This is a genomic window from Mesorhizobium sp. M0166 (genome assembly GCF_040322255.1).
In the GTDB taxonomy this organism is placed as follows: domain Bacteria; phylum Pseudomonadota; class Alphaproteobacteria; order Rhizobiales; family Rhizobiaceae; genus Mesorhizobium.
The window spans coordinates 1-109,832 of record NZ_JAMYTD010000018.1 but is presented as its reverse complement, the minus strand read 5'-3'; the positions used below and the strand labels follow the sequence as shown (position 1 = coordinate 109,832).

The window sequence follows — 109,832 nt, the reverse complement described above, 5'->3', positions numbered from 1 at the left end:
CCGCCGCGCCCAAGCTGGAAATTGCCGCCGATCCGGACATCCCGGCCGGCACCGAAATGGTCTCGACCACAGTGCGTGAAGCCTTGCGCGATGCAATGGCGGAGGAAATGCGCCGCGATGGCGATGTCTTTGTCATGGGCGAGGAAGTCGCCGAGTACCAGGGCGCCTACAAGATCACGCAAGGCCTGTTGCAAGAATTCGGTCCGCGGCGCGTGGTCGATACGCCGATCACAGAGCACGGCTTTGCCGGCGTTGGTGTTGGCGCGGCGATGGCCGGCCTGAGGCCGATCGTCGAATTCATGACCTTCAACTTCGCCATGCAGGCGATCGACCAGATCATCAATTCAGCCGCCAAGACGCTCTATATGTCCGGCGGCCAGATGGGCGCCCCGATCGTCTTTCGCGGCCCGAACGGCGCGGCTGCCCGCGTCGCCGCGCAGCATTCGCAATGCTATGCCGCCTGGTACAGCCATATTCCCGGCCTGAAGGTGGTGATGCCTTATACCGCCGCCGACGCCAAGGGTCTGCTCAAGGCGGCGATCCGCGACCCGAACCCGGTCATCTTCCTCGAAAACGAAATCCTTTACGGCCATTCCTTCGACGTGCCAAAGATGGACGATTTCGTGTTGCCGATCGGCAAGGCGCGCATTCACAAATCCGGCAAGGACGTGACCATCGTATCGTTCGGCATCGGCATGACCTACGCGATCAAGGCCGAGGCGGAGTTGCGCGGCATGGGCATCGATGCCGAGGTCATCGACTTGCGCACCATCCGCCCGCTCGACTTCGACACCATTATCGCCTCGGTCAAGAAGACCAATCGCCTGGTGGTGGTCGAGGAAGGCTTTCCGCAGAACTCGGTCGGCGACCATATCGCCAACCAGGTTTCGCAGCGCGCCTTCGATTTCCTCGACGCACCGGTCATCACCATAGCCGGCAAGGACGTGCCGATGCCCTATGCCGCGAATCTCGAAAAGCTGGCACTGCCCAATTTCGGCGAGGTCGTCGAGGCGGTCAAAGCCGTGACGTACCGGGGGTAACGAGATGTCGCGCGAACTAGAAGTTCCCGCGGTGGTCGTCGAGAATAGCGAATTCGATGAAATACTCCGCGTCTGGATTGGTTCGGACGCGGTCGTCACGATGCAAGACCTCTTTGGGCCAAACGCTCACAACTGGGGCATGGTGCTCGCTGATGTCGGCATGCACATAGCCAGGATGAGACTGGAACAAGATGGCATCCCTGAAATCGAGACGCTTCAGGCATTGGAAGAAGGCTACCGAGGTAGAATGTCGGAGCAGTTCAATATCCAGCACCGTTCGCTAACCGGGCGGAACTGAGGAGGAAAAATGCCGATCAACATCACCATGCCGGCGCTTTCGCCCACGATGGAAGAAGGCAACCTTTCCAAGTGGCTGGTCAAGGAAGGCGACAAGGTCTCGCCGGGAGACGTGATTGCCGAGATAGAGACCGACAAGGCAACGATGGAAGTCGAAGCCGTCGACGAAGGCACGGTCGCCAAGCTGGTGGTTCCGGCGGGCACTGAAGGCGTCAAGGTCAATGCGCTGATCGCGGTGTTGGCGGCCGAGGGCGAGGATGCTGCTTCTGCCGCGAAAAGCGGTGACGCCGCTACGCCGGCAAAGGCTGAGGTTCCGAAAGCGGACGTCTCCAAAGCTGAAACACCAAAGCCCGAAGCGCCGAAGCAGGAGCCTGCCGCACCTGCAGCCAAGGCGGAAGCGCCGCCTACCGCCAACGGCCATGCAAGCGGTGAGCGCATCTTCGCCTCGCCGCTGGCCCGGCGCATTGCCAGGGAAGCCGGCGTCGATGTCGCGGTGCTGACAGGCTCCGGCCCGCATGGTCGCGTGGTCAAGGCCGATGTCGATGCCGCAATTTCCAGTGGCGGCGCCAAGGCGGCACCAGCGGCAAAAGCGGCGCCCGCCGGCGCTCCGGCACCTGCGGCCGCAGCACCCAAAGCGATGTCGGACGAGCAGGTGCTCAAACTGTTTGCCGAAGGCTCCTACGAGCTGATCCCGCACGACAATATGCGCAAGACCATTGCGAGGCGGCTGGTCGAAGCCAAGACCACCATCCCGCATTTCTATCTGACGCTCGACTGCGAGCTCGACGCACTTCTAGCCCTGCGCACGCAGATCAATGCGGCCGCGCCGGTGAAGAAGACCGAGAAGGGCGAAACGCCGGCCTACAAGCTGTCGGTCAACGACATGGTCATCAAGGCTCTTGCCATGGCGCTGATGGCGGTTCCGGATGCCAATGCGTCGTGGACAGAAAACGCCATGATCAAGCACAAGCACGCCGATGTCGGCGTTGCCGTATCGATCCCCGGCGGCCTGATCACCCCGATCATCCGGCGTGCTGACGAAAAGACGATGTCAGTCATCTCCAACGAGATGAAGGATCTTGCCGGCCGCGCCCGCAGCCGCAAGCTGAAGCCGGAAGAATATCAGGGCGGCACCACGGCGGTGTCCAATCTCGGCATGTTCGGCATCAAGGATTTTTCTGCCGTCATCAACCCTCCGCATGCGACGATCCTGGCGGTCGGCGCCGGCGAGCAACGCGCAGTGGTGAAGAACGGCGAGATCAAGATCGCGACAATCATGTCGGTGACGCTGTCGACCGATCACCGCGCAGTCGACGGTGCGCTAGGCGCCGAGCTGCTCGTCGCCTTCAAGCGTATGATCGAAAATCCGATGGGCATGCTGGTCTAAGAGAGGGGAACAGGGCGGTGCGGAAATTCTTCACCAGCCTTTTTGCCTTCTTTCTTTCCGGTTTGGCCGGCGGATTGGTTGTGCAGTGGCTCGCCGTCGCAACCAATGCCGACGTGGAGTACATCCTTGTATTCATGATCTCGGCTCTCGTCACCATCTTCGCGACGCTCGCATTCTTCATCGCACAATTCATGTCGGACCCACGACGGGCAACAAAACTGACCGCGATCATAGGGTTAGCATTTTTTGTGCTCATTGGAGTTGCCCTGATCGGCTGGACTTTCTCCCAGCTGCCGAGCAAGCGCCAGTGGTCGAGCGATCTTCCTATCGTCGCCGGTCTCGTCCTGCCAGGCATCGCTACGGTGCTGGTCCAGTGGCTTTTCGTGCGCTGGCGATTGGGGCGCACGCAACCAAGTTTCGGCGGGGCAGGCACATGAAGACGGTCCTCTGCTATGGCGATTCGCTGACCTGGGGCTATGACGCGGCAGGCCTTGGCCGTCATCCGCCGGCGGATCGCTGGCCGAGCGTGCTGCAGGCAGCATTGGGCGGCGGCGTCGAGGTCATCGCCGAAGGCCTGAATGGCCGAACCACCGCCTTCGACGATCACTTGGCCGGGGCGGACCGCAATGGCGCAAGGCTGTTGCCAACAATCCTGACGACGCACGCACCGATCGACTTGATCATCATCATGCTCGGCGCCAACGATATGAAGCCGTGGATTCATGGTAATCCGGTCGCGGCCAAGCAAGGCATGCAACGGCTGATCGATATCGTGCGCGGTCACGATTACCCGTTCGATTGGCCGGCGCCTCAGATCCTGATCGTCGCGCCGCCCGTAGTCAGCCGCACGGAAAACGCTGAGTTCAAGGAAATGTTCGCCGGCGGCGATGACGCGTCAAAGCGGCTGGCGCCGCAATATTCCGCTCTTGCCGACGAGGCCGGCTGCGGCTTCTTCGATGCCGGCGGGGTGGCCAAAACCACGCCGCTCGACGGCGTCCACCTCGACGCAGGAAACACGCGGAACGTCGGGCAAGCGCTGGCGCCGCTCGTGCGCGTCATGTTGGAATTGTGAAGGAGAAAGCCGTGGTTGAGAACTACGACGTCATCATCATCGGCTCCGGCCCCGGCGGTTATGTCACTGCAGTGCGTTCGGCCCAGCTTGGCTTCAAGACGGCGATCGTCGAGCGCGAGCACCTTGGCGGCATCTGCCTCAACTGGGGCTGCATTCCGACCAAGGCGCTGCTGCGCTCGGCCGAGATTATGCACTATTCGGATCATCTGAAGGACTACGGCCTGAAGATCGATGGCAAGGTCAGCGTCGACACAGCCGCCGTCGTCGATCGCTCGCGAAAGGTCTCGCTGCGGCTCAACGGCGGCGTCGGCTTCCTGATGAAGAAGAACAAGGTCGACGTCATCTGGGGCGAAGCCAAGCTGACCAAACCTGGCGAGATCGTCGTGTCGAAATCGTCGAAGAAGCCGATGGAGCCGCAGCCGCCGGCGCCCAAGGGCGTCAAGGGCGAGGGCACCTATAGCGCCAAGCACATCATCCTGGCGACCGGCGCCAGGCCGCGCGCGCTGCCCGGCATCGAGCCTGACGGCAAGTTGATCTGGACCTATTTCGAGGCAATGGTGCCGAAAGAGATGCCGAAATCGCTGCTGGTGATGGGCTCAGGCGCCATCGGCATCGAGTTCGCCTCTTTCTACCGCACCATGGGCGCGGAGGTGACGGTGGTCGAACTGCTGCCGGCCGTGATGCCGGCCGAGGACGCCGAAGTCTCGAAATTCGCGCAAAAGCAGTTCGAAAAGCAGGGCATGAAGATCATGCTCGAAGCCAAGGTGACCAAGGTCGAGAAGGGCACTAACTCGGTCACCGCGCATGTCGAGATGAAGGACGGCAAGGTCGAGAAGATCACGGCCGACCGCATGATCTCGGCCGTCGGCGTGCAAGGCAATATCGAGAATCTCGGGCTCGAGGCGCTCGGCGTGAAGACGGAACGCGGTTGCGTCGTCGTCGACGGCTACGGCAAGACCAACGTACCCGGCATCTATGCCATCGGTGACGTCGCCGGACCGCCGATGCTCGCCCACAAGGCCGAGCACGAAGGCGTGGTGTGCGTGGAAAAGATCGCCAATTTCCCCGGCGTGCATGCCACCGACAAGCTGAAGATCCCGGGCTGCACCTATTGCAATCCGCAAGTCGCCTCGGTCGGACTGACGGAAGCCAAAGCGAAAGAAGACGGCAAGGACATCCGTGTCGGCCGCTTCCAGTTCGCCGCAAACGGCAAGGCGATTGCGCTCGGCGAGGACCAAGGCTTCGTCAAGACCATTTTCGACAAGAAGACCGGCCAGTTGCTGGGTGCCCACATGGTCGGCGCAGAGGTAACAGAACTGATCCAGGGCTTCGTCGTGGCGATGAACCTGGAGACCACCGAGGAAGAGCTGATGCACACGATCTTCCCGCACCCGACGCTGTCGGAGATGATGAAGGAGAGTGTACTCGACGCCTATGGTCGCGCACTGAATGCATGATAAATTAATTGGGCGAGTCTCACGCGGAAGACACAAAGGAACTCGACGGCAGAGCAATTCGTTTCGCACGCATCATCCATCATACAAGGAGAGGGCATATGGAAATGAACGGCGTGGGCTGGGTAGCAGCCATCATCATCGGCGGACTGGCGGGGTGGCTCGCCGAGATGGTCATGAAGAGCAATACCGGCATCCTCATGAACATCATTCTCGGCATTGTCGGCGCAATCGTGTTGAACGCCATCTTGCAGGCCCTGAACATCGGCATCTTCGGCGTCGGCTGGATCGCCTATCTGATCACCGGCTTCATCGGCGCCTGCATTCTGATTGCGGTGGGACGACTGGTGCGCCGCTGACCTGTGTCGGCACTTGCTATGCGAAAAAGGCCAGCGCGCCATGCGCGATCACGGCCTTTTTCTTTTCGCCGAAAAGTCCTAGATGACGTGAATAGAGCGAGCGCCGGACAAGCGCTTGCCAATGAGCCGGGTTTCACATGGTCACCGTCCTCGACACGATTGCCAATGCGCCGCGCCTGCGGCATCCCGAAAAGGCGCACAAGCCGGATCAGGACGTACTGCGCAAGCCTGACTGGATCCGCGTCAAGGCGCCGATGTCGAAAGGCTATGCCGAGACGCGCGAAATCGTGAAGTCTCACAAACTGGTGACGGTTTGCGAAGAGGCGGGCTGCCCCAATATCGGCGAGTGCTGGGAGAAGAAGCACGCCACCTTCATGATCATGGGCGAGATCTGCACGCGGGCCTGCGCCTTTTGCAATGTCGCCACCGGCATCCCGACCGCACTCGATCCCGGTGAGCCGGCGCGTGTCGCACACGCCGTCAAGCAAATGGGCCTAAGCCATGTCGTCATCACCTCAGTCGATCGCGACGATCTCGCCGATGGCGGAGCTCAGCACTTTGCCGAGGTCATCCGTGCGATCAGGGCGGCAACGCCTCTGACGACGATCGAAATCCTGACGCCCGACTTCCTGCGCAAGGAAGGCGCGCTGGAGATTGTGGTGGCGGCCAAGCCCGACGTTTTCAACCACAATCTGGAGACCGTGCCGTCGAACTATCTGACGGTTCGGCCGGGCGCGCGCTATTTCCATTCCATCAGGCTCTTGCAGCGGGTCAAGGAGCTTGACCCCTCGATCTTCACCAAGTCCGGCATCATGGTTGGCCTTGGCGAGGAGCGGAACGAAATCCTGCAACTGATGGACGATCTGCGTTCGGCCAATGTCGACTTCGTGACTATCGGCCAATATCTGCAGCCCTCGAAGAAGCATCATCCGGTGATCCGGTTCGTCACGCCTGAGGAATTCAAGTCCTTCGAGACGATCGGCAGGACCAAGGGCTTCCTGCTGGTGGCGTCGAGCCCGCTGACGCGCTCGTCGCACCACGCCGGCGACGATTTCGCCAGGTTGCGGGCGGCGCGCGAGGCGCTTCTCAAAAAGACCGCCTAACGTTCTGGTTTCATGCCACAATTCGAAGCCCATCGCCGCGTTGCGCATACGCCGGAGCAGATGTTTGCTCTGGTCGCCGATGTCGAATCCTATCCGCAATTCCTGCCGCTTTGCGAGGCACTGACGGTTCGCTCACGCAAGGAACGCGACGGACGCACCTTGCTCATCGCCGACATGAGCATCGGCTACAAGGCGATCCGCGAGACTTTCACCACGCAGGTGCTGCTGAAGCCTGACGAGAATGCCATCGACGTCAAATACATCGACGGCCCATTCAAATATCTAAGCAATGTCTGGCGCTTCGACCCGGCGGAGGGCGGCGGTTGCAACGTCTGCTTCTTTATCGACTACGAGTTCAAGAGCCGCATTTTGGGTGCGCTGATGGGAACCATGTTCGACCGCGCCTTCCGCATGTTCTCCGAGGCGTTCGAGAAACGGGCCGAAATCATCTACGACGCGCCATCGGCAGCCTGATCCGCAGCGAGCGCGCGCAGACCCAGCTCAAGGGCATGCCGGACCGTCTCCCGGCGGATGAAATCACGGCCCTTGTCGGCGAACAGCTCGCATTCGCTGACTACCGGCCGCCCAGCCACGGCAACGCCGAACCAGACCAGGCCGACAGGTTTTTCCGCAGAGCCGCCGTCCGGTCCGGCGATGCCGGTCACCGCCAGGGCGAGCCCGGCCGGCGAATGGGCCAAGGCTCCGGCCGCCATCTCCACCACAGTCTCGCGCGAGACCGCGCCATGCGCCTCGAGCGTAGCGGCCGAGACGCCGAGCATCTCGGTCTTGGCCTGGTTGGAATAGGTGATGAAGCCGCGATCGACCACCGCGGAAGAGCCAGCGATGTCGGTCAGCGCGGCGATGATCATGCCGCCGGTGCAGCTCTCGGCCGTCACCAGCATGATGCCGCGCTGCTGGCAGGCCTGAAGCAGGGCATCTGCGAGATCGCTATTGCTCATTCAGGGACATCCCCTGGAAATACAACGCTGGCGGTCGCGATGGCCGCTATGCCTTCCTCACGGCCGACGAAGCCGAGCTTCTCATTGGTTGTCGCCTTGATCGAGATGCGATCGCGCGAAATTCGCAGCATTGCCGAAAGCGCTGCGGTCATGGCCTCGCGATGCGGGCCGACGCGCGGCACCTCGCAGATAAGCGTGATATCGGCGTTGGCGATGCGCCCGCCGCGCGCGCGCACCAGCTTGGCCGCGTGTTCGACGAAGATGCGTGAAGCGGCCCCTTTCCACTGCGGGTCGGAGGGCGGGAAATGCGTACCGATGTCACCTGCGCCGCAGGTGGCGAGCAGGGCGTCGGTTAACGCATGCAGGCCGACATCGGCATCCGAATGGCCGGATAACTTCCTGTCGTGCGGAATGGCGACGCCGCACAGGGTGACATGATCGCCGGGCTCGAACGCATGGACGTCATAGCCATTGCCGGTTCGGATGTCGGGAAAACGTGAGGCGCTGGAAAGCCGCTGATCCGCCATTGCAATATCCCGTGCCCAGGTCAGTTTGACATTGTCCGGCGAGCCGGGAACGATCTTCACCGGAATATGCGCCCATTCGGCGATTGCCGCATCGTCGGTGAAATCCGCTTTGCCCAGGTGATGAGCCTTTTCGTGCGCAGCCAGGATCGGCCAGAACGGAAAGCCCTGCGGTGTCTGTGCAGCATGAAGCCCGGCCCTGGACACGGTTTCGCCGATCATGCCTTCGGCCGTTTCGCGCTTGAGCGTATCGGCAACGGGCAAGGCAGGCAGTGCTCCCTGGCGCTCGCCAATGGCGGCGATCGTGCGGTCTATCAGTTCCGCGTCGACAAACGGCCGAGCCGCATCATGGATCAGGACCCGGCCCGGCGCATGGCTTCTCAACGCCAGCAGTCCAAGGCGGACGGACTCCTGCCGTGACGTACCGCCGGTCACAGCGAGGACATGGTCGGCGTTCGCGCCGGCGGCGCGGTGGAAAAGCGCGCCGTCATCGGCATGGATAGCAACAACGACAGGTCCAATCTTCGGGTGCGTCAGAAAGGCGTCGAGTGTGCGTGCAATGACGGCGCCGCCGCCAATCTGCTGATACTGCTTCGGCCCATTGGCCTGTCCGGCGCGCGCGCCGCGGCCGGCGGCAACAATGACCACGGCGACCTTGTCGTCCGCAGCTTGCTTTTCGCTCACATCTCTCATGCCGAGACGCTTAGCGCATGATCCCGAAAAGTGGTATCGCTTTCCGAAGACCCAGGATTGATGCGGTCCGGCGATCCTTATTTTTCCCAAATGCGCCTTAATGTCACGACATTGCGCGTTGCACATTGCCGTCGTTCTGGCTAGAGAATGTGCAGCAACCGAAGGTGCTTGGTTTTTGTGCATGCCTGATGTGACCAAATTGGCTTCGCCGCTGGACGTGGGTGGCGTGAGAATCCGCAACCGCGTGTTTCTCGCGCCGATGTCGGGCATTACCGACGAACCGTTCCGGCAGCGCGCCCATGCCCATGGCGCCGGGCTGGTTGTATCGGAAATGGTGGCGAGCGGTGAGCTCGCAAAGGGCAGGGCTGGCTCGGGCCTGCGCATCCGTCATTCCGGGCTGCCTGTCCACATGGTCCAGCTTGCCGGCCGCGAGGCGGCGCACATGGCCGAGGGCGCGCGAATCGCGGCCGGCGAGGGTGCCGACATCATCGACATCAACATGGGCTGTCCGGCCAAGAAGGTGACGGGCGGCTATGCCGGTTCGGCACTGATGCGAGACCTCGACCACGCGCTGTCGCTGATCGAAGCGGTGATCGGCGCGGTCGGCGTGCCGGTCACGGTCAAAATGCGGCTCGGTTGGGACGAAGGTGCGCTCAACGCGCCGATGCTGGCGCGACGCGCCGAGCAGGCCGGGGTGAAGATGGTTACGGTGCACGGCCGCACGCGTTGCCAGTTCTATCAGGGCAAAGCCGACTGGCGTGCCATCGCACGCGTCAAGCAGGCCGTCTCGATCCCGGTGGTTGCCAATGGTGATGTCGGCTCGCCGGCAGAGGCTGCGTCGATCCTCGATCAGTCCGGCGCCGACGCGGTGATGATCGGCCGTGCGCACTATGGCGCGCCGTGGATTGCCGGCAGCATTGTAGCGGCCGCGCTGGCCGAGCCGGTAGCCGGCATGCCGGACAGCCCGCAAGCGCTGACCGACTACGTGATTGCCCATTACGAAGATATGCTGACGCTCTATGGCGTGGAAAGCGGATTGCGCCAGGCGCGCAAGCATCTCGGCTGGTATCTCGACCGCCACGACGCCACAGGCGACGACCGGCGCAAGGCCATACTCACGTCTTTCGAGCCGGAGCATGTCATTGCCCTGCTGCGCGAGATGTTCTCAAGCGCTCCCGAAGCGGCGAACCTGCGGAGTGCGGCATGAACGCTACCGTCACACAGAGCACGGATATGGCGGACGCCGCGCATATTGTGCTCAACACCATTCGTCGGCCGGTGATCATGGTCGATCCACAAGGCTTCATCACCTTCGCCAATGCCGATGCCGAGGATTTTTTCCGCTCGAGCGCCACGATGCTCGCCCGCAACACGCTGCACAAGCTCATTCCTTTCGGCAGTCCGCTGCTGACGCTTGTCGACCAGGTGCGCGAGCGCCGGGCGCCGGTCAACGAATACCGGGTGGACGTGTCGTCGCCACGTCTCGGCATCGAGAAGGTAGTCGACCTCTACGTCGCACCGGTGACTGAATTTCCAGGCTCGGTCGTGGTGATGTTCCAGGAACGCTCAATGGCCGACAAGATCGACCGGCAGATGACGCATCGCGGCGCGGCACGCTCGGTTACCGGCCTTGCCGCGATGCTTGCCCATGAGATCAAGAACCCGCTGTCCGGCATTCGGGGTGCCGCGCAGCTGCTTGAACTGTCGGCGTCCGACGAGGATCGCGCCCTGACCAGGCTGATCACCGACGAGACCGACCGCATTGTCTCGCTGGTCGACCGCATGGAGGTATTTTCGGACGAGCGGCCGATCGACCGTTATCCCGTCAACATCCATGTCGTGCTCGACCATGTCAAGGCAATCGCCAAGGCCGGTTTTGCCAAGCGGATCAAGATATTGGAGGACTATGATCCATCATTGCCTCCGGTTTTTGCCAATCGCGACCAGCTCATCCAGGTGTTCCTCAATCTGGTAAAAAATGCCGCCGAGGCGATCGGCAGTGATCCGCAGGGCGAGATCATGCTGTCGACAGCCTTCCGCCCGGGCATTCGCGTTTCCGTACCCGGGACTCAGGACCGCGTGTCGCTGCCATTGGAATTCTGCGTACGCGACAACGGTTCGGGTGTCTCCGAGGATATCCTGCCGATCCTGTTCGATCCTTTCATCACCACCAAGCCGAACGGCTCCGGTCTCGGTCTGGCGCTGGTCGCAAAGATCGTCGGCGAGCATGGCGGCATCATTGAATGCGAATCGACCCCGCGCGGCACCACCTTCCGCATCCTGATGCCGGCGTGGAAAGAAACCCAGTTTGGCACCGACGACGACGGTGAAGGAGACCGCAAATGACCGTTCGCGGCAATATTCTCGTCGCCGACGACGATGCGGCCATCCGCACCGTCCTCAACCAGGCGCTTTCGCGCGTTGGCCACGACGTGCGTGTCACCTCCAACGCTTCGACGCTGTGGCGCTGGGTTGCGGCGGGCGAGGGTGATCTGGTTATCACCGACGTTGTCATGCCTGACGAGAACGCCTTCGACATGCTGCCGCGCATCAAGAAGGCGCGACCGGAACTGCCGGTCATCGTCATGAGTGCGCAGAACACGTTCATGACAGCAATCCGGGCCTCCGAAACCGGAGCCTATGAATATCTGCCGAAACCGTTCGACCTGACCGAGCTGCTCAACATCGTCAACCGCGCGCTTTCCGAGCCGCGGCGGCCCAAGATCGATACGCGGGCCGACGAGCCGCCGGAAACGATGCCGCTGGTCGGCCGCTCGGCGGCCATGCAGGACATCTACCGCATGCTGGCGCGCATGATGCAGACCGACCTGACGGTCATGATCAGCGGAGAGTCGGGTACCGGAAAGGAACTGGTGGCGCGCGCGCTGCATGAGTACGGCCGCCGCCGGGGCGGTCCCTTCGTCGCCATCAACATGGCAGCGATCCCGCGCGACCTGATCGAATCGGAGTTGTTCGGGCACGAGAAGGGCGCCTTTACCGGCGCGCAGAACCGCTCGACCGGCCGTTTCGAGCAAGCCGAAGGCGGCACGCTCTTCCTCGATGAGATCGGCGACATGCCGATGGAAGCGCAGACGCGGCTGCTGCGTGTGTTGCAGCAGGGCGAATACACTACGGTCGGCGGCCGCACGCCGATCAAGACCGACGTGCGCATCGTCGCTGCCACCAACAAGGACCTACGCACGCTGATCAATCAGGGGCTTTTCCGGGAGGATCTGTTCTACCGCTTGAACGTTGTGCCGCTCAGGCTGCCGGCGCTGCGCGAGCGATCGGAGGACATTCCGGACCTCGTCCGGCACTTCTTCAAGCTCGGCGCCAGTGAAGGCCTGCAGACCAAGCGCATCTCGACCGGCGGCATCGAGCTGATGAAGCGCTATCCATGGCCGGGTAACGTGCGCGAACTCGAAAACCTCATCCGCAGGCTGGCTGCGCTGTATTCGCAGGACGAGATTTCCGCCGAGATCATCGAGGCGGAGTTGAAGACCGGCGAAAGGCCTGTCGTTCCAGGTGGTGGCAACCTCATTCCCGATGACCTTTCCATCGGCCAGGCGGTGGAGCATTTCCTGCAACGCTATTTTGCCTCGTTTGCCGGCGATTTGCCACCGGCCGGCCTCTATCAGCGAATCCTCTCCGAGGTCGAATATCCGCTGGTCCTCGCCTCGATGACCGCAACGCGCGGTAACCAGATCAAGGCTGCCGAACTGCTGGGGCTCAACCGCAACACGCTGCGCAAGAAGATTCGCGAACTCGGCGTCAACGTCTACAAGTCCTCCAGGCAGATCTAGCCGAACCCCTTACGAGCGCTTTCCAGGGGATCGATCGCCGAAAGATTTCCGTCTCGGCCACACTTGTTGCATAATCGCCACAATGCGTTGCATACATCCGACGCAATCACTGGCTCTAGACGGCGACATGGCCCTGCACGCACCGACACTGAGCAAACCGCTTTTCAGCAACACCGGCGCGCGAGACGGTCGCCGGCTGCTTGCGCTGCCCGGTGTGATCGCCGTTGCCGGTGCGCTGGTGACGGCGGCGATCTCCTTCGCCATTCTGGTTGGCGCGACGCCGATCACGCCCGACGCAAGGACGACGCTGGCGCTGATTGCGCTTAATGCGGCGTTCGTGCTGTTTCTGATCTTGCTGGTCGGCCGCGAGGTGCATCGTATCCTGATGGCACGACGGCACGGCAAGGCTGCGTCGCGCCTACATGTGCGCATCGTGGCGATGTTTGCGCTGGTCGCCGCCATCCCCGCGATCATGGTTGCGATCATCGCGTCGATCACGCTCGACATCGGCCTCGACCGCTGGTTCGAGATCCGCACCAAGACGATCGTCAATTCGTCGTTGTCGATTGCCGACGCCTATGTGCAGGAAAACGCACGAAATCTTCAGGGCACGACGTTGTCGATGGCTTACGACCTCGACGCTTCGCGCACGCTCTACGGCCTCGATCGCACAGGTTTCCTTGACCTCATGAACAAGGAGGCGGTGGGACGCTCGCTGGCGCACGCAGCACTCATCAAGCCCGATGGTTCCTTCGTCATGAGCGCCAAGACCGACGCGGACTTTGCTATGCCGGAGCCGCCTGAGGGCGCCGTGGCAAGCGCTGCCGACGGCAAGCCGGTGCTGATAGAGCCGCGCACCCGCAATATCATGGGTGCCATCGTCAAGCTGCGCGAGATCGACGGGCTCTATCTCTACACCATCCGCCTCGTCGATCCCGAGGTGATCAAGGCACGGCAGATCGTCAAATCCAACACCGCCGAATATCGCGGTCTCGAAGACAATCGCCGCACCTCGCAAGTGGCTTTCGCGCTTCCCTATCTGTCGCTGACGCTGATCATCATCCTGTCCGCCATCTGGACTGGCATTGCGGTGGCCGACCGCCTGGTGCGGCCGATTCGTCAGCTCATCGGCGCGGCCGATGAGGTCGCTACCGGCAATCTCGACGTAGCCGTGCCTGTCCGCCCCTCCGATGGCGATGTCGCCTCGCTCGGCGACACATTCAACAAGATGCTGATGGAGTTGAAATCGCAGCGCAACGAGATCCTGTCGGCCAAGGATCTGATCGATGAACGGCGGCGCTTTTCGGAGGCGGTGCTTGCCGGCGTCACCGCCGGGGTCATCGGCGTCGATCCATATGGCATCGTCACTATTGTCAACCGTTCGGCCGAAACGATGCTGGCCATATCCGCCACGGCAGCGCTTGGGCAGAACCTTTCCGCCGTGCTGCCGCATGTCGGGCGCGTCTTCGAGATCGGCCGCAAGTCGGGCAAGCCGGTCTATCGCGAACAGGTCACCTTCTATCGTGCGGGCACTGAACGGACCTTCAACGTGCAGATCACCATCGAAGCCGGCGACGACGGTTCGGAGGATAAATCCTACGTCGTGACGGTCGACGACATTACCGATCTGGTCCAGGCACAGCGTTCCTCCGCATGGGCCGACGTGGCGCGGCGCATTGCCCACGAGATCAAGAACCCGCTGACGCCTATCCAGCTTTCGGCCGAGCGCATCAAGCGCCGTTACGGCAAGGTCATCACCGAGGACCGTGAGGTTTTCGATCAATGCACCGACACCATCATCCGGCAAGTGGAGGACATCGGACGCATGGTCGACGAGTTCTCGGCGTTCGCCCGCATGCCGAAACCGGAAATGAAGGCCATCGACCTGCGCGATTCGTTGCGCGAAGCCTCGTTCCTGGTCGAAGTGAGCCGGGCTGACATCACCTTCGAGCGCGTCTTCGGCAGCGAGCCGCTCAAAGGCACGTTCGACAGCCGGCTGATGGCGCAAGCTTTCGGCAACGTCATCAAGAATGCTGCCGAAGCGATCGACGGACTTGATGCAGAGGATCGTCCGCACGGCATAATCCGGATTCAAGCCGGGCGTCAGAATGGCGCGATTCGAATCGACGTCATCGACAACGGCAGGGGCTTGCCGCGCGAGAACCGGCAGCGCTTGCTCGAGCCTTACATGACGACACGCGAGAAAGGCACCGGGCTTGGCCTCGCTATCGTCAAGAAGATCGTGGAGGACCATGGCGGGCGACTCGAATTGCACGATGCACCAGCGGACTTCCACGATGGGCGGGGTGCAATGATCAGCATCATCCTGCCGGTTGCCGCCACCGTTCCGATACGCGGCGAGGGCAAGACGGAACACGAAAAAGAAACTGAAAAGGTCGGTAATGGCTTCTGATATTCTTATCGTCGATGACGAGGAAGACATCCGCGAACTCGTCGCCGGTATCCTGAGCGACGAAGGTCACGAAACACGCACGGCGTTTGATGCCGACAGCGCGCTGGCGGCGGTCGCCGACCGGGCACCCAGACTGATCTTCCTCGACATCTGGCTGCAGGGCTCGCGGCTCGATGGCCTGGCTTTGCTGGACGAGATCAAGACGATGCACCCGAACCTGCCGGTGGTGATGATCTCGGGCCACGGCAATATCGAAACGGCAGTCTCGGCCATCCGCCGCGGCGCCTATGATTTCATCGAAAAGCCATTCAAGGCCGACAGGCTGATCCTCATTGCCGAACGGGCGCTCGAAACCTCCAAATTGAGACGCGAGGTTTCGGACCTCAAGCTGCGCAGCGGCGAGACTTTCGACCTCATCGGCATGTCATCGGCAATGAGCCAATTGCGCCAGACCATCGAGCGCGTCGCGCCGACCAACAGCCGCGTCATGATCATTGGCCCCTCCGGCTCGGGCAAGGAACTGGCGGCGCGCGCCATCCACGCGCTCTCGGCGCGCAAGAGTGCACCGTTTGTAACGCTGAGCGCCGCCAACATCACGCCCGAGCGTATGGAGATCGAGCTGTTCGGCACCGAATCGAACGGCGTCGAACGCAAGGTCGGTGCGCTGGAGGAGGCCCATCGCGGCATTCTCTACATCGATGAAGTGGCCGACATGCCGCGCGAGACGCAGAACAAGATCCTGCGCGTGCTAGTCGAACAGCAGTTCGAGCGGGTAGGGGGCACCAAGCGGGTCAAGGTCGACGTGCGCATCATCTCGTCGACCTCGCAGAACCTGGAAGCCATGATCGCCGACGGCCGTTTCCGCGAGGACCTTTATCACCGCCTGGCCGTGGTTCCGGTCATGGTGCCGGGACTGGCCGAGCGTCGCGAAGACATTCCTTATCTGGTCGACAATTTCATGAAGCAGATCGCTCGCCAGGCCGGCATCAAGCCGCGCCGCATCGGCGACGACGCGCTGGCGGTGCTACAGGCGCACAACTGGCCGGGCAACGTTCGGCAGTTGCGAAACAATGTCGAGCGTCTGATGATCCTGGCGCGCGGCGACAATGTCGATGCGCCGATCACCGCTGACCTCTTGCCTGCCGAGATCGGCGACGTGATGCCGCGCACTCCAAACAAGTCCGATCAGCACATAATGGCGCTGCCGCTGCGTGAAGCACGCGAACAATTCGAAAAGGATTATCTGATCGCCCAGATCAACCGTTTTGGCGGCAACATCTCGAAGACGGCAGAGTTTATCGGCATGGAACGCTCTGCATTGCACCGCAAGCTGAAGTCGCTGGGCGTCTGACGCCAAACCAGTCGTGGCCCACGCAATTATCGGTTACGGCCGTGTTGGAATCACATAAGAAAGCTGGGACTTCTTCCAGGGATTAGCCATGCCGCGCATTGCCTATGTGAACGGGCGCTATGTCGCTCACGCCGAAGCTTCCGTGCATATTGAGGACCGTGGCTATCAATTCGCCGACGGCGTCTACGAGGTCTGCGAGGTGGCACGAGGCTTCATCGTCGACATGCCGCGCCATCTCGCCCGATTGAACCGCTCGCTTACCGAACTCTCGATCGATTGGCCGATCACGCGCGGCGTGCTGCCGCTCGTCGTGCGCGAGGTGGTGCGCCGCAACCATGTCGTCGACGGCCTGGTCTATGTCCAGGTGACGCGCGGTGTCGCCAGCCGCGAGTTTTTCTTCCCGCCGGCGGGCACGAAGCCGTCGCTGGTGGTGACCGCCAAAAAAGCCGATCCTGCAGCCGCCGCGAAGCGGGCCGAGAGCGGGATCCGGGTCATCACGGTGCCGGAGAACCGGTGGGATCGGGTGGATATCAAGTCGGTCGGCCTGTTGCCGAACGTGCTGGCCAAACAGAAAGCCAAGGAAGCCGGCGCTCAGGAGGCCTGGTTCGTCGATGTCGACGGCACCGTCAAGGAAGGTGGATCGTCGAACGCCTGGATCATCACCAGGGACGGCGTGCTGGTGACGCGCCCCGCCGAGCACGGCATCCTGCGCGGCATCACCCGCACGACGCTGTTCGATGTCGCCGCCAAGCTGGGCCTGAAGATCGAGGAGCGCGGCTTTTCGGTTGCCGAGGCCAAGGCCGCACGCGAGGTTTTCATCAGCTCCGCGACCACGATTGCCATGCCGGTGGTAGCGATTGATGGCGCTGCCGTCGCCAACGGCCACCCGGGCTCGATAACAGTTTCATTACGGCAGGCCTTTTTTGACGTTGCGGAAAAAAGTCCAGCCTGATAACCGCACAGATGGAATGAACATCAATATATCTCGTTCTGCTTGTCGTAACTGACGGCAAGATGGTGTTTGCGTGCTTGACATGTGCCGGCTAATTTGGCGCATTGGCCTGCAAACCGAAGGGGATCGGCGAAAGACAAGAACAATGGCGGAACGATCGCAAAATCTTCAGGACCTGTTCCTGAATTCAGTTCGCAAGAGCAAAAACCCACTCACCATCTTTCTCATCAACGGCGTGAAGCTGACCGGCGTGGTCACTTCGTTCGACAATTTCTGCGTTCTGTTGCGTCGCGACGGCCATTCCCAGCTTGTCTACAAGCACGCTATTTCCACGATCATGCCGAGCCAGCCGGTTCAGATGTTCGATGGTGAGGAAAGCCAGGGCGCCTGATTGACACGTGAGAAAGACGCGGACCGCAGCGTTCGCGGAAAACCAGTACATCAGACCGGGACAGAGGCCAACGGTCCGACCCGGGCGGTGGTCATCGTGCCGGTGCTTACCCGGCAGCCGCGTGGCGACGACGATACCAATCGCCCGCGCCTAACCCGTTCTGCCGAGGCCCGTCGCGACGAGGCGGTCGGCCTCGCCAGCGCCATCGACCTTGACCTGGTCCACACGGCGGTGGTGACCGTCAACGATCCACGCCCGGCGACCTTGCTCGGCAGCGGCAAGGTCGCGGAGTTCGCCGAGATCGTCAAAGAGGGCCACGCGGAAGTGGTCATTGTCGATCATCCGCTGACCCCGGTACAGCAGCGCAACCTCGAAAAAGAGTTGAACGCCAAAGTGCTCGACCGCACCGGGCTGATCCTGGAGATTTTCGGCGAGCGCGCCCGCACCAAGGAAGGCACGCTGCAGGTCGACCTTGCCCATCTCAACTACCAGAAGGGCCGCCTTGTGCGGAGCTGGACCCACCTCGAGCGCCAGCGCGGCGGCGCCGGCTTTCTCGGCGGCCCTGGCGAGACCCAGATCGAGTCGGATCGGCGTGTGCTGCAGGACAAGATCACCAAGCTGAAGCACGAGCTCGAAACCGTGCGCCGCACCCGCGACCTAACCGCGCCAAGCGCAAGAAGGTGCCATTTCCGGTGGTGGCGATCGTCGGCTACACCAATGCCGGCAAGTCGACGCTGTTCAACCGGCTGACCGGAGCAGGGGTGCTGGCGGAAGACATGCTGTTTGCCACGCTCGACCCGACGCTGCGCCGCGTGCGCCTGCCGCACGGCACGCCGATCATCCTTTCCGATACGGTCGGCTTCATTTCCGACCTGCCAACGCATCTGGTCGCGGCCTTCAGGGCGACGCTGGAGGAAGTGGTCGAGGCAGACCTCATCATTCATCTGCGCGACATCTCCGATCCCGATACGGCCGCGCAGGCCGAAGATGTCGAGCGCATCCTTGCCGATCTCGGCGTCGATGCCGGCGATAACAAGCGCGTCATCGAAGTATGGAACAAGATCGACCGGCTCGACGAGGGCAACCGGGCGCGGCTGCTTGCCGATGGTGCCGACGGCAAGAAGGCACCGCCGATCGCCATATCGGCGGTAACCGGGGAGGGCATCGATGCGCTGAAGGCGATCATCGAGACGATGATGTCGGGCGAACTGGAGACGTTCACCGTCACGCTCAAGCCCGACCAACTCGCCGTCGTCGACTGGCTTTACCGCAACGGCGACATCGTCTCGCGTGATGACAATGAGGATGGCAGCGTGACCATCGCGCTCAAGGCCACGCACAGCGCTCGGCAAGAGATTGAAAGCCGATTGCGCCGTCAAAACAACGGGTAGGGGCGTTTACTTCGCGCTCTTTGCCTGCTGCCAGAGCGCTTCCATCTCGTCCAGCGTCGCCTCTTCGAGGCTATTTCCCGACGCTTGCAGCGTCCGCTCGACATAGTGGAAGCGCGACCGGAATTTTTCGTTGGTGCCGCCGAGTGCCGCTTCGGAATCAATTTTGAGGTGCCGGCCGAGATTGACGACCGCAAACAGCATATCGCCGAACTCGTCCTTGATCGGCGCAGTGTCGCCTTTGGCCAACGCCTCGCGTAGTTCGCCGATCTCCTCCTCGATCTTGTCGAGGATCGGCGCCGCCTCGCTCCAGTCGAAGCCGACGCGGGCGGCCTTTTCCTGCAGCTTCAGCGCCCGGGTAAGCGCGGGCAGGGCGACCGGCACGCTGTCGAGAAAGCCTTTGCCATGGTCTTCCGGGTCGAGCCCACGGGTGAGCCGCGCACTGCGTTTCTCAGCCTTTTCCTCTGCCTTGATCTTTTCCCACATGCCCTTGGCCATGCCGGCGCTGCGCGCCTTGTCGTCGCCAAAGACATGGGGGTGGCGGCGGATCATTTTTGTGGTGATGGCCTGGACCACATCGCCGAATGAAAATTCACCGGCCTCCTCGGCCATTTGCGCGTGGTAGACCACTTGCAGCAGGAGATCGCCGAGTTCATCCCGCAGATCGTCCAGGTCGCCGCGCGCAATGGCGTCCGCCACTTCGTAGGCTTCCTCGATCGTGTATGGCGCGATTGTCGAAAAGTCCTGCTCGATATCCCACGGGCAGCCGGTTTCCGGTGCTCGTAGCGCGGCCATTATCTCGATCAGCCGGGAAATGTCTTTTGAGGGTTTCATCAGGCGAACGCTATCCTGCACACGGCTGTGCGGCCAACGGCTTCAGCCGGCGAGGGCGCCTTGTCCACAGATGGGCGGCCAGACCATGATCCCGAACGGACCGACTGCGTCAGCGAAAAGTGGAAGCTGGTTTTCGGAAAGATCATGGTCAACCAAAAAGCATCAGTCGAGCACTGAGACGATCGCCTTGGCGAGCGCATCCATGCCGTCCTCGGGCAGGCCGGCAACGTTGATGCGGCTGTCGCCGACCATGTAGATGGCATGCTCGGCGCGCAACCGCTCGACTTGCGCTTCCGACAGGCCGAGCCGGGAAAACATACCGCGATGGCTGGCGACGAAATCGAAACGATCGGAGTTGGACTGCCGGCGCAGCGCCTCGGCGAACTGGACGCGCAGCCGCAGCATGCGCAGCCGCATCTCTTCAAGCTCTGCCTCCCAGTCGGAACGCAATGCGGGGTCTTCAAGCACGATGCGCACCGCGGCCGCGCCGTGGTCCGGCGGCATCGAATACATGGCGCGTGCCGCCGACAGCATCTGGCCCATCGCCAAATCCGCCTGCGCGCCGTCTTTCGCCATGATCAGCGCTGCACCGACGCGGTCGCGATAGACGGCAAAGTTCTTCGAGCAGCTCGAGGCAACGACCATTTCCGGAACTTTCGCCGCCAGAAGGCGCAAGCCGGCGGCATCCGCATCAAGCCCCTCGCCAAAGCCCTGATAGGCGATGTCGACAAAGGGCAGCAGGCCGCGCTCAACGACAAGATCGGCAATGGCAGCCCATTGCGGGATGTCTAGATTGGCGCCTGTCGGGTTATGGCAACAACCATGCAACAATACGACGTCGCCAGGATTCGCGGCTCTCAATGCATTCAGCATGTCGTCGAAGCGAACCGCACCAGAAGCAGCGTCGAAATAGGGGTATTCGCGTGTCTGCAGGCCAGCGGCGCGCATCACCGGCATGTGGTTCGGCCAGGTCGGATCCGACAGCCAGACCATCGCGTCGGTGCGGGTCCTTTTCAGCAGCTCTGCTACCAGCCGCAGCGCGCCGGAGCCGCCTGGCGCCTGCGCCGCACGAATGCGCGTCATGTCGGCTGCTGGGCCGAACACCAACCTGGCCATCGCCGCGTTGAAGGCGGTATCGCCGGCAAGGCCGAGATAGATCTTGGTATCCTGGCCTTGCAGCAGCCGCTTTTCGGCTTCGCGCACCGCGCGCATCACCGGCGTTTTGCCGTCGCGATCCCTATAGACGCCGACCCCGAGATCGACCTTGTCGGCACGCGGGTCGGCGCGATAGAGGCCGATCAAGGCCAGGATCTTGTCGGCAGGCGCGGGCTGGAGATTTTCGAACATCGATAAGGTTCCGTTGGCGGCGGAGTGATACGCAAACCGGCCATACTTTGCCAGCAGTTTCATATGCGCCAACTCGGCGTCGGTCTGCCTCGAGGGCGGCCGATACTATCTGCCGGGCGAAGGCAGGCGCGGTATCTCCCAGAACGCGAGCGCGGCGAGCCGCAAGAAAATTCGGGGAGGGCGGGATTAAAATGCCGACCTGCTCCGTAAACAGGACATGAAACGGCCGATGCCACGCTTCGATATTCTGGGACAGCTCGGTTCACTGCGCCGCTATGCACGCTCGCTGACACGCGACAGCGCCGATGCAGAGGATCTGGTGCATGATGCGCTGGTGCGTGCCTACGAGCGACGCGGCAGCTTCCGCTCCGGCGGAAATCTTCGCGTATGGCTGCTGTCGATCGTCCACAACGCGTTCATCGACGGCTTGCGATCCCGCAAATCCGAAGCAATGCGCATCGAACAGGCCGGCCATCTGGCCGAGGCGAATGTCCAGGCTCCGCAGGAACATTCGGTCCGTCTGGCGCAGGTGCGCGACGCTTTTTTCGAATTGCCGGAGGAGCAGCGTTCGGCGTTGTATCTCGTCGCCATCGAGGGGCTTAGCTATAGCGAGGCGGCCGAGATCAGCGGCGTGCCGTTGGGCACGCTGATGTCGCGCATCGGCAGGGCGCGTGCGGCCCTGCGCGAGATGGAGGACGTGGCACCGGCACGCGCAAAAGGCCATCTGAAGATCGTCGGAGGTCGGTGATGAACCAACTGCGCGATCCCGTGACCGACACCGATCTCGACGCTTATGTCGACGATCAGCTGGACGTGGCTCGTCGCATCGAGGTCGAGGCGTTCCTTTCGGCTCGCCCGGAAGCGGCCGCGCGGGTGATGGCCGACCTGCGGATGCGTGACGAATTGCGTGTGGCGCTTGCCGGATCGAAAGGCATGGCGCGGCCCGCGACGGCCGATGCTGCACGGCGGCTGGAACGGGCATTGGCGCGCGGCCGCGTCCTTGGTGCTTTGCAGAGAGCGGCGGCGGTCGCTGTCTTCGTCGCCGCCGGCTGGCTTGCGAACGGGCTCATCGGGCCGATATCGGTGACGGAAGTCGTCGCTTCGACCCATCCGCCCGCCTATGTAGAAGAGGCGGTGCGGGCGCACCGCACGACACTCATGCGTGAGGCGATGTCGTCCCAAACCGCGGCACCCGGCTACAACGCCGATGAAATCCGCGCCGCGACTGCGATCGTGATGCCATCGCTGCCAGCGGACTGGACGGTCCGTGACGTGCAGATCTATCCATCGCAATTCGGCCCGAGCGTCGAGATGGCCGTCGAGACAAAAGAGATGGGGCTGGTCTCGCTGTTCGCCATCCGGCCCGGAACATTCGACGTCGTCAAACCGACTGTCGTTCCCTCGGGCGAAGTTTCCTCGGCCTATTTCCAGATCGGCGAGGTCGCCTACGCGGTCGTCGGACGCAGCGATGTCGGCGGTCTCGATCGCACGGCCGAAGCGCTCGCCAAAACGCTCTACTGATCGACCTTCAAGAAGGAGAACCACATGAACAATCTCGGATATATCGGGGCCGGAGCCCGAGCCGGAGCCGTCTACGACGAAGGTCTGCGCCGGCACATGCTGCGCGTTTATAACTATATGGGCCTTGGCCTCGTCGTCACGGGCGTGATCGCGTTCTTGGTGGCTTCCACGCCCGCCCTTTACGTGCCGATCTTCTCCACCCCGCTGAAATGGGTGGTGATGCTTGCCCCGCTGGCCTTTGTGCTCTTGTTCTCGTTTCGGATGCAGACGATGTCGGCGGCCGGCGCCCAGGCGATGTTCTGGGCATTCTGCGCGGTCATGGGGCTGTCGCTGGCTTCCGTGTTCCTGGTCTTTACCGGCACCAGCATCGCACGCACCTTCTTCATCGCCGCCACCATGTTCGGCGCGACCAGCCTTTACGGCTACACGACCAAACGCGACCTGACGCAGTTCTCGTCGTTCCTGATCATGGGCCTGATCGGCGTGGTGATCGCCAGCATCGTCAATATCTTCCTGGGCTCGACCGCGCTCCAGTTCGCGATCTCGGTGATCGGCATCGCCGTCTTCATCGGCCTCACCGCCTGGGATACCCAGACTATCAAGGAGCAGTATGCGGAAAACTTCGGTGCGGAATCACAGCAGAAGCTCGCTGTCTTCGGTGCATTCTCGCTCTATCTGAACTTCATCAACATCTTCCAACTGCTGTTGAACTTCACCGGCGAGCGCGAATAGCCGGCGTTGGACCAAGACCGGAGTTGGACATTATGGACAGAAACGATCAACAGGCGATCGGACAGCTCTTCGAGAAATTGGCAAGCGTCGAGCGCCAGGCGCCGCCGCGCGATGCCGAAGCAGAGCGCTTCATCCAGGACCAGATCACCCAGCAGCCTGGGGCGCCATATTACATGGCCCAGACGATCGTGGTGCAGGAGCAGGCCCTGAACGCAGCTCAGGCACGCATCGAAGAACTGGAAGAGCAGGCGCAGCAGCCGGCCGGCGGTGGACCGCTCAGCGGCTTCTTCGGCCGCAGCGGCGGCAGGCGCTCAGGCTCGGTTCCGCGGGTAGGGCGCACCGCTTCCGTTGCAACTGGAGGGCCACAGGACACGCCACAGCGGGCAGGCGGCGGTTTTCTTGCCGGCGCCGCGCAGACCGCGATGGGCGTGGCGGGCGGCGTGCTGCTCGGCAACGCGATCGCCGGCATGTTTGGCGGCGAAGCGAAGGCAGCTGAACAGCCGACGCCGCAGCCGGACGAAGCCGATCAGGCAGGCGATTCCAGCTCCGATAATGGCGGGGATTTCGGTGATATGGAGTTCTGACGAGCGACCTAGCCCGTGCCTGTGCTGGCGCTGGTGACAATTGCGGGTCAGCATAGGCGAGGCGGCGAGGGCAACATCCGGGAAGCGAGCCCTCGCCGGCGGCTAATAGCCCAGGCGCTTCAGTTCAGCCTTGACCGCCGCGATCGTCTTGAAGCGGAAGTGCTTCGTTGTGCCGTCGCGCCAATGGCAGTCGCATGTGGCGTCGAACTTCCGGCTCGCTTTCAATTGAGTCAGCGCCTTCTGGCCTGGCTTGGGGTCATCGAAGATGCGAACTTCGTACAGCGTCCCTTCGACATCGTAGTGCATCTGAGCCCAGGAAAGTATCACGATCAGTTCTTTTGCCGGGTCGTGGTCGGCGTTGGCGAGGCCCAGCGCTATGTCCGGTGTGTCGCCCTCTTGTTCACCGAGCGTGACCTGGATTGCCCGATACCTGTTGTCAGCTAGCCGTTGCAGCGCGACGAGCGGGCGTTCCGGATAGTCCTCAGCGGTCTGGTAATCGACAAAGAGTGTCTGGAGGCCGTTCCAGCTCACGGCTGTGGTGTGCGGATCGGCGTTATCCGCGAACCCAACCACACGTTTCGCGAAAGCCAGGTCATTCTCGCCTGGAGCACGATCAAAGTCCTGCGCTCGCGCGCCAGTGAGCGCGCACGCGAGGGTGAGGGCAAGAGTTGCGAGCAGCGGGAGTGTCTTCATGATTCGCAACCCTAGCATGCCCGCTGTTGCGAATGTCCAAGAGTGACCGGTCTGATCTCACCGCCAACGGATGCTATAGGCTTTAGTCGCATAAGATAGATTATGGAACTGACGTGGCCGATTAGATGTGGCGTGAAGATAGCACCTCGCGAGATCCAACCCGGGAACCCCAGCCGTAAAACCTTGGTCCTTCACGCTGATTCATAAGGGATTTCGATCGTCATGCCGTCATAAGCAGGCTCGACGTTATCAGGCGTCTCGGCCATTACCGTGGCGTAGTCGAGCGGCACATGCATATGCGTCAGCACCGCGTTCTTCGGCGCCAGTCTTCCGATCCAGCCAAGCGCCTGGCCAAGCGACAGATGGCTCGGATGGACGGTGTATTGCAGCGCGTCGATAACCAGCATGTCCAGCCCGCGCAAACGCTTGGCGGTCGCCTCCGGAAAGTCGCTGACGTCAGGGCAATAAGCCAGCCCGCCGATGCGGAAACCCAGCGAGGTGATGTCGCCATGGAGCTGCAGCAGCGGTTCGAGGGTGAGGGCGCCGCCCTCGCCTTCGATCACCACCGGCCTGTGGTGGTCGATGATATGGGCGTTGACGATCGGCGGATACGAACTGCCTTTCGGTGTTTCGAAACAGTAGCGGAACGCCTCGCGTAGGCGCAGCATGGTGGCCTGATCGGCATGGATGTCGATCCGGTGGCGCTGCTCGAGCACAAAGCCGCGCAAATCGTCTATGCCGTGGATATGGTCGGCATGCGGATGTGTATAGACCACCGCATCGATGCGCTTGACCGATGCCAGCAGCATCTGCTCACGGAAATCCGGGCCGGTGTCGATGACGACCGTGGTTCGGGCGCCACTCGCCGCGATTCGCTCGACGAGCGCTGCGGTGCGCGTGCGCCGGTTCCGGGGATTCGCGGGATCGCAATTGCCCCAGTCGCCGGTGATGCGTGGCGTGCCCGGCGATGAGCCGCAGCCGAGGACGGTAAGGCGTAACCGGTCGCTCATGCGTCAGGCGCCCGGCGCGCTCGGGCGCGGCATTTTCCTGAACAGCCGGAAGAAATTATCCGTGGTGATATCAGCGATTTCGGCCTCGCCGACGCCAATCGTCTCGGCCAGCACCTTGGCTGTATGCGCGACATAGGCGGGCTCATTGCGCTTGCCGCGGAACGGTATCGGCGCCAGATATGGCGCATCGGTTTCAACCAGCAGACGGTCGCGCGGCGTATCGGCGGCGACGGCGCGCAGCTCGGCGGAGTTTTTGAAGGTCAGGATGCCGGAAAACGAAACGTAGCCGCCAAGCGCCACACCGATCTCGGCCAGCCTGCGTCCGGACGAAAAACAGTGCAGGATGAAGGGGAAGGCGCCCTTCCCTGTTTCTTCTTCGAGTATATCAGCCATGTCATCGTCGGCGTCGCGCGAATGGATGACCAGCGGCAGACCGGTCTCGCGCGCCGCAGTGATGTGGGTGCGAAAGCCCTGCGCCTGTGCATCGCGCGGCGCATGATCGTAGAAATAGTCGAGCCCAGCCTCGCCGATCGCCACGACTTTGCGATGAGCAGAGAGCCGCACCAGATCATCGACAGTGACATCAAGCTCTTCGGCCGCATTGTGCGGATGGGTGCCAACCGAGCAATAGACCTCATCGAAAGTTTCGGCAATCTCAAGCACTTGGCTAAATCGCTTCACCCTCGTCGAGATCGTCACCATTCGGCCGATGCCGGCCGTAAGGGCGCGGGCGACAATGGCCGCCCGCTCCTCGGCGAAGTCCGGAAAGTCGAGATGGCAGTGACTGTCGACCAGCATCAGGCGCTTGTATCCGTTTGCTCGACATAACGTGGAAATACCGGTTCCGGCGCCGGCAGAGCCGTGCCTGAAACCAGCGCGTGAGCCTCGGCGACATGCGCGAAGTCGCGGCTGTCTGGCGGCACCGCCAGCAGGTCGAGCAGCTTCGCCGCCGAAGTCGGGACCACCGGCTGGCAAAGGATCGCGATGCGCCGGATCGCCTCAGCGGTCGTCCACAACACCGTTTCCATGCGCGCCGGATCGGTCTTCTTCAGCGCCCATGGCTCCTGCCCGGCGAAATAGCGGTTGGCTTCGGCTACTACGCCAAAGATCGCCGCCAGAGCAAGGTGGATGCCCTGGTCGGCCATCGTCCTGCGCGCCGTGACAAGGGCGGTATCTGCCTGATCGAGGATCGCTTTGTCGGCATCGCTCAATTCGCCGCGCTTAGGCACCACGCCGCCGCAGTTCTTGGCGATCATCGACAGCGAGCGCTGCGCCAGATTGCCGAGATCGTTGGCGAGGTCGGCATTGGTGCGGTTGACGATGGCATCGTGACTGTAGCTGCCGTCCTGGCCGAACGGCACTTCGCGCATGAAGAAATAGCGCACCTGGTCGAGGCCGTAGTGCTCGATCATCGCGAACGGGTCGACGACATTGCCGACCGACTTCGACATTTTCTCGCCACGGTTGAACAGAAAACCATGTGCGAACACGCGCTTCGGCAATTCGATGCCGGCCGACATCAGGAATGCCGGCCAGTAGACCGCGTGGAAGCGGATGATGTCCTTGCCGATGACGTGGACGTTTGCTGGCCAGAAAGACCATCTCTCATTAGCCGGATCCGGATAACCGGCGGCGGTGATGTAGTTGGTTAGGGCATCGACCCAGACATACATCACATGCTTCTCATCGCCGGGCACCGGCACGCCCCATTTGAATGTGGTGCGCGAGATCGACAGATCCTTCAGGCCGGATTTGACAAAGCTGATGATTTCATTGCGCCGCTCCGCCGGTCCGACGAATTCGGGGCTGTTCTCGTAGAGCGCGAGCAGTCTGTCCTGATAGGCGGAAAGGCGGAAGAAATAGCTCTCTTCCTCGGTCCATTCGACAGGCGAGCCGAGCGGTTCGCGGCGCACGCCGTCGTCACCGACCTTGGTTTCGGCCTCGTCGAAATAGGCTTCCTGCCGCACCGAATACCAGCCGCTGTAGCGGTCGAGGTAGATGTCGCCATTCTCCGCCATGCGCGTCCAGATCGCCTGGCAGGCCTTGTAATGACGCTCCTCGGTGGTGCGGATGAAAACATCGTTCGAGCAACCGGTCGCTTCGAGCATCGAGCGAAAGATCGCCGAGTTGCGATCGGCAAGCGCTTTCGGCGTCAGGCCTTCGGCGTCCGCCGTCTGCTGCATCTTCAAACCGTGCTCGTCGGTTCCCGAGACGAAGAAGACGTCCTTGCCATCGAGCCGCTGGAAGCGGGCCAGCGTGTCGCTGGCGATGACATTGTAGGCATGGCCGATATGCGGCTTGCCGTTCGGATAGAAAATCGGCGTCGTGACGTAGTATTTTTCGCGTGCCATGGATGAGCCGTCATGAATGTCTGAATGAAAGATGTCGCGGTGAGATATCGCATCGAAACGGCAATTGCCATCCGACGCCAATGTGGTGGCTTCGAAGTTCCTGCGATTGATTGGGAATCAATACTCAGGGCTCAAAAGCCACGCCAGCGGCCGTCACATTCGCATTGCAGAATTCAGGCGGTCGATCATGGTCAGGGCGTGCTGCTTTTTGTCGAGGTTGTAGGTCTCGGTTTCAGATATAGCGTTCAAAGCCTCGTGCCAAGTATCCGACAGCGTTTTGGCCCGCGCGAGATCGCCGGCGAGCGCGGCCTGGCTGGCGCAGGCCGACAGCAGATCAAGCGCGCGGCGATTGAATATCTCGAACGGGATCGCCTGGTCGCGGCCGGCGACCGCCTCGGCAAGACGGTAGGCGCCTGCGACATCTATCTTTTTGGACATCACCAGAGCGTCGAGGGTGGCGGCGATTTCAAGCCCGCCATACTGCGTCAACAGGATCGCATTGCGCGCGCTGCCCCCTGCCCGCTGCGCCAGCGCCGCGCGCGCCGCAGGATCCTCCGGTGGCGGCGGCTCGATGCCCTCCAGAATCGTCATCAAGCTCTCGGCATCGAGCGGCGCCAACCGCACCATCTGGCAGCGCGACCGGATCGTCGGCAGCAGACTGCCCGGCGCATGGACGATGAGGATGAACAAGGTGCGCGCGGGTGGCTCTTCAAGATTCTTCAGCAAGGCATTGGCAGCATTGGTGTTCATGTCGTCGGCGGGATCGACGATAACCACCCGGTAGCTGCCGTCGTGCGAGGTCAACGACAGAAAACGGCTGACCTTGCGGATTTCGTCGACCGTGACCACTGTCTTGAAGCTCTTGGTCTTGTCGTTGGCGGGGCGTGTAAGATGCAGCACCGAAGGATGTGCCCCGGTGGCGATCTGACGAAACAGTGACGAAGCCGGATCTGGAACGGCAAGGCTTTCCGGCGCCTGCTCGAAGGCCGGGTGCTTCAACAGATGATGCGCCAGGTGAAAGGCCAGCGTCGCCTTGCCGATGCCAACCGGTCCGGCAAAGATCAGTGCGTGCGGCAGCTTTCCCGAGCGGTAAGCGGTGGCCAGCATGTTGGCCGCTTGCAGGTGACCGACAAGACGTGGCGTCTCGGATGGCTCTGGCACCCCGTCCAGCGTGTCGTGCTGTTCGGGCGCGATGCGTTCGAAAATCATGCCGGCGCCGCCTGCCTTCTTTGCGCCGGCATCATCCTCTCGAGAGCCGCAAAGACGGTGGCGGTAACGACATCCTCCACCGCATCTAGGTCGGCTGACGCATCGACGACGACGCAGCGTTCGGGTTCAGCTGCGGCGATCGCGAGAAACGCCTCACGCCGGCGTTGGTGGATGGCCAATGTTTCCTTCTCGAAGCGGTCCGGTCCGTCAGTGCTGCCCCGCCGGGCGGTAGCGCGCCTCAAGCCCTCGGCAGGGTCGATGTCGAAGATCAGTGTCATGTCCGGCACCATGCCGTTGATGGCGACCTTCTCCAACGCGTCCATGAATGCCGGGTCGAGGCCGCCGGTGACGCCCTGGTAGACGCGCGAGGAATCCATGAAACGATCGCAAAGCACGACTGAGCCGCGCTCGACCGCCGGCCGGATGACCTGTTCGACATGGTCGGATCGCGCAGCGGCGAAAAGCAACGCTTCCATCTTGGGGCCGAACGGCTCGGCTGCGCCTGAAAGCAGGACATGCCTGACGGCCTCCGCGCCCGGCGAGCCACCCGGCTCACGTGTCACCAGCACATCGTATTTCTTGGCGCGCATCTTCTTTGCCAGTCGCTCGATCTGCGTCGACTTGCCTGCTCCTTCGCCGCCTTCAAAAGTGATGAAAAATCCGCGCGCCAAAGCCTTTGTCCATACTTCGGGGACCGTATAGTCCCGGCGGGAAAAAAGGTCCACCGCGACGGTGCTAACGCAGCCAGCCGACGGCCAGTTCCTTGGCGGCATCGAGCGCGCGCTGCGGCAGCGAGCCGACACCGATCGACTCGGCGGCAAACAGCGGCGTCTCCTGGCTCAGCGTATCGCCGATCCAGACGCGCAGCGCACCGACCGGCTGCCCCTCCTCCACCGGCGCTGCAACCGGTCCGTCATAGACGATCCTGGCGGTGAGCTTGTCGCGGTTGGTGATCGGCAGGAAGATCTGCACCGGTCCTTTTGCCTTTAACGCGACACCGGACTTGGCGCCGCCAAAGACCTGGGCTTCGCCAACCACTTCGTCCTTGGCGAATATTTCAGTCTTCTCGAAGGAGCGAACGCCCCAGTCGAGCAGCTTTCGCGCTTCCTCGGCACGCTCACGGTCGTTTGCCAGGCCGCTCATCGCCGCGATCACCCTTGTGCCATTGTGGCTGACCGAGCCGACGATGCCGAACCCGGATTGCTCGCTCGCGCCGACCGCGAGCCCGTCGGCGCCTACATCCATGGCCAGCAGCGGATTGCGGTTCCTCTGGGAAATCTTGTTCCAGGTAAAATCCTTCTGGCCGTAATAGCGGTAGAGATCCGGGTAGTTGCGCCAGATATGCAGCGCCAGAAGCGCGAGTTCGCGAACGCTCGTTTGCTGCCCATCGGCCGGCAGACCGGTGGAATTGACGAAGGTCGATTTCTGCAAGCCGATCTGGCGGGCACGCTCGGTCATCTGCGCCGCGAAGTTTGCCTCGGACCCGGCCATCCCTTCAGCGATGACGATACAGCCGTCATTGGCCGCCTGCACGGTCACGCCCTGGATCAGGTCTTCCAGCCTGATCGTCGACTTGAGCTTGGCGAACATGGTCGATGTCCCCGAAGGAGCGCCGCCTTTGCGCCAGGCGTTCTCGCTCACCACGAAGGTGTCATCGAGCGTCATGCGCCCTGATTTGATGGCGTCGAAGACCACTTCCATCGTCATCAGCTTGGCCAGCGAGGCCGGCGGGATCAAGCTGTCGGCGTCCTTGGAAAACAGCACGGTTCCGGTGTCGGCATCGATCATGAAGGCCTGCGCGGCCTTGGTCTCGAAAAGCTGTGCTGAGGCCGGCGCAAGCGAGAGCAGCAGCAGGCCGAGCGCCATAAGCCCGGTGAAAGGGTGAAAAAATTTCATCAGGGTTCGACCAGTGAGCCGGCGCTTTTGCAAGTTGGCGGAAGCCATCAGGCTTTTCCCTGGCGGATCAATCGCGCACGAAAAAAACCAGGCAGCCCCGAGCTCAGTTGCGTACAGCAAGCGCATCCGGCGCACCATGCGACCACGCTGCCTGCAGCATCTCGTCCAGGCTACCACGGCCGTCGGCAAAGAGGTTGACCGAGTACCAGTCCTTGCCTTCAAGTTCCGAGCGCTGGATCTCGGTCTTGCCGAAGCTGGAAAGCTGGGCCGCCACACGCTCCGCTTCGGCGGCATCCTCGAACGAACCCGCCGCGACATAGGCCGCGGGCGACCCGGTTGGAGGAGCTTGCCGCTTCCACGATTGAAGAATTTCGGCGGGCGACATGCCGGCGCCATCCAGCTCGGCGAACGCGTTGGAGGCACGCTGCACGCGCTCGTCCGCATAAGACAGCGACGCCACGGTGAACGGCGATTGCGCCGGCAGGTTGATCTCCGGACGCTCTGGCACGATCGGGCCGAAATCGGGCAGTACAATGTCTCCCGAAGCAGATGCTTGCACCGCCATGACAGGCCCTGCATCGGATCCCTGCCCGGAATTTGTCAGCTGACCGGGGAACGGCACGGCAGCAGCGCTCACGGGCAGGCTTGGCGACGGCCCATTCATCGCGACCATGACACCGCTGGGCAGACCGTCCGACGGATCCGGCGCCCTGTTGCCTGGACGATACGAAGCCATAAGATACTGCCCGTCATTGCCTTCGAGCGGCGCACGGCCGACATATTCGACCTTCACCTCGGCCGTACCGATATTGGCATAATCGAGCATTTCAGCAGCGCGCTTCGACACATCGATGATGCGTCCATCATGATAGGGTCCGCGATCGTTGACGCGCACAATCACCGAGCTGCCGGTCTTCATGTTGGTGACCCGCGCATAGCTCGGCAGCGGCATGGTCGGATGCGCCGCCGTCAGATCTGCCATGTCGTAAACTTCGCCGTTGGCGGTCAACCGGCCGTGGAACGCCTCACCGTACCAGGACGCGAGGCCAACCTTGGCGTAACGTTTGTCTTCCTTCGGATAATACCACTTGCCGCGCACCTGATAGGGCTTGCCGAGTTGGTCGCGTCCCCGAGATGTCTTGAACATCACGCGCGGGCTGGCTTTCACGCCATACTCGGCTTCCGAAAAATATTCCTTGGAACGAGGTTTCTTGTTGACCATCGCCTTTTGCTGCGGCCCGGCACATGCCGCAAGAAAGGCTGCCGACAAGGCAAACAGCGCGAAAGCGGAAGCGCGACGAAGACGCGGGCGCGCCGTGGTCTGCATATTTTGATCGTCCCCTATAGCATCGACGAAGGCACCGCAGCATGAACGTCAGCGATGCCAAAGCACCCACTCCAGAAACGCCGGCGACGCCCTACCCCAACCCTTTTTGTGCGCAGGAATTGTTTATCACCGTATTAACCGATTGTGGTCAGAACCGGGCGAGATTGTGGCACGGATCGTCTCGCCGATCGGCATGAAAGTCATCGCTTATCGATCAGCAACGCGGTTCGTGGCCCGCCTTGCCCTTGGCCTGGCCTGGCTGCCAGCGCAGATCAGGGACCGAAGATCACAAGCTCGGTGAACGTCAGATCTCCAGGTGCGGGTGGTCTGGGACCTTTGAAGTATTTCAGCCCCTTGTTGGGCCGGTACCATCCCACCAAACCTGGAATCGGCTCCTTGGCGTCGACAAAGCAAACCAGGATTCCGCTTCGCAAGAGAAACCGCCCCGTCGCACCGGCGCAGCGGCTCAAATCCGCAAGCGAGCGGCAATAGATGACCTGATGGGATCGGATAGCACCGTGCAACATTCGGCGCGGCATCAACACCAGGGGGAACGCTGCTCCGTCGCAAATGCAGATCAACGACAGGCAGCCCAGCGCGGCGTGTTCCTCGAGTATGTATCTCTCATCCTCGGGCAGCATCGCCAATTCCGGAAGATCGGGACGCACTTCGACTACGCGACATGACCGCTGCGCCGAACTTAAAGCCGGCAAGAAGGTAAATTGTCCGCTGGAGAAGAGCCGAAAGCCGAGCGCCCGGTTGGCTTTCAATGTCGCTTGTGCCGGCGAAATGTTCGTGTAGGTCACGTCCTTCCGCTTGAGAACCGCCGCTACCAACATGGCACCATAAGGACGGAATTCTGCATCGACTGACCAGCTTGAAAGATTGCAGCGGATTTCCTCGCTCTCCGACCCCTGATAGCGAGCATAAAGGGTGAGCACAACGCCGACGATCTGACCGGCGTGCTCCAAGGCAAAGCCATATTGTGGGAACTCGGCAACCACAGGCCGCTGCGACAAGCGGGTCAGAGCGTGTGTCCAGTAGCTCCGGTTACGCGCCGGAAAGCCCCTGCACAGGCAATCGACCACTCCCTCCCAGTCGGTTTCGCAGATTGGTCTACAGCGGAGACCGGGCGGGAGAGCGCCAAGTACGGCCAAAATCAACTCCAGAATACGATTTACTTACATGTCCCTAATGCGCTCAACATATCAGCGCTCAACGATTAATACTCCGTGCGGGTTTTAAAAACGATTTTCCACACTCAGCACAAAACACAGCTCGCCATGGCGCTTCTCACCGTCCTGGATCGCGCCGAAAGGTGCGGCCGCCACGGTTGACTTGGCGTTGAATGCGGCTTTACAGGAATGGAACGCGAACCGGTCGGGGAACGTCCTGGTGCCAATCCGGTACCGACAGCTCGAACCCGCTCCTCTCGCGATATCCTAAGTGATTGAAAAGTCACCTTGGAGGGATGGCCGAGCGGTTTAAGGCACCGGTCTTGAAAACCGGCGTGGGTGCAAGCCCACCGTGGGTTCGAATCCCACTCCCTCCGCCATATCCGGCCAATTTCTTCAATCCTGCAGGCATGACGTCGAGTTTTCCGCTCGTCGGATTCTCGACTGCCTGGTTTTAACAGGCCGGTCCGCGTCGGGGAGAACCGCCGCTCTGCCCCATGCCGCGCGCCACCTCTCGCGTCGCTGAAATGCGACAGGTGCTGATCGCGGCAACGATACCAGGTACCGGTGATACTATTGCGTAATCAACAACCTGCCACAAAGCGAAGACTGTCACCCGCCGCGCAGCCGCGCTTCGTCGGGTTGATTTCTCCGCCCGGATATGGTGCTTCTCCCGCCTATGAATAGACTATTTTCTGCGGTCCTCGCATGGACGATAGTGGCTTGGCCGGCCAGCGCAATGGACAGCGCATTGCGCGCCGGCCTGCTGAAACTCGATCCGCAAACCCGGCTGGAGCAGCGATGCGACGCCGAAATTCTCGACCGGATTACCCGCGACGACCACAAATACAAAGCCGATCGTGTCGTCGCCTACGCTTTTGCGACGCCCGAAATGGGCGCCGATGCGATCAAGAGCCCGGGTGCTGCGTTTCGCAGCAAGGGACAATGGTACCGGCTGAAATTCAGATGCGAGACAGCGCCGGACCAGGTGGAAGTCCTGCAGCTCCGCTACCGGATCGGTGATGAAATTCCGGAAAGCGACTGGCCCAAATACAACCTCTATAACTAGGCATTCGGGAGCTGTGGCCGCATTTTGCCAGTGTTTCGGCCCGATTGTCGCAAACTCTGTATATAGCTGACCTTGTTCCAACCAGTCCCTTGACGCGCGGGAACCATACACGTTAGGCCCTCCAGGCATTCGACGCGAACGGTCGGCCAACCAGCAAGGGACTTCCAGTCGATGGAAATTTTCACTGCCGCGGGCTTCTCTGCCCTGCTCCAGGTCATCGCCATCGACCTCGTGCTTGCAGGCGATAACGCCATCGTCATCGGCCTGGCCGCGGCGGGCTTGCCGGTCGAGCAGCGCAAGAGAGCGATTCTCATCGGCGTGGTGGCGGCGACGGTGCTGCGTATCGGTTTTGCCGCGATCACCGTCACTCTGCTGCAGATTGTCGGCCTGCTGCTGGCCGGCGGCATCTTGCTGCTGTGGGTGTGCTGGAAGATGTATCGCGAGCTGCGCACGTCGCATGCCGACGAGGTGGAGGCGACCGAAGCGCTGTCCAATTCCGATATCAACAGCGATCATATGGTGGCCGGCAAGGCGCGTAAGAAGACCTTGGGTCAGGCGGCATTGCAGATCGTCATCGCCGACGTGTCGATGTCGCTCGACAACGTGCTGGCGGTCGCCGGCGCAGCGCGCGATCACTTCCAGGTGCTGGTGATTGGCCTCGTCCTTTCGATCGCGCTGATGGGCCTTGCCGCGAGCTTCATCGCCAAGCTGCTGCACCGCCATCGCTGGATCGCCTATATCGGCCTTTTGATCATCTTCTATGTCGCACTCGACATGGTCTACCGGGGCGCGGTGGAAGTCTTGCCGCATGTCAGCAGTGCGGTGAGCTGACGCGTCGACTCGAATTCGCATCGGCCGGCCTTTCAGCTTCGGCGAGCCTTCGTCGAAGCTGGCGGTTGCGTTTCGCCGCAGCCGCTGCCCATACCAATGCGGCAACAAGTGTGATACTGCGCCGCCAATCCTGAAAATCCGGAAAGCTTTGATGTCCGCCCCTCGCGTCAGTTTCGTCAGCCTTGGATGCCCGAAAGCCCTTGTGGATTCGGAGCGCATCATCACGCGCCTGCGCGCCGAAGGCTACGAGATCGCCCGCAAGCACGACGGTGCCGACCTGGTCGTCGTCAACACTTGTGGCTTCCTCGATTCGGCCCGCGACGAATCACTCAACGCTATCGGCTCGGCACTTTCAGAGAATGGCAAAGTCATCGTCACCGGCTGCCTCGGCGCCGAGCCGGACGTCATCCGTGAAAGACATCCCAACGTCCTCGCCATCACCGGCCCGCAAGCCTATGAAAGCGTGATGGCGGCAGTGCATGAGGCTGCCCCCCCGAGCCACGATCCCTACATCGACCTTTTGCCGCCGCAGGGCGTCAAGCTGACGCCGCGCCACTATGCATATCTCAAGATTTCGGAAGGCTGCAACAACCGCTGCACCTTCTGCATCATACCGGCGCTGCGTGGCAACCTCGTATCGCGGCCCGCCGCCGACGTGTTGCGCGAAGCCGAGAAGCTGGCCAAGGCCGGCGTCAAGGAGATCCTCGTCATTTCGCAGGACACAAGCGCCTACGGCATCGACATCAAGTATCAGGCAAGCCAGTTCGGCGACCGCGAAGTACGGGCGAAATTCTTGGATTTGTCGGAGGAACTCGGCAAGCTCGGTGTCTGGGTGCGCATGCACTATGTCTATCCCTACCCGCATGTCGCAGACGTCATCCCACTGATGGCCGAAGGCAAGATTCTTCCCTATCTCGACATTCCGTTCCAGCACGCCTCGCCGCAGGTGCTGAAGAATATGCGTCGGCCAGCTCATGGCGAAAAGACGCTCGAGCGCATTCGCGGCTGGCGCGAAGTCTGTCCGGACCTTGCCATCCGCTCCACCTTCATCGTCGGCTTCCCCGGCGAGACGGATGACGATTTCGAGATGCTGCTCGACTGGCTGGACGAGGCCAAGATCGACCGCGCCGGCTGTTTCAAATACGAGCCGGTTAGAGGCGCCCGCTCCAACGAGCTCGGCCTCGAGCAAGTGCCGCAGGAGATCAAGGAAGCCCGCTGGCACCGCTTCATGCAGCGCCAGCAGAAGATTTCGGCAACGCAGCTCACCAAGAAAATTGGCAAGCGCCTGCCGGTCCTGATCGACGAGGCGCATGGCAATGCGGCCAAGGGCCGGACCAAATACGATGCGCCCGAAATCGACGGTTCGGTCCATATCCAGTCGCGGCGGCCATTGCGCGCCGGCGACATCGTCACGGTCAAGATCGAGCGCGCTGACGCTTACGACCTTTACGGCTCAGCTGTCTGATATTCCGTCCAAAACAAAAGGGCGCCGCGTGGCGCCCCTTCGTTCGATATGTTTCCGGCTGCCTACTGCGGCAGCTTGTCGTCGACGCCCTTCACGTAGAAATTCATGCCGAGCAGCGTGGCGTCGTCGGCGACCTCGCCCTCCTTCAGCCAAGGTGTGCCGTCCTGCTTGGCGATCGGCCCGGTGAAGGGGTTCCAGCCGTCGGCGATCTTCTTGGTGGTGGCTTCGGCCATCGCCTTGACGTCGTCGGGCATGTTGGTGAACGGCGCCAGCTTGACGGCGCCGTCCTTAATGCCGAGCCAGACATTGTCGGGCTTCCAGGTGCCGTCGAGCGCCGCCTGGACGCGGCTGATGTAGTAGGGACCCCACTCGTCGGTCAGCGCGGTCAGCTGCGCGTGCGGCGCGAACTTGATCATGTCGGAGGACTGCCCGAAGCCGTGCAGCTTGCGCTCCTCCGCCACCTGCAAGGCAGCGGTCGAGTCGGTGTGCTGGACAATGATATCGGCGCCCTGGTCGAACAATGCCTTGGCAGCGTCGGCCTCCTTGCCCGGATCGAACCAGGAGTTCACCCACACGATCTTCGCCTTGAAGTTCGGGTTGATCGACTGTGCGCCGAGCATAAAGGAATTTATGCCCATCACCACTTCTGGGATCGGGAAGGAAACGATGTAGCCGGCGACGCCCGACTTCGATTGCTTGGCGGCGATCTGGCCAAGCACGTAGCGGCCTTCATAGAAACGCGCATTGTAGATGCCGAGATTTTCAGCCGTCTTGTAACCGGTGGCATGCTCGAACATCACCTTGGGAAATTTCTTGGCGATCTTCACTTCCGGGTCCATGAAGCCGAAGGACGTGCCGAAAATGATCTTGCATCCCTCGCGCGCCAGGCGCTCGAAGGCGCGATCGGCATCGGGGCCTTCGGAGACGTTTTCGAGATAGGCGGTCTCGACCTTGTCGCCGAGTGCCTTTTCCACCTCGAGGCGACCTTGGTCGTGCTGGTAGGAGTAGCCGAAATCGCCGATCGGGCCGGTGTAGACCCAGCACGCCTTCAGCTTGTCCGCCGCCTCGGCTGAGGCCGCCAATGACAATGCGGCCGTCGTCGCCATCAGGGCAATAAGCAGTTTTTTCATTGTGTTACCTCTCTGAGTTAAGCCTTGGAGCTTCCGTCTTTTTGTTGTCAACGATCCGGAACGAATGGCTGGCCCAAGGAGGCCGGCGTGTTCATCATCGTCAAACGCTTGTTGCGCGAGATTAGAACGAGAACCACGACGGTTGCCAGATAGGGCAGCGAAGAAAGCAGTTGCGAGGGAAACGATTTTAAGAACGAAATTAACTTGTAGAGCAACCAGGGGGCGTCGACGAAGTCCTGCAGATTTATGGCTTGGACGTGAAGCTGGCCAACCCAGATCGCGCCGAAAATATAGGCGCCGGCCAGCACCCGCCATGGCCGCCAGGAGGCGAAAACGACCAGAGCCAGCGCGATCCAGCCGCGGCCGGCGGTCATGTTCTCCACCCATTGCGGTGTGTAGACCAGCGATAGGTGACCGCCGGCGAGGCCGGCACAAGCGCCGCCGAAAATCACTGAGAGATAACGGTAGCGGATGACGTGAATGCCAAGCGCATGGGCGGATGCATGGCTGTCGCCGATCGAGCGCAGCGTGAGCCCGGTGCGGGTCTTGAACAGGAACCACATGACGGCGGCGGTCAGCGCGATCGAGATGTAAAAGATTGGATCCTGACCGAACAGCAGCCTGCCGACGACCGGGATTGCGGTCAGGCCGGGAATATCGAGGTTAGGCAATCTCTCGCCGGGCTGGCCGACAAAATTCGTCCCCATCATGCCGGAAAGACCGAGGCCGAGCAGTGTCAGGGACAGGCCGGTTGCCACCTGGTTGGTGGCCAGCGACAGCGTCATGACGGCGAACAGCAGCGAGAACACTGCCCCCATGGCAATTGCCGCCAACAGCCCTATCCACGGCGAGCCGGTGAGATAGCCGGCGCCGAACCCGCCGACCGCACCCATGATCATCATGCCTTCGACGCCGAGATTGAGCACGCCGGAACGTTCGACCACCAGTTCGCCGATCGCCGCGATCAGCAGCGGCGTCGCCGCCGTGGCGATGGTCAAGAGTATGTTGACGGTGATGTCCATCAGCGGGCTTCCTCCAGTTTCGGCGCCGCCTCGAGCTTCGGCGCGGAAAAGCCGGTCAGGCGAATGCGGTAATGGATGAGCGTGTCGCAGCCGAGCACGAAGAACAAAAGCATGCCCTGGAACACTCGCGCCACCTTGTCGGAGATGCCGAGCGCGCTTTGCACTGCCTCGCCGCCGAGATAGGTCAGCGCCAGCACAAGCCCTGCGGCGACGATGCCGAGCGGATTGAGCCGGCCGAGGAATGCCACGATGATGGCGGTAAATCCGTAGCCGGGCGAGATCACCGGCTGCAATTGTCCGATCGCGCCCGAGACCTCCGAAATCCCTGCAAGTCCGGCCAGTGCGCCCGACAGCAGGAAGGCAAAGAAGACCATACGGTTAAGGCCAAACCCGGCGAAGCGCCCTGCCCTCGGGCTTGAGCCGAGCACGCGGACCTCGAAGCCTTTTAGCATGCGGCTCATCAGGATCCAGATCAGTATCGCCGCGATCAGCGCGAAGACAAATCCCCAGTTTGCCCGGCCGGATTCCGGGAGGAGTTCCGGCAGTATGGCCGAGTCGTTGAACTGGATGGTTTGCGGGAAACCATGCCCCTGCGGATCGCGCCATGGCCCGCGCACCAGCCAATCGAGGAAGAGCTGGGCGACATAGACCAGCATCAGGCTGGTCAGGATCTCGTTGGTGTTGAAGCGCGTCTTCAGCAGTGCCGGGATTGCAGCATAGGCGGCCCCGCCGACCATGCCGAGCAGAAGCATCAGCGGCAGCACCAATGGGCCTTCCAACTGCGGAAACAGCACGGGGATGATCGAGCCGACAATGCCGCCCAGGATGAACTGGCCTTCGGCGCCGATGTTCCAGATGTTGGCCTTGTAGCAGACCGACAGTCCGACCGCGATCAGGATCAGGGGGGCGGCCTTGATCGCCAGCTCATGCAGCTGCCAGACCTGGCTGATCGGTTCGATGAAGTAGATGCGGAACGCAGTCAACGGGTTGACGCCGAGCAGCGCGAACATGATGGCACCGGCAATGATCGTCAAAACGAAAGCGATGAAAGGCGAGAGTGCCGAAAACAGCATCGAGCGCTGCGGGCGTTTTACAAGTTCGAGGCGCATCAGGCCGTCTCCAGCGTATGTTCGGCATGCCCGGGTTCGGCGCCGCCCATCAGCAGCCCGATCTTCTCGAATGTCGCTTCAGCTATCGGCAGCGGCTTCGAAAGTTCGCCATTGTGCATGACCGTGATCGCATCGGAAATCTCGAACAGCTCGTCGAGGTCCTGGCTGATCACCAGCACCGCCGAGCCGCTGCGCGCCAGTTCGATCAGCGCCTGGCGGATGTGGGCCGCCGCACCCGCGTCGACCCCCCAGGTCGGCTGATTGACCACCAAGACGCTCGGCCGGCGGTCGAGTTCGCGGCCAACGATGAATTTCTGCAGATTGCCGCCCGAAAGAGCCGCAGCCTCCGGATCCGGCGAGCTCTTGCGCACGTCCATTGCCTTTATGATGCGCTGGGCAGCGGTATAGATCGCATCGCCCTTGACCATTCCACCGGCGCTGACAAACATCTTGCCATCGGTGGCGTGGCGCGACAGGAGCAGGTTCTCCGAAAGCTTCATGCGCGGTGCTGCGCCATGGCCGAGCCGCTCTTCCGGGACGAAGGCAGCGCCCATCAGGCGCCTGCCTGTGATGGTGAGGCCGCCGGCATCCTTACCGCGGATGCGGACCGAGCCGGCATCCTGCTGCAGCACCTCGCCGGAAACGGATTCGAAAAATTCGCCCTGGCCGTTGCCCGCCACACCGGCAATGCCGATCACCTCGCCGGCGCGGACTTCAAGATTGATGTTCCTGAGCGGGATCGAGAACGGGGTCGCCGGCTTGCGGGTGAGTTCGCGGATTTGAAGCAGCACCGGCGCGGTCTCGATACCCTCGGCCGGCGCCCGCATCACGGCCTGCACCTCGTTGCCGACCATCATCCGCGCCAACGAAGACGCGGTTTCCTGGCGCGGATTGCAATGGCCGACCACCTTGCCGTGACGCAGCACGGTGGAGCGGTCGCAGATCCGTTTGACCTCTTCCAGCCGGTGCGAAATGTAGAGGATGGACTTTCCTTCCGAACGCAGCCGTTCGAGCGTCTCGAACAGCTTATCGGCCTCCTGCGGCGTCAGCACCGAAGTCGGCTCGTCGAGGATGATGAGTTGTGGCGTCTGCAGCAGGCAGCGGATGATTTCGATACGCTGACGCTCGCCGACCGACAGATCACCGACCAGCGACAGCGGATCGAGAGGCAGGCCGTAACTGTAGGAGAGCGCCCTCGCCTTGGCCGCGATCGTGCTGATCGGCGAGCCGTCATCCAGCGACAGCGCGATGTTCTCCGCAGCCGTCAGCGCTTCGAACAGCGAAAAATGCTGGAAAACCATGCCGATGCCGAGCTTTTTTGCGGTACCGGGGCTGGTGATCCTGACCGCCTGGCCATTCCAGAAAATCTCGCCGGAATTCGGTTCCAGCGATCCAAACAGCATTTTCACCAGGGTCGACTTGCCGGCGCCGTTCTCGCCAAGCAACGCATGGATCTCGCCCTTGGCGATGTTGAGATCGACATGGTCGCACGCCGTCAATGTGCCGAATATCTTTGTGAGGCCGCGAACCTCAAGCAGGTTTGCGCCGTCCTGATCTGCACTCACGGTGCCTCCATCTGGTTTGCCAGACATGTTCTGTGTTCCCGCAAGCATCGTATGCGCGGGCTGCTCTCTACGGTAAGCGCCTCGCGACTTGAAAGAGCTTCAAGAATTTCAGCGGAAACTCAAGCGGTAAAGAGCAGTTCGCAAGAACGGCGGCGTTGGCGGGCCGAAAATGCGGGCTCAAGGGATAAGTATTGTTGTCCCGGTGGTCCGGCGCCCTTCGAGATCGGCATGCGCCTTGCCCGCATCGCTGAGCGCGTAACGCTGGTTGATCTTGATCTTGACGGCGCCGCTGAGCACCACATCGAACAAGGCGGCGGCGGAAGCCTCGAGATCTTCGCGCCTGGCATTGTAGACGAACAGCGTCGGCCGCGTTGCGAACAGCGAGCCCTTCTGCGCCAGCAGCGAGATGCTGAAAGGTGGGATCGGCCCAGACGATTGACCGAAGCTGACGAACGTGCCGAGCGGCCGCAGGCAATCGAGCGAGGCTGGAAACGTGTCGTTGCCGACCGAGTCATAGACAACGTCGCATTTCTTGCCACCGGTGATAGCGGCAACGCCGGCCACGAAATCCTGTTCGCGATAGTTGATCACGTGGTCGAAGCCATGCGCCTTGGCGATCTCGATCTTGTCGGTGGAACTCGCCGTGCCGATCACTGTCGCGCCGAGATGCTTGGCCCATTGGCCGAGGATCAGCCCGACACCGCCGGCCGCCGCATGAAACAGGATCGTGTCGCCAGCTTTCACCTTGAATGTACGGCGCAACAAGTACTCGGCGGTCATGCCCTTTAGCATCATCGCTGCGGCCTGTTCGTCGCTGATGCCGTCCGGCACCTTCACCACGCGGTCGGCGGCGATCACGCGCTGCCCGGCATAGGCGCCGGTCGTCACGGCGTAGGCGATGCGATCGCCGGGTTTGAGCCAGTCGACGTCCGAGCCGACATCCAAGACCACGCCGGCCGCCTCGCCGCCGGGGATCAGCGGAAATCCGCCCTGCGGCGGATAAAGGCCAGAGCGATAATAGACGTCGATGAAATTGAGACCGATCGCGGTGTGCTTGACCAGGATCTGTCCCGAGCCCGGCTGCCCGGGATCGGCATCCTCATAGGTCAGGACCTCCGGGCCGCCATGGGCATGGATGCGGATCGCTTTGGACATTTTCTGGCTCTCTTGGGATCAGGCTTTCTTGTCCGGCTTGGCGCCGAGATTTGGGAAGAACTGCATGATAGCGCCGATGCAAGCGAGGTAAAGTCCGGTGACCGTAATCCCGATCTTGATGAAATCGCTGACCTGCTCGCCCAGCACGCCAATCTGGTCGTAGAAGGAGGCAAGTGCGGCCTGCGCCAGCGCCAGCGCGCCGAAAGCGCACCAAAGCAGCGTCATGCCGAGATTGATTGGCCGCAGCCGCTTCACCCGCACCGGATGGATGAAATTGATCGGCACGAAGGTGAGAATGCCGGCCACCACGACCACGGCGAAGGAAACCCATTGTCCGGGCTCGATGACGAACAGCGTGAACACCACCATGTTCCAGACGACCGGAAAGCCCTTGAAGAAATTCTCCTTCGTCTTCATGCCGGTATCGGCATAGTAGATTGCGCTCGACACCACGATTATCGCCGCCGACAGGAACGACAGGCGCTCGCCCATGAAGCCGCGCTGATAGAGCGCGAAGGCCGGAATCAACACGTAGGTCACGTAGTCGATGATGTTGTCGAGCAGTTCGCCAGACCATGTCGGCAGGATTTCCTTGACGTCGAGCTTCCTGGCGATCGGCCCATCGATGCCATCGACGAAAAGTGCCAGGCCCAGCCACCAGAACATCGCCGTCCAGCGCTGCTCGCTTGCTGCCACTAGCGACAGAAACGCCAGGAATGAGCCCGACGCGGTCAAGAGATGGACCGAGAACGCCCGCGCCTGCGGCCATGTGACTTTCTTCTTCGGCCGCGGAATCCGGTCGGCGATTTTCCTGGCCGTCGTCTTCTTGCTCACGGGCCCCGCCAGTCCAGCTTGCAGATTTCGGCCGAACGGCCAGCAAAGTTCCAGTTGCGGCCAAAGGCCCGCATTTTGCTCTTGTCGGATTTGGCGACGATGATTTCCGGCGCAATCCAGTATTCCGAATTGCTGATGACCGTATCCTTGTCGCGATCCTTTCCGGTGATTGGCGTCACCGCGCCATCGATGATCTTCGGTATCTGGAAGATGCGCGTTTTCTCACGCGTCTCGTAGGTGATCGGCACCTGCTCGGCGCCGAGGAACTGTCCGACCAGGATGGAGAGCAGCGATGTGGTTCCACCGGCCTTGCCGGTGAAGATCTTGGTCAGTGCCTTCATAGCGTAAACCGAGGCGCGCTTGTCGATGAACAAACCGGCCGTCCAATTGCCGCGACTCATATAACCGGGGATTTCCATGACCAGCCCAAGATTGAGACCGGACAGGTCGACCTCGCCGAAATGACCGGCATCGATGCGGAATCCGGCCCAGGTCTGGCAATAGCCTTCGGTCGGCGGATGATTGCCGAGCGACAGCACGCAAGGGCAAAAAACCGTGCAATTGCAGGAGAGGACGAGCTCTCCCTTCATTGCCCAGTTTTGATCCGTCATCGAATTCTCCCCCCTCATGCCGAGACTACTAGTAGCGCTGCTGCCCAGACAAGCAGTATCGCACCGCCCAACCGCGTCGGCAGATTGCCTGCCGTCTGTTTTTCGACCAGGCTGAACAGGCCGATCAGCGCCATCCAGAACACGTTCATCACACCGACCGCAAACATTACCAGCATCAGCGCCCAGCAGCATCCAAGGCACCACAGGCCCTGCTCCATGCCGAGCCGGAAAATGCGAATGGGCCTGGCGCTCCAGTTGGCGAACAGGACCGAGAACGGATTTCTGCACTTCTCCAGGCAGGCTTCCTTCAGCCAGCTGAACTGATAGAGACCAGCGATCGACAGCGCGGCTGCTCCGGCAATTCCAACCAGCGGATCGAGCATCTGCCCGGATGACGCGAATGCATGGATTGCGAGCGTCAGGGCAGCGAACATTGCCGAGGCGACAAGCCAGACGCTCAAATATCCAGCGACCAGGATCAGCGGATGGACGACCGGCTCCCTCTTGATCCGGGCGGTATCTGCGATCTCGCAATAGGTGCGGATCATCGGCGCCGCGGAGGGCAGCATGGTCGCGATGGCCATCAACAGCCACATCGCGGTGAGTGCCTCGCCTTGCGCGCCTAGGCTTGCGCGAAGCGGCGCCGGCGCAAGGCAGAGAGCGAATAAACGCGCAAGGAAATCCGGTAGCGGCAGTTGCGGCAGGTATTCCAGCACGGCAGCGCCGGGGAGCCGGCTTACGGCACCACGAACTGCCATTACGCCGAGAAGAAGCCAGGCAAGGGCGATGCCCATGCCGGCAACGACGCTCACCGCCAGTCGAGGGTTGCGCGCAACGCTCGCCATCGCGCGGCCGGTGCCGTCGAGGTGGCTGAAATCGTCTTGTTGGCCGGTCATGGCAACCGAATGGGCCGAATCGCCGCGTTGATCAAGCCGCATCACCTGACCTATATGGACCAACAGGTCGGACGGGCCTCACCTCGCAATCCGGAAGCCGAATTTGAACCATCGGGAAACAGCACGGATACTGGTCGCAGGCAGCGGCCCTGCGGGGCTGATCGCGGCGCTTGGCTTTGCCGAGGCGGGCTTTCCCGTGACGCTCGTCGGACCCGAAGCAGCCGGCCCCGATGGCCGGACGACAGCCTTGATGAACCCTGCCCTGAAGATGTTCGAACGGCTCGGGATCTTCGACGGAATCAGGTCGCACGCAGCGCCGCTCAAGGTGATGCGCATCGTTGACGCAACCAACCGGCTGATCCGCAGCCCGACAGTGACCTTTCGTGCCAGCGAGATCAACGAAGAGCAATTCGGGCTGAACTTGCCCAACAGCGTTCTCAACCGCACGCTAGCCGAGGCTGTCGCGCATTCGGGCATCGAATGGCGAAAGTCGATGGTGGAGGCATGGCGCCTCGATGCCGACCATGCCCATGCCGTTCTCGCCGATGGCAGCGAGGTTGAGGCGTCGTTGGCGGTTGGCGCCGATGGCCGTCAGTCGCCGGCCCGCGAGGCAGCCGGCATCCGCACCTCGGTCCGATCCTATCCGCAGGCGGCGCTGGTGCTCAATTTCGGTCACCGCAGCGATCATGCCTTCACCTCGACCGAATTCCACACCGAGACCGGTCCGTTCACACAGGTTCCCCTGCCCGGCAACCGGTCCAGCCTTGTCTGGGTGCTCGAACCCGATATCGCCAGGGACCTTGCAGCACTCGACGACGCCGAGCTTTCGGCGCGGGTCGAACAGCGAATGCAATCGATGCTGGGCCGCGTTTCGGTTGAGCCCGGCCGGCAGGTCTATCCCCTTTCAGCGGTGAGCCCGTGGCGGTTTGCGCATCGCCGCGTGGCACTTGTCGGTGAAGCCGCCCACGTGTTTCCCCCAATCGGCGCGCAAGGCCTCAATCTCGGCATCCGGGACATCGACGACCTGATTGGTACCGCAAGCAGAAACCGCTCGGACCCGGGCGCCGCCCAGGCGCTTGCAGCCTATGATTTCAATCGGCGGCCGGACATTCTGGCGCGCAGCAGCGCGGTCAATCTGCTGAACATGTCGTTGCTTTCCGACATGCTGCCGGCCCAGTTGGTGCGCAGCGCTGGCCTGGGCGCGCTTGAGGGGTTTGCGCCGTTGCGGGCGTTTTTCATGCGCGAGGGTCTTCGACCCGGCAGCGGTTTTGCGGCGTTTTTTGGCGGATTGCGAAAACCGGCTGCGCGATAGCGATCTTGGGCACCGCCCTTGATCCGCATCTTGGCATCAAGGGGATCGGGATTGAATTGACGCGGCGTCTGCGCCAAATAATGACGATGTCGACCGTAAGGTCTGGGCCAATCTTTGCCGGATTGGTGCGTAAGAGTCTAAAGTCCTGGAGCGTTTTCTTGCGTGTTTCAGGATGCGTGGCGTTCAAGAAGTTCAAGTGGTGAGTACGATGAAGACAGCCAAATTCTCGATCGGACAGGTGGTTCGGCACCGGCTGTTTCCATTCCGCGGCGTCATTTTCGACGTCGACCCGCAATTCGCCAATACCGACGAATGGTACGAGGCGATCCCCGCTGACGTGCGGCCGCGCAAGGACCAGCCTTTCTATCATCTGCTCGCCGAGAATTCCGAAACGGAATACATCGCCTATGTGTCCGAGCAGAATTTACTCGAGGACCGGTCGGGCGAACCGGTCCGGCATCCGCAGATTGGTGAAATGTTCGACAAGAAGCCGGACGGACGCTACGAGCCAAAGCACCAATTGCGACATTGACTTAGTCGGGATCGGGCTGGGACAGGCTTGAGACATGGCTTGACCCGACAAACGTCCGGTCCAAACGAAAAAAGCGGGGCATGAACCCCGCTTTTTGTTGGTTCGAAAACCCGTCGATCAGTTGGCGGCCTTCGCCTTCTCCTGCTCTTCCTTGAGCTTCTTGGCAAAATCCTGATTGTTCTTGGCGACGAAGTCCTGGAGCTTTTTCTGCCGGTCCTCGATGTCCGACTGCTGCAGCGGCGGGCCGTCGAAGGCGCCGCTGAAGCCGGTCAGCGCAATCTTGATCGGGTTCGGCTGGTTTTGGAAATTGACTGAGGTGAGCGTCAGCGCCGATCCCTTCTTGAAGGATGCGACGAGCTGATCGCTCAACGGGACTTCCGCCACGCAGCGATCCGGGAAACAGATCACATAGTCGAGCTTCTGCGCCTTGCCGCCGTCGATCTGGAGGCCGATGCCGGGAGGAACCAGACGGCCGGTCGGAACCGTCACCTGAAACACCTTGCGGTTCACCTTGCCCTTCAATTCGATCAGGCTGACGCCGGTGATGAGCTGGCCGTTGCCGGCGGTGGTGATGTTCTGGACATTGCAGATGTCGACGTCTTCCTGCTTGGTGCAGGCCTTGAACCAGCCTTGCGGAATCTGCTGTTGCTGCTGCGCGGAAGCAGCGGGAATCCCGGCGCCGAGAATGCCGACCACGCCAGCGGCCATGACCGACAGGCGGTACGCGTTGCTGTTCAGGCTCGTCATGTCGTGCATTCCTTTCAAATGATCCCGGAACCGGCTTTTTCCCGCCGTGTGGTCCAGCTACCTGTTGCCGAAATGAGGCAACAGAATGACTTCGGACGGCGTGTTACACTGCAAGCGATGCCGAATCCAGCCCGGGCCTCGCGAATCTTGGCCGACGGGTTGGTCAAGGGGTTGGCCGGTGCACGACCGGCTCATGTATGCTGCGCATCGAATCGGGAAGGAGACGGTCATGGGCCGCGTTGTCGTTTGGCTGATCGCCGCAATCTTGTTTGTCGGCCTTTCCCTGCAGCCGGCCCTGTCGGAACCGAAGCACGCGCTTGCCATGCAGGGCGAGCCGGCGATGCCGTCCGACTACAAGCATTTCAACTACGTGAATCCCGACGCGCCTAAGGGCGGCAGCATTACCTATTGCGTCGTCGGAAGCTTCGACAATCTCAATCCGTTCATCCTGAGAAGCCTGCGCACCACCGCGCGCGGCATGATGGATCAAGCCTTTGGCAATCTCGTCTTCGAGCCGTTGATGCAGCGCAACTACGACGAGGCCTTCAGTCTCTACGGCCTGCTCGCCGATACCGCCGACATGGATCCCGAGCGCAAGAGCATCGAATTCCACCTCGATCCCAGCGCAAAATGGTCGGACGGCGAGCCGGTGACGCCGGAAGACGTGTTGTTCACCTATGACGTCTTCACCGAGAAGGGCCGGCCACCTTACAGCCTGCGGATGAAAGCGATCGCCAAGCTCGAAAAGACCGGTGACCGCAGTGTGCGCTTCACCTTCAACGACAAGGCGGACCGCGAATTTCCGCTGATCATTGCGCTGACGCCGATCATCCCGAAACACGCATTCAACAAGGACACCTTCGACAGGACGACGCTGAAGCCGGTGATCGGCAGCGGGCCTTACACGGTGGCGCAAGTCGTGCCCGGCCAGCGCATCGTGTTCAAGCGCAATCCGGACTATTGGGGCAAGGACGTGCCGTCCAAGCGCGGCTTCGACAATTACGACCAGATCACCATCGAATATTTCCTCAACGCCAACGCCAAGCAGGAAGCGTTCAAGAAGGGCATCTGCGCCATCGACGACGACAGCGACCCGGTCAAACGCGAGCGCGATCTCGATTTTCCGGCCTTCCACAGGGGCGAGGTCATCGCCGAAACTTTCGATACCGGCATTCCGCCGGCGGTCAACGGTTTCCTGTTCAACACGCGGCTGCCGAAATTTTCCAACCCGGTCGTGCGGCGCGCGCTCGGCATGCTCTACGATTTCGAATGGGCCAACAAGAATCTGTTCGGCGGCAAATACACGCGCACAATGAGCTTTTGGCAGAATTCCGAGCTGTCCGCGCTCGGCCACCCGGCCAGCGAAAGGGAAAAGGCCCTGCTGGCCCCCTACCCCGGCCGCGTGCCCGCAGATGTCATGGACGGCACCTACAGGCCGCCCGTTACCGACGGCTCCGGCCAGGACCGCAAGGTGCTGAAGGCGGCATTCGAGCTGCTGAAGAGCGCGGGCTATACGTTGCAGGACGGCGCGATGCTCGATCCCGAGGGAAAGCCGTTCGGTTTCGAGATACTGACCGCCTCGCAGGATGAAGAGCGACTTGCCGCTATCTATCAGCGCACCCTTGAGAAGCTCGGCATCGATGTCGGCATCCGCAGCCTCGACGGTGATCAGATCCAGTCGCGCAAGCAGCGTTTCGATTTCGAGGTGCTGGTCGGCTCGACCGGTTTCAACAACTCGCTGTCGCCGGGTATCGAGCAAACCGGGCGCTGGGGATCGGCTGCCGCCAAGGCCGAAGGATCGTTCAACCTCGCCGGCGTCGCCGATCCGGCGGTGGATGCGGCGATCGAGGCGATGCTGAGAGCTCGCTCGAAGGAGGACTATGTCGCCGCCGTCCGCGTTCTCGACCGGCTGCTGATCTCCGGCAACTACATGGTGCCGACCCAGCACAACAACCAGCAATGGCTTGCCTATTGGAACTATCTGGAACATCCGCAAAAGACGCCCATATACGGTTATCAGTTGCCGACCTGGTGGCGCAAACCGAAGTGACCTCTTCAGAACAGGAGACCAAGATGAACGACGAGAACTCGATTACCGTCGATGTGGTCTCCGACGTGGTATGCCCCTGGTGCTTTATCGGCCAGAAACGGCTCGACAAGGCGATTGCCGCCGTCGTTATCGACGTTCACATACGCTGGCGGCCCTTCCAACTCGACCCGACAATCCCGCCCGAAGGCAAGAACCGCCGCGACTATATGGTGGCGAAATTCGGCAGCGAGCAACGCATCCGCGAAATCCATGCCCGGATCGAGCCGCTGGGCGAGGCTGAAGGCATCTCCTTCGCCTTCGACGCCATCAAGGTCGCGCCCAATACGCTGGATGCGCACCGTCTCATTCGCTGGGCCGGGACGGCCGGCGAGGCGGTTCAGAACCGGCTGGTGCGCCGGCTGTTCCAACTGAATTTCGAGGAAGGCGCCAATCTCGGCGATCATGCCGTGCTGATCGAAGCCGCCCGCGAGGCCGGCATGGATGCCTCCGTGGTCGAAACGCTTCTGCCGACCGACGCCGATGTCGAGGCGGTGCGCACCGAAATCGCCACCGCTTCGCGCATGGGCATATCGGGCGTGCCGTGCTTTCTGCTTGAAGGCAAATATGCGGTGATGGGCGCCCAGGACGCCGATACGCTTGCCGATGCACTCCGCCAGGTCGCCGCAGCCAAGGCACGCGGCGAACTGGAAACGGCCAACTGAGTCGGACTATTTCACCGTCACCTTGGCCTTGCTGACGAAAAAGCCATGGCCATGCTTGCCGGTGCAGGTCAATCCCCTGGTGGATGACTGGCAGGAAAACGGCCCCTTGCTCCAGCTATTGCCGTACGCCAGCTTGGTGACGTCGCCGCAGCAGCCTTGCTCGCCCGGATTCTTGATCAGCGTCGCCGGGCCTTTCGGGCCGAGGATGATGGTGACGTAGCTGGGCTCGACGCGCGAACAACTCAGTTCCGGTCCGCCATCCTGCGGCTCGTAGGTGCTGGTGCCGCCCTTCGGCGTGTAGATGCAGCCAATATTGCCGGACGGCGTGTTGAACTCGATCTGTCCCTCGGCGTTTGCGGGAACGGTCTGGCTGCCGGCATATGTCGGCGGCAGCCAGGCCAACATTGCGAGCATCGCCACAACCAATGTCCGTGCAAGCATGAAGAACTCCCCCGGTTCAAACCTTGATGCATCCGGGCAGGTTCGATCCGCAGCGCATCATTGTCAAACGCAGTTTGCGCGCGCTCTAAAAAAGTACGGTCTGATCGATGTTGGTCTGCATCCTGGACTGTAACGGCAAGTCAGTGCCTGGCCGATTACGGGGTCCTGACAAGGCGGCTTCAACCACGAATCATACGGTCACGTTCTGGCCGCCGACGAGGTCGGACCTGACTGTAAAGGCGGACTGAAGATCGGTTCAGGCTGTGAAGATCGACCGCTGGGCGGCGCTTCTATGTTCACAAAGCTGTGTGAAGACCTTCCCTAGGGGAAGGTCTCTACTTGCTCCGGCGCAGGCAAGTAACTACTTGAAATGGCGTTGGTATTCCACCCCTCGAAACGTAACGGCCTAACGCCGCGATCATTCATTCTGTTGCTCCACTGCAACGGCCCGCGAGCTAAGCCACCTGCGGCCGGAGAAAAGCTAATGGAAAATGATCAATTGGTGTTACTGTCCGTAACAAAAGAAAAATCGTTTGGGCGGGATAGTGATTCGGGTCGATAGACCAACGCGACATTCAATATCGGAAAAATGGCTCCGCGGTGCCGCAAGGCAGTCGCCCCTGACGCCCGTATCGTCGATGCGCAGCTTCTGGGGACTGGTGCGGGCCTACTGGTTCTCAGACCGCTGGATGGAAGCCTGGACGCTGACACTGGTGATCGCCCTGCTCACCGCGCTCTCCAGCAAGTCAGGCGTCTGGTTTGCCGTAGCATCCGGAGAGCTGGTCAACTCGATCGCCTTTTTCCACGATGCCGCAAACACCACCCCGCTTCAGACACTGCTGACCAATGCCGGGATACTTGTCCTCCTGGTCTTGCTCAAGGATGCGGGTTTTACCGGTATCCGCAGCCTGGTATCCGCAACTTTGCATCGCAAGTGGCGCGGCTGGCTGGACAGCCAGTTCAACGAAGCCCTGCTTGACGCCAATCACACCCATTTCCACGCTCAGCATGGCTCGTCAGGTGCCGCCGCTCCCGACAATATCGATCAGCGCATCCAGGAATCGATCAAGGATATGACGGGCGGAGCCATCGGCCTCGCGATGGGGGTTCTGGCCGTTGCTACTTCATTGTATTTCGTTGGCCAGCAACTGCTTGCGCACTCGGCGGAGGTCAAGGGGCTGGAGTTCCTCGGCAGCTATGGCAGCGCCGTTCTCGCCTTTCTGGCGGTCGCCACCTATGTGCCGTTGAACACCTGGATCGCGGTCAAGCTGGGCAGGCTGCTGGAACGGCTCAATGTCAGGATGCAGCAGGCCGAAGGCAGCTATCGCGGCGAGCTGATCACGTTCCTGCGCCGCAGTTTTCATGTCGCCGCATCGCAAGGCGAGAACGTGCAGAAGGCAGTGCACACCCAGCGCTATGTCGACATCGACCGCACCTGGGCGCGGCTGAACATCGTCAACACAGGCTACAATTCATTCGAGCTGATCTACAATTTCATCGGTGCCCGCATTGTCGCCTACGGGCCAGGCTTGGTTCCCTTTATCCATAACGGCTTCGATCTCAAGGGCTACATAACCGGCTCCGAGATGGTCAACTCGCTGATCAGTCAATGCTCGTGGTTCATCCACGTCATGCCTGCCATCGCCGCGCTGCGGGCCAACAGCCAGCGCGTCACGGAACTCGCAAACGCGATCGAAAACGTCCAGCACCCGCAGGAATTTTATCAGCAGACCGGCCGGTCCGACTTCCGCTACGACCGCCAAAACCCGGTCTTCGGCCTGACCATCCAGAAACTAGAGCTTGCGCATCAGGGCGAGGACGCAACGCCCTTCCTGAGTGCTGCAAATTTGCGCTTCCGGCGTGGCGAGTGGACTTTCCTCAAGGGCGAATCCGGTTGCGGCAAGACCTCGCTGATCAAGGCGATCAACGGCCTGTGGCCTTACGGCCGCGGCACCATCGTCTTCCCTGAAGGGGTCAGGAGTTTCTACGCCGCCCAGGAGGTGAAGCTGCAGCAGGTTTCACTGAGGCAACTGGTCTGCCTGCCCGGTTCCGAGCATGATTACGCCGACGTGCAGGTCGCATCCGCCCTGCACAAGGCCGGCCTCGGCGATTTCATCGAGCATTTGGCCGATGAGAGCCGTGAAGGAAAGATCTGGGACCAGGTTCTGTCGGGTGGGCAGAAACAGAAGCTGGTTGTCGCCCGCATCGTGCTGCAGCAGCCAGGATTGCTGTTCCTCGATGAAGCCACCGGCGCGCTCGACCCCGATGGACGGATCGCCTTCCACCAGGCGATCAAGGACAATTGCCCTGATGCAACTGTGATCTCGATCATGCATGAGGCGACGCCGCCGAGATCGCTCGCGGGCACCGAATTCTACCACAGCGTGGTTGCGATCGCCGACGGCGTCGCCACCAAGAAGCCGCTGGTTCCGAGCTTGCCGGTCGAGCTCACCACCATCCTCACGCAGCCGACGCGGCCGGCCGAGGACAAATGGCTGCGCTTTCCCCGCCGGCTGAAGCAGAGATAGCCGCGGTACCATTGCCAGCGTCCAGCCAGCCTGCCACGTCGCCCGATCACAGTCTCGCGATCCAGTCGGTTTGCCGCCGCTTTAACCCGCTCTCACGATTGACTCGGCAAGGCGCTCTCCTATGTTGCGCCGGCTTGCAGAATCTCAACTCGAACCCGCGAGCAGAAAGGTCACCGCGCCATGCCTGGCGACAGTCACAGTCGAACGCAACCGCCGTCCGCTTGACGTGACCTGACCGGCTCACGTCCTGCCGGACGGCAAGGAGTGAGCCATGAACGAGTTTTCCCCCGTTGCGGGCGGCGATGCCATCGCCATCGCCCGCGTGCTTGCCAACGAACACATCGCCGACATCGTCGAGGCCTTGAACCAGGAGCCCCGCGAGACGGCATCGGAGCTGCTTTGCGAGGTGCCGTTCGAGCGGCTGGTCGAGATCTTCGACCAGCCTGAACTCGACGGCGCAGCCGAACTGGTCGAGGCGCTGCCCCGCATCAAGGCAGGCAGACTGCTTGCCGCCATGTCGGTCGACCGTGCCGCCGACATACTGCGCGATCTGAACGAACCGGCTCGTTCCGAGCTGCTTGGTGGCCTGGCGCCACCGCTGCGCGTGACGCTGCTCGCCATTCTCGGCTACCCCGAGGGCAGCGCCGCCTCGCTCATGACGACCGAATATGTCAGCGTGCCGCCGGACTGGAGCGTGGCCCGCACTCTGGATTATATCCGCAAGGTGGAGCGGACGCGCGAAACTGTCTACGCGATCTACATCGTCGATCCGCAAACGCATGTCCTGTTGCGCTCGACCAGCCTGCGTCGACTGATCGCTGGCGAGCCCGACGAGCTGATCATGGCAATAGCGCCGGATCGTGCGCCTATCACCGTTTCACCGCTGACCGATAGTGAAAAGGTTGCTCAGTTGATCTCGAAATATGATCTGCTCGCCGTCCCGGTCGTGGACAACGGCAAGCTCCTCGGCATCGTTACCATCGACGATATTATCGACACGATGATCGAGGAAACGACCGAGGACGTGCATCGTTTCGGCGGCATGGAGGCTCTGGACGAGCCCTATATGAAGATGGGCTTTCTAGCGATGATCCAGAAGCGCGCCGGCTGGCTATGCGCGCTGTTTATCAGCGAGATGCTGACCGCCAACGCGATGCAAAGCTACGAGGGCGAGCTGGAAAAGGCGATCGTGCTGACGCTATTCATTCCATTGATCATGAGCTCCGGCGGCAATTCCGGCTCGCAGGCGACCTCGCTCGTCATCCGGGCGCTGGCGCTGCGCGAGATCGGCCTTGGCGACTGGTGGCGGGTGGCATTGCGCGAGCTGCCCACCGGCCTGGTGCTTGGCTCGATTCTTGGCGTGGTCGGCGTCTGCCGCATTGCGCTCTGGCAGTATCTCGGCTTCTACGACTACGGCCCGCACTGGCCGCTGATCGCAATGACGATCGGCGCCACGCTGGTTGGCATCGTCACCTTCGGCTCGCTGTCTGGATCGATGCTGCCGTTCGCCCTGAAGCGCATCGGCTTCGACCCGGCCAGCGCATCGGCTCCGTTCGTGGCCACGCTGGTCGACGTCACCGGGCTGGTGATCTATTTTTCGGTTGCGCTGGTGATCCTGCGCGGAACGCTGCTGTAAAAAACTCACGCACTTCCATCGCGGCAATTTCGTTGCCGCGATGGGTTTATTGTCGCGTCAGACGCGCTCTCCATCCTTCACCCGGTAAGTCGGCCTGTACATGGTGACGAGTTCTTCCGCCGCGGTCGGATGCACCGCCATGGTGCGATCGAAATCATCCTTGGTCAGCCCCGCCTTCAGGGGTATGCCGAGAAGCTGCGCCATTTCGCCGGCATCCGGCCCGAGGATGTGGGCGCCGAGGACCTTTTTCGAGGCGCCGTCGACGACCAGCTTCATCAGCATCTTTTCATCGCGGCCGGAAAGTGTGTGCCGCATCGGCCGGAAGGTGGCCCGGTAGATTTCAAGATCCGAGAAGCGTTTTGCCGCCTCATCCTCCGACAGGCCGACCGTGCCGATCTCGGGCTGCGAAAAGACTGCGGTAGCGATCGTGTCGTGGTCGGGCGCCGTCGGATTGTCCTTGAAGGCGGTCTCGACGAAGCACATCGCCTCGTGGATTGCCACCGGCGTCAATTGCACGCGGTGGGTGACGTCACCGATTGCCCAGATGTTGTCGATGTTCGTGCGGGAGTATTCGTCGACGTGGATTGCCCCGGTTTTGGTCATCTCGATGCCAACGCCTTCCAGGCCCATGTTCTCGGTATTGGGAATGCGGCCGATGGCGAGCATGACCTGGTCGACCGTCAGCACGGTGCCGCCGGTGACAAGCGCGTCGAGCCGGCCGTCAGGCCGCTTCCTGACCCACTCGGACACGGCGTGGCAGAGGATTTTTATCCCCTTCTTTTCCATCGTTTCGTGCAGCATACGTCTGAGGTCCATGTCGAAACGGCTGAGGATCTCCTTGCCGCGGTAGACCAGCGTCGTGTCGACGCCAAGGCCGTGAAAGATGTTGGCGAATTCGACGGCGATGTAGCCGCCGCCCTCGATCATGATTGCCTTCGGCAACTCCTTTAGATCGAAGGCCTCGTTGGAAAAGATACAGTGCTCATGGCCGGGCAATGCCGGATGCGGCGCCGGGCGCCCGCCGGTAGCGATCAGGATCTGGTCGGCGGTAACGGTGCGATCCTCACCGAGAAGATGCACCACATGCGGATCGACCAGGGTGGCGCGCGAATGAAAGACCTCGCCGCCGGCGCCCTGCACGTTCTTCTTGTAGATGGCCTCCAGCCGGCTGATTTCCCGGTCCTTGTTGGCGACCAGCGTCTGCCAGTCGAAACGCGCCTCAGGCACCGTCCAGCCATAACCGGCGGCGTCGGCGAAATGCTCGGGGAATTGCGAGGCGTAGACATAGAGCTTCTTCGGCACGCAGCCGCGGATCACGCATGTGCCGCCGTAGCGATATTCCTCGGCAATGCCGACACGCTTGCCGAGTGCGGCCGCGACGCGCGCCGCCCTCACCCCGCCGGAGCCGCCGCCGATGACGAAAAGATCGTAGTCGTAACCGGCCATGGCTGAACTCCTTGCCCCTCAAACACCGAGACAGGTAGGCTGCCGACTATCAAAAGAAAAGCCCGGACTTGCCGGGCTTTCTGGTCCAGTGTCGGTCAGGCCGCTCTGAAGTCCGCAATCAATTCGGTGTGGCGTCCGCGGGAGCTGCGCCGTCGGCCGGAGCGGTACCGTCGGCAGGTGCAGCCGGCGCCTTGGCATTCGCCGCTGCGCCCAGGGTCTCGCCGACCTGCTGGGCCAGATCGCGAGCCAGGCCGTTCTGCCAGATCTCGGCAGCCTTCACCAGTTCGCGCGTTACGATCGGGCCGTTATCGAGCAGCTTCTTGCCGGAATCGGAATTGTAGAAGGCGGCAATTTCATTGAGTTCCTTTTCCGAGAACACCTTTGCATAGGCGAGCGCTGCTTCCTTTTCCAGGTCGGCGCGGCGCGATGCCAGGACCATCGCCTTCTCGTTGATCGTCTTTGCGATCAGTTCCTGCATGTCCGGGTTCTTCTGGATCAGCTGCTGCTCGAGTGCCGCGGCCGCTTGCGGCAGGATGTTGTCGAATGTATCCGTCGCATGGATCGCCGCGACCGCGGCGCGCGCCGCCTTCAAATGCGCATCGGTGACGTCCTGCGAAAACGCAGGCGACGAAAACGCGAAAACGGCCGAGGCCGCCAGCATGGCAAAAAAGCGGCCAACCCGGTTATGCAACATCATGATCGGTAAAACTCCCTGATTTTCGGGCGGCATGGACGGTTTGGATGCCATCGCCGCCGGCTATAATGGCCGTTGATGCCAGCCCGATGAAAAGACCATGCTCGACCACGCCCGGAATGGCGTGGAGAGCATTCGAAAGCGCTCTTGTATCCGGAATGCGGCCAAAAGATGCATCGAGGATAAAATGGCCGCCGTCTGTAACAAATGGCTGGCTCCCCGTCATCCTCAATGTAACAGGGCCGGAAAGGCCAAGGTTTGCAGCCGCCGCGCCAACCGCAATTTCGGTGGCGCGCAGGCCGAACCGGTTGACTTCGATGGGCAGCGGAAAACGACCGATCATCTCGACCATCTTGGAGCTGTCGGCGATGACGATCATGCGGCCGGAGGCCGCCGCGACGATCTTTTCGCGCAGCAGCGCGCCGCCGCCGCCCTTGACCAATGTCAGTGCAGGATCGATCTCGTCGGCGCCGTCGATGGTAAGGTCGAGCTCGGGCGTTTGCTCAAGGGTCGACAGAGGCACACCAAGCTCGGTGCAAAGGACGGCGGTGCGCTCGGAGGTCGGCACGCCGATGACAGTCAGGCCGGTGGCGACCTTGTCGGCGAGCAGCCGTACGAACTCATCCGCCGTCGTGCCGGTGCCGATGCCGAGCCGCATGCCATCCGTGACATGGGCAAGCGCTGCTCGCGCGGCCTCAACCTTCAATTGCCTCGCATCCATGCCGGGTCCCGAGATTTGTTTCGGCGCTCGTAGCATTTTTGCCGGGCTGGTCAAAGGACCTTGCCCGCGGTGGATAAGCCGGCTTGCCTGAACGGGCCGCAGCGGTTATCGCCTGCCGGCAATCGAATCGTCACAGGACAGGCCATGACCCGACCGATCATCGTGTTCGACCTCGACGGGACGCTGATCGACACGGCGCCGGACCTGCTCGACAGTCTCAACCACAGCCTTGCCGCCAGCCAGCTCGCGGCCGTCGACGAAGCCGGCTTCAAGCGCTTCGTCGGCCATGGCGGCCGGGTGATGATCGAGCGCGCTCACGCAGCGCAGCATAGGTCACTGGCAGTGGAGGAGCACGACCGCCTGCTCAAGCTGTTTCTGGACCATTACACCGTTAACATCCCCGGCAAATCGCGCCCCTACCCCGGCGTCCCCGAGGCGATCGCACGGTTCGAGGCAGCCGGTTACCTGCTGGCCATCTGCACCAACAAATACGAGGCCAATTCGGTGGCATTGATCGAAGCGCTCGGTATGACCAGGCATTTCGCGGCGATCTGCGGCCAGGACAGTTTTCCGTTCCGCAAGCCCGACCCGCGCCATCTCACGCAGACCATCGCGCGCGCCGGCGGCGACCCGCACCGTGCACTGATGGTCGGTGATTCGCAGACCGACATCGACACGGCAAAGGCCGCCGGGATTCCTGTGGTGGCAGTCGATTTCGGCTACACCGACCGTCATGTGCGAGAGTTCGAACCGTCGGCGGTAATCTCGCATTTCGATTCGCTGACGCTCGATCTGGTCCAAGGGCTGATGGCCGCGGCAGAAGGCTGAAGCCGGGCCTCAGGCGAACCGCAGATGCCGACCGACAAGTGGTTGACTTCGCAGGCCGGCCTCCCTTATATCGCGGCGCGCTTGGCCTTCGGGCAACGAGCGGGCGATTAGCTCAGCGGGAGAGCACACCCTTCACACGGGTGGGGTCGCAGGTTCAATCCCTGCATCGCCCACCATCTGCTTTCCTGAATCAATTCAAGCCAAGCCAGAGCGGCTAGCAGCTGCAGGTAGCCCCCTCGCCGCCAAAATTCTTTTGGGCAAAATTCAAAGCGCTGCTGTAGCTCGTATAGCTCTGGAACTGGCAAACGTTGGAGCCGGCCCGCACCTTCATCTGCTCGATATCCCAGAACGAAACCTCGATACGGTCGTCGGCGCAATAGACTGTATAGCGCTCAGGTTCCAGCGCTGCGGCTTTCTGGACAGGCATCGAAACGGCCAGGATGGACAGTGTGAAAAGTACAAATATGATGGCATGACGCGTTTGCATGTAGACCCCCGAATGACCACCGGCACTATTATGGCCGCGATGTTGAGACGACGCATCATGATTTTTAAGCAGTCGCCGTGTTCTTTCGGTGGCCATAAATCAGGCACGGCCGGCGCCTCGTTGTAGCGCAACGCCCGGCGATCCCGGAACAAACCTGCATGGAAACGAGTTTCTGCTGATCGAAATGTGAGGGAAAGCCATGTCCAGACTTGTTTTGGCGGCCGCCGTGCTGCTTGTCGGCGGATCGGCCTTTGCCGCGGACGACAATCCGGTGCCGCCGCAGAATGCCAAGAAGCTGTCGGAAATCATTGCCAAGGTCGAGCAGCGCGACGACTTCCGCTACATCAAGGAAATCGATTGGGACAGCGGCGCCTACACTGTCACCTACTACACGAACGACAAGGCGAAAGTCGAAATCACCTATGATCCGGTGACAGCCGCGCCGAAATGAAGCTGGCCGCCAACGGTCCAAATTCTAAAAAATGGCGCGCCTCGAAGTCCCCCGACTTTCGGCACACACTTGCGCAGATATGACTTTGATGGCTGACTGCGGGCTATCATTGCGCGCGGGGGTGGGCATGGCGACGGTAAAGCACGTATTGAAACGCTTTCTGATGATGCTCGCGGGCTATTTGATAGCGGTACTGGTTGGGCTGATCGCGGTGGCGGCGATTTATGGCGGGTTGAGCTCGCTGCCAAACGCGCCGAATTATTTCGACGTCATGGGTGTCACCCCCGTTGCGGTGCTGCTGTTGCCGCCGCTCGGCATGTTCATCTATTTTCTGACGATCGTGCTGACCGGCCTGCAGACGCTGATCTTCGCACTGATTGCCGAGTTTTTCTCGCTGCGCAGTTTTTGGCTGCACATGATCTTCGGCGCAGCGGCCGCGGTTGGCGGTTTCGCCTTGATCTGGCCCAGTGTACCGGACGACACGAACCCGGAGCGCTGGGCCGATATCGGTATCATTGCCGCGGCAGGCATTGTCGCCGGCCTGGTCTATTGGCTGATCGCCGGACGCGACGCCGGCTTCCGGCGTCCGCTGTTTCAGCGCTAGAATCGCATTCGTCAGCTTGCCGGCGAACGCACCGCTTCCGTGCTGTCGAGCGCCTGCTGCAGCCTTGTGTCGCGGCCGTAGACGTCATTGAAATATTCGACGGTGCCGGACAGGTCCGGCCACGCGGTGAAATAGGCGACATAGACCGGGATCTTGCGTGTCACGTCTTCGGTCGAATGTCCGTGTTTCAGTTTGTCCTCAATGTAGTCGACCGAGGTGCCGAGAACGGCAGCCGCCATGCCGCGCGGATCCTGCAAGCGAACACAACCATGGCTGAGCGCGCGCATGTCGCGCTGGAAAAACGACTTCTGCGGTGTGTCGTGCATGTAGATGGCGTGCTTGTTGGGAAACAGTATCTTCAATTCGCCCAGCGCATTGGCCTCGCTCGGCAGCTGGCGCACGCCGTAGGGTATCTTTGCGCCGTAGGCACCCCAATTGACCGAGGATGAGGGAATGCGCTTGCCGCGGGCATTGACCACCTCGTAGCCGGCGCGGTCGAGATAGCCAGGATCCCGGCGCAGCCGCGGCAGCATCTCGTTGACCAGGATCGACTGCGGCACGCCCCAATAGGGATGGAAGTCGACCTGCTCTATCTGGTCGTAGAAGAAAGCAGTCTGGTTGGTGGGCCTGCCAACGACGGCGCGGGTCTTCAGCTTCTCCTCGCCATCATCGATATAGCTCGCGGTGAAAGCCGGCTGGTTGATGAAGACGCGCGGGCTGCCAAGGTCGGAAGGCAGCCAGCGCAACTCTTCGAGCGCAACCCGAACCTTCTGAATTTTGTCGGCCTTGGACGTTCCGGCCAACGATGCAACGGTACGGGGACCGATGACGCCGTCGCCTTTCATGCCGGCCCGTTTCTGCACCGCCTTGATCACCGGCACCAGCTCCGGATCGTAGACCTCGCTGGTGGCGAGCCTCGCCAGGACCTCGCCATAGGCGCCGCCCATCTCGTCATCGAGATTGCGCGCGATCTTTGTCAACAGCTTCGGCAGCTCGGGGTTGGTCTGCCCCGGCTTCAACAGCAGATTGGGATCGATGGTGACTTCGTCGTCGGCGCTGGCCTGGAGCGCTTCCAGTTCGACACGCAGTGCCTGATACTCGGAATTCTGTGGATGCCGCGATTCGAGATAGGTGCGCACTTGCTGGGTGTGGGCCAGCGTGTTCAGCACCCCTTCCATGTCGAGCGGCTTCGGCGGAAAATCGTAGTAGCCGGTCATGCGGTTGGGATCGACGCGGCCGCTTTGTGCGTCACGGGCGTAGCGCAGGACACGCGCCGACAGCGCCATCTCGAAGCGGACCAGCTCTTTCAGGCGTTCATCGGCATTGCCCGCCGATGCGCCTGCTGCCGGAACTTCGACGGTGTAATCCGCGGGCGTCAGGCCGTAGCTCGCGGCCTCGCCCAGCACCCGCACCGCATCCTCGGCACGGCTGTTGGGACTGGTTCCCGTCACCCAGATGAAATCCGGATTGGCCGAGTAATAGGCGATCAGCGCCTTGGCGATGTCCTTCTCGGCGTAGAGGTCATAGCCGTCGAGCCCGGCAACGGCTTCGCGGAATGCAGCCCCGGTGGCCGCCGGCTCGAATGCAGCATCCTGAGGCGTTGCCGGTTCAGGCGTTGCCGACAGTGCCGAAAAATCGACGCGCACCAGCGGATCGCTCTTGTAGGTGTAATAGGACGGGCTGCTGATTTGCGCACCACCACCGCCCCCACCGGAAGCGGCCGGCGCCTTGGGCTTGTATTTTGACGGTGGCGGCGGAAAGTTACCTTTCGGCGGTGCGTGTTTGACGCCGCCGCCGAAAAGCATATCGAAGAACCCTTGCGCTTCAGCCTTCGGCGCCCCGAAGGCCAGCATTGCCGCGGCCACCGCAAACGGCAGCACGGTTGCTTTGTTTCCAAGGAGTTTCATGGATCACCCGCTCCGGTTGAACCGGATCCCGTTCCGCACCGCTTTCACGGTCTCGCCCACCGCATGGCGGATGTAAGGCGTGACTACACTGATTCATACTGATTTCGTTAAGCTTCCATAAATTTCGGAACGTCTGTTGCAGAACGGTTTCACAACATCGTGACGGGCCAAGCGGTTCCGCCATCGCCCCCGATCAATGGAAGTGCCCGTGAGCCAAGCCTCAAGCGTTGGCGCCGCCGTCGATGGTCAATGCCGCGCCTGTCACGAAGCGCCCTTCGGGACCGGCAAGCCAGGCGACCATGCCGGCGATCTCGTCGGCCGTGCCGAAGCGAGGCATCGCCATCTTCTGGCGCTGATGCTCGGCGTGCGGGCCGGCTGCCGGATTCATGTCGGTATCGGTCGACCCGGGATGGACGACATTGGCGGTGATGCCGCGCGGACCGAGATCGCGTGCAAAGGCCTTGGTCAGGCCAACCAAGGCAGCCTTGCTGGCCGAATAGGCGCTCAGGCCGGCGTCCGTGGCACGCTCGGCCAGATTGCTGCCGATCGAGATGATCCGGCCACCCTCGCCCATATGCGCTGCTGCCGCCTTGGCGGCGACAAACGGGGCTCTGAGGTTGACCTCCATTGTCTCATCGAAGTCGGCAAGCGACAGGACATCGATCGGCGCAGCGCGCCAGATGCCGGCGCTATTGACCAGGATGTCGAGCCGTCCGAAGGCTTTTGCTGCCTCATCGACTGCCGCCTCGATCGCCGCAGCATCGCGATTGTCGGCCTTGATGGCAAAGGCCCGGCCGCCGGCCGCTTCGATTTCCCTGACCACCCCGCGCGCCCCTTCCTCGCCATTCACATAGGTGATTGCCACCCCTGCGCCGTCGGCCGCGAGCCTTCTTGCGATCGCCGCACCAATGCCGCGACTGCCGCCGGTGACGAGGGCGGCCTTGCCGTTCAAGCTTCTGGATGACATCTGCTTCTCCATTTTGTAGTGATTGATACATAAATATCTGCCAGCCTTGCTGAACAAGGTCAACTGGATTATGTATCGATCAATACAGAAAGGATGCCATGCCGGAACGAGGCCGCCCCCGCACCTTCGATCGAGCCGCCGCCTTGCGGCGCGCAATGGAAGTGTTTTGGGCCAAGGGTTATGAGGGCGCGTCGATAAGCGACCTGACCGCTGCAATGGGCATCAACTCACCCAGCCTCTATGCCGCCTTCGGCAGCAAGGAAGCGCTGTCTCTCGAGGCAACCGAGCTTTACACGCGGGTCGAGGGAACCGAGATCTGGTCCGCGCTGGAAAAGGCGCCGACCGCACGCCAGGCCGTCGAGCGGTTCCTGCGGCAGACTGCCAGGGCCTATTCACAGACCGGTCGTCCGCAAGGCTGCCTTATCGCGCTCGGCGCATTGCACCAGGACTCAAGCCGCGGTGCCATCTGCGATGATCTGCGCCGTCGCCGCGCCGAAAACCGCGAAGCATTGCTGAGACGGCTCGAGCGTGGCGTGGCCGAGGGGGAGTTGCCGGCCGATTTCGACTGCGGTACGGCCGCGACCTTCTACGCGACCGTGCAGCACGGCATGTCGATCCAGGCGCGCGACGGCGCGTCGCGTTCGGCCCTTCTGGCGACGGTGGCTGGGGCAATGGCAGCTTGGATAGCGATGGCCGACACCGGGGCGGCGTGACGATCGAACCCGGCAGACAAGAACAGACATTCAGATCACTGCAGAGACGGCTCCAGCCTGCCCGCAACGAAGCCAACGGCACGCTCCACCACACCCTTGTCGGCAAGAATGCGGCGGTGGCCGAGCCCGTCGGCCCAGCACAGCCGCACATGGTTTCCGGCGCGCGCATAGAGCCTTGCATGCTCGGCGGACACTTCGCGGTCGTCCGGTGCGTGGATCACCAGCGTCGGCAGCGGCGTGCTTGCCAACTGGCGGTCACCGGTGAACTCATGCAACGGCCGGCCGGCGATGCGCTCGACCCGGTCGGCCATGGCGGCCTGCGAGCGCGAGCCGACATTCAGCATGCGGCTGAAATCAGCAAAGATCGCCGGCAGGGAGCTCGGCGCGGCGATAAGCACCAACCGCCCGGCCGCCAATCGCGGGATGTTCCTGATCGAACCGGCGACGGCATTGGCGGCAACGGCACCACCAAAGGAATGGCCGACGATGGCGGCAAACGGCCCGAACCATTCGCCGGCAACCCGTACCGCATCGACCGCACTGACCAGGGTAAGCCGGCGGCCCTGCGACTGGCCGTGGCCCGGCAGGTCGAGCGAGACCACCTTGTAGCCTGCATCGCGATAGGCTTCGATCAATGTGCGCATGTATTCGGTGCGCGAACGCCAACCATGGATGACGAGCACGGTGCCGGCAGTTGCCCTGCCCGCCTCGGGCCGGAATTCATGCACCATGACGCAGCCGGTTCTGGTCTTTAGCCGGTGATGGCGCGCTTGGGTCATGAAATCGGCGGCGCGATCGATTGCGCGGCGCTCACCTTGGCTCAAGCTCTTTTCGTGCGGTGTGCGGCAGAACAGCTCGAATGCGGCGCGCCCGGTGAGTCGCGGCGCCACATGCTCGGCCACGCCGAACGTGCCGCGGATGACCTTCAGTCCAAATGATGCCATAGTGGCGATCCATTCATTGGTTCAAGCATGAACATAATAGTTCAAACATGAACATTAAGCAAGACCTGCCCTGGGACAACCCGCGTTTTCGCAACTGGGTCGCGGTGGCGCGTGCCTGCCACGTGGTGGAACGCACCCTGGCGGTGAAGCTGGCGCCACTCGACCTGAAGCCGGCGCAGCTCGACGTGCTGATGAACCTCTACCGCCATCCCGGCATGTCGCAGCACGACCTCGCTCGCCGCCTGCTGGTCGGCCGCTCCAACATCACCATGCTTTTGCCGCAGTTGGAGACCCGCGGCCTGCTGCGCCGCGAGGGCGACGAGAAGGACAAGCGCGTGCTGCGGCTGACGTTGACCGAGGCCGGCGAGGCACTGCTGATGCAGGCGCTGAAGGTCCACATGACACTGATCGAAAAGGCGATGAGCCAGTCGACGCCGGAACAATGCGACATGATCGGCGAACAGATGCGGAGGGTTGCCGAGGTTTTGAAGACCGCCTGACCGCCCAGTGCTCCACCACCAAGTGCTTTCACCACATCGATTTTTTTGCGCGCTCCGGCCATTCCTTGTCGTAGACCTCGCCGTCGATGTTCTTGCGGCTGGTGATCTCGAGGATCTGTCCGGGGGTCGGCAGCGATTTCGGGTCGACCTGCCTTGCCGGATTCCACAGTTCCGATCGGTGGATGGCGCGGGCGCACTGGAAATAAACCGCATCGATCTCGACAATCGTCACCGAGCGCGCCGGCTTGCCCTCGACGGCGAACGAGGCGCAGAGCGCAGGATCGGTGGTGATGTGGGCGCGGCCATTGACGCGCAGCGTCGTACCGGAACCCGGCACCAGGAACAGGAGCGCGACGCGCGGATCGCGAAGGATGTTCCTTAGCGAATCGGCACGGTTGTTGCCACGCCGGTCCGGCATCATCAGCGTTTTCGGATCGTGGATGCGGACGAAGCCGGCGAGATCGCCGCGCGGCGAGCAGTCCAGCCCTTCAGGCCCGCAGGTCGCGAGCACGGCAAACGGCGAAGCCTCGATGATAGCTGCGTATTCGGGAATCAGCTGGTCGAGTTCTTTGACCACCGACGCCTCGCCGGGCAGGCCATAGAGCGCTTCGAGTTGTTCGACGCTGGTGATCATCGACATGTTTTCGTCTCCAAAACTTTGCCGGCGCTACTCCAGATGCATGACGTTTTCACGACATAATGCCCGTTTGCCGTCATCAGGAAACGGGTGTCGAGGCAACGCGAACAAGCGCAAACGCTTTCACCTACACAATCGTGCCGACGGATACGGAGACCGAAAAATGGATAAACCGCACGACCGGCGACGCACCGCCATGAAACTTATCGAAAACATGTTCAATGTTGAAATGCGTTTCCTGCAATCAGGGTCGGAGAGCCTCGATATGCTTGCCGGCGCATTTCATGCCGAGATTGTCGTGCATGAGCCGCGCTCCCTGCCCTATGCCGGTGACTGGAACGGCCTCGACGGCGTTGGCGCCCTTTTCCGCAAGATGCGGGAAATCTGGAGCGACGTGGCGGTGGAGGACCTTCAGGTCGCCCAAAACGATGACACGGTATTCATGAGCTGCTCGCTTTCGCTGACATCGCGGGCCAATGGTGCAACCATCAAACAGCCGTTTGCCGAAGTCTTGCGCTTCAAGAATGACCGGCTGATCGAAGGCACGCCGTTTTATTACGACACCAGCGAGATACTGGCGATCCTGCGTTGACCGGAGAGTCCTGCGGGCTCCATTCAACGGTCGCGGCTCAGGCCTTTCTCTTCCAGTTCGGCGAGGTAGGCGGCCCAGCGTGCATCCTTCTCATGACCCAGCGTGTGCAGGTAATTCCAGGTGAAGATGCCGGTATCATGGAAATCGTCGAAGGTGATGCGTACGGCATAATTCCCGACCGGCTCGATCTTAAGGATCGCGACATTGCGCTTGCCGGGAACGGTGACGCGCTGTTCGGGCGAATGGCCCTGCACCTCGGCGGATGGCGAGGCGACGCGCAGCAACTCGGCCGGCAACTCGAACGGCTGATGGCCCGGAAAGGTCACGGAAAGCAGCTTGCGATCTTTCGAGACCCTGAGTTCCTTCGGCGCTGTCATGGTGGTGGATCCTGCGGAGAACTGCCCTTCCCTACGCCGCTTCGTGTCGAGGGAAAAGGCCGCATGGAAAGTTCCGACATGATCTGTCGGCGTCGGAATGTTACCGAAGATCGCGAGCTTCTATCTTGAATGGCAAGTTGGCTCGTATCACATAGCAATATATAACGAAGCCGTTCACGGCCACGGGAAGCGCATAAGCATGGATATGATCGATCCTTTCGGTCGCACGATCACCTACCTGCGCGTGTCGGTCACCGACCGCTGCGATTTCCGCTGCACCTATTGCATGGCCGAGGACATGACGTTCCTGCCCAAGAAGGACCTGCTGTCGCTGGAAGAACTCGACCGGCTCTGCACGGTCTTTATCGAAAAGGGCGTGCGCAAGCTCCGCCTCACCGGAGGTGAGCCGCTGGTACGCAAGAACATCATGCACCTGGTGCGCCAGCTTTCGCGGCATCTCGAGAGCGGTGCGCTGGAAGAGCTGACGCTGACCACCAACGGATCGCAGCTTTCCCGCTTTGCCGCCGAGCTCGCCGACTGCGGCGTCAAGCGGATCAACGTCTCGCTCGATACGCTCGATGCCGACAAATTCCGCCAGATCACCCGCTGGGGGAATCTGGACAAGGTCATGGACGGCATCGACGCCGCGCAGGCGGCCGGGCTGAAGGTAAAGCTCAACGCCGTGGCGTTGAAGGACTTCAATGACGCCGAATTGCCGGAAATGCTGCGCTGGGCGCATGGCCGCGGCATGGATCTGACGGTCATCGAAACTATGCCGATGGGCGAGATCGACGCCGACCGCACCGACCAGTATTTGCCGCTGTCGCTACTGCGCGCGGCACTCGAGCGCCAGTTCACGCTAAGCGACATCCCTTACAAGACCGGTGGCCCGGCCCGCTATGTCCAAGTCGCCGAGACCGGCGGACGGCTGGGTTTCATCACGCCGATGACGCATAATTTCTGCGAAAGCTGCAACCGGGTCCGGCTGACCTGCACCGGCACTCTTTACATGTGCCTCGGCCAGGAAGATGCCGCCGACCTGCGCGCGCCGCTGCGTGCGTCGGAAGGCAACGAGCTGGTCGCCGATGCCATCGACGAAGCAATCGGCCGCAAGCCCAAAGGCCATGACTTCATCATCGATCGCCGCACCAACCGTCCGTCGGTGTCGCGGCATATGAGCGTCACCGGCGGCTGATTTTTCGCCGATTTCGTGCAAGAATAATCGCCTTGGTATCGGCGCGAGGCAAGGCGTGCAGCGGTTTTTTGCAGTCCTGACGTTTTTCGGAGTGATGGCGGGGACCACGGCAGTCGCCGCGCCATTTACCTATACGAACGAGCGCTTCGGTACCGTCTGCACCTTTCCGGATGAAATCTTCACTCTTCGCCAGCCCGAGCCGGACAATGGCGATGGACAGCAATGGCTCACCGCCGATGGCGCCAGCCTGATCTGTTCGGGTATCCTCAACATCGATGATGACACCCCGACAGCCTTCGTCTCCGCCGAGAGGGCCAGCAAGGAACCTGATTACAAGATCACCTACAGCAAGACCGGCAAGAACTGGGCGGTGCTGTCGGGCATCAAAGGCGGAAACATCTTCTACGAACGCCGCCTGTTCGGAAAAGACGGTGTCATCCGCACGGTCTGGATCGACTACCCGCCAGCCCTGAAATCGAAATTCGACCCGCTCGTCGATGCGATCGCCGGCAGCCTCAGGGGACCGTGAGCATCCGGCGACGTCAGAACTTATTGGCAGCCCGTTGTTTTTGCTGGCGAGTCACGGTTGTTGACGGGTGTAGTCGTATCGTACGGCAATCCATTTCTTGCCGCTGCCATTGGCCTGGAGGAAATGTTGCTCGGCCACTTCGTGATTGTCGCCGTCCCTGGAAATGACGAAATCGGAGGCAGTGAACCGCCCTTCGACCTCGGGCCCGAACCCGACGAAACCAAGCGGCTCGAACAGCAGTGAAATCTTGCCGTCCTCCTCGCCACCAAAACTCCAGGCGGGCATGATCCCTGCCGGGAAACGGGTATCCATGGAGACATACTTCCAGCGGCCCTCCACCCGGTCATAGCTCAAATAGGCTATCCGCTGGAAGTCTGGATTTTCGACCCGGGCGCCGGGCGCATCACCTCCTGCATGAAGGGGCCGATCATCGTGCGCTCGGCCACCAGCCCGGTCATCACGATCGGCTCGGCACCGGGCGTTGGCCAGATCGTGTTGACGACGGTCCATTTCCCGACGCGGCGAGCGAGCTCATCCGCTTCGTGACCCGGCGTGGACATCCGTTCGACTGCCGACGCCGAAGCGCCGTTCTCGGCGAACGCAGGCGCTATCGCCATGAGCATACCCGCCAAGACAGAAGAGAACCGGAAAGCCGACGACCGCCTGCTGCCTGTGCCAAGCCTGTCCGCATTGCCTCGTGCGTTCATCATGGATTACCTCCCAGACAAGATCAGAAGCCTACAATGACCAATTTGGTGAATCTTGCCGAGCAAATTTGATAGCGTCGAAAAGTTTTCCTGGAGCCGCAGTGTGATCGATTTGCCCTCCGAACCCATCCTTTAGAACGGCACCTTTTCGGGGTCACACCCAGAAAAGGTCTTGTCCGCCAACGGTCAGCGGATTTACCGCAAGCCCATTCGGGCCTAGCCTCTGCCCTGGAGCGGTTCTTCGCCCAGTGGGGGAATACGATATGCGCAAACTCATTCTTTCTCTTGCATTGCTCAACCTCGCGGCCCTGCCCGCGGCGGCCCAGTCGATCGGCGGCACCTATGCCGTGGCCGGCACCAATTTCGATGGATCGTCCTATGGTGGCGACGCGACTATCACGCTGACCAGCGAGACGACCTGCACGATCCATTGGGAGACAGGCGGCTCGTCCTCGGACGGCATCTGCATGCGCAACGACGATGCCTTCTCCGCCGGCTATATCATGGGCAAGGCGGTCGGTCTTGTCGTCTACAAGGTGCAGGACGACGGCTCACTGCATGGCCTGTGGACGATTGCCGGCAAGGAAGGCAACGGCACCGAGGTACTGACACCCAAATAAGCCATGCCGCTCTTGCGCGGCAGATGTCATGGGCCACAGAAAGGCTGTGGCCCAGCCCTTTGACGTTGCTGTCTTGTGGGTGCCTGCTAGACGCTTGCTGCAGGACTCACCCGGTAATCGCCTTGCCTCTTTCGCCAAATCTGCGCGGCGCGTTGTTCATGATGGTGGCCATGGCTGGTTTCACCCTCAACGACGCGATCACCAAATTCTCGTCGGAATCGATGAACATGGCGCAGGTCATGCTGATCCGCGGCGCCTTCGCTTCGCTTTTCGTTGGCCTGCTTGCGTGGCAACGCGGCGCGCTTGCCCGGCCAGGTTCGATGCTGCAGCCGACAGTTGCGCTGCGCGTCGCCAGCGAGGCCGGCGCCACTGTGTCGTTCCTGGTTGCTCTGGCACATCTTCCGATCGCCAATGTCTCCGCCGTGCTGCAGGCGCTGCCGCTGGCGGTGACGATGGGCGCTGCGCTTGTGTTCAACGAGGCCGTCGGCTGGCGGCGCTGGCTGGCTATTGCCGTTGGTTTTGCCGGCGTGCTGATCATCGTGCGGCCGGGCTTCGAAGGGTTCAGCGTCTTTTCTCTGCTGGCGCTGGCCAGCGTTGCATGTTGTGCGGTGCGTGATCTCGCCACCAAGCGGATACCGCAGGCAATTCCGACATTGCTGGTGTCGACCGCTACCGCACTTGCCATGACGGTTCTGGGCGCGGCATTGCTTTCGCCGATGGGCGGCTGGACGCCAATGACAGGAAAAAGCACGGCGTTCCTGGCGCTGGCGGCAGTGCTTGTGCTCATAGGCTACCAGTTCATCATCACGGCCATGCGGGTGGGCGATATCTCCTTTATCGCGCCGTTCCGCTACACCGCCCTGCTCTGGTCGATCCTGCTTGGCTTCACAGTCTTCGGCGATGTCCCCGATCTGCCGATGATCCTCGGTGCCTCGATCATCATCGCGTCAGGCCTCTATGCACTCTACCGCGAACGGATCGTCGGCCGGCAAAAGACGGCTGCCGAAAGCGCTGGACCGGACATGGCGCCGGACGGCATATAGGCGTGACCGTCGACGATCGTCTGATTTGAAAACTGGATTTTGGTCATTGGGTCTAGGCAGCAAACGATGGGCCGACATATCGCAGGGATCATTCTGGCCGGCGGCCGGTCGAGCCGGATGGGCGGCGGCGACAAGACCCTGCTTGCGCTTGGCGACGGTACTCTGCTCGACCGTGTCGTTTCGCGCCTTAGCCCACAGGTCGGACCGCTTGCGCTAAACGCCAATGGCGATCCGACAAGGTTTGCCGCGACGGGGCTTCCAGTGCTTGCCGACACTGTCAAAGGTCATGCCGGGCCGCTTGCCGGGATCCTGACCGGCCTCGAATGGGCTTCCGACACGACCTGCCAGGCGCTGGTCACGGCTGCCGGCGATACGCCTTTCCTGCCCAGGGATATGGTTGAGCAGCTGCTCGCGGCAGCCGACGAACGCCGCGGCTCGATTGCGGTCGCCTGTTCCGGCGGCAAACTGCATCCGACTTTTGCACTCTGGCCGCTAGGGTTGGATCAGGCCTTGCGACAATTTCTCATCGAGGAAGACAACCGGCGCGTTTCGGCGTTCATCGACCGGCACGGTTTTGTCGAAGTGGAATTTCCCATCCTGAAATTCGGCGGGGCCGAAATAGATCCGTTCTTCAACATCAACACTCCGGACGACCTTGCCCAGGCCGCGCATCTGTTGCAGAGCATCGAGCCATGAAAAGACGTATTTTCGGCATCACCGGCTGGAAGAACTCCGGCAAGACGACATTGACCGAAAAGCTGGTAGCAGAACTCGTCCGGCGCAACTGGAAAGTGTCGACTGTAAAACACGCCCATCATGATTTCGACATCGACAAACCCGGCGCGGACAGCTTTCGCCATCGGCAGGCGGGAGCGACGGAGGTCGCGGTCGTGTCGGGCAGGCGCTGGGCGCTGATGCACGAATTGCGGGGCGAGGACGAGCCGAAGCTGGACGCGATCCTGTCACGGCTGGCACCCTCCGATATCGTGCTGGTCGAGGGTTACAAGCGCGAGGCGCACAAGAAAATCGAGACGAGACGGCTCGAGGCCAAGGACCGGACACCGCTCTCGGCAGGCGATCCACACATTGTCGCCATCGCGTCCGACTTCCCCATTGTTGGCCAAGACCTGCCGGCCTTCGATCTCGACGACACGAATTCGATAGCTGACTTCATCGAGCGCGCCACCGGCCTGTCGCGCTGAGAATGCGGCAGAAGACAGTTTCCGCCCGCTTGCTTTCCAATTTAGGCGTCTGACCCAACGTCATCGCTTTCTGAACATGACCTTCCCTCAAGCGACGGTTTTGCAGTTGCTTTTTCTTGGGAAAGAATGGGAGTATCGCGCCAGCGGGCGGTCAAAAGCACCGCCCACAGAGCCGTTCGGGAACGACGGCCGGGACCAACAGAGAGGACTATTATGCGTATTGCACTGCGTATCGCGCTCGCCACATCGGCTGCGCTGCTGACGCTTGGCGTTGCCCAGGCCCAGGAAAAAACCTTGCGGATCGGCACGGAGGGAGCCTATCCCCCATTCAACAATCTGACTGCCGACGGCCAGCTCGTGGGCTTCGATATCGACATTGCCAAGGCGCTCTGCGACGAGATGAAGGTGAAGTGCACCTTTGTCGCGCAGGACTGGGACGGCATCATTCCAGCCCTTCAGGCAGGCAAGTTCGACGCCATCGTCGCGTCTATGTCGATCACGCCGGAACGCGCCGAGAAGGTCGACTTCACCCACAAATATTACAACACGCCGCCGGCGATCGCCGCGCCCAAGGACACCGACATCAAGGGTGTCACCAAGGAAGATTTGGCCGGCAAGACGATCGGCGTGCAGGCGTCCACCACGCATTTCAACTATTCGACCAAGACTTATACCGACAGCACCGTCAAGCCGTACCCGACCGCGCAGGAATACCAGCTCGATCTGGCCAATGGCCGGCTCGATGCCGCCAATGACGACGTCGTCGTGCTGCAGCAATGGCTGGATTCGCCGGACGGCGCCTGCTGCAAGCTGGTCGGCACAATCCAGCCGGTTATCGAAATCCACGGTCCGGGCGCCGGCATTGCCGTGCGCAAGGGCGAGACCGATCTGGTCAACCAGTTCAATGCGGCGATCGACGCCATCCGCGCGAACGGAAAGTACAAGGAAATCAATGACAAGTACTTCAAATTCGACGTCTATGGCGGCGAGTCCTGATCGACCGACATAGAACGACGTGAACGGCGGGAGATTCCCGCCGTTCTTATAAGGATGTCGCGCACGAGGGATGACGCGGCACGGGTCTCAAAGAGCCTCAAGGAGAACAGGCCGGCGGATGCAGAGCGCACTGACGCTTCTCAGTTGGGGACCCGAAGGCTGGCTCGACGACATTGCCGCGGGTATGTTTGTCACGGTATGTCTTGCGCTGGCCACTCTGCCCTTCGGGCTGACGCTCGGCTTTTTCGTGGCGCTGGCCAAACAGTCGGAAGAGCCGTCGCTGAGGCTGGCCGGGAACATCTACACCACGATTTTTCGCGGAATACCCGAGCTGCTCACGCTGTTTCTGATCTTCTTCGGCATCCCATTGATCCTGCAGTACATTGTCCGGCTGGTGAGCCCCGGAACGTCCGCCGACGTCAACAGCTTCGTCGCCGGCATGATCGCGCTGTGCTTCATTTTCTCCTCTTATTCCAGCGAGGTGTTTTTATCCGCGTTCCGCGCGATTCCAAAAGGGCAATATGAGGGAGGCTATTCAGTTGGCCTGTCCAGCGGCCAAACGATGCGGCTGATCGTGCTGCCGCAGTTGATCCGCATCGCATTGCCCGGACTTGCCAATCTCTGGCTTATCCTGCTCAAGGACACTGCGCTCGTCTCGGCGGTCGGCCTCAACGAGATCCTTCGGCAGAGCGGGGTTGCCGCTCGCGTCACCAAGCATGCTTTCCTGTTTTATGGTTTTGCCGGCCTGATCTATCTCCTGCTGGCGATCGTCTCCTCCTTCGGCATCAACGCGATCGAACGAGCGGTCGGCGGCAGCGAGGTCAAGAGATGAGCCTTGCCACCGACACGCTGAAGGTCGACCGGCCGCCGCCGCCCGCACGCGGCTGGTCGCGCCAACGCATCCTCGGCCATGTTCTGGTCGGCCTGTGGATCGCTCTCGGCATTGGCATGGTCGTCTACCTGGTCGCTGCGTGGAACCCGGCGTTCTTCCAGAAATATGCACCCGGCTACATATCCGGCCTCGGCATCACCCTGTTGCTGGTTGCCATCTCGATTGTGCTTGGCGCGATCCTGTCGGTGCCGATCGCCTATGCACGCATGTCGAAGAACCCGATCCTTTCGGGGTTCGCCTATGCCTATGTCTATTTCTTTCGCGGCACGCCGCTGTTGGCGCAGACCTTCCTGGTCTACTACGGGGTCGGCTCCTTCCGGCCGGAGCTCGAGATGGTCGGACTGTGGGGCTTCTTCCGCGAAGCATTCAACTGCGCGATCTTCGCCTTTTCGCTGAATACGGCCGCGTACCAGGCCGAGATCTTGCGTGGCGCGATCGAGAGCGTGCCGAGAGGCCAGTGGGAAGGTGCCGCCTCGCTCGGCCTGCACAAACTGCAGACGATGTGGAAGATCATCCTGCCGCAGGCGCTGATCGTCGCGTTGCGCCCGTATGGCAACGAGATCATCCTGATGATCAAGGGCTCGGCAATCGTCGCCATCATCACGGTCTACGATTTGATGGGCATCACCCGGCTCACCTATGCGCGCACCTTCGACTTTCAGTCGTATATCTGGGCGGCGATCATCTATCTGATCATCGTCGAAACATTGCGCCACGGCGTCGAGTGGATCGAACGGCGCATCACCATCCATCTGCACCGCTGACTCCCATCACCGTGCCTGATCCGGTAAGAAGGCCGCAAAGCAGGCTTTCAAGGGATTCGAAAACATGGCTTCTGTGGCATTTCTCGGTCTTGGCGTCATGGGCTATCCGATGGCCGGGCACCTCAAGAACAAGGGTGGCCATGACGTCACCGTCTACAACCGCACCAGGGCGAAAGCCGAGCAATGGGTTGGCCAGCATGGCGGCAGCCTGGCCGCAACGCCGGCGGAAGCGGCCAGGGGAAAGGATTTTGTCTTTTCCTGCGTCGGCAATGACGACGATCTGCGCTCAGTGACGACCGGCGCCGGAGGCGTCTTCAATTCCATGAAGAAGGGCGCCATCTTCATCGACAACACCACGGCATCCGCGGAGGTCGCGCGCGAACTGGCGCAGCAGGCGCAAGCGCTCGGGTTTTCGTTCCTCGACGCCCCGGTCTCCGGCGGTCAGGCAGGCGCCGAGAATGGCATGCTGACCGTGATGGTCGGTGGCGAGCCCGACGCCTTCGACAGGGCCAAGCCAGTCATAGATGCTTATGCCCGCATGGTCGGGTTGATGGGACCAGCCGGGGCTGGCCAGCTCACCAAGATGATCAACCAGATCTGCATCGCCGGCCTCGTTCAGGGCCTCGCCGAGGGCCTCCATTTCGGCAAGCAGGCTGGGCTCGACATCGAAAAGGTCATAGACGTGATTTCCAAGGGTGCGGCCGGATCCTGGCAGATGGAGAACCGCCACAAGACGATGAATGCCGGCAAATATGATTTCGGCTTCGCCGTCGACTGGATGCGCAAGGATCTTGGCATCTGCCTCGCCGAGGCCGACCGCAACGGCGCCAAACTGCCGGTGACGGCACTTGTCGACCAGTTCTACAAGGACGTGCAGGCGATGGGCGGCAAGCGCTGGGACACGTCCTCGCTGCTGGCGCGGCTGGAGAAATAGGGTTTCGCCGTGGCCGAGCTTTCGCCTCAATCCAGCGCCGACGAAATCGTCGCTCATCTGCGCTCGATCGCCTCGGAGGAAAATCGACTTGGCATGCTGCGCTACGGCATCAAGATCGAACGTGCGCTCGGTATCCCGCACGGCGTGCAGCGGCAGATTGCCAGGAAAATCAAGCGCAACCATGAGCGTGCCTTCGAGCTTTGGCGAACAGGCATCATGGAGGCGCAGTTTATCGCTTCCGTCACGGCCGATCCGGAGCGGTTCTCTGCCGCGGACGCAAGACGATGGGCGGCGACGTTCGACTCTTGGGATATCGTCGACGGCGTCTCGGATCTCTTTGTCGATACGGATTGCTGGAGGCAATTGATCGCCGAATTTGCGGTCGACGAACGGGAATTCGTTCGACGCACCGCCTTTGCCATGATGGCTTGGTCGGTAGTCCACCGGAAGAAAGAACCGGAGGCGACCTTCCTGGAATTCCTGTCGACCATCGAGGCACAGGCCACCGACGGCCGTAATTTCGTGAAGAAGGCCGTGAATTGGGCGCTTCGTTCGATCGGCAAGCGATCGATGAATTTGCACGGCCCTGCCCTTGCCCTGGCGCAAAAACTGGCGGCCTCGACGGACAAGACTGCACGCTGGATTGGCAAGGGCGCCGTAAAGGAACTTTCCGATGCCAAGACGCTCCAACGGCTCGCCGCCAGAAAAGCTTGACCTGAGCAAGGTCCGCTTCACGGAGGTGACGCGATCGACGCGCGCCGATTTCGAAAACCTGTTCGAGCAACCGGGCGGGCCGAAATACTGCTGGTGCATGGCCTGGCGTAATCTCGACAACCGCGAGCATGTCGGAAACGACGAGAGGAAACGCGCGATTATGGCGCTGATCGATACCGGCACGCCGGTCGGCATTGTCGCCAAAATCGATGGCCGGACCGTCGGCTGGTGCTCGGTCGCGCCGCGCGAGACCTACCGCAAGCTGTCACGGCAGCAGGACAAAAGCGAGATGGGCATCTGGTCGATCGTCTGCTTCTACGTGCCGAAGGCGTTGCGCGGCGGCGGGCTGGCAAGGGTATTGCTCGACGCGGCCATCGATCACGCCTTCGCCAAAGGTGCCAAGACGATCGAAGCCTATCCCGTCGACCAGGCCTCACCGAGCTACCGTTTCATGGGCTTTCGCGACATGTTCGTCGCCCGCGGCTTTCGCGAGGTCGGCACGACCGGCTCGCGCCGGCACGTGATGCGGCTTGAGCGTTGACCTGTGGGGCTGCGGCAGCTTTACTTGATGTCCGCAGATCAAGGCTCAGCGGCGGAGCAGCGATGAGCAACCGTTTTAAATCAGGCACGATCATGGCAACTGCCTTGTTGGCGTCCGCCATCGCGGCAGGCGCTTCCGCCGGAACCATGCGCATTTTCTGGAAAGATCTGCGCCCGCCGACCCAGCCAGCCGCCGAAAGCGTCGGGCTGCCGATGATCGCGGCCAAAATGCCGGATCATGGCGAAACGCTGTCTCTCAATTTGCAGGACAAGACCGTGCAACTCGCGGGCTACGCGCTGCCGGTCGATCGTGAGGGCGATCTCGTCTACCTGTTCCTGCTGGTCCCCTGGACGGGAGCCTGCAGCCATATGCCGACACCACCGCCCAACCAGATGGTCCTCGTCACGCCTGCCCGCCCCTACAGGATGTCCGAGGCCTACCAGCCGGTTTCGGTGACCGGCGCATTACGGCCGGGCATGGAGAAGAGCCAGCTTTTCATCCTCGACGGCGTCAGCGTCATCCAGTCGGGTTACACGATCCGCAAGGCCGAGGTGGTCGACGTCGACGCGGTCCCGGACACGATCACGCTGCCGGCCAATTCCCCCTGGAGCTTCCTCAACAAGAAGAACTAAGCGGGCCTAGCTCAAAGAATAGATGGAATTGGAATTGACATTGAGCGGGTATGATCCGCTCCATTAATGGATACCTTTGCGCGGCAGCCCTCCCAAAGCCATATCACAAACGTGCCCTGAGCATGCCGGCTGTCTATCCTGCCTGGCGTTGTGAAGAATATTGATATTTCCGCAGCAGATTTTCCTAGGATATCGAATTCTTCCGCCCACGGTTCGACGATCAAACGGACATTGTCGGTGCCGTCGTTGCGAAAACCGACTATTAGGGTTTGCTCAGTCAACGGCCGCCTCTGCAGCAGATGGTGTTGACGCTATAGCGCTCAGGCGGCGTTCGCACCCGATTCCTTGTCCAGCACCATATAGTCGAGCGGCATTTCGGTCGTGTACTTGATCTGCTCCATGGCGAAGGAAGACGACACGTCGCGGATCTCGATCTTGGCGATCAGCCGCTTGTAGAAGGCATCGTAGGCGGCGATGTCGGGCACCACGACGCGCAAGAGATAGTCGACGTCGCCGCTCATGCGGTAGAATTCGACCACTTCGGGAAATTCCTGGATAACTTCCGAAAAGCGCCGCAGCCATTCATGGCTATGCGAATTGGTGCGGATCGAGACGAACACCGTGACCCGCACATTGACCTTTTCATGATCGAGGATGGCGACGCGGCGCTTGATGACGCCCTCTTCCTCGAGCTTCTGGATGCGCCGCCAGCACGGCGTCGTCGACAGGCCGACCTTTTTGGCGACGTCGGCGACTGCAAGCGTCGCATCCTCCTGCAGGAGGCGGAGGATTTTTCTATCGAGGCGGTCCATTGGGTGCTCCCCTGATGCAAGTCGTCCAAAGTGCGCAGCGGCCTTGGCACAACGACATGCATAAAAACAAGAATTTAACGCGCGTCCCCTCATGCGCGACGCGCTTCGAGGAATGGATTACCATATTCCCTCTTGCTCAAGCCTATTACAAGAAAGAAATTCTGTTGAATAGCGCAAAAGCGAGTGATTTCTTGCTGAATGGCTAGCCGAGGCGATAGCGGATTTCCGATCTCAGAAAGGGCAGCAAATCCATTTCAAACCATGGATTGCGCTTCAGCCAACCAGTGTTGCGCCAGGACGGGTGCGGCAGCGGCAGGACTTTCGGTTCGGTCGCCGCCGCCCAGATGGCACGCCAATCCATGACCGTTTCCGTCAGCGAGGGACGGCGCGCCGCGCCCATATGCCAGCTTTGCGCGTAGATGCCGATCGTCAGCACCATATCGACTTGCGGCATCAGCGCCATCAGCGATGCGCGCCATGCCGGCGCACATTCGCGGCGCGGCGGCAGGTCGGCGCCCTTGGCGTCCTGACCGGGAAAGCAAAAGCCCATCGGCACGATGGCAAATTTGTCCGTGTCATAGAATTCCTCGCTGCCGACGCCTAGCCAGCTTCGCAGCCGGTCGCCGGAGGCGTCGGTGAACGGCATGCCTGACACGTGGACCTTGGTGCCCGGCGCCTGGCTGGCGATCAGGATACGCGCGCTCGAAGATGGCCTGAGCACGGGCCGCGGTCGGTGCGGCAACGGCCTGCCGGCCGGGTTATCGATGCAGATGCGGCAGGCGCGTACCCTCGCCGTGAGGGCTTCCAACTCTTCGCTCACCAGCTCTTCGCTCATTTGAGACTCGTTCTCAGGCGGCGGCACTCGGCCGGCTGGAGATTTCTCGATACCAGCGCAGCACGTTGGTGCACTCTTCGGGTACCTTGATGCGAGCCGGCTTCATGAAGTCGATGGCGACCAGCCCGGTGATGTCGGCGATCGAATAGGCATCACCGGCGACGAATTCCCTGCCGGCGAGCTCAGCGTCCAGAAATCTCAGGAATTCGATCGCCTTCGGCTTGTTAGCCTCGCCCCATTCGGGGATTTGCGGGATCTCCCATTCCCTCATTGCGGGGTGGATATGCCGGAACGCCGCGGCGACGCAGCCGAACAGATTGAACTCCACACGTCTTTGCCACATCTCGACGATCGCCTTGCCGAGCGCGCCACGCCCGAACAAAGCCGGCTCGGGGTGCAGTTCCTCGAAATAACGACAGATTGCGACGGATTCGGTGATGATGGTGCCATCGTCGAGCTCGAGCACCGGCAGACGCTTCAGCGGATTGCGCGAGCTGACCGGCTGCTCTTTGTGCTCCAGCGCGCCCATGTCGACCGGCACCAGCGGAACCTGAAGTCCCTTTTCGGCCAGAAAAATCCGAACCCGACGTGGATTGGGCGCGCGCCCGCCGTCGAACAGCTTCATCTCTATCCTCCTCGTCCGCCCCGACGAACTATAGGCACAGCTCACCAGAAGCGAAAAATTTCGCGCAAGGCATCGCCGATCGACGCCAAGGTGCCGTGCTTTCTTTCGACCAGCTCGTGGCCGTGGCTCTCGCGCCAGTTCTTCGGTTCGTCGAAAGTTCCGGCCCAGATGCCGGCTTTGCCCGCGCGCGCAGCGGCTTCCTCGGTCTCGAAATCGCCAAAGGCGACCGCCCAGCCGGCCTCGACCTGCGCGCTGTTGAGATCCTTGCCGCCGGCCTTGCAGTCGCCGAGCAGCCTGCCGTAGCGGTCGCGCTGCCAGCCGCTGCAGGAGACGGCTTTGCCGGCTATCAACCGCACCAGGGACTGCCGCGCGAGCTTGCCGCAGGGATAATCGGCATCGTCCTTGCGGCAGATCTGCGAATATTCCGGCGCGTCGATGCCACGCATGCGGATACGCTCGCTGCCGAGGATGATGCTATCGCCATCATTGACGATGGCCGCGCCCTCCGTCTTGCGCGTCTCCACTCGGTCGAGGCGCGCCGCCAGGAGGATCAGCAGGCCGAGCACAATGAGTGTCAGCCCATGGTCCATCAGCCTGCGCCACAGGCTTCGCGGAGGCGGCGCATAGTATCGCTGGCGCGGCCATCGCGACCACGAACGGCTCATATGGCAAACCGTTGGTTAATCATTCGAACGTAGCTTAACGATTTGAAATTGCTGCCCGCGTAAATTGAAGACTTCATGCCCCTGCAACGCTCGACCACGGCGGACAAGTTTATTGTGGACCGCAGGAAACGCCATCGCAACAGCGATGTCGCGCGCGCGGTGCGCAAGACGCGCGACCGTCTTTCGCAGCAAGCCGGAAATCCCGACTTCGACCGCGAGCTATTGAAGCTCCACGCGCTTTCGATGACCGGCGGCGTGATCGTCATCCCGCTGCTCGTTCTGGCAACGGCCGCGGCAGGCTTGCTCGCGGGCATCGGCAAGGAGATCGGCGTCTGGGCGCTGTTCACATTCATCTGCTATACCATCGTTGCATTCATGGCCAGACGCGTCACTCAAGCGTCCGAGCTCAACCCGCTGGAAACGCATAGGGATTTCCTGATCGGCCAGTTTCTTTGCGGGCTTGGCTGGGCCTGGTTCGCATGGCTCAGCTGCGAAACTTGCCAAATGGATCAGTTCCAGGTCGCCAAGGCGGTGGTGCTGCTGCTCGCCATGTCGGCAACCGCGATCCTGGCCTCGTCGCTGCGCGGTGCGCTGTTGGCGACCTTCGCCCTCCCGGTCGCCATCTATGCTTATGCCAGTGCGAAATTATGGATGCCGGTCGAAGTGATCATGGCAGGCTTGCTGATCGCGTCGTTGCCTTTCTTCGCCTATGTAGCGCGCCAGCTCAACCGTTCCTCGCTGATGCTGCTGTCGTTCCGCTCCGAAAAGGATGCGCTGATCGCCGAACTGGAGACGGCGAAATCGATGTCGGACGAGGCACGGCGGCGGGCGGAAGACGCCAATCTGGCGAAATCGCGTTTCCTGGCCTCGATGAGCCACGAACTGCGCACACCGCTCAACGCCATTCTCGGCTTTTCCGAAGTGATGGCCAACGAGGTGCTCGGCCCGATGAGCAACCCGACCTATCGCGACTATGCCCGTGACGTGCACGACTCCGGACAGCATCTGCTCGACCTGATCAACGAAATTCTCGATTTGTCGCGCATCGAAGCGGGCCGCTACCAGCTCAACGAGGAGCCGATGATGCTGCTCTCCGTCGTCGAGGATTGCTGCCACATGATGGAGCTGAAGGCGCGCAACAAGGACATCCGCATCGTCCAGGATTTCGAAAACGCGTTGCCGCGCCTGTTCGCCGACGAACGCGCGGTGCGGCAGATTGCGCTCAACCTGTTGTCCAATGCCATCAAGTTCACCGCCACCGGCGGCGAAATCCGCGTGCGCGTCGGCTGGACGGCGGGCGGTGGGCAATATCTCTCCGTCAAGGACAATGGGCCGGGCATACCGGAGGACGAGATTCCGATCGTGCTCTCGGCCTTCGGCCAGGGCTCGATCGCCATCAAGAGCGCCGAACAGGGCACCGGGCTAGGCCTGCCGATCGTGCAAGGCCTGCTTGCCATGCATGGCGGCGAATTCCAGCTCCATTCCAGGCTGCGCGAAGGCACCGAGGCGATCGCCATCTTCCCGCTGAGCCGGGTGATGGAGGAACTGCCGGCGCTGCCGACCAAGGCGGTTGCTTCGCGCCGGCGCTGAGTTCTTAACCGCGGACCGCCGCCGCCATGCCTGAACTGGTCAGCGCGGCCGCCTTGACCAGGCCGGCGGCAAGAGCCGCCCCTACCCCCTCGCCTTGACTGACGCCCAGATCGAGCAGCGGGCGAAGGCCGAGGCGCTCGGCGGCCTTGGCATGGCCAGGCTCCGGCGACAGGCTTGCGAGGAGACAATGATCGAGCGCGGCTGGGTTGGCGGTATGTAGGACACCAGCGGCCGCAGTCGCCGTGAATCCATCGAGCAGCACCGGGATCTTCTGCATCCGCGCCGCCAGAATGGCGCCGCAGATCGCTGCGAATTCCCGTCCGCCGACCCGGCGCAGCGCTTCCAGCGGGTCCTTGAGGCTCGCGCCGTGAAACGTGATCGCGGCATCGACCACCTCCGCCTTGCGCCTCTGCATTGCCGCGTCGGCCCCCGATCCAGGGCCGATCCAGTCGGCGCTGCTGCCGCCGAAAAGTGCCGTGCAAAGAGCCGCGGCGACAGTCGAATTACCGACGCCGAGGTCGCCAAGGCAAAGCAGGTCGGTGCCACCGGCAATCGCTTCCATGCCAAACGCCATGGTGGCGGCGCAACCGCGCTCGTCCAGTGCCGCATCCTCGGTGATGTCGGCTGTCGGAATGTGCAGAGCCAGATCGAACACCTTCAAGCCGAGATCGTAAGCGATGCAGATCTGGTTGATCGCTGCACCGCCGGCGGCGCAGAGCTCGACTGCATTTGCCGTGGCGGCGGCGGGGCGCGGCGAAATGCCGTGGCGGGTGACGCCATGATTGCCGGCAAAGATTGCCACCAATGGTCGCGTCACCGCCGGCGGCGCGCGACCGCTCCAGCCGGCGAGCCAGGCGGCGACGTCCTCGATGCGGCCGAGCGAGCCTTTGGGCTTGTCTGCCTTGGCAAACAACTGGCGCACGCGGGCCTTGGCCGTCAGATCTGGCGGCGGCAGGCTCACCAGAAGGTCGCGAAAATCGTCGAAAGGCAGCGCGCTGGTCATGTCGATGGCGATCGTCCGTGTGAATTGGTGAGCGGCATAGCCGCCTTGGCCAGCCGGCACAACCTCAAGCCGGCACAACCTCCAGGCCCGGTACAACTTGGCGGTTTTGACGCGAAAGCATTCGTTGGCGGCGCATCCCGGAGGGCTTGCATTGACTTTGTCGTTGCACCATGTGGAGGCTAGCCAAGGAAATCCTTATGACGGCCATTGAATCCCCGTGCATCCTGGTCTGCTCGATCGATATGAAAACCGGCTTCTGTTTCGGTTGCGGGCGCACGCGCGAGGAAATCGCCGCCTGGATCGACATGACCCCGCAAACCCGCCGCAGCGTCATGGCCGAGCTGCCGGCAAGGCTGGAAACGGTCGAACGACGCCCCCGCCGGGAAACCCGTCGCAGCCGCATGGCACGCGAACGCGACGCCCTCTCGTGAACCGGCCGCAGAGATGAACCGACTGTTGTGGATTCTGATCGTCGCGATCGGGGCGGGTGTACTCCTGCTCATGCTCAACGATTCCGCCGGCAGTACATTCGGCATTGAGAATTACGATTTCAGCCAGCTGATCTGGCTTGGCGCTTTAGCGGCGCTCGTCGGCGCCGGCCTGCTCAGATCAGGCAGGCCGTTAGGCACCATGGCACGCAGTCTTGGCGCCTGGGCTGCCATCGTGCTGGCGCTGATCGCCGGCTATCAGTACCGCTATGAGTTGCAGGATTTCGCCAGCCGCATCACCGCCGGCCTTGTTCCCGGCAGTCCGCTGGCGCTGGGTGTGGAAGAAGGCCATGTCACCGTCACTCTAGACAAGGCCGGCAACGGCCATTTCGAAGCGCGCGTCACGATCAACGGCACGCCGATCCTGACGGTTGTCGATACCGGCGCGACCAGCACCGTGCTGACCGCCGAGGACGCGCTGGCGGTCGGGTTCAATTCGGCGGCTCTCCGCTTCACCATACCGATCTCTACCGCCAACGGCATGACACGCGCCGCCGCCGTGAGAACCGATGAATTGTCGATCGGCGGCATCGTGCGCAAGGACATGCCCATCATGATCGCCGCACCCGGCACGCTCGGCCAGAGCCTGCTCGGCATGAATTTCATCGGCTCGCTATCGGGTTTCGACGTCCGTGGTGACCGCATGGTGTTGCGGGATTAAGTCTTCTCCTCAGGCCGCCTCTGCGGTCCTGCCGAAATCGACCTCTGCGAAAGCCGTCTTGAGCACCTCCGGTCCCGCACCCGGCTTTGTCGCCTCGGTGGAAAGGATCTGGCGGTAGCGCCGTGCACCGGGCAGGCCGTGAAACAGCCCGACCATGTGCCGGGTGACATGCCCCAGCCGGCCGCCCTGCTCGATATGGCTTGCCGCGTAGTCCGCCATCGCATCGATCAGTGCGGCAAAATCAAACGGCTCAGCTGTGCCGCCGTAAAACGCGGCATCGATGCCGGCCAGTATCCCTGGCGTGTGATAGGCGGCGCGGCCGAGCATGGCGCCGTCGACATGGTCGAGATGGGTCAGCGCCTCTGCGAGAGATTGAATACCGCCATTGATGCCGATGAATTTGTTTTGTTTTCTGGCTTTCAGCCGATAGACGCGGCTATAGTCGAGCGGCGGAATGTCGCGATTTTCCTTTGGGCTCAGTCCTTCCAGCCAGGCCTTGCGGGCGTGCACCCAAAGCGCGTCGGCGCCGGCCGCGAAAACACCGTCCGCCAACGCATCGAGTGCCGCTTCCGGATCCTGCTCATCGACGCCGATGCGGCACTTGACGGTAACCGGTATTTTCACCGCCGCCTTCATCGCAGCGACGCAATCCGCGACGAGCACAGGCGCCTTCATCAGGCAGGCGCCGAAGGTGCCCGACTGGACGCGGTCGGACGGACAGCCGACATTGAGGTTGATTTCATCATAGCCGAAGGCTTCGCCGATGCGCGCCGCCTCGGCCAGCTTTCCCGGATCAGCGCCGCCGAGCTGCAGCGCCACCGGATGTTCGCTGTCGTCGAAGCCGAGCAGCCGCTCGCGTGCGCCGTGGATGACCGCATCGGCCACCACCATCTCGGTGTAGAGCAGCGCCTCGCGCGTCAGCTGGCGATGGAAGAACCGGCAGTGCCGGTCTGTCCAGTCCATCATGGGTGCAATAGCCAGTCTATGCTCTTGATTTTTCAGCATTTTTTCTTTAACATCAAATCGTTAGAACCTACCGAGTGCACACGAATTTACGCCAGAATACGACCCTTTTCGCTACGTTTCGATCTCTCAGTGCACACAGAGCGCACACGAAAAAATGGCCACCTATACAAAACTCTCGTCCGGTTCCTGGCGCGTCCAAGTCCGTCGCAAGGGTCGCTACGTCAGTGAGACCTTCCTGCGCCGAGACGACGCACGGCGCTGGGCAACCGAAGCCGAGCGCCAAGTCGATCGTGGTGAGACGCCGACCAAGTCCCGTATAGCCCGCCTGAAAACTTTCGGTGAACTCATCGACCTTCATATCGACGACATGTGTGATGTAGGCAAGTCCCCTCGCCGCTCCAAGGCTGCGGCTCTCGATATGCTCCAAAGACATCTGGGGAAGTGCAACCTCGCGGCTCTCGATCGCGAACGGCTCATTCGTTTTGGGCGCGACCGGGCCGCCCAAGGTGCCGGCCCGATGACGCTCGGCATCGACATCGGCTTTGTAAAACTCATACTGGCTCATGCCGCTGCGGTGCACGGCCTGCCCGTCAAGGTCGAACCGGTTGATCTCGCGCGTATCGCCCTGAAGAGGCTTGGCCTCGTTGGTAAGGGCAATCAGCGCGACAGGAGGCCGACCCAGGATGAACTCGACAGGCTCATCGCCCACTTCGATGCAAATCCTCGTCAAATAGCGCCGGTTGGTCAGATAATACGTTTCGCCGTCGCAACGGCGATGCGCCAGGAGGAAATCTGCAAGGCGCGGTGGTCCGACATGGACGCCCGCACGCGGATGCTTCTCATCCGTGACCGGAAAGACCCGCGAAACAAAAACGGGAACAATCAACGCATACCCTTGTTCGCGGCAACTGGGTACGACGCATGGGCCATTGTCGAGGACCGACTGGCCAAGCGAAGCAATGAGGATGATCGAATTTTCCCATTCAATCATAGGTCAGTCGGCACCGCCTTCCGTCTAGGGTGCGCTGACCTGGACATCCACGACCTTCATTTTCACGACTTGCGGCATGAAGGAACAAGCCGCCTCTTCGAAGCTGGATTCACGATCGAACAGGTAGCTCTGGTCACGGGTCACAAGGATTGGAAGATGTTGCGGCGGTATACGCATCTCAAGCCGGAGATGCTGCACACTATCCAAGCGGCGAGGGCAGCGTAGTTGGCGGCTCGGGTTGACTGGCATCTCCGCCAGGCTTTTGCCTTGCAAGGTGTTCCAAAACGAGCGAGGCATTGACCGAGCGCACCGCCTTTGGGAGATATGCTCTGCATATAGGTCCGAAGGCGCCATGAGATCGACGCGTTTCGGCTGGCGCGCTTTAGCGGGTCTCACCCCGGATTTTCTATCGCCACCGCCGGCCTCCTGGATCGAAGTCCGAGCGCCTGCTCCACGGAGTGTCCCGCCCTCAGCACTGTGTCGTCCTCAAACTTGCGGCCCACGATCTGCATCGAGATCGGAAGTCCCGTCGCGGTAAAGCCGTTACAGATCGCAAGCGCCGGGCTACCAGTAAGGTTGAAAGGCCGGCTGAGCGAAAGTTCCATCTCGCCCATCTCCGTCATCTCATAACCTAGGATCTGAGCGGGCGTCTTCATCGTCGGCAGGACAAGGACGTCGACGTCCTCCATAATGCCGGCTAGGTCTTCAGTCAGCGCCTTCTGCCGAAGGCGGGCATCGATATAGTCGGCCGCCGAAACGGTCTTCCCGTCCTGCAGGCGGCAGCGGCTGACAGGATGAAACCGTTCTGGATAGGCATCGAGCTCCGCCCGATGTTCGGCGTATTCCTCCGGCCAGGTAATGTTTCTTGCGACGGAACCGTATAGGCCGAAATCCGCCAATCTCACGGAGGAAACACGGCCGCCAAGCTCCTGCACGACGGCGAGCGTATTCTCCATCGCGTCGAGCACGTCCTGATCGACGTCGGGATCGCCCTCGTAGAATTGCCTTATGACGCCGACACGCAGACCTCGGATGCCTTCTCCTATCCTTGAGATATCGGGGCTCTTGAAACCTCTAAGCAAAATATCGTCAGTATCCGTCGACACCATCGACGCTATCATCAGGGCGCAGTCCTCGACCGTCCAGGCTAGCGGACCGACGCAATCCATTGATCGTGACAGCGGAAGTACGCCCTTTCGGCTTACCAGCGCGTCGGTCGGCTTGAGACCTGCGACCCCACACCACGCGGCAGGATCTCGTATCGAGCCTGCGGTCTCCGTCCCCACCGACCCGGCGCACAAACCCGCCGCAACCGCAATCGCCGAGCCGCTCGATGATGACGATGGGTCGAGATCGAGGTTCCACGGGTTGCGGGCGGGCGGCCAGCCAAGATCGAACTGCGTTCCGGAGACTGCGTATTCGGTGGTTGCTTGCTTCCCGAGGATAATCGCGCCGGCCCGCTTCAAGGATGCGACGACGCCTGCATCCTCGCTGGCGATCGCGTCGCGCCGATGAACCGCCTGCGCCGTGGTCGGCAGTCCCGCGACATCGATCAGGTCCTTGATGCCAATGGGCACGCCGTGCAGAGGGCCTAGCCACTCCCCGCGCACGAGCGCCTGCTCCGCCGCAGATGCCTCCTGCAACGCGCTTTCAGCTCGCAGCGAGTTGAAGCTGTGAAGTCTCTGATCCAGCCCAGCGATTCTGTCGAGGTACGTCTTCGTGAGTTCAAGGGCAGATATTTCCTTCGCGCGAAGTCTGCGGGACAGTTCCGCAAGCGACAGCAGGGCGATGTCCGATGACAGACTCATGCAGGTGCGACTCGATCTTGAATGATTAATTTCAGAGGGCGGCGGCAGTCATCAGACGCACTTGCCCGGGCATTCTTCCGGATTCAGGCGGGACGTCGAGAGCACTGCGTTCTCCACGGAAGACCTTTTCCGCGAGCACGCACGCCGCCCGGTGACCGGCACTGACCTCGATCTGAGGCGGGAGTGCTGTCGCACAGTCGGCGACAGCTAGTGGACAACGCGTCCGAAACGCGCATCCCGACGGAGGATTGGTCGGGCTCGGTATTTCTCCCACGAGCAGCGGGACCTTCCGATTTCTCTCCTCAATGGGATCGGCTGCTGGAACCGATGCCAGCAGCAACTGGGTGTAGGGGTGGCTCGGATGGTTGTAGACGTCCTCAGACGTTCCCATCTCGACGATCCGACCAAGGTACATGACGTAAACACGCGACGAAGCCTGTCGAACGAGGCCGAGGTCGTGAGCGATGAACAGACAGGCGACGCCAAGGTCCCTGCGCAGTCCCATGAACAAATTCATCACTTGCGCCCTGATCGAAAGATCGAGCGCGCTAACGGGCTCGTCGCAGATCAGCACCCGCGGTTCCACGGCAAGTGACCTCGCGATTGCCACACGTTGACGCTGTCCACCGGACAGCTCTCGGGTGAACCGGTCCCTGACCTGGGTCGCCAGTCCGACCTGGTCCAACAGCTCCGTCGTACGCGCCGCACGTTGTTCCTTCGAGCGCATCCCTTTGATGATCAGAGCCTCTGCGATTGCTTCGCCAACGGTCTGTCGATCGTTCAACGAGGCGTAGGGGTCCTGGAACACGTATTGGACGGCACGGCGCACTTCCCTAAGGCGTCCGCCCGAGAGGGATCCGAGATCGACGCCGTCGAAGATCACTCTACCCGACTGAGGTTTCTCCAGCCCCACGATGGATCGGCCAAGTGTCGACTTGCCGCAGCCAGACTCGCCGACGAGGCCGACGATTTCGCCCGCGTTCAACGTGATTGACACGTCATTTACGGCCTTGATGGTCTTGCCCCTCATCGCGCTGGGATAGCTCGTCACAAGGTTTTCGACTTCGAGAACAGCCATCAGCTTACTCTCTCCAAGAGGTGGTTGTTGATCACAGGACATGCGGCAAAGACCGAAGGATCGAGCGTCTCGACGAGCCTGGGCCGATGCGATTTGCAGCTTTGGACCGAATGAACGCAGCGCGGCTCAAAAGCACACCCGACAATAGGCGCCGCGAGTATAGGCGGCACGCCGGGGAGTCCCCGGAAGGGTGCCCCGACCGCGTCTTCACGTCGCGGGATGGCGTCGATCAGCCCCATTGTGTAGGGATGATGCGGCGAAACCAGAACCTTTTCGACGGGACCAGTTTCCGCGTTCCGGCCTGCGTACATGACGACCACTCGGTCTGCCGATCCTGCGACGACGCCCATGTCGTGAGTAATGAGAACCATCGCCATTTTAAGCTTTGACTGAATGTTCTTGAGCAGGCGCAGGATCTGGGCCTGAACGGTGACGTCGAGCGCGGTGGTCGGCTCGTCCGCAATCAAGAGCTTGGGTTCGGCCGCGATGGCAATTGCAATCATCACGCGCTGCCTGAGGCCACCGGACAGTTCGTGAGGATACTGCCTTAGTCGCGCCGCCGGGTCGGATATGTCGACCAATTTAAGAAGGTCTAGCGCCCTTGCTTCGGCGGCAGTTGCCGACATGCCCAAGTGGAATTCAGCCATCTCCGCGATTTGCCGCCCCACCCTTCTTGCGGGGTTCAGTGCACTCATCGGGTCCTGAAAAATGAAGCCTATCGACTTTCCACGGAAGTGTCTGATTTTATCCTCGGAGGCTCCAACCAGCTCGGTGCCGTCGAAGACCACTGAGCCCGAAACGTCCGCTTTTACACCAAGCGGCATCAGACCGAGAGGAGCGAAGTTCATCACGGTCTTGCCGCTGCCGCTCTCGCCTACGACAGCCAACGTCTCCCCGCGTCGTATCGAATAACTGACGCCATCGACCGGACGGACCGCCCCATGGCGAGTTAGGAGATCGACCGTCAAGTTTCTCACGTCCAGTACGGTTTCAGCGGGCATCAGATCGACTCCTTTGCCCAGAGCGCCGTGGCGCGGCGACGGGCGACAAGCATCTTGTTCGTGAGCGGGGTCGGCACGCGGTTCAGCGCGACTGCTTCCCCTAGGATATTGAATCCAATCACGGCCAACGTAAGGGCAAGACCCGGGAGAACGACCTGCCGTGGATCGGTTTCCAGATAGGGAAGCGCATCGACCAGCATCTGCCCCCATTCCGGGGTCGGCGGTTGGATACCGAGGCCGAGAAAGCTCAGAGTGGCAATCGCCAGAGCTACTGCGCCCGCGTCTGCCGTGGCATAGACAAGGACGGCGCCGAGCGTCGTTGGAAGAAGATGGACGAAGTAGATCCGCATTGGGCTAGCACCAAGGACGCGCAGCGCCTCCATCTCAGGCTTGTTCATGACGGTCACGGCCACTGCGCGGCTGACGCGAGCGCTACCCGGCCACCAAGCCAGCGCCAAGGCGAGGATCATGTTCCAGTAGCTGGCCCCGAATACGCCGATGACCGCGAGCGAAATGATAAGGCTTGGGATAGCGAGACCGACGTCGACAATGCGCATGAGGATCTCGTCCGTCCAGCCGCGTCGATATCCGGCGACCGTTCCGATGGTGGTTCCTATCGTGTGGGCGATGACGAGCACGAGACAGACGCCGACAAGTGAGGTCCGGGCAGCGGTTATCAGTCTGCTGAGCGTGTCCCTCCCAAGGTGGTCGGCGCCCAGCCAGTGTGTCATGGTTGGCCCTTCGCCTGCGAGCAGCAGATTCTGAGTGTTCGGTGCGTGAGGTGTGAGCAGCGGTGCGAACACGCCGATGAATACGAAAGCGCCAATGGTGATGACGGATGCGCGCGGCAGTTTTCCTATCGGGTCTGCCAATTTGCCTACAATGTTCATGATCCGCTCCTTTGCCGGCGCATGCGCGGATCGGTGAGCATCATCAGGACGTCCACGATCACATTCAAGATAATGAAGAAGGTTATGAAGATCAGCAGACAGGCCTGCACCACCATGAAGTCGCGGAACCGGACCCCGGTCAGGAACAGCTCTGCGACCCCCTGCCAGGCGAACAGCGGCTCCACCACGACGGCGCCGACGACCATGAGACCTATCTGAGTTCCGAGCGCATTCAGGTAGGTCGGCGCAATGTTGGGCAAAGCGTCGCGCATGAGTATCCGCTCACGTTTGAAGCCCTTGCTCATCGCGGTGAGGACGAACGGACGCGCCATGGCTTCCTCGAGGCCGACTCGGACGACGCGGCTGAGGACAGCAGCAGGCAGCATCGCTATTGTGAGCCATGGCAATATGAAGCTGCGAAAACCGTCGTAGCCGAATGTCGGAAATATCTTGAAGGAGACCGAGAAAGCATAGACCAGAAGCGCACCGACGAAGAACGAGGGCGTGGATGCACCGAACAACGCTAGTCCGCGTGCAATGTGGTCGGGCATTCTGTGTGCCCACAGGGCCCCGAGAAATCCTATGAGCAAACTCAAGACGAGGGCGACCACGGCTCCGCCGGCGACCAGCGTCGCGGTAACCGACAACCGGCTCCGAAGAGCGTTTCCAACGTCCTCGCCAGTCTTGTAGGAGATACCGAAGTTGCCGTGAGCGGCATTGCCAAGCCAGTCCGTGTATCGAATGAGCAATGGCTTGTTCAGGCCGATTTCCTCGGCGACCTTGGCAATGTCTGCCTTGGTCGCCGTTGGGGTACGAAGCTCCGCAATCAAGATGGCGACGTTGCCTGGGGCTGACACCACCAGGGAGAAGCACAACACCGAAGCCAGAAAAAGCAGAACGAGCGCGTTCCGGGCTCTCTTTGCGATGAAGAAGAACACGGCGTCTCCTATTCGCTCAGGCTGATGTTTTCGTAAGGCATATCGTACTCCGTTGCCGGGGCCTTGAAATCTTTGACGCGGCTGGAGTGCGCCCAGATACCTGGCACGTAAAGCAGTGGAGCGATGGCGACGTTATCGTGCAGCCAATCGTAAACCTTCTGGACGTTGGCTTCCATGTTTGGATCCAACGCCGACATCGTCGCGGTCACGAGCGGATCGAGCCGCTCGGCATCGACGAACAGCTTACCGTCGACGCCGTTGTCGTAGGTAGACAGGAAAAGACCGACGATTGTGGCGAAAGGCTCGTATGGAGCGCCGTATGTCTGGAAGAAAGCAAGATCGAACTTGCGCTCGGGAATATCGCTGTGTCGCGACGCATGGTCCACCGAGCGTATCGTAAGCTGAATGCCGATCTCCTGCAGTTCCGCCTGAAGCACCTCGGCGACGGATCTCGATCCGGGAATTTGTTCTTCGCTGACGACAATTTCGAGAGCGAGCGGAGAGCCATCCTTCTCTCTCACAGGACTGCCGACCCATCCTGCCTTTTCCAAAAGCGCCTTTGCGCCTTCGACGTCGATCTGGGGAACCTCATAGCGCTTTCCGGCCAGTGGCACGGATTCGGCGAAGAGATTGGCCGACGTCGCTGCCATCCCGCGATAAAGTACCTTAGAAATTGCTGCCCGGTCGATGCCGATATCGATGGCCTTCCGGACTGCGACTTCCTTGAGAGCTGGAGCGCGGTCGGGATTGAATGCCATGATCATCGTCGTCGAACCGGGTTCCACAACGACGTCTAGCCCCGCCTGCTTCAAGGTCTGGGCCTCGATCGCGGTGATCGGCGATACGAAGGCCCCACCCATTAGGTCGATATCGCCGGCTCTGAGCGCAGCCATACGGCCACGCGAGTCGGGGAGCACCTTCAACTGGACTTTCGAGAACTTGGGCTTCTCGCCCCAATAGCGGTCGAACCGCTCGAAGACGCTGCCCGAGTTATCCGCGCTGATTTCACGCCACGGACCGGTCCCGACCGGAGCCTTGTAGCTCCCATCAGCCGCGACCGATTTCGGGCTGAGGAAACGACCGGGGCGGACATAGGCCAATTCCTGCAGAAGCCCAAGAACGGGCTCCTTGAAGCGGATATCGATATGATTGTCGTCGACGACGGTGGCGTCCACGAAGAGCCTGGAGCAGTTCATCCAGTTGTTGTCAGCCTGCCCCATCCAGCGCCCCAGGTTCCACTTGGCGGCGGTGGCGTCGAAGGGTGTCCCGTCATGGAAGACCACCCGCTCTCTGAGCGTCAGGCGCAGGAGCTTGCCCTCATTCTCGATCGACCAAGCGGTCGCCAGTCCAGGTTCAATTTTTCCGTCATAGGAGTACGTGACGAGTGGTTCGAACACCATGTCCTGGACCGCGTAGAGCCCCTTGAATTTGTGAGGGTCCAGGTCGCCAGGGGCCACAGAGATGGCGATCCTAAGCGTATCATTATCAGCCGCGGCCGCGACCATGCTCGGAAAAAGGGAGCCGCCGGCGGCGATGCCAATCATGCCGGACAATCCTGTCAGAAACGACCGTCTGTGAATTGTTATGAATTTGCTGCTGTCCATGTTCCATTCCCCTTGTTTTTGATTTGATTACCCGTAGGAGCGAGCTCCCGTGCCGGACCGATCTTGTGCGGTCCGTACAGATATGTCTTCGAGCAGGCGGGCGACGTCCGCCTGCAAGTCCTCAAGCGCCTCGATCCCGACACTGATGCGCAGCACGAGGTCGGACGCGAGCCATTCTGTCGCCGTTCTGTTCTGCCGGATGGGCATCGGCGCGACGAGACTGCGGGTACCTCCCCAGGAGGCGCCGATGGCGAATGTCGTCAAGACGTCGAGCGCTGGTGAGACATGTGCGGTGCAGGCGTCCTTGAATAGCACGCCGAATACCCCGCTCGCTCCAACGAAGTCGCGTTTCCAGAATTCATGACCAGGCGAATGGGCGAGCGGCGGCCACAGCACGCGGTCTACCAACGAATGCCGTTCGATCTGTTCGACCAAGGTCCGCGCGCTTTCGAACGAGCGCTGCATCCGGATGCCGAGTGTCTCCATGCCGCGCAGGACGAGGGCCGCGTCGTCCGGCGAGACGCCTATCCCAAAGCGTCCCATGAAACCCTTGACCACAGCCTCGTGTTCGGGACGGGCGATCGTAACCGATCCCATCAGTATGTCGGAGTGCCCGGAAATGTATTTGGTCAACGCCTCTGTGACGATATCGACGCCGTGCAGGATCGGCTTGAAGTTCAGCGGCGTCGCCCAAGTGTTGTCGCATCCGACGAGAATGCCGCGGCGCCGGGCCACCGCCACAATGGCTGGTATGTCCTGGACGTCCATGCTCGTCGAACCAGGAGACTCGCACCAGATAATCGCGGTGCGCTCGTCGATCTTGCTTTCGAGATCATCGATCGTGGATGGATCGAAGTACCTCGTCTCTATCTGGAAGCGTGCCAGGTCCTGGTTGGCGAAGTCCCTGACGGGCGGATAGGACGTGTCTACAACGAGGATGTTGTCGCCAGCCTTCAGGAAAGAAAGCATCGCTACCGAGTTGGCCGCTTGGCCAGAAGGGGCGAGGAACGTCCGGACGCCGCCTTCGAGCTTGGTAAGCTTTTGTTCGAGCGTGCGCGTCGTCGGCGTGCCGTACAAGCCGTAGGAATATCCTTCAGGCCCGCGCTGCGCGCGGTTGGCGTAGGCCTCCGCATTCTCGAACACGATCGTCGAGGCTCTATGGACCGCCGTTCCAAGCGGATCGAAGCCCTCATTCCTAACCTTCGGGGTCAGCACTACTTCAGTAAAGTCGTTCATTCTCTCGCCACCCCCTGGACATGGCGATTGTTTAAGCACACTCCTCACTATGCGGTCTAATATCAAGATTACGGTTTACTATTCGCGGAGGTTATAGGGTCGGATGAACCTGAGGCAGATCGAAGTCTTCCACGCCCTGATGACAAATGGCACGACGACACGTGCGGCCGAGGTCCTGCGCATCTCACAGCCGGCCGTGAGCAAGGCGGTTCAGGAGTTGGAGCGCACCGTCGGCTTTGCGCTGTTCAATCGCGCTAAGGGGCGCATGAGCCCAACTGCGGAAGGGCGGCTCTTCTTCCGAGAGGTCGAAACCTCGTTTTCCGGCCTGATCCATCTCAAGAGTGCGGCTGCGCGTATAAGAGACTTCGGGTCGGGCGAAATAAGAGTGGCAAGCCTGTCGGCGTTAAGCACTAACGTCATGCCGAAAGTCATGCGCTCGTTCCAGAAGCGCCACCCGCAGGTGGCTATAACGTTCCAAGCGCGGATGTCGTCCTCGGTCAAGGAGTTGGTTGCTTCCGGCCAGTTCGACGTCGGTGTGGCGGCCGACGAGATCGATCTCGCGGGCGTCATCGCTCGGCCCTATGCCAGCTATCAGGTTGCCATTGCCCTGCCTCCGGGCCACCGTTTGCAGGGCAGAGCAGTCATCTATCCAAGAGACCTCCACGATGAAAACTTCGTCGCACTCGCGCCGGAGGACACGACAAGGCGAGAGGCGGAGGCGATTTTCGCGGAGCATGGGGTGAAGCCAAAAATTGTCTTGGAGACCCCTTATTCGACGACGATCGCGGCGATGGTCGAGGCTGGTCTTGGCTGCGGCATGGTCAATCCGATTACGGCGGACCCCTTCCTCGGACGGGGAATGATGATCGTGCCCTTCGAGCCAGCAATTCACTTTCGGACGCTTCTGTTGCTTCCGCCTCAAAGGGAGCCTTCGACAATTGTGGCTGATTTTATAGAAGAGCTGTTGAAGGGGTCCTCCGGGGCGTAGATGAGCGCGATCAACGTCGAAGCTTAAGGTTTCGGTCAGACTGAACTGCACCGCGATATCCTGCTGGGCTCCGACATTTTCGTCGAATTCCCACCACAGACACGCATCGAGTGCGAGATCCAGCAGCTGGACTCCAACTGTCCCTCGGTGACCGAATTCCGGGACGCCAGGGCGCAAGGCCGCCGGGAGGTCAGCAGATCACGCTGTTCGATTCCGTCGGCTTCGCCATCGAGGATTTTTCGGCGCTGCGATACGTGCGCGCCAGCCACAAGCGACCGGCCTCTACGAGGAGCTCGCCGATCCCGACGAGCCGCGAGATCTGTTCGGCATGCTAGTGAGGGCAGCCATGCAGCCGGCCGCATAACAAGGCTCGCTCAAAAACCAACTTCCGCCCTCCCGCCCAATTGCACTTCCACCTTCATTGCTGGGCGGTGCCTCGACTGAGCTGCTTCATGCAGAGTTTCGTGACCCATGCCCCCGCCACGTCTCTCTTTGCAACTTCTCGTCTTGTGCACCCGGTGCGCTTTGCTGTAGCGAGGCTGCTGACGTAGATCGGGGCTACGGCAACTGAAGAGCAAATGAAGGGTTGGCCAAATGCCTGAAGATCTTAACTCCGACGCGGAATTGAACAGCTGACATCGTTTCCGCCTATGTCAGCAACAACCCGGTTCCAGTCGCAGAACTCGCCCGGGTAATTGCCGATACTTATGGAGCGATCAGCAAGCTGCAGGGAGCACTCCCACCCAAAGCGGAAGAGAAGCCTACACCCGCGGTCCCGATCAAGAAATCGGTGACGCCCGATTTCATCATCTGCCTGGAAGACGGCAAGAAGTTCAAATCGCTCAGACGGCACCTTGGCACTCACTACGATCTTTCGCCGGATGCGTACCGGGCGAAATGGGGCCTGCCCTCCGATTACCCAATGGTTGCGCCGAACTATGCCGCGGTGCGATCCGCGATGGCAAAGGCGATCGGCCTTGGACGGAAGGCCGTAGCGCCTGAACCCGTAACGTTGCCGGCGCCGGCCAAGCGCCGCAAGATCGGCATCAAGACAACCTGACATCGGGGCTATTTTGCACAAAAGCCCGCATTGTGTTCAAGGGCGCGGGCCGATTGCTCCGTCAGAAAGAACCGCTGCCTCTTGTTCATGGGCAGCGGCTGCCGAGGACATCAGCCCTCAAGGAATGATCCCCCTCTAGCGGACGGCATCTGGGAAAACGCGGCGATGATCGCCTCAAGCGATACATTCAGCGCGTTCGAAAAAGTCCGGCCCTTCTGCCAAATCGCAACGTAGTGATAGAGCGCGGAGGGTTCCACCGGTTTTGCTTCGAGGTTAAACGCCGCGTATTCACGGGCGATGATCTCGTTGGTTATCGAAATGCCCAGGCCAGCCGAGACGTATCCGGCTTCGTGACCGTTGCAATCGAATTCCACCAGTATGTCTGGCTCAACGCCGGCGAAGCGCAAGGCATTGAAGTTCATCTGGTGAGCGGCGAACTGGGGATCGATATCGACGATCGTTTCGCCTGCCAGGTCTTGCGCCTCGATACAGGTCTGTTTTGAAAAGCGGTGGTCGGGATGAAAGATGCATACGTTTCGTGCTGACCCAAGCGGCGCCCATTCAAACAGACTTGGGTCCAGCGGCAGTCTCGAGATTCCGAGATCTGCGCGCCCGGCCAGGATGTGCTCGCCGATCTGGTCGTAGCTGCCCGAAATCGACCGCACATTCGAAGCGGTCTGTGAGCGGATAATCGCCACGACCTTGGGTAAGGTCACGAAACCGAAAACGGAGGGAGCGGCAATCGCGATCCGCTGCTTTTCCTCGTTCTTCATAGCGAAGATCGACGCCTCCAGGCGATCCAGCGACGTCAGGGCAAGTTCTACGTTTCGCAGGAGTTCCCAGGCTTCCTGCAAGGGGACGATGCGGTTGGCTGATCTCTTGAAGAGTGTGATGCCGAGCGTGATCTCGAGTTGCTTCACGTGTTGACTGACGGCCGGCTGGCTTATCCCGAGCGCAGCCGCCGCCCGCCTTGTCGAACCGGCCCGTAACACCTCCCGGAAGACCTTCAGTTGACGGAGCTTCAGGTCGCTCTGCAGCAACTCCATTCCCTGCGCTCCTTTCCCTGATAACGCCCACCCGGGAAGCGGATACCGCCAACCTGGGGAGCAACGAACCGACTCAGTATATAACGGTGCGTTATAGATAAAATAATAAAAATTATAGATTGAGTGTGTAATTTCAGGCGCTAGAATTAGCCAATATCTCAAATTAACTCCAAATTACAAATATAACAACTCGCAACCTTGGGTTACACGACTGGTTTTGAGCGACAAAGACCGGCGTATCTTGCGGTATTGCGAGTCGAGGAAAGCGCCCCATGGGTGGTTTTACTACTCAGTTTGTTGTCGCACTCACCGTGACCATAAGCCTGGCCCTTGTGAGCGGCTGCCTAGGTACGGCATTTGGGTTGTTCTTGGCTATTTCGAAGGGCGCGGCACAACCGCGCCTCAACAGCGTCGTGACGGCCTACACCACGGTTGTCCGTGGTGTACCAGAACTTCTCGTTATCCTGCTCATCTACTTCGGCGGAACCACGCTCGCCAGCAAGATCGCCGGCCGGTATGTCGAGGTGAACGCATTCACCGCAGGCGTTATCGCGCTCTCGGTCGTTTTCAGCGGTTATGCGACCGAAGTGTTTCGCGGCGCGATTGCGGCTGTGCCTGCGGGTCAAACCGAAGCGGCAAAGTCGCTTGGGCTGAACGCCTGGCAGCGCTGGATGTTCGTCACCGGACCGCAGATGCTGCGGCTGGCGCTGCCTGCCTATGGCAATCTCTGGATTTCGCTCTTCAAGGATACCGCGCTGGTTTCGATCGTCGGCCTGACCGACATCATGCGCGTTGCGTATGTGGGAGCCGGATCCTTGCGCGCGCCACTGACCTTCTACCTTGCGGCCTCCGCTCTCTATCTCTCGCTGACCACCGTCACGCTGCTGTCGATCCGGCTGGCTGAGCGGCGCTATCCGGCACTCGGCCGGTAGGAGGGAGCGACCCATGAACCTCGGCTTGATGTTCGACGCAATGGTTATCCTGCCTTCGGGCGTTGGTCTCACATTGACCCTGACGGTCTTGTCGCTGACGGCCGGATTTCTTCTGTCCGTGCCGCTGGCCTTTATCCGCGCGTTCGGACGTCCCGGCTTCTCGCTCGCGGTGCTCGCATACACCTATGTGATCCGCGGGACGCCGATGCTGGTTCAGCTCTTCCTGCTCTACTACGGCCTGGCTCAGATCGAGGCGGTGCGAGCCAGCATCTTCTGGGTGATCCTTCGCGACCCTTTCTGGTGCGCCCTTCTGACATTTTCGCTGAACAGCGCGGCACACACCACAGAGATCCTTTGCCGCGGCCTCCAGTCCGTGCCAAAGGGTGTCACCGAGGCGGCCACGTCTCTCGGCTTGAAACGCTTCCAGATCGCTCGCCTGGTCACTTTCCCGATCGCTTTCAGGATATCGCTCCCGGCCTACGGCAACGAGATCGTCGGGATGATCAAGGGTTCGTCCCTGGCGAGCACCGTTACGCTGCTCGAAATCACCGGCATGGCGAGACAGATGGTTTCGACGACGTTCGCACCGTACGAGATCTTCATCGTCGCCGGAGCGATCTATCTATCGCTGACATCGATTGCCGTAAAGGCGATCCAACTCCTGGAACGGCGGCTGTCGACCGACGGCCATCCAGTGCGTCGACGAAAGGCGCGATTGCGCCCCGCCCTACCTGACCCAGAGATCACGACGCCCCTGCCCTGACCCGCGGGTTTTTGGCGGCCCTTTCCATCTGAACCAACGAAGAGGTGCATTATGCGCATACCCCTGGCTATTGCTGTTTCTATCGCATCCCTGATGTCTGCATTTCCGGCGAGCGCGCAAAGCGAGCGCGTCATAACGATCGCCTCCGAAGGGGCTTCGCCGCCCTGGGACAGCACCGACGCAAACGGTCAACTCTACGGTTACGATATCGATGTCGGACAGGAGCTGTGCCGTCGCATCCAGATCAAATGTACCTTCGTCCCGCAGGATTGGGACGGCATCATCCCGGCACTGCTTGTCGGCAAGTTCGACGTCATCATGTCCGGCATGGCGATCACGGAAAAACGCAAGCAGAAGATCGCGTTCTCAGTTCCCTACGCCACCGGCTTCAACCAGTTCGTTGTGCGCAAGGACCTGGGTCTCGATCCTGGTGACATCAAGCAGAAGGTCAACCTCTCGAGCATCGGCGACAAGGAAAAGGCGACCATCGAACGCCTCAGATCGACACTCGCCGGCAGGGCGATCGGGGCCCTGCGCTCGTCGAATTCGGAAGCAGTCGTCAAGGAAATGCTGGGCGATGTCGTGACCATTCGCAGTTATGACAGCCAGGACAACATGAAGCTCGATCTTGCCGCGGGTCGCATCGACGGCGGCCTCGCCGACTATTTCACCTGGCGGGATTTTCTGGAGACGCCTTCCGGTTCGGACGCGGTGTTTTTCGGACCGGAACTGAAGGGCGGGCTCTGGGGGCCTGGCGTCGGCGCCGGCATGCGCAAGGACGATACCGAGTTGCTCGCCAAGTTCAACGCGGCCATCGACGCGGCCACCAAGGATGGGACGATCAAGGCGCTGAGCCTGAAATGGTTCAAAAGCGATATCTCACCGGCCATCTCGCAATAGGCGGCAACCGACTTCGACATTGACGTGGCGCTGGCCGGAACGTCGGCGCCCTCCCCTCCTTCAAGGCGAGCCCCATGAAAGACCAGTTCTGCGCGGTCGTTACCGGCCAATCCCTGATCAAGCACGACATCCGAGACCTCAAAGACGAACGCTTCATTGCGGTTACGGACTTCCTGCGCCAAGGCGACGTCGTCTTCACCAACTTCGAATCGACAATCCTCGGCAAGCACGGCGGGTGGCCGACCAAGGGCAAATACTTCGGATATTCCAGGGCTGAAGCGCTCGACGCATTGCAGGCCATCGGTTTCAACGCGCTTGCGCTCGCAAACAACCACGCCTTCGATCTCGGAGCTGGCGGCATCCTCTCGACGCTGGAGGAGGTTGAAGCACGCGGTTTCCTGCATGCCGGCATCGGGGCGAACGAGACTGACGCGAGGAAACCGGGCCGCCGCCGGCTGGGGGAGCGCGAGGTCGCGCTTCTGGCGATGGATGCAGGCCCTGGCCCGACCAACATGTATGCCGAAGACCGCACGGCCTTCCGGCCGCCTCGGCCCGGCGTCAATCGACTGAACACCGTTCGCAAGATGGGGGTGCCGGATGGACATTTCCGCAGACTGGCAAGGCTGGGCGCTCATTTGCAAAGCTCCCCCTTTGAACTGGCCAACTATGCGCAACCGGAGGACCCGGTAGTGGTGTCGGACGGCAAGGAGATCAATTTCTACGGCACCGTGTTCACGCAAGCCGCCGACTTCGGCCGTCTGATCGAAGTCGATCAGCGCAGCGCGAGTGTCCATCTGTCCGCCATCCGGCACGCCGCGGCACAAGGCGATTTCGTCATCGCCTATCTGCACCACCATCATTGGGAACCAGGTTGGCAGGACGTGCCGCGCTGGGTGCAGACCTTTGCCAGAATGTGCATCGACGCCGGTGCCAACATGTTCGTCAGCCACGGCGCCCCGGTTCTGCAGGCGGTGGAAATCTACAACGGCTCGCCGATCTTCTACGGCATCGGAAACTTCCTATTCCACGTCCACCCCGACGAAAACGAATGGGATCCACCGGAAGTCTGGCAAAGCATTGTGGCCGCGTGCCGCTATGATGCGGGCGGAAACCTCGCAGAAATAGATCTCCTGCCCGTCCTGATCGGCGCGGAGGCCCAATCTCCCGGATCAGCAACAGGCAGACTGGTGCCCGTCGCCGTGACGGGAAGCGCGGCGCGAGCGATCCTTGAGGGATTCGCGACCCGCTCGCGGGCGTTCGGCGTTGAAATCGAAGTGTCCTCGGCTTGCGGCCGCATCGCCCTGCCCGCTGCCCGAAAATTCGGCTGACGGGCCCGACCGGCCGTCAGACGGCTTTGCATTCGGCCGGCGCGGGTTCGCCGGCCGTCTCGCAGTCCGCCTTTGTGTCTAGCAGGGCCAGTTCTTCTCCTAACGCTGCGATCAGGGACGAGACGCGACCGCGCACACGCGGCGGAAGTTTCACTAGCCCCTCAATCAGGCGTCGACCCTCCGCGCTGGCAATGAAATCCAGGCGCTCATCGACCGGCAGGGGCCGCGCCTCGACGCGGGTCCCATCGTTTCCCGGTAGGCCGTCGAAGAATCGACTGACGGGAACGTCCAGCGACGTAGCGATCTCGTAGAGCATCGACGCGCTCACGCGATTCCGCGCGTTCTCGTACTTCTGGAGCTGCTGGAAACTGATGCCTATCAATCGGGCAAGCTGGGCTTGCGATACGTCCGACTGGACGCGAACGGTCGCAATCTGCCTGCCGACATGCTGATCGGCGGGATGCGGGTCGCTCTCGATCTTTGGCTTCGGCTCCATCCGAAAGACGAGGCGTTGCGGTTTCAACAATGCCTTTCTATGCTCCCATAGTCAGCCGGATCGGGATTGTGAGGGTGTGACCCCGGCCTCCTACCGAGGTCCCCCGAATGCCGATCGCCATTTAATATACCTTACAGGGTGTAAAATAACCCTATATGTGGCAAAGAAAATCGGCCTGCCGATTGTGGACTCATGGTCAGTCCACGACAGATTCGAGCCGCACGGGCTTTGCTTGGTTGGTCGCAGCAGGAGCTTGCTGACAAGGCAATTGTGTCGCTGAATGCGCTGGCCCGGTTGGAAAACGGCAAGGTAGATTCCCGGATCAGCACTTTGCAGGCCATTGAGGCGGCTCTGATAAAAGCGGGTGTCGAATTCCTGTCGGCTGGCCAAAAGGGTGAAGGTGTACGGCTCTTAGATCCTCTGCTTTGAATGTCCCGTTGGCGGAAAGACAGGTGACAGGTTCTCGCAATCGCAATTGCCACAAGTCCCCTGCTGCGAGTGACGAGAGGCAAAGTCGTGGTATTGTCGGAATCAGCCATGATCCGAGCTACTGACAGCGTGGTTGTGGTCAGGCCGATCAGAGTGTTGGAAGCTATGATCGGTCGTAGCACGCGCGATGCATGTGCATTGCACGTGCTTTGTTATGCATTTTTTCTACGCCAAGTTCAAGCCGAAAAGCGACAATGATAAAAAAGCCATTCACAACGCGTTTGGACCCATCTGTGCTAGCTCTGGCTGAACAACTCGCAGAGTCCGAACGTCGTTCGGTAACCGCTGTCATTGAGCTTGCATTGATCGAGTATGCTGAACGTCGTGGTATTAAGGCGCGACACGCCGAAAACGGCGGATAGCTGCGTCGCGAAGGATATTATTGAGCGGCCGAAATGGGCCATTACCGGCCTGGCGGATTTCGGCTGGGATTTGCGATAAGCTGCCGTTCTACAGGCGACCCTTATGGGCCAGTTCGCTATTGCCCGAGAGTTCCCATTCCTGCTTGCGACGCAGTATCGGTTTCGCGCCCCAATCAAGACGTGAAGCCAGAGCACGACTTCGCCTGCCTCGACCGCAAGGGAAAATCCAATCCCTTGCCCAGGTTCCCATCAAGCGGTTAGTCGTACAATCCCCAGTTCCGCTCCGGGTCGTTTCGGCGGTTGTCGGCCTCCGGCGGCACTTTCTCTATCAACCGTTGCTGGCCGTCACTGGCCGTCCATGAGAACGAAACCCGCCATCCAGTCGTCTTGCCGGAATTGCTCGAATACCCGGCGAGGCTCTTGGTGACCGAGATTCCTGCGAGGACGAGAGTACCTGCTCCCGCCCCCTTGGCTGCGAAGAACACACGATCGAGGAGTTGGTAGTTGCTGAGGTCCGCTTCCCAGAGGACCGACGGATCGCTGACGGCTCGCTCCAGGCGTCGCCGCTCCGCGATCTCCTCACGAAGTCGGGGAGCATCGGCCAGATAGGATTCAGCTTCAGGTACCGAGGAAGGCCGAAGCGAGGCTTTCTGCATTGGCAGCTTGCCGGCCTGGTAAGCCTCGATAATTGCGGTCGCCGCGTCGGGGCCGACCTCCAGTACCGTGTCGAATACGTTGAGATCCCTCATCCGGATATCCTTTCGCTGCTCACTGGTCAGAAGCGATCCCTCGAGGATTAGATGGCGAGCCTTCAATGGCTTGATGCCGGGGAGGAGATTTAGAAAGACTGTAAGGCTGAGCATCGGGTTTCCTGGTTTCGGGCAGGAGCTTGATCAAGCTTCTGGGGGTCTCGCTGCCTCGAAGGGGGCAAAGCTGATAAGCGTGGGCATCCGCGAAGCGGCCTTTGAAGTCAACCCGTATAACCGCAATCTCGGTTAGAGGAGGAAGCCGTCGCGAGATAGATGGTGTCCCCATTTCAGCCATTTGGTGCGACTCACCTGATCTCTTTCGTGATAACGTTCAATCACGCTCCTGTTCGATCGTGAAGCGCAAGCTTCCAACGGTCCAGTCGCTGGGAGGCTCGGGGAGATAGTCTTCCTCCTCAGGAAGGCTCAAGCCTCTCAACTCCTTGATAAGATCATCCATCGCGAGAACAGAACCTTTCCGCTCTCGCAGTCGTGCAACCGCCGTGACCAACTGAGTCCAATTGGAAAAAGCCGCATCGTCGCCGCCGACGACCGGGCGGAGCGAATGCGCGTAGTGGCGCGTCAGGACCAAAAGGCTTACCGTCGGCCTATTCACGGAGGATGGGAGCCGTAGGGTCGCTCGGAGTTCGGAGGTGTCCGCGGCAGCAAGCCATGAGCGCACTTTGGACAGCCAGTCTCCGACCTGCTGATTCAGCCGCCCAGTCCTTGCCTGCTTCGTGGCGAGATCATCACCGTACGGGTCTTGGTGTTTTAGCTGAATGAGGATCACGCGACCTGTGCGCTGCTCCGCAAGCACCAAGTCGATATCCGTCAAGACCTTCCGGCCACGCCTCAACTTAATGTTTCCTCGATACTCCAGCTCGGGGAGCACGGACCGGAGAGCTCTCTCGACCGCGCGCTGCATGACACCCTCGCGCGCCCGCTGAGCCCGATCGTAGTCCGTCGGGAAATTGTGCTGAAGCGAGTTGAGGAGGAACAGCATCACGTTGTCGGCGGTCGCACCGGCCAAGGGTCTTATCACATGGTGATCGGAGCACCGGATCAGGGGAGGTATCGGCGCGCCGGGCCGATCCAACAGTGCCAGGTTGCGTCGACTAACAGACAGGACAGCGAAGATTATCCCAACGCCTTCTTCCGTCACCGGCACGTGGCCTTCAAATTTCTCGCCGACCTGGTTGATGAATTCTCGAAGGCCCTCGAGGAAGCTATGCGTGGTGACCGACACCGTGAGGACATCCTCGATCCGGATCGTAGGCACCTTCTCCATTAGCGCTTGCGCGTAGGCCCGATGCTTCATTCCCACCGACACTATGAACATGGCTGCCAGTTGATAGTGCTGGAAGGTCATGTTGCCGAACGTTGTGGCGAAGTGGAAAGTGTCGAAGCCTTTGGAAATCTGGATCTCGTTATAGGCATGCCCAAAGAAGTATAAGTCGAGCGTAGGGTCGGCTTCGTAACCTATGAAGTGCGTGTGAAACGGATAGACGAGCGCGGTGAGCAGCGACCTCACCTCGTCGCCCACCTGCACATCCACGAGCGCCCCGTATCCTCGCGCAAAAATCTCTCGTTGCCGCCTGACATGGTATCGATCTAGCTCACGCTCATGCAGCTCGAGATCGATTAGATTGGCCGGAAGGACGATGCGGAAGCAGTCCGGCCGCCTCTCTATCTTGCCGGCTTCCGCGGCAAGGCTCTGCGCCACCCGTCGGCCGTGCTCAATGGTTCCGACCTTGTTGATCAATGAAAGCACAGGAAGCGAATATGCCAAGTCGCGCTGGAACGTCAGCGTGGGAGCCTCGAACTGTGGATGCGCCTGCATCGCCAGCTTGATAATGCGGACCACGCCCATCCGCATGAGATAGGCGCGCTCATCATCGGCATCACCAACCGTCCCGCCCCTTTTCATTGCCTCGAAGTCGAGGTCAAGCTCGTTGATCGCGACGCGCATCAGAAGACCTAATCCATCGGTCGCGATCTCGGTCGCGAGTTCTGCCTCCTCGCGGTTGAGACAGTCGTAGAACTCTCGCAGATCACTGGCCACGAATCGCTAACCTCTCAAGCATTGCAATATGCAGGGTAGTGTATCCACGGTTCAGCCGTAGGCGATTGTCATGTTGCCCAGTCTCGCAGGGAGGCGACCCAGCCCGACTCCAGTTGTGCGTACACTGGGACTGAGAACGCTTTCTCCTCGACATTCTGGTCGCAATGAGCGATGACGGGCAGTGTCGGCGCGCGCATGCTTGCGCGGGGGTGCTGTTGACGATTGCTGCCATTTCCGAGGAGGCATTTTATGCTACTCAGCCTCTTCTGCGGGGCAGGTGGACTTGATTTGGGATTCGAGGCTGCGGACTACGAAATCGGATTGGCTTTCGACCTTCGTACCGACAGCGTCGCGTCCTACAATCATAACCGCAAAGGGGCGCACCGCGGCCACGTCGGTGATGTCTCGAAGCTAACGCTGGCCGAGCTCGACCGACTGCATGGGGCGACCTTCGAGCCTGAGGGCATCATCGGCGGACCCCCGTGCCAGAGTTTCAGCCGCGCCAATACCGTGTACCTTGAAGCCGATCCGCGGCATTCTCTGCCGTTGGCATACGCCCAACTCCTGAAGTCGCTCAATCAGCGCAAGCCGGTGAAGTTCTTCGTCATGGAGAACGTGACCGGCTTGATGAGCGACCGGCACGCGCATCGGCTCCGACAAATTGAGAAGGCTTTCGAAGATGCCGGCTTCTCGCTCAGCCGTGCCGTCCTGCTGGCGACCGACTACGCCACGCCACAAATACGCGAGCGCCTCTTCGTGGTCGGCCTTAACCGGGATCTATACGGCGACTCTGTCTGGTCGCCACCGGCCAAGGTTGTCAGCGCAGAGGGGCGACGTCCGGATGTCCGGGGTGCCATCGGCGATCTCCCCGATGCTACGTTCTTCGACCGCGACCTCAAGCCCTTCGACATTGCACACCATCCCAACCATTGGTGCATGCGCCCGAAATCACCGAAGTTCACGACACCGGGAGCGCTTCGGCAAGGCGACGGACGCCACCGCAGCTTCAAGACGCTACACTGGGAATTACCAAGCCCAACGGTCGCATACGGACACCGGGAGGTCCACATCCATCCGGATTGCCGCCGTCGGCTGAGCGTTTATGAGGCGATGCTGCTTCAGGGTTTCCCCAAAAAATACGAGCTCCTCGGCAGCCTCTCCTCTCAGATCATCCAGGTGAGCGAGGCGGTGCCTCCGCCAGTGGCCAGCGCAGTCGCAACCTCTGTCCAAGTGCAGGTCGCAGAGCTAGATGCCCACATTGCAGCCGCGCACGCGGAGAAGCAGCGCGCACGCGGTTGAGCCAACGCTCCGATAATTGCCTCACGACTTGACGATTTCAAGGTCGGTGCCGAGCTTAGGGTAATGCAGGTAACGAAGAACGTGCTCGACGATGCAGCCCGTCGCAAGATGATGGCGCAATTCCGATCGAAGGACACCAAGCCCGAAGTCATGGTGCGCCGCGCGCTCCATAGGCTCGGGTACCGCTTCCGGCTGCATCGCCGTGATCTCCCCGGCACGCCGGACATCGTGCTCCGAAGGCATCGGACCATCATACTCGTCCATGGGTGCTTCTGGCACCAGCACGATGGCTGCCGGGATGCGCGAATGCCCCGCACCCGGCAGGACTACTGGTCAGCGAAGTTCCAGCGCAACAGCGAGCGCGACGCGAAGATCACCGCTGCCCTCACGGCGCTGGGATGGCGGGTCTTGGTCATTTGGGAGTGCGATGCAAGGAAACCGGAGCTGGCAAGCCATCTCGCCTCCGTGCTGGGACACGCCCCAGGCCACGCAAGACATACCGAGCGTGAAGAGACCGCGACGGCCTGACGGGCCGCGCGCTACGCCGCATCGACCTCCAACCAGCCGCGGTATCCAGCGGTCCCATCCACGTCGTAGTGTGCCGACCGGAGCAGATTAGAGGATTCGACCGTCAGAGACTCGAGCAGCTGAGCTTCCCGCCCAAGCATCTCGTCGAGATCGAATAACTCGTCAGTCGCGTCGAGCAGGCGTAGCCCATGGTCCACTTCGTTTGCGACGGCGACCTCAGTGCCCCCTCCGACCAAGCGATAGCGGTCATGCGCAGGTGCCTGCACAACGTCGCAACGGAAGCCAAGCGACAGCATGTCGGGATGATCTGGGAGCACCGCATAGAAACAGCCCGGCAGCATTTGAAGGGTGCGTTCCGGGTGAGCCGCTCCGACGAATCGGAGCAGCCACTTGCCGAACCCGAGTGCGAATAAGTTCATGAAGGCCCGCGGGTCCAGTGAACCTGGATCGGCTAGCACGGCACCAAGCCTGTCGCCCTCGGCACGGAGCAGCTCCCCAGTCCTTCGTCCGAATTCGTCGCTCGCTGCTACATTGTCCGAGATAGCCTTGATCAACGCGGTAAGGTTCCGAGCGTCGATACGGTCCAGTGCCACGCGTGTGGTGATGAACAGCAGCCATGGATGGATCGCATTGGTTAGCTGCAGCTGGATGACCTCGGCGAGCGCGTCGATCACGGTCGCCTGCCCGGCACCAGCCGCTCGAAGCGCGATGTGATCGCACAGGTCGATGTTCACTGCATGAAAGGGCCCGCCGCCTCGCACCTCGGCGTATGCAAGCGATCCCCGGTTCGCGATAGATTCGAACCGCTCGCGCAAGATCATCGAGCCGCTGTGGATTCGCGCGAGACCTCGGACCTCGCTCTCTGAGATGTTCAGCTGCACATCGTCGGCAGACCCCCGCCGCACCGAGTTGAGGCCTGTGAAGCGGAGATCGAGGCCCGCCTGCTCGCATGCCTCCCGGAGCACGCGCACGTCCAGGAGATCCTCGCCGGGAAGGCTGAGATAGCGCAACGTCCTCGCGTCGCCCGGAAAGTGCGTATCACGCAGCATGTCGACAAGCGAATCGTGCCACTGGTATCGTCGGACCCACTGCTTGCGCGGCCGGTGCCAGGGTTTGAATGGACGCTGAGAGGGCTCCTCGACGGTCGGTTTGCGCAGGATCTGGCCGAGAATCTCGTCGTCGTTGAACTCCTCCATCAGGGGCGAGCTCCGAACACTGCTGCGATGTCCGCGACAAGCGACTGCTGCTCTTCCCACGAGAGGTTCTCGAGCAGGCCCCAGGCGCTCAGCACCTTCACCAGTGCTTCGAGTTGGGTGTTCTCGACGGTGCTGTCGCGTGCCGCCGCCTCAGCCTCGAGAGTGTCAGCGTTGAACACCAGTATGCCGCGTTCGCGGTCCGCGAGGAGGGCTTGGCCGCCCGGCGCTAGAGTCTTTCACGTTTTGACGGAAGCGTATCCGGCGTTTGCGAAGTAGTTCTTGCATTCGCCGGGTTCGATCGTCGCAACGA

At 61.3% G+C, this 109,832-nt stretch carries 113 protein-coding genes, 2 tRNA genes and 3 pseudogenes (1 of these 118 running past the window's edge); 65 read left to right on the top strand and 53 right to left on the bottom strand.

The window, feature by feature from the left end:
* The 9 genes from NKJ46_RS20260 to NKJ46_RS20220 all read left to right on the top strand — a co-directional run.
* On the top strand, positions 1 to 1,040 hold the 3' portion of the coding sequence (locus NKJ46_RS20260; RefSeq protein ID WP_352666833.1) for a pyruvate dehydrogenase complex E1 component subunit beta. It extends 367 nt beyond the left edge of the window; the window shows 1,040 of its 1,407 coding nt (coding positions 368–1,407); its start codon lies off the left edge, out of view; the stop codon is at positions 1,038 to 1,040.
* A 4-nt stretch (positions 1,041 to 1,044) separates the two neighbouring features.
* Positions 1,045 to 1,338 (top strand): DUF5076 domain-containing protein, encoded by a 294-nt coding sequence (locus NKJ46_RS20255; protein ID WP_036262673.1) that lies wholly within the window; start codon positions 1,045 to 1,047, stop codon positions 1,336 to 1,338.
* A 9-nt stretch (positions 1,339 to 1,347) separates the two neighbouring features.
* Positions 1,348 to 2,724 carry a pyruvate dehydrogenase complex dihydrolipoamide acetyltransferase gene (locus NKJ46_RS20250; protein ID WP_352666830.1) on the top strand — a complete coding sequence of 459 codons (1,377 nt, stop codon included), beginning with the start codon at positions 1,348 to 1,350 and terminating at the stop codon, positions 2,722 to 2,724.
* Positions 2,725 to 2,741: 17 nt separating this feature from the next.
* Positions 2,742 to 3,161: a hypothetical protein gene (locus NKJ46_RS20245; RefSeq protein ID WP_352666827.1), complete on the top strand. Its 420-nt coding sequence runs from the start codon at positions 2,742 to 2,744 to the stop codon at positions 3,159 to 3,161.
* Positions 3,158 to 3,796 (top strand): SGNH/GDSL hydrolase family protein, encoded by a 639-nt coding sequence (locus NKJ46_RS20240; protein ID WP_352666824.1) that lies wholly within the window; start codon positions 3,158 to 3,160, stop codon positions 3,794 to 3,796. The genes NKJ46_RS20245 and NKJ46_RS20240 overlap by 4 nt, the downstream gene beginning before the upstream one ends.
* A gap of 11 nt (positions 3,797 to 3,807) precedes the next feature.
* Positions 3,808 to 5,253 carry a dihydrolipoyl dehydrogenase gene (lpdA, locus tag NKJ46_RS20235; protein WP_352666821.1) on the top strand — a complete coding sequence of 482 codons (1,446 nt, stop codon included), beginning with the start codon at positions 3,808 to 3,810 and terminating at the stop codon, positions 5,251 to 5,253.
* Between the two features lie 98 nt (positions 5,254 to 5,351).
* Entirely contained in the window at positions 5,352 to 5,609 is a 258-nt protein-coding gene (locus NKJ46_RS20230) for a GlsB/YeaQ/YmgE family stress response membrane protein (protein WP_292655302.1), read from the top strand.
* A gap of 137 nt (positions 5,610 to 5,746) precedes the next feature.
* Positions 5,747 to 6,712 (top strand): lipoyl synthase, encoded by a 966-nt coding sequence (lipA, locus tag NKJ46_RS20225; protein ID WP_352666818.1) that lies wholly within the window; start codon positions 5,747 to 5,749, stop codon positions 6,710 to 6,712.
* A gap of 12 nt (positions 6,713 to 6,724) precedes the next feature.
* Positions 6,725 to 7,186, top strand: a complete 462-nt coding sequence (locus NKJ46_RS20220; RefSeq protein WP_352666816.1) for a type II toxin-antitoxin system RatA family toxin — start codon at positions 6,725 to 6,727, stop codon at positions 7,184 to 7,186.
* On the opposite strand, the gene NKJ46_RS20215 is transcribed toward NKJ46_RS20220, so the two are convergent.
* Complete coding sequence (locus NKJ46_RS20215; RefSeq protein ID WP_352666813.1) at positions 7,162 to 7,671, bottom strand: CinA family protein; 510 nt, start codon at positions 7,669 to 7,671, stop codon at positions 7,162 to 7,164. The genes NKJ46_RS20220 and NKJ46_RS20215 overlap by 25 nt on opposite strands.
* Complete coding sequence (locus NKJ46_RS20210; protein WP_352666811.1) at positions 7,668 to 8,888, bottom strand: bifunctional 2-C-methyl-D-erythritol 4-phosphate cytidylyltransferase/2-C-methyl-D-erythritol 2,4-cyclodiphosphate synthase; 1,221 nt, start codon at positions 8,886 to 8,888, stop codon at positions 7,668 to 7,670. The genes NKJ46_RS20215 and NKJ46_RS20210 overlap by 4 nt, the downstream gene beginning before the upstream one ends.
* 181 nt (positions 8,889 to 9,069) lie before the next feature.
* Between NKJ46_RS20210 and dusB the strand changes: the two genes are divergently transcribed.
* The 8 genes and pseudogenes from dusB (at position 9,070) to hflX (ending at position 19,189) form a co-directional block, all read left to right on the top strand.
* Positions 9,070 to 10,095, top strand: a complete 1,026-nt coding sequence (gene dusB, locus NKJ46_RS20205; RefSeq protein ID WP_352666808.1) for a tRNA dihydrouridine synthase DusB — start codon at positions 9,070 to 9,072, stop codon at positions 10,093 to 10,095.
* Complete coding sequence (locus tag NKJ46_RS20200) at positions 10,092 to 11,234, top strand: two-component system sensor histidine kinase NtrB (RefSeq protein ID WP_352666805.1); 1,143 nt, start codon at positions 10,092 to 10,094, stop codon at positions 11,232 to 11,234. The genes dusB and NKJ46_RS20200 overlap by 4 nt, the downstream gene beginning before the upstream one ends.
* Entirely contained in the window at positions 11,231 to 12,691 is a 1,461-nt protein-coding gene (gene ntrC, locus NKJ46_RS20195; RefSeq protein WP_352466165.1) for a nitrogen regulation protein NR(I), read from the top strand. Before NKJ46_RS20200 ends, ntrC begins: the two co-directional genes overlap by 4 nt.
* A gap of 127 nt (positions 12,692 to 12,818) precedes the next feature.
* Entirely contained in the window at positions 12,819 to 15,104 is a 2,286-nt protein-coding gene (locus NKJ46_RS20190) for a sensor histidine kinase NtrY-like (protein WP_352666802.1), read from the top strand.
* Positions 15,094 to 16,455 carry a nitrogen assimilation response regulator NtrX gene (ntrX, locus tag NKJ46_RS20185; RefSeq protein ID WP_352491356.1) on the top strand — a complete coding sequence of 454 codons (1,362 nt, stop codon included), beginning with the start codon at positions 15,094 to 15,096 and terminating at the stop codon, positions 16,453 to 16,455. The genes NKJ46_RS20190 and ntrX overlap by 11 nt, the downstream gene beginning before the upstream one ends.
* Before the next feature lie 88 nt (positions 16,456 to 16,543).
* Positions 16,544 to 17,407, top strand: a complete 864-nt coding sequence (locus NKJ46_RS20180; protein WP_352666800.1) for a D-amino-acid transaminase — start codon at positions 16,544 to 16,546, stop codon at positions 17,405 to 17,407.
* A gap of 145 nt (positions 17,408 to 17,552) precedes the next feature.
* The gene (gene hfq, locus NKJ46_RS20175; RefSeq protein WP_006202172.1) at positions 17,553 to 17,798 is read left to right on the top strand and encodes an RNA chaperone Hfq; all 246 of its coding nucleotides are present in this window, start codon (positions 17,553 to 17,555) and stop codon (positions 17,796 to 17,798) included.
* Positions 17,799 to 19,189, top strand: a pseudogene (gene hflX / locus NKJ46_RS20170) (GTPase HflX). It abuts the gene before it with no gap.
* A gap of 6 nt (positions 19,190 to 19,195) precedes the next feature.
* On the opposite strand, the gene mazG reads toward hflX, so the two are convergent.
* Together mazG and NKJ46_RS20160 are read right to left on the bottom strand one after the other, a co-directional pair.
* A complete protein-coding gene (gene mazG, locus NKJ46_RS20165) occupies positions 19,196 to 20,020 on the bottom strand; it encodes a nucleoside triphosphate pyrophosphohydrolase (protein WP_352666797.1) in 825 nt (274 codons plus the stop codon).
* A 162-nt stretch (positions 20,021 to 20,182) separates the two neighbouring features.
* A complete protein-coding gene (locus NKJ46_RS20160) occupies positions 20,183 to 21,367 on the bottom strand; it encodes an amino acid aminotransferase (RefSeq protein ID WP_352666794.1) in 1,185 nt (394 codons plus the stop codon).
* A 217-nt stretch (positions 21,368 to 21,584) separates the two neighbouring features.
* On the opposite strand from NKJ46_RS20160, the gene NKJ46_RS20155 reads away from it, so the two are divergent.
* From NKJ46_RS20155 to NKJ46_RS20140, 4 genes are read left to right on the top strand one after another with little or no spacing between them, the layout of a single operon-like run.
* Positions 21,585 to 22,115: a sigma-70 family RNA polymerase sigma factor gene (locus NKJ46_RS20155; RefSeq protein ID WP_502903421.1), complete on the top strand. Its 531-nt coding sequence runs from the start codon at positions 21,585 to 21,587 to the stop codon at positions 22,113 to 22,115.
* A complete protein-coding gene (locus NKJ46_RS20150) occupies positions 22,115 to 22,888 on the top strand; it encodes an anti-sigma factor family protein (RefSeq protein ID WP_352666789.1) in 774 nt (257 codons plus the stop codon). The genes NKJ46_RS20155 and NKJ46_RS20150 overlap by 1 nt, the downstream gene beginning before the upstream one ends.
* Positions 22,889 to 22,912: 24 nt before the next feature.
* A complete protein-coding gene (locus NKJ46_RS20145; RefSeq protein ID WP_352666786.1) occupies positions 22,913 to 23,620 on the top strand; it encodes a Bax inhibitor-1/YccA family protein in 708 nt (235 codons plus the stop codon).
* A gap of 32 nt (positions 23,621 to 23,652) precedes the next feature.
* Positions 23,653 to 24,204, top strand: coding sequence for a DUF2076 domain-containing protein (locus NKJ46_RS20140; protein ID WP_352666783.1), 552 nt, complete (start codon positions 23,653 to 23,655; stop codon positions 24,202 to 24,204).
* Between the two features lie 102 nt (positions 24,205 to 24,306).
* Here the strand turns inward: NKJ46_RS20140 and NKJ46_RS20135 are convergent, their stop codons facing one another.
* The 9 genes from NKJ46_RS20135 to NKJ46_RS20095 all read right to left on the bottom strand — a co-directional run bounded on the left by NKJ46_RS20135 (position 24,307) and on the right by NKJ46_RS20095 (position 33,694).
* Complete coding sequence (locus NKJ46_RS20135; RefSeq protein WP_352666780.1) at positions 24,307 to 24,897, bottom strand: hypothetical protein; 591 nt, start codon at positions 24,895 to 24,897, stop codon at positions 24,307 to 24,309.
* A 191-nt stretch (positions 24,898 to 25,088) separates the two neighbouring features.
* The gene (locus NKJ46_RS20130; RefSeq protein ID WP_352666778.1) at positions 25,089 to 25,907 is read right to left on the bottom strand and encodes an MBL fold metallo-hydrolase; all 819 of its coding nucleotides are present in this window, start codon (positions 25,905 to 25,907) and stop codon (positions 25,089 to 25,091) included.
* A 3-nt stretch (positions 25,908 to 25,910) separates the two neighbouring features.
* Entirely contained in the window at positions 25,911 to 26,705 is a 795-nt protein-coding gene (locus NKJ46_RS20125; RefSeq protein ID WP_352666776.1) for a TatD family hydrolase, read from the bottom strand.
* The gene (metG, locus tag NKJ46_RS20120) at positions 26,705 to 28,291 is read right to left on the bottom strand and encodes a methionine--tRNA ligase (RefSeq protein WP_352666881.1); all 1,587 of its coding nucleotides are present in this window, start codon (positions 28,289 to 28,291) and stop codon (positions 26,705 to 26,707) included. Before metG ends, NKJ46_RS20125 begins: the two co-directional genes overlap by 1 nt.
* Positions 28,292 to 28,411: 120 nt before the next feature.
* Positions 28,412 to 29,467 carry a DNA polymerase III subunit delta' gene (locus tag NKJ46_RS20115; protein WP_352666773.1) on the bottom strand — a complete coding sequence of 352 codons (1,056 nt, stop codon included), beginning with the start codon at positions 29,465 to 29,467 and terminating at the stop codon, positions 28,412 to 28,414.
* The gene (gene tmk / locus NKJ46_RS20110) at positions 29,464 to 30,138 is read right to left on the bottom strand and encodes a dTMP kinase (protein ID WP_352666770.1); all 675 of its coding nucleotides are present in this window, start codon (positions 30,136 to 30,138) and stop codon (positions 29,464 to 29,466) included. Before tmk ends, NKJ46_RS20115 begins: the two co-directional genes overlap by 4 nt.
* A 64-nt stretch (positions 30,139 to 30,202) precedes the next feature.
* A complete protein-coding gene (locus NKJ46_RS20105; RefSeq protein ID WP_352666878.1) occupies positions 30,203 to 31,333 on the bottom strand; it encodes a D-alanyl-D-alanine carboxypeptidase family protein in 1,131 nt (376 codons plus the stop codon).
* 133 nt (positions 31,334 to 31,466) lie between these two features.
* Positions 31,467 to 32,690, bottom strand: a complete 1,224-nt coding sequence (locus tag NKJ46_RS20100) for a septal ring lytic transglycosylase RlpA family protein (protein ID WP_352666768.1) — start codon at positions 32,688 to 32,690, stop codon at positions 31,467 to 31,469.
* A 272-nt stretch (positions 32,691 to 32,962) separates the two neighbouring features.
* Positions 32,963 to 33,694: a hypothetical protein gene (locus NKJ46_RS20095; RefSeq protein WP_352666766.1), complete on the bottom strand. Its 732-nt coding sequence runs from the start codon at positions 33,692 to 33,694 to the stop codon at positions 32,963 to 32,965.
* 461 nt (positions 33,695 to 34,155) lie between these two features.
* Here NKJ46_RS20095 and NKJ46_RS20090 point away from each other — a divergent pair.
* The 4 genes from NKJ46_RS20090 (at position 34,156) to rimO (ending at position 37,230) form a co-directional block, all read left to right on the top strand.
* A tRNA-Ser gene (locus NKJ46_RS20090) sits at positions 34,156 to 34,245 on the top strand.
* Positions 34,246 to 34,526: 281 nt separating this feature from the next.
* Positions 34,527 to 34,934: a DUF930 domain-containing protein gene (locus NKJ46_RS20085; RefSeq protein ID WP_352666763.1), complete on the top strand. Its 408-nt coding sequence runs from the start codon at positions 34,527 to 34,529 to the stop codon at positions 34,932 to 34,934.
* 171 nt (positions 34,935 to 35,105) lie between these two features.
* Positions 35,106 to 35,765 carry a TerC family protein gene (locus NKJ46_RS20080; RefSeq protein ID WP_352666760.1) on the top strand — a complete coding sequence of 220 codons (660 nt, stop codon included), beginning with the start codon at positions 35,106 to 35,108 and terminating at the stop codon, positions 35,763 to 35,765.
* Between the two features lie 151 nt (positions 35,766 to 35,916).
* Positions 35,917 to 37,230, top strand: coding sequence for a 30S ribosomal protein S12 methylthiotransferase RimO (rimO, locus tag NKJ46_RS20075; RefSeq protein ID WP_352666758.1), 1,314 nt, complete (start codon positions 35,917 to 35,919; stop codon positions 37,228 to 37,230).
* Positions 37,231 to 37,292: 62 nt separating this feature from the next.
* On the opposite strand, the gene NKJ46_RS20070 is transcribed toward rimO, so the two are convergent.
* From NKJ46_RS20070 to NKJ46_RS20035, 8 genes are all read right to left on the bottom strand, one after another.
* The gene (locus tag NKJ46_RS20070) at positions 37,293 to 38,360 is read right to left on the bottom strand and encodes a BMP family ABC transporter substrate-binding protein (protein WP_352621764.1); all 1,068 of its coding nucleotides are present in this window, start codon (positions 38,358 to 38,360) and stop codon (positions 37,293 to 37,295) included.
* Positions 38,361 to 38,407: 47 nt separating this feature from the next.
* Positions 38,408 to 39,382, bottom strand: coding sequence for an ABC transporter permease (locus tag NKJ46_RS20065; protein ID WP_352666755.1), 975 nt, complete (start codon positions 39,380 to 39,382; stop codon positions 38,408 to 38,410).
* Entirely contained in the window at positions 39,382 to 40,494 is a 1,113-nt protein-coding gene (locus tag NKJ46_RS20060) for an ABC transporter permease (RefSeq protein WP_352666875.1), read from the bottom strand. Before NKJ46_RS20060 ends, NKJ46_RS20065 begins: the two co-directional genes overlap by 1 nt.
* A complete protein-coding gene (locus NKJ46_RS20055) occupies positions 40,491 to 42,083 on the bottom strand; it encodes an ABC transporter ATP-binding protein (protein ID WP_502903420.1) in 1,593 nt (530 codons plus the stop codon). The genes NKJ46_RS20060 and NKJ46_RS20055 overlap by 4 nt, the downstream gene beginning before the upstream one ends.
* A gap of 150 nt (positions 42,084 to 42,233) precedes the next feature.
* Entirely contained in the window at positions 42,234 to 43,211 is a 978-nt protein-coding gene (locus NKJ46_RS20050; RefSeq protein WP_352666749.1) for a quinone oxidoreductase family protein, read from the bottom strand.
* Between the two features lie 18 nt (positions 43,212 to 43,229).
* Positions 43,230 to 44,006 (bottom strand): phosphatidylcholine synthase, encoded by a 777-nt coding sequence (gene pcsA / locus NKJ46_RS20045; protein WP_502893794.1) that lies wholly within the window; start codon positions 44,004 to 44,006, stop codon positions 43,230 to 43,232.
* Between the two features lie 35 nt (positions 44,007 to 44,041).
* On the bottom strand, positions 44,042 to 44,656 hold the full coding sequence (locus NKJ46_RS20040; protein WP_352666747.1) for a DUF1326 domain-containing protein: 615 nt from the start codon (positions 44,654 to 44,656) through the stop codon (positions 44,042 to 44,044).
* 14 nt (positions 44,657 to 44,670) lie between these two features.
* Positions 44,671 to 45,552 (bottom strand): DUF2182 domain-containing protein, encoded by an 882-nt coding sequence (locus NKJ46_RS20035; protein ID WP_352666744.1) that lies wholly within the window; start codon positions 45,550 to 45,552, stop codon positions 44,671 to 44,673.
* A 103-nt stretch (positions 45,553 to 45,655) separates the two neighbouring features.
* Between NKJ46_RS20035 and NKJ46_RS20030 the strand changes: the two genes are divergently transcribed.
* Positions 45,656 to 46,864 carry a UbiH/UbiF family hydroxylase gene (locus NKJ46_RS20030; protein WP_352666741.1) on the top strand — a complete coding sequence of 403 codons (1,209 nt, stop codon included), beginning with the start codon at positions 45,656 to 45,658 and terminating at the stop codon, positions 46,862 to 46,864.
* A gap of 208 nt (positions 46,865 to 47,072) precedes the next feature.
* Positions 47,073 to 47,396, top strand: coding sequence for a heat shock protein HspQ (gene hspQ, locus NKJ46_RS20025; protein WP_023675043.1), 324 nt, complete (start codon positions 47,073 to 47,075; stop codon positions 47,394 to 47,396).
* Positions 47,397 to 47,513: 117 nt separating this feature from the next.
* Here hspQ and NKJ46_RS20020 read toward each other — a convergent pair whose 3' ends face one another.
* Positions 47,514 to 48,143 (bottom strand): invasion associated locus B family protein, encoded by a 630-nt coding sequence (locus NKJ46_RS20020; RefSeq protein WP_352491327.1) that lies wholly within the window; start codon positions 48,141 to 48,143, stop codon positions 47,514 to 47,516.
* Positions 48,144 to 48,372: 229 nt separating this feature from the next.
* On the opposite strand from NKJ46_RS20020, the gene NKJ46_RS20015 reads away from it, so the two are divergent.
* Both NKJ46_RS20015 and NKJ46_RS20010 read left to right on the top strand, forming a co-directional pair.
* The gene (locus tag NKJ46_RS20015; protein ID WP_352666738.1) at positions 48,373 to 50,193 is read left to right on the top strand and encodes an extracellular solute-binding protein; all 1,821 of its coding nucleotides are present in this window, start codon (positions 48,373 to 48,375) and stop codon (positions 50,191 to 50,193) included.
* Between the two features lie 23 nt (positions 50,194 to 50,216).
* Positions 50,217 to 50,894, top strand: a complete 678-nt coding sequence (locus tag NKJ46_RS20010; RefSeq protein WP_352666735.1) for a DsbA family oxidoreductase — start codon at positions 50,217 to 50,219, stop codon at positions 50,892 to 50,894.
* Positions 50,895 to 50,900: 6 nt separating this feature from the next.
* Here NKJ46_RS20010 and NKJ46_RS20005 read toward each other — a convergent pair whose 3' ends face one another.
* On the bottom strand, positions 50,901 to 51,335 hold the full coding sequence (locus NKJ46_RS20005) for a hypothetical protein (RefSeq protein ID WP_352666733.1): 435 nt from the start codon (positions 51,333 to 51,335) through the stop codon (positions 50,901 to 50,903).
* Positions 51,336 to 51,973: 638 nt separating this feature from the next.
* Here NKJ46_RS20005 and NKJ46_RS20000 point away from each other — a divergent pair.
* Positions 51,974 to 53,863, top strand: a complete 1,890-nt coding sequence (locus tag NKJ46_RS20000; protein WP_352666730.1) for an ABC transporter ATP-binding protein/permease — start codon at positions 51,974 to 51,976, stop codon at positions 53,861 to 53,863.
* Between the two features lie 271 nt (positions 53,864 to 54,134).
* On the top strand, positions 54,135 to 55,499 hold the full coding sequence (gene mgtE, locus NKJ46_RS19995; RefSeq protein WP_352666728.1) for a magnesium transporter: 1,365 nt from the start codon (positions 54,135 to 54,137) through the stop codon (positions 55,497 to 55,499).
* Positions 55,500 to 55,556: 57 nt separating this feature from the next.
* Here mgtE and gor read toward each other — a convergent pair whose 3' ends face one another.
* From gor to rpiA, 3 genes are all read right to left on the bottom strand, one after another.
* Entirely contained in the window at positions 55,557 to 56,945 is a 1,389-nt protein-coding gene (gene gor / locus NKJ46_RS19990) for a glutathione-disulfide reductase (protein WP_352666725.1), read from the bottom strand.
* 118 nt (positions 56,946 to 57,063) lie between these two features.
* The gene (locus NKJ46_RS19985; RefSeq protein ID WP_352491320.1) at positions 57,064 to 57,642 is read right to left on the bottom strand and encodes a DUF2059 domain-containing protein; all 579 of its coding nucleotides are present in this window, start codon (positions 57,640 to 57,642) and stop codon (positions 57,064 to 57,066) included.
* The gene (gene rpiA / locus NKJ46_RS19980; protein WP_352666723.1) at positions 57,629 to 58,360 is read right to left on the bottom strand and encodes a ribose-5-phosphate isomerase RpiA; all 732 of its coding nucleotides are present in this window, start codon (positions 58,358 to 58,360) and stop codon (positions 57,629 to 57,631) included. Before rpiA ends, NKJ46_RS19985 begins: the two co-directional genes overlap by 14 nt.
* 144 nt (positions 58,361 to 58,504) lie before the next feature.
* Here rpiA and NKJ46_RS19975 point away from each other — a divergent pair, with 144 nt between their 5' ends.
* Complete coding sequence (locus tag NKJ46_RS19975; protein ID WP_352471880.1) at positions 58,505 to 59,188, top strand: phosphoglycolate phosphatase; 684 nt, start codon at positions 58,505 to 58,507, stop codon at positions 59,186 to 59,188.
* A 101-nt stretch (positions 59,189 to 59,289) separates the two neighbouring features.
* A tRNA-Val gene (locus NKJ46_RS19970) sits at positions 59,290 to 59,364 on the top strand.
* Between the two features lie 38 nt (positions 59,365 to 59,402).
* Here NKJ46_RS19970 and NKJ46_RS19965 read toward each other — a convergent pair.
* Positions 59,403 to 59,771 carry a hypothetical protein gene (locus NKJ46_RS19965; RefSeq protein ID WP_352666721.1) on the bottom strand — a complete coding sequence of 123 codons (369 nt, stop codon included), beginning with the start codon at positions 59,769 to 59,771 and terminating at the stop codon, positions 59,403 to 59,405.
* Positions 59,772 to 59,874: 103 nt separating this feature from the next.
* On the opposite strand from NKJ46_RS19965, the gene NKJ46_RS19960 reads away from it, so the two are divergent.
* Both NKJ46_RS19960 and NKJ46_RS19955 read left to right on the top strand, forming a co-directional pair.
* A complete protein-coding gene (locus tag NKJ46_RS19960) occupies positions 59,875 to 60,126 on the top strand; it encodes a PepSY domain-containing protein (RefSeq protein WP_352666719.1) in 252 nt (83 codons plus the stop codon).
* Between the two features lie 127 nt (positions 60,127 to 60,253).
* Complete coding sequence (locus NKJ46_RS19955; RefSeq protein ID WP_352666716.1) at positions 60,254 to 60,730, top strand: hypothetical protein; 477 nt, start codon at positions 60,254 to 60,256, stop codon at positions 60,728 to 60,730.
* 11 nt (positions 60,731 to 60,741) lie between these two features.
* Here NKJ46_RS19955 and NKJ46_RS19950 read toward each other — a convergent pair whose 3' ends face one another.
* Complete coding sequence (locus NKJ46_RS19950) at positions 60,742 to 62,637, bottom strand: L,D-transpeptidase family protein (RefSeq protein WP_352666713.1); 1,896 nt, start codon at positions 62,635 to 62,637, stop codon at positions 60,742 to 60,744.
* Between the two features lie 220 nt (positions 62,638 to 62,857).
* Positions 62,858 to 63,604, bottom strand: a complete 747-nt coding sequence (locus tag NKJ46_RS19945; RefSeq protein WP_352666710.1) for a 3-oxoacyl-ACP reductase family protein — start codon at positions 63,602 to 63,604, stop codon at positions 62,858 to 62,860.
* Between the two features lie 98 nt (positions 63,605 to 63,702).
* Between NKJ46_RS19945 and NKJ46_RS19940 the strand changes: the two genes are divergently transcribed.
* Positions 63,703 to 64,317, top strand: coding sequence for a TetR/AcrR family transcriptional regulator (locus tag NKJ46_RS19940; protein ID WP_352666707.1), 615 nt, complete (start codon positions 63,703 to 63,705; stop codon positions 64,315 to 64,317).
* A gap of 35 nt (positions 64,318 to 64,352) precedes the next feature.
* On the opposite strand, the gene NKJ46_RS19935 is transcribed toward NKJ46_RS19940, so the two are convergent.
* Complete coding sequence (locus NKJ46_RS19935; protein WP_352666704.1) at positions 64,353 to 65,261, bottom strand: alpha/beta hydrolase; 909 nt, start codon at positions 65,259 to 65,261, stop codon at positions 64,353 to 64,355.
* A 47-nt stretch (positions 65,262 to 65,308) separates the two neighbouring features.
* On the opposite strand from NKJ46_RS19935, the gene NKJ46_RS19930 reads away from it, so the two are divergent.
* The gene (locus NKJ46_RS19930) at positions 65,309 to 65,761 is read left to right on the top strand and encodes a MarR family winged helix-turn-helix transcriptional regulator (protein WP_352666701.1); all 453 of its coding nucleotides are present in this window, start codon (positions 65,309 to 65,311) and stop codon (positions 65,759 to 65,761) included.
* A gap of 28 nt (positions 65,762 to 65,789) precedes the next feature.
* Here NKJ46_RS19930 and NKJ46_RS19925 read toward each other — a convergent pair whose 3' ends face one another.
* Positions 65,790 to 66,401, bottom strand: a complete 612-nt coding sequence (locus NKJ46_RS19925) for a pyridoxamine 5'-phosphate oxidase family protein (RefSeq protein ID WP_352666698.1) — start codon at positions 66,399 to 66,401, stop codon at positions 65,790 to 65,792.
* A 40-nt stretch (positions 66,402 to 66,441) separates the two neighbouring features.
* Here NKJ46_RS19925 and NKJ46_RS19920 point away from each other — a divergent pair, with 40 nt between their 5' ends.
* A complete protein-coding gene (locus NKJ46_RS19920; protein WP_352666695.1) occupies positions 66,442 to 66,990 on the top strand; it encodes a nuclear transport factor 2 family protein in 549 nt (182 codons plus the stop codon).
* A gap of 23 nt (positions 66,991 to 67,013) precedes the next feature.
* Here the strand turns inward: NKJ46_RS19920 and NKJ46_RS19915 are convergent, their stop codons facing one another.
* Positions 67,014 to 67,367 (bottom strand): gamma-butyrobetaine hydroxylase family protein, encoded by a 354-nt coding sequence (locus NKJ46_RS19915; protein ID WP_023717628.1) that lies wholly within the window; start codon positions 67,365 to 67,367, stop codon positions 67,014 to 67,016.
* A gap of 199 nt (positions 67,368 to 67,566) precedes the next feature.
* Between NKJ46_RS19915 and moaA the strand changes: the two genes are divergently transcribed.
* Both moaA and NKJ46_RS19905 read left to right on the top strand, forming a co-directional pair.
* Positions 67,567 to 68,562, top strand: coding sequence for a GTP 3',8-cyclase MoaA (gene moaA, locus NKJ46_RS19910; RefSeq protein WP_352568644.1), 996 nt, complete (start codon positions 67,567 to 67,569; stop codon positions 68,560 to 68,562).
* Positions 68,563 to 68,617: 55 nt separating this feature from the next.
* A complete protein-coding gene (locus NKJ46_RS19905; protein WP_352666693.1) occupies positions 68,618 to 69,091 on the top strand; it encodes a hypothetical protein in 474 nt (157 codons plus the stop codon).
* 51 nt (positions 69,092 to 69,142) lie between these two features.
* On the opposite strand, the gene NKJ46_RS19900 is transcribed toward NKJ46_RS19905, so the two are convergent.
* Positions 69,143 to 69,445, bottom strand: a complete 303-nt coding sequence (locus NKJ46_RS19900; protein ID WP_352666691.1) for a hypothetical protein — start codon at positions 69,443 to 69,445, stop codon at positions 69,143 to 69,145.
* A 5-nt stretch (positions 69,446 to 69,450) separates the two neighbouring features.
* A complete protein-coding gene (locus NKJ46_RS19895) occupies positions 69,451 to 69,708 on the bottom strand; it encodes a hypothetical protein (protein WP_352666688.1) in 258 nt (85 codons plus the stop codon).
* A 353-nt stretch (positions 69,709 to 70,061) separates the two neighbouring features.
* Here NKJ46_RS19895 and NKJ46_RS19890 point away from each other — a divergent pair, with 353 nt between their 5' ends.
* The 11 genes and pseudogenes from NKJ46_RS19890 (at position 70,062) to NKJ46_RS19840 (ending at position 78,136) form a co-directional block, all read left to right on the top strand.
* Entirely contained in the window at positions 70,062 to 70,418 is a 357-nt protein-coding gene (locus NKJ46_RS19890) for a hypothetical protein (protein WP_352666686.1), read from the top strand.
* Positions 70,419 to 70,540: 122 nt separating this feature from the next.
* On the top strand, positions 70,541 to 71,461 hold the full coding sequence (locus NKJ46_RS19885; RefSeq protein WP_352666684.1) for a DMT family transporter: 921 nt from the start codon (positions 70,541 to 70,543) through the stop codon (positions 71,459 to 71,461).
* A gap of 66 nt (positions 71,462 to 71,527) precedes the next feature.
* Complete coding sequence (gene mobA, locus NKJ46_RS19880; protein ID WP_352666681.1) at positions 71,528 to 72,157, top strand: molybdenum cofactor guanylyltransferase MobA; 630 nt, start codon at positions 71,528 to 71,530, stop codon at positions 72,155 to 72,157.
* Entirely contained in the window at positions 72,154 to 72,663 is a 510-nt protein-coding gene (mobB, locus tag NKJ46_RS19875; protein ID WP_352666678.1) for a molybdopterin-guanine dinucleotide biosynthesis protein B, read from the top strand. The genes mobA and mobB overlap by 4 nt, the downstream gene beginning before the upstream one ends.
* A 213-nt stretch (positions 72,664 to 72,876) precedes the next feature.
* A complete protein-coding gene (locus NKJ46_RS19870) occupies positions 72,877 to 73,659 on the top strand; it encodes an ABC transporter substrate-binding protein (RefSeq protein ID WP_352666676.1) in 783 nt (260 codons plus the stop codon).
* Positions 73,660 to 73,777: 118 nt separating this feature from the next.
* Entirely contained in the window at positions 73,778 to 74,491 is a 714-nt protein-coding gene (locus NKJ46_RS19865) for an ABC transporter permease (RefSeq protein ID WP_352666673.1), read from the top strand.
* Positions 74,488 to 75,315 (top strand): ABC transporter permease, encoded by an 828-nt coding sequence (locus NKJ46_RS19860; protein ID WP_352666670.1) that lies wholly within the window; start codon positions 74,488 to 74,490, stop codon positions 75,313 to 75,315. The genes NKJ46_RS19865 and NKJ46_RS19860 overlap by 4 nt, the downstream gene beginning before the upstream one ends.
* Positions 75,316 to 75,361: 46 nt before the next feature.
* Positions 75,362 to 76,249, top strand: a pseudogene (locus NKJ46_RS19855) (NAD(P)-dependent oxidoreductase); the annotation flags it as partial.
* 9 nt (positions 76,250 to 76,258) lie between these two features.
* Complete coding sequence (locus NKJ46_RS19850) at positions 76,259 to 76,963, top strand: DNA alkylation repair protein (RefSeq protein ID WP_352666668.1); 705 nt, start codon at positions 76,259 to 76,261, stop codon at positions 76,961 to 76,963.
* Positions 76,923 to 77,504: a GNAT family N-acetyltransferase gene (locus NKJ46_RS19845; RefSeq protein WP_352666665.1), complete on the top strand. Its 582-nt coding sequence runs from the start codon at positions 76,923 to 76,925 to the stop codon at positions 77,502 to 77,504. The genes NKJ46_RS19850 and NKJ46_RS19845 overlap by 41 nt, the downstream gene beginning before the upstream one ends.
* A 62-nt stretch (positions 77,505 to 77,566) precedes the next feature.
* Complete coding sequence (locus NKJ46_RS19840; RefSeq protein ID WP_352666662.1) at positions 77,567 to 78,136, top strand: DUF3299 domain-containing protein; 570 nt, start codon at positions 77,567 to 77,569, stop codon at positions 78,134 to 78,136.
* 320 nt (positions 78,137 to 78,456) lie between these two features.
* On the opposite strand, the gene NKJ46_RS19835 is transcribed toward NKJ46_RS19840, so the two are convergent.
* The 4 genes from NKJ46_RS19835 to NKJ46_RS19820 form a co-directional block, all read right to left on the bottom strand.
* The gene (locus NKJ46_RS19835) at positions 78,457 to 78,948 is read right to left on the bottom strand and encodes an Lrp/AsnC family transcriptional regulator (protein ID WP_006333679.1); all 492 of its coding nucleotides are present in this window, start codon (positions 78,946 to 78,948) and stop codon (positions 78,457 to 78,459) included.
* A gap of 202 nt (positions 78,949 to 79,150) precedes the next feature.
* A complete protein-coding gene (locus tag NKJ46_RS19830) occupies positions 79,151 to 79,783 on the bottom strand; it encodes a uracil-DNA glycosylase family protein (protein ID WP_352666659.1) in 633 nt (210 codons plus the stop codon).
* Positions 79,784 to 79,796: 13 nt separating this feature from the next.
* A complete protein-coding gene (locus tag NKJ46_RS19825; protein WP_352666656.1) occupies positions 79,797 to 80,408 on the bottom strand; it encodes a glutathione S-transferase in 612 nt (203 codons plus the stop codon).
* Positions 80,409 to 80,449: 41 nt separating this feature from the next.
* Complete coding sequence (locus NKJ46_RS19820; RefSeq protein WP_352666653.1) at positions 80,450 to 81,073, bottom strand: thermonuclease family protein; 624 nt, start codon at positions 81,071 to 81,073, stop codon at positions 80,450 to 80,452.
* Between the two features lie 75 nt (positions 81,074 to 81,148).
* Here NKJ46_RS19820 and NKJ46_RS19815 point away from each other — a divergent pair, with 75 nt between their 5' ends.
* Positions 81,149 to 82,663, top strand: coding sequence for a sensor histidine kinase (locus NKJ46_RS19815; RefSeq protein WP_352666651.1), 1,515 nt, complete (start codon positions 81,149 to 81,151; stop codon positions 82,661 to 82,663).
* Positions 82,664 to 82,667: 4 nt separating this feature from the next.
* Here the strand turns inward: NKJ46_RS19815 and NKJ46_RS19810 are convergent, their stop codons facing one another.
* Positions 82,668 to 83,666 carry a nicotinate-nucleotide--dimethylbenzimidazole phosphoribosyltransferase gene (locus NKJ46_RS19810; protein WP_352666872.1) on the bottom strand — a complete coding sequence of 333 codons (999 nt, stop codon included), beginning with the start codon at positions 83,664 to 83,666 and terminating at the stop codon, positions 82,668 to 82,670.
* A gap of 197 nt (positions 83,667 to 83,863) precedes the next feature.
* Here NKJ46_RS19810 and NKJ46_RS19805 point away from each other — a divergent pair, with 197 nt between their 5' ends.
* Both NKJ46_RS19805 and NKJ46_RS19800 read left to right on the top strand, forming a co-directional pair.
* Complete coding sequence (locus NKJ46_RS19805; protein ID WP_031193575.1) at positions 83,864 to 84,097, top strand: DUF1289 domain-containing protein; 234 nt, start codon at positions 83,864 to 83,866, stop codon at positions 84,095 to 84,097.
* Between the two features lie 13 nt (positions 84,098 to 84,110).
* Positions 84,111 to 84,815, top strand: coding sequence for a TIGR02281 family clan AA aspartic protease (locus NKJ46_RS19800; protein ID WP_352666649.1), 705 nt, complete (start codon positions 84,111 to 84,113; stop codon positions 84,813 to 84,815).
* A gap of 9 nt (positions 84,816 to 84,824) precedes the next feature.
* On the opposite strand, the gene dusA is transcribed toward NKJ46_RS19800, so the two are convergent.
* The gene (gene dusA / locus NKJ46_RS19795; protein WP_352666647.1) at positions 84,825 to 85,820 is read right to left on the bottom strand and encodes a tRNA dihydrouridine(20/20a) synthase DusA; all 996 of its coding nucleotides are present in this window, start codon (positions 85,818 to 85,820) and stop codon (positions 84,825 to 84,827) included.
* A 115-nt stretch (positions 85,821 to 85,935) separates the two neighbouring features.
* On the opposite strand from dusA, the gene NKJ46_RS19790 reads away from it, so the two are divergent.
* Positions 85,936 to 86,997 carry a site-specific integrase gene (locus NKJ46_RS19790; protein ID WP_352666645.1) on the top strand — a complete coding sequence of 354 codons (1,062 nt, stop codon included), beginning with the start codon at positions 85,936 to 85,938 and terminating at the stop codon, positions 86,995 to 86,997.
* Between the two features lie 167 nt (positions 86,998 to 87,164).
* Here the strand turns inward: NKJ46_RS19790 and NKJ46_RS19785 are convergent, their stop codons facing one another.
* From NKJ46_RS19785 to NKJ46_RS19755, 7 genes are read right to left on the bottom strand one after another with little or no spacing between them, the layout of a single operon-like run.
* Positions 87,165 to 88,580: an amidase gene (locus NKJ46_RS19785; RefSeq protein ID WP_352666643.1), complete on the bottom strand. Its 1,416-nt coding sequence runs from the start codon at positions 88,578 to 88,580 to the stop codon at positions 87,165 to 87,167.
* Between the two features lie 31 nt (positions 88,581 to 88,611).
* Complete coding sequence (locus NKJ46_RS19780; RefSeq protein WP_023708344.1) at positions 88,612 to 89,658, bottom strand: ABC transporter ATP-binding protein; 1,047 nt, start codon at positions 89,656 to 89,658, stop codon at positions 88,612 to 88,614.
* Entirely contained in the window at positions 89,658 to 90,659 is a 1,002-nt protein-coding gene (locus tag NKJ46_RS19775) for an ABC transporter ATP-binding protein (protein WP_023708343.1), read from the bottom strand. Before NKJ46_RS19775 ends, NKJ46_RS19780 begins: the two co-directional genes overlap by 1 nt.
* Positions 90,659 to 91,549, bottom strand: a complete 891-nt coding sequence (locus tag NKJ46_RS19770) for an ABC transporter permease (protein ID WP_352666640.1) — start codon at positions 91,547 to 91,549, stop codon at positions 90,659 to 90,661. The genes NKJ46_RS19775 and NKJ46_RS19770 overlap by 1 nt, the downstream gene beginning before the upstream one ends.
* Complete coding sequence (locus NKJ46_RS19765; RefSeq protein WP_023708341.1) at positions 91,546 to 92,487, bottom strand: ABC transporter permease; 942 nt, start codon at positions 92,485 to 92,487, stop codon at positions 91,546 to 91,548. Before NKJ46_RS19765 ends, NKJ46_RS19770 begins: the two co-directional genes overlap by 4 nt.
* A gap of 8 nt (positions 92,488 to 92,495) precedes the next feature.
* Positions 92,496 to 94,091: an ABC transporter substrate-binding protein gene (locus NKJ46_RS19760; protein ID WP_352666637.1), complete on the bottom strand. Its 1,596-nt coding sequence runs from the start codon at positions 94,089 to 94,091 to the stop codon at positions 92,496 to 92,498.
* 27 nt (positions 94,092 to 94,118) lie between these two features.
* Entirely contained in the window at positions 94,119 to 95,327 is a 1,209-nt protein-coding gene (locus tag NKJ46_RS19755) for a trans-sulfuration enzyme family protein (protein WP_352666634.1), read from the bottom strand.
* A 103-nt stretch (positions 95,328 to 95,430) separates the two neighbouring features.
* On the opposite strand from NKJ46_RS19755, the gene NKJ46_RS19750 reads away from it, so the two are divergent.
* From NKJ46_RS19750 to NKJ46_RS19740, 3 genes and pseudogenes are all read left to right on the top strand, one after another.
* Entirely contained in the window at positions 95,431 to 96,315 is an 885-nt protein-coding gene (locus NKJ46_RS19750) for a LysR substrate-binding domain-containing protein (RefSeq protein ID WP_352666632.1), read from the top strand.
* Between the two features lie 45 nt (positions 96,316 to 96,360).
* Positions 96,361 to 96,650, top strand: a pseudogene (locus tag NKJ46_RS19745) (hypothetical protein).
* A gap of 302 nt (positions 96,651 to 96,952) precedes the next feature.
* On the top strand, positions 96,953 to 97,375 hold the full coding sequence (locus NKJ46_RS19740; RefSeq protein WP_352666869.1) for a Ros/MucR family transcriptional regulator: 423 nt from the start codon (positions 96,953 to 96,955) through the stop codon (positions 97,373 to 97,375).
* Between the two features lie 110 nt (positions 97,376 to 97,485).
* On the opposite strand, the gene NKJ46_RS19735 is transcribed toward NKJ46_RS19740, so the two are convergent.
* Positions 97,486 to 98,421, bottom strand: a complete 936-nt coding sequence (locus NKJ46_RS19735; protein ID WP_352666631.1) for a LysR family transcriptional regulator — start codon at positions 98,419 to 98,421, stop codon at positions 97,486 to 97,488.
* 272 nt (positions 98,422 to 98,693) lie between these two features.
* On the opposite strand from NKJ46_RS19735, the gene NKJ46_RS19730 reads away from it, so the two are divergent.
* The 4 genes from NKJ46_RS19730 (at position 98,694) to NKJ46_RS19715 (ending at position 102,344) form a co-directional block, all read left to right on the top strand.
* On the top strand, positions 98,694 to 99,353 hold the full coding sequence (locus NKJ46_RS19730) for an ABC transporter permease (protein ID WP_352666630.1): 660 nt from the start codon (positions 98,694 to 98,696) through the stop codon (positions 99,351 to 99,353).
* Between the two features lie 13 nt (positions 99,354 to 99,366).
* The gene (locus NKJ46_RS19725; protein WP_352666629.1) at positions 99,367 to 100,116 is read left to right on the top strand and encodes an ABC transporter permease; all 750 of its coding nucleotides are present in this window, start codon (positions 99,367 to 99,369) and stop codon (positions 100,114 to 100,116) included.
* 51 nt (positions 100,117 to 100,167) lie between these two features.
* A complete protein-coding gene (locus NKJ46_RS19720) occupies positions 100,168 to 101,016 on the top strand; it encodes a transporter substrate-binding domain-containing protein (RefSeq protein ID WP_352666628.1) in 849 nt (282 codons plus the stop codon).
* A gap of 74 nt (positions 101,017 to 101,090) precedes the next feature.
* Positions 101,091 to 102,344 carry a CapA family protein gene (locus NKJ46_RS19715; protein ID WP_352666627.1) on the top strand — a complete coding sequence of 418 codons (1,254 nt, stop codon included), beginning with the start codon at positions 101,091 to 101,093 and terminating at the stop codon, positions 102,342 to 102,344.
* A gap of 16 nt (positions 102,345 to 102,360) precedes the next feature.
* On the opposite strand, the gene NKJ46_RS19710 is transcribed toward NKJ46_RS19715, so the two are convergent.
* On the bottom strand, positions 102,361 to 102,867 hold the full coding sequence (locus NKJ46_RS19710; protein WP_352666626.1) for a helix-turn-helix domain-containing protein: 507 nt from the start codon (positions 102,865 to 102,867) through the stop codon (positions 102,361 to 102,363).
* A gap of 165 nt (positions 102,868 to 103,032) precedes the next feature.
* Between NKJ46_RS19710 and NKJ46_RS19705 the strand changes: the two genes are divergently transcribed.
* A complete protein-coding gene (locus NKJ46_RS19705) occupies positions 103,033 to 103,269 on the top strand; it encodes a helix-turn-helix domain-containing protein (RefSeq protein ID WP_352666625.1) in 237 nt (78 codons plus the stop codon).
* A 679-nt stretch (positions 103,270 to 103,948) separates the two neighbouring features.
* On the opposite strand, the gene NKJ46_RS19700 is transcribed toward NKJ46_RS19705, so the two are convergent.
* Both NKJ46_RS19700 and NKJ46_RS19695 read right to left on the bottom strand, forming a co-directional pair.
* Positions 103,949 to 104,554, bottom strand: a complete 606-nt coding sequence (locus NKJ46_RS19700) for a hypothetical protein (RefSeq protein ID WP_352666623.1) — start codon at positions 104,552 to 104,554, stop codon at positions 103,949 to 103,951.
* A gap of 217 nt (positions 104,555 to 104,771) precedes the next feature.
* Positions 104,772 to 106,499: a hypothetical protein gene (locus NKJ46_RS19695; RefSeq protein ID WP_352666621.1), complete on the bottom strand. Its 1,728-nt coding sequence runs from the start codon at positions 106,497 to 106,499 to the stop codon at positions 104,772 to 104,774.
* A gap of 249 nt (positions 106,500 to 106,748) precedes the next feature.
* Between NKJ46_RS19695 and NKJ46_RS19690 the strand changes: the two genes are divergently transcribed.
* Together NKJ46_RS19690 and NKJ46_RS19685 are read left to right on the top strand one after the other, a co-directional pair.
* Complete coding sequence (locus NKJ46_RS19690; RefSeq protein WP_352666620.1) at positions 106,749 to 107,798, top strand: DNA cytosine methyltransferase; 1,050 nt, start codon at positions 106,749 to 106,751, stop codon at positions 107,796 to 107,798.
* Positions 107,799 to 107,861: 63 nt separating this feature from the next.
* A complete protein-coding gene (locus NKJ46_RS19685) occupies positions 107,862 to 108,326 on the top strand; it encodes a very short patch repair endonuclease (protein WP_352666618.1) in 465 nt (154 codons plus the stop codon).
* An 11-nt stretch (positions 108,327 to 108,337) separates the two neighbouring features.
* Here NKJ46_RS19685 and NKJ46_RS19680 read toward each other — a convergent pair whose 3' ends face one another.
* A complete protein-coding gene (locus NKJ46_RS19680) occupies positions 108,338 to 109,522 on the bottom strand; it encodes a PP_RS20740 family protein (RefSeq protein WP_352666617.1) in 1,185 nt (394 codons plus the stop codon).
* A complete protein-coding gene (locus NKJ46_RS19675; RefSeq protein WP_352666615.1) occupies positions 109,522 to 109,701 on the bottom strand; it encodes a hypothetical protein in 180 nt (59 codons plus the stop codon). The genes NKJ46_RS19680 and NKJ46_RS19675 overlap by 1 nt, the downstream gene beginning before the upstream one ends.
* Between the last annotated feature and the right edge of the window lie 131 nt (positions 109,702 to 109,832).

What these genes read in the sequence shown, in the direction of transcription:
- NKJ46_RS20160 (WP_352666794.1), bottom strand. Translation starts at nt 21,367, where the DNA reads ATGTTCGAAAATCTCCAGCCCGCGCCTGCCGACAAGATCCTGGCCTTG.
- moaA (WP_352568644.1), top strand. Translation starts at nt 67,567, where the DNA reads ATGGATATGATCGATCCTTTCGGTCGCACGATCACCTACCTGCGCGTG.
- NKJ46_RS20190 (WP_352666802.1), top strand. Translation starts at nt 12,819, where the DNA reads ATGGCCCTGCACGCACCGACACTGAGCAAACCGCTTTTCAGCAACACC.
- dusB (WP_352666808.1), top strand. Translation starts at nt 9,070, where the DNA reads ATGCCTGATGTGACCAAATTGGCTTCGCCGCTGGACGTGGGTGGCGTG.
- NKJ46_RS19700 (WP_352666623.1), bottom strand. Translation starts at nt 104,554, where the DNA reads ATGCTCAGCCTTACAGTCTTTCTAAATCTCCTCCCCGGCATCAAGCCA.
- NKJ46_RS20100 (WP_352666768.1), bottom strand. Translation starts at nt 32,690, where the DNA reads ATGCAGACCACGGCGCGCCCGCGTCTTCGTCGCGCTTCCGCTTTCGCG.
- mobB (WP_352666678.1), top strand. Translation starts at nt 72,154, where the DNA reads ATGAAAAGACGTATTTTCGGCATCACCGGCTGGAAGAACTCCGGCAAG.
- NKJ46_RS19865 (WP_352666673.1), top strand. Translation starts at nt 73,778, where the DNA reads ATGCAGAGCGCACTGACGCTTCTCAGTTGGGGACCCGAAGGCTGGCTC.
- NKJ46_RS19935 (WP_352666704.1), bottom strand. Translation starts at nt 65,261, where the DNA reads ATGGCATCATTTGGACTGAAGGTCATCCGCGGCACGTTCGGCGTGGCC.
- NKJ46_RS20125 (WP_352666776.1), bottom strand. Translation starts at nt 26,705, where the DNA reads ATGCTGGTCGACAGTCACTGCCATCTCGACTTTCCGGACTTCGCCGAG.
- NKJ46_RS19845 (WP_352666665.1), top strand. Translation starts at nt 76,923, where the DNA reads ATGCCAAGACGCTCCAACGGCTCGCCGCCAGAAAAGCTTGACCTGAGC.
- NKJ46_RS19930 (WP_352666701.1), top strand. Translation starts at nt 65,309, where the DNA reads ATGAACATTAAGCAAGACCTGCCCTGGGACAACCCGCGTTTTCGCAAC.
- NKJ46_RS20180 (WP_352666800.1), top strand. Translation starts at nt 16,544, where the DNA reads ATGCCGCGCATTGCCTATGTGAACGGGCGCTATGTCGCTCACGCCGAA.
- NKJ46_RS20070 (WP_352621764.1), bottom strand. Translation starts at nt 38,360, where the DNA reads ATGAAAAAACTGCTTATTGCCCTGATGGCGACGACGGCCGCATTGTCA.
- NKJ46_RS19715 (WP_352666627.1), top strand. Translation starts at nt 101,091, where the DNA reads ATGAAAGACCAGTTCTGCGCGGTCGTTACCGGCCAATCCCTGATCAAG.
- mobA (WP_352666681.1), top strand. Translation starts at nt 71,528, where the DNA reads ATGGGCCGACATATCGCAGGGATCATTCTGGCCGGCGGCCGGTCGAGC.
- mazG (WP_352666797.1), bottom strand. Translation starts at nt 20,020, where the DNA reads ATGAAACCCTCAAAAGACATTTCCCGGCTGATCGAGATAATGGCCGCG.
- NKJ46_RS19680 (WP_352666617.1), bottom strand. Translation starts at nt 109,522, where the DNA reads ATGGAGGAGTTCAACGACGACGAGATTCTCGGCCAGATCCTGCGCAAA.
- NKJ46_RS19735 (WP_352666631.1), bottom strand. Translation starts at nt 98,421, where the DNA reads ATGGAGTTGCTGCAGAGCGACCTGAAGCTCCGTCAACTGAAGGTCTTC.
- NKJ46_RS19760 (WP_352666637.1), bottom strand. Translation starts at nt 94,091, where the DNA reads ATGGACAGCAGCAAATTCATAACAATTCACAGACGGTCGTTTCTGACA.
- NKJ46_RS19835 (WP_006333679.1), bottom strand. Translation starts at nt 78,948, where the DNA reads ATGGACCGCCTCGATAGAAAAATCCTCCGCCTCCTGCAGGAGGATGCG.
- NKJ46_RS20020 (WP_352491327.1), bottom strand. Translation starts at nt 48,143, where the DNA reads ATGACGAGCCTGAACAGCAACGCGTACCGCCTGTCGGTCATGGCCGCT.
- NKJ46_RS20230 (WP_292655302.1), top strand. Translation starts at nt 5,352, where the DNA reads ATGGAAATGAACGGCGTGGGCTGGGTAGCAGCCATCATCATCGGCGGA.
- NKJ46_RS19690 (WP_352666620.1), top strand. Translation starts at nt 106,749, where the DNA reads ATGCTACTCAGCCTCTTCTGCGGGGCAGGTGGACTTGATTTGGGATTC.
- ntrC (WP_352466165.1), top strand. Translation starts at nt 11,231, where the DNA reads ATGACCGTTCGCGGCAATATTCTCGTCGCCGACGACGATGCGGCCATC.
- NKJ46_RS20150 (WP_352666789.1), top strand. Translation starts at nt 22,115, where the DNA reads ATGAACCAACTGCGCGATCCCGTGACCGACACCGATCTCGACGCTTAT.
- NKJ46_RS19830 (WP_352666659.1), bottom strand. Translation starts at nt 79,783, where the DNA reads ATGAGCGAAGAGCTGGTGAGCGAAGAGTTGGAAGCCCTCACGGCGAGG.
- NKJ46_RS20210 (WP_352666811.1), bottom strand. Translation starts at nt 8,888, where the DNA reads ATGAGAGATGTGAGCGAAAAGCAAGCTGCGGACGACAAGGTCGCCGTG.
- NKJ46_RS19805 (WP_031193575.1), top strand. Translation starts at nt 83,864, where the DNA reads ATGACGGCCATTGAATCCCCGTGCATCCTGGTCTGCTCGATCGATATG.
- NKJ46_RS19920 (WP_352666695.1), top strand. Translation starts at nt 66,442, where the DNA reads ATGACGTTTTCACGACATAATGCCCGTTTGCCGTCATCAGGAAACGGG.
- NKJ46_RS20130 (WP_352666778.1), bottom strand. Translation starts at nt 25,907, where the DNA reads ATGAGCGACCGGTTACGCCTTACCGTCCTCGGCTGCGGCTCATCGCCG.
- NKJ46_RS20135 (WP_352666780.1), bottom strand. Translation starts at nt 24,897, where the DNA reads ATGAAGACACTCCCGCTGCTCGCAACTCTTGCCCTCACCCTCGCGTGC.
- ntrX (WP_352491356.1), top strand. Translation starts at nt 15,094, where the DNA reads ATGGCTTCTGATATTCTTATCGTCGATGACGAGGAAGACATCCGCGAA.
- NKJ46_RS20215 (WP_352666813.1), bottom strand. Translation starts at nt 7,671, where the DNA reads ATGAGCAATAGCGATCTCGCAGATGCCCTGCTTCAGGCCTGCCAGCAG.
- mgtE (WP_352666728.1), top strand. Translation starts at nt 54,135, where the DNA reads ATGAACGAGTTTTCCCCCGTTGCGGGCGGCGATGCCATCGCCATCGCC.
- NKJ46_RS20105 (WP_352666878.1), bottom strand. Translation starts at nt 31,333, where the DNA reads ATGGCGCTCGGCCTGCTGCTGCTCTCGCTTGCGCCGGCCTCAGCACAG.
- NKJ46_RS19750 (WP_352666632.1), top strand. Translation starts at nt 95,431, where the DNA reads ATGAACCTGAGGCAGATCGAAGTCTTCCACGCCCTGATGACAAATGGC.
- NKJ46_RS19810 (WP_352666872.1), bottom strand. Translation starts at nt 83,666, where the DNA reads ATGACCAGCGCGCTGCCTTTCGACGATTTTCGCGACCTTCTGGTGAGC.
- NKJ46_RS20255 (WP_036262673.1), top strand. Translation starts at nt 1,045, where the DNA reads ATGTCGCGCGAACTAGAAGTTCCCGCGGTGGTCGTCGAGAATAGCGAA.
- NKJ46_RS20240 (WP_352666824.1), top strand. Translation starts at nt 3,158, where the DNA reads ATGAAGACGGTCCTCTGCTATGGCGATTCGCTGACCTGGGGCTATGAC.
- NKJ46_RS19945 (WP_352666710.1), bottom strand. Translation starts at nt 63,604, where the DNA reads ATGTCATCCAGAAGCTTGAACGGCAAGGCCGCCCTCGTCACCGGCGGC.
- NKJ46_RS19785 (WP_352666643.1), bottom strand. Translation starts at nt 88,580, where the DNA reads ATGAGTCTGTCATCGGACATCGCCCTGCTGTCGCTTGCGGAACTGTCC.
- NKJ46_RS19705 (WP_352666625.1), top strand. Translation starts at nt 103,033, where the DNA reads ATGGTCAGTCCACGACAGATTCGAGCCGCACGGGCTTTGCTTGGTTGG.
- NKJ46_RS19925 (WP_352666698.1), bottom strand. Translation starts at nt 66,401, where the DNA reads ATGTCGATGATCACCAGCGTCGAACAACTCGAAGCGCTCTATGGCCTG.
- NKJ46_RS20200 (WP_352666805.1), top strand. Translation starts at nt 10,092, where the DNA reads ATGAACGCTACCGTCACACAGAGCACGGATATGGCGGACGCCGCGCAT.
- NKJ46_RS19890 (WP_352666686.1), top strand. Translation starts at nt 70,062, where the DNA reads ATGCGCAAACTCATTCTTTCTCTTGCATTGCTCAACCTCGCGGCCCTG.
- NKJ46_RS19725 (WP_352666629.1), top strand. Translation starts at nt 99,367, where the DNA reads ATGAACCTCGGCTTGATGTTCGACGCAATGGTTATCCTGCCTTCGGGC.
- NKJ46_RS20000 (WP_352666730.1), top strand. Translation starts at nt 51,974, where the DNA reads ATGCGCAGCTTCTGGGGACTGGTGCGGGCCTACTGGTTCTCAGACCGC.
- NKJ46_RS19685 (WP_352666618.1), top strand. Translation starts at nt 107,862, where the DNA reads ATGCAGGTAACGAAGAACGTGCTCGACGATGCAGCCCGTCGCAAGATG.
- NKJ46_RS19985 (WP_352491320.1), bottom strand. Translation starts at nt 57,642, where the DNA reads ATGATGTTGCATAACCGGGTTGGCCGCTTTTTTGCCATGCTGGCGGCC.
- NKJ46_RS19915 (WP_023717628.1), bottom strand. Translation starts at nt 67,367, where the DNA reads ATGACAGCGCCGAAGGAACTCAGGGTCTCGAAAGATCGCAAGCTGCTT.
- NKJ46_RS20145 (WP_352666786.1), top strand. Translation starts at nt 22,913, where the DNA reads ATGAACAATCTCGGATATATCGGGGCCGGAGCCCGAGCCGGAGCCGTC.
- NKJ46_RS19820 (WP_352666653.1), bottom strand. Translation starts at nt 81,073, where the DNA reads ATGAGCCGTTCGTGGTCGCGATGGCCGCGCCAGCGATACTATGCGCCG.
- NKJ46_RS19770 (WP_352666640.1), bottom strand. Translation starts at nt 91,549, where the DNA reads ATGAACATTGTAGGCAAATTGGCAGACCCGATAGGAAAACTGCCGCGC.
- NKJ46_RS20065 (WP_352666755.1), bottom strand. Translation starts at nt 39,382, where the DNA reads ATGGACATCACCGTCAACATACTCTTGACCATCGCCACGGCGGCGACG.
- hfq (WP_006202172.1), top strand. Translation starts at nt 17,553, where the DNA reads ATGGCGGAACGATCGCAAAATCTTCAGGACCTGTTCCTGAATTCAGTT.
- NKJ46_RS20140 (WP_352666783.1), top strand. Translation starts at nt 23,653, where the DNA reads ATGGACAGAAACGATCAACAGGCGATCGGACAGCTCTTCGAGAAATTG.
- NKJ46_RS20050 (WP_352666749.1), bottom strand. Translation starts at nt 43,211, where the DNA reads ATGTCCAAAGCGATCCGCATCCATGCCCATGGCGGCCCGGAGGTCCTG.
- NKJ46_RS19825 (WP_352666656.1), bottom strand. Translation starts at nt 80,408, where the DNA reads ATGAAGCTGTTCGACGGCGGGCGCGCGCCCAATCCACGTCGGGTTCGG.
- NKJ46_RS19950 (WP_352666713.1), bottom strand. Translation starts at nt 62,637, where the DNA reads ATGAAACTCCTTGGAAACAAAGCAACCGTGCTGCCGTTTGCGGTGGCC.
- NKJ46_RS20155 (WP_502903421.1), top strand. Translation starts at nt 21,585, where the DNA reads ATGAAACGGCCGATGCCACGCTTCGATATTCTGGGACAGCTCGGTTCA.
- NKJ46_RS20250 (WP_352666830.1), top strand. Translation starts at nt 1,348, where the DNA reads ATGCCGATCAACATCACCATGCCGGCGCTTTCGCCCACGATGGAAGAA.
- NKJ46_RS19840 (WP_352666662.1), top strand. Translation starts at nt 77,567, where the DNA reads ATGAGCAACCGTTTTAAATCAGGCACGATCATGGCAACTGCCTTGTTG.
- NKJ46_RS19960 (WP_352666719.1), top strand. Translation starts at nt 59,875, where the DNA reads ATGTCCAGACTTGTTTTGGCGGCCGCCGTGCTGCTTGTCGGCGGATCG.
- NKJ46_RS20005 (WP_352666733.1), bottom strand. Translation starts at nt 51,335, where the DNA reads ATGCTTGCACGGACATTGGTTGTGGCGATGCTCGCAATGTTGGCCTGG.
- NKJ46_RS19870 (WP_352666676.1), top strand. Translation starts at nt 72,877, where the DNA reads ATGCGTATTGCACTGCGTATCGCGCTCGCCACATCGGCTGCGCTGCTG.
- NKJ46_RS19720 (WP_352666628.1), top strand. Translation starts at nt 100,168, where the DNA reads ATGCGCATACCCCTGGCTATTGCTGTTTCTATCGCATCCCTGATGTCT.
- NKJ46_RS19790 (WP_352666645.1), top strand. Translation starts at nt 85,936, where the DNA reads ATGGCCACCTATACAAAACTCTCGTCCGGTTCCTGGCGCGTCCAAGTC.
- NKJ46_RS20055 (WP_502903420.1), bottom strand. Translation starts at nt 42,083, where the DNA reads ATGTCTGGCAAACCAGATGGAGGCACCGTGAGTGCAGATCAGGACGGC.
- NKJ46_RS20080 (WP_352666760.1), top strand. Translation starts at nt 35,106, where the DNA reads ATGGAAATTTTCACTGCCGCGGGCTTCTCTGCCCTGCTCCAGGTCATC.
- dusA (WP_352666647.1), bottom strand. Translation starts at nt 85,820, where the DNA reads ATGCTGAAAAATCAAGAGCATAGACTGGCTATTGCACCCATGATGGAC.
- NKJ46_RS20010 (WP_352666735.1), top strand. Translation starts at nt 50,217, where the DNA reads ATGAACGACGAGAACTCGATTACCGTCGATGTGGTCTCCGACGTGGTA.
- NKJ46_RS20040 (WP_352666747.1), bottom strand. Translation starts at nt 44,656, where the DNA reads ATGACGGATCAAAACTGGGCAATGAAGGGAGAGCTCGTCCTCTCCTGC.
- NKJ46_RS19940 (WP_352666707.1), top strand. Translation starts at nt 63,703, where the DNA reads ATGCCGGAACGAGGCCGCCCCCGCACCTTCGATCGAGCCGCCGCCTTG.
- NKJ46_RS19815 (WP_352666651.1), top strand. Translation starts at nt 81,149, where the DNA reads ATGCCCCTGCAACGCTCGACCACGGCGGACAAGTTTATTGTGGACCGC.
- NKJ46_RS20015 (WP_352666738.1), top strand. Translation starts at nt 48,373, where the DNA reads ATGGGCCGCGTTGTCGTTTGGCTGATCGCCGCAATCTTGTTTGTCGGC.
- gor (WP_352666725.1), bottom strand. Translation starts at nt 56,945, where the DNA reads ATGGCCGGTTACGACTACGATCTTTTCGTCATCGGCGGCGGCTCCGGC.
- NKJ46_RS19730 (WP_352666630.1), top strand. Translation starts at nt 98,694, where the DNA reads ATGGGTGGTTTTACTACTCAGTTTGTTGTCGCACTCACCGTGACCATA.
- NKJ46_RS19775 (WP_023708343.1), bottom strand. Translation starts at nt 90,659, where the DNA reads ATGCCCGCTGAAACCGTACTGGACGTGAGAAACTTGACGGTCGATCTC.
- NKJ46_RS20220 (WP_352666816.1), top strand. Translation starts at nt 6,725, where the DNA reads ATGCCACAATTCGAAGCCCATCGCCGCGTTGCGCATACGCCGGAGCAG.
- NKJ46_RS20035 (WP_352666744.1), bottom strand. Translation starts at nt 45,552, where the DNA reads ATGACCGGCCAACAAGACGATTTCAGCCACCTCGACGGCACCGGCCGC.
- NKJ46_RS19755 (WP_352666634.1), bottom strand. Translation starts at nt 95,327, where the DNA reads ATGAACGACTTTACTGAAGTAGTGCTGACCCCGAAGGTTAGGAATGAG.
- NKJ46_RS19965 (WP_352666721.1), bottom strand. Translation starts at nt 59,771, where the DNA reads ATGGCCACCGAAAGAACACGGCGACTGCTTAAAAATCATGATGCGTCG.
- rpiA (WP_352666723.1), bottom strand. Translation starts at nt 58,360, where the DNA reads ATGGATGCGAGGCAATTGAAGGTTGAGGCCGCGCGAGCAGCGCTTGCC.
- NKJ46_RS19800 (WP_352666649.1), top strand. Translation starts at nt 84,111, where the DNA reads ATGAACCGACTGTTGTGGATTCTGATCGTCGCGATCGGGGCGGGTGTA.
- NKJ46_RS20115 (WP_352666773.1), bottom strand. Translation starts at nt 29,467, where the DNA reads ATGATTTTCGAACGCATCGCGCCCGAACAGCACGACACGCTGGACGGG.
- NKJ46_RS19860 (WP_352666670.1), top strand. Translation starts at nt 74,488, where the DNA reads ATGAGCCTTGCCACCGACACGCTGAAGGTCGACCGGCCGCCGCCGCCC.
- NKJ46_RS19895 (WP_352666688.1), bottom strand. Translation starts at nt 69,708, where the DNA reads ATGGCGATAGCGCCTGCGTTCGCCGAGAACGGCGCTTCGGCGTCGGCA.
- rimO (WP_352666758.1), top strand. Translation starts at nt 35,917, where the DNA reads ATGTCCGCCCCTCGCGTCAGTTTCGTCAGCCTTGGATGCCCGAAAGCC.
- NKJ46_RS19780 (WP_023708344.1), bottom strand. Translation starts at nt 89,658, where the DNA reads ATGGCTGTTCTCGAAGTCGAAAACCTTGTGACGAGCTATCCCAGCGCG.
- NKJ46_RS20085 (WP_352666763.1), top strand. Translation starts at nt 34,527, where the DNA reads ATGGTGCTTCTCCCGCCTATGAATAGACTATTTTCTGCGGTCCTCGCA.
- lipA (WP_352666818.1), top strand. Translation starts at nt 5,747, where the DNA reads ATGGTCACCGTCCTCGACACGATTGCCAATGCGCCGCGCCTGCGGCAT.
- hspQ (WP_023675043.1), top strand. Translation starts at nt 47,073, where the DNA reads ATGAAGACAGCCAAATTCTCGATCGGACAGGTGGTTCGGCACCGGCTG.
- NKJ46_RS19955 (WP_352666716.1), top strand. Translation starts at nt 60,254, where the DNA reads ATGGCGACGGTAAAGCACGTATTGAAACGCTTTCTGATGATGCTCGCG.
- NKJ46_RS19975 (WP_352471880.1), top strand. Translation starts at nt 58,505, where the DNA reads ATGACCCGACCGATCATCGTGTTCGACCTCGACGGGACGCTGATCGAC.